The following is a 115,343-nucleotide window of genomic DNA, read 5'->3' as shown; positions in this document are numbered from 1 at the left end:
CCAAACCAACAAGCTTGCTTGTTGGGGTTGTAGGACTCCGATATGGTAGTCTGTCAGGATAGTCGAAGGACTTGGAAAGGTCCGCCAAAGTGGGTAATAGCCCCGTAGACGAAATTGTGACAGCACCTAGGAGGATCCTGAGTACGGCGGAACACGAGAAATTCCGTCGGAATCCGCGGGGACCATCCCGTAAGGCTAAATACTCCCTAATGACCGATAGTGAACCAGTACCGTGAGGGAAAGGTGAAAAGCACCCCGGAAGGGGAGTGAAATAGATCCTGAAACCGTGTGCCTACAACAAGTTCGAGCCCGTTAATGGGTGAGAGCGTGCCTTTTGTAGAATGAACCGGCGAGTTACGATTGCATGCGAGGTTAAGGTGAAGAGCCGGAGCCGCAGCGAAAGCGAGTCTGAATAGGGCGAATGAGTATGTAGTCGTAGACCCGAAACCATGTGATCTACCCATGGCCAGGTTGAAGGTGTGGTAAAACGCACTGGAGGACCGAACCCACGTACGTTGAAAAGTGCGGGGATGAGCTGTGGGTAGCGGAGAAATTCCAAACGAACTTGGAGATAGCTGGTTCTCTCCGAAATAGCTTTAGGGCTAGCGTCGAAGTTGAGAATGATGGAGGTAGAGCACTGTTTGGACTAGGGGCCCATCTCGGGTTACCGAATTCAGATAAACTCCGAATGCCATTCATTCATATTCGGCAGTCAGACTGCGAGTGATAAGATCCGTAGTCGAAAGGGAAACAGCCCAGACCACCAGCTAAGGTCCCAAAATAACTATTAAGTGGAAAAGGATGTGGGGTTGCACAGACAACTAGGATGTTGGCTTAGAAGCAGCCACCATTTAAAGAGTGCGTAATAGCTCACTAGTCGAGTGACCCTGCGCCGAAAATGTACCGGGGCTAAATAGTTTACCGAAGCTGTGGATCACACCTCTGGTGTGATGGTAGGAGAGCGTTCTAAGGGCGTTGAAGGTCGATCGTGAGGACGGCTGGAGCGCTTAGAAGTGAGAATGCCGGTATGAGTAGCGAAAGACGGGTGAGAATCCCGTCCACCGTATGACTAAGGTTTCCTGGGGAAGGCTCGTCCGCCCAGGGTTAGTCGGGACCTAAGCCGAGGCCGATAGGCGTAGGCGATGGACAACAGGTTGATATTCCTGTACCAGTTGTTTTTGTTTGAACAATGGAGGGACGCAGGAGGCTAAGGAATGCATGCGACTGGAAGTGCATGTCCAAGCAGTAAGTCTTGAGTAGAGTCAAATGCTTTACTCTGTACGGACAAGCTGTGATGGGGAGGGAAATAATAGTACCGAAGTTCCTGATGTCACACTGTCAAGAAAAGCTTCTAGTGAGAAAACAACTGCCCGTACCGTAAACCGACACAGGTAGTCGAGGAGAGTATCCTAAGGTGAGCGAGCGAACTCTCGTTAAGGAACTCGGCAAAATGACCCCGTAACTTCGGGAGAAGGGGTGCTGACTTCGGTCAGCCGCAGTGAATAGGCCCAAGCGACTGTTTATCAAAAACACAGGTCTCTGCAAAATCGAAAGATGAAGTATAGGGGCTGACGCCTGCCCGGTGCTGGAAGGTTAAGAGGATGGGTTAGCTTCGGCGAAGCTCAGAATTGAAGCCCCAGTAAACGGCGGCCGTAACTATAACGGTCCTAAGGTAGCGAAATTCCTTGTCGGGTAAGTTCCGACCCGCACGAAAGGCGTAACGATTTGGGCACTGTCTCAACGAGAGACTCGGTGAAATTTTAGTACCTGTGAAGATGCAGGTTACCCGCGACAGGACGGAAAGACCCCATGGAGCTTTACTGTAGCTTGATATTGAGTGTTTGTACCACATGTACAGGATAGGTAGGAGCCGATGAAACCGGAACGCTAGTTTCGGTGGAGGCGCTGGTGGGATACTACCCTTGTGTTATGAACCCTCTAACCCGCAGCCCTAATCGGGCTGGGAGACAGTGTCAGGTGGGCAGTTTGACTGGGGCGGTCGCCTCCTAAAAGGTAACGGAGGCGCCCAAAGGTTCCCTCAGAATGGTTGGAAATCATTCGCAGAGTGTAAAGGCAGAAGGGAGCTTGACTGCGAGACTTACAAGTCGAGCAGGGACGAAAGTCGGGCTTAGTGATCCGGTGGTTCCGCATGGAAGGGCCATCGCTCAACGGATAAAAGCTACCCTGGGGATAACAGGCTTATCTCCCCCAAGAGTCCACATCGACGGGGAGGTTTGGCACCTCGATGTCGGCTCGTCGCATCCTGGGGCTGTAGTCGGTCCCAAGGGTTGGGCTGTTCGCCCATTAAAGCGGCACGCGAGCTGGGTTCAGAACGTCGTGAGACAGTTCGGTCCCTATCCGTCGCGGGCGTTGGAAATTTGAGAGGAGCTGTCCTTAGTACGAGAGGACCGGGATGGACTTACCGCTGGTGTACCAGTTGTTCTGCCAAGGGCATTGCTGGGTAGCTATGTAGGGAAGGGATAAACGCTGAAAGCATCTAAGTGTGAAGCCCACCTCAAGATGAGATTTCCCATTTCTTTAAGAAAGTAAGACCCCTCAGAGATGATGAGGTAGATAGGTTGGAAGTGGAAGTGCAGTGATGTACGGAGCGGACCAATACTAATCGGTCGAGGACTTAACCAAAAGAAATAAAATAAATGATCTTGGTAAGTAGTGATTACAAGCTTCAATCCAGTTTTGAGTGAATCATCACTCAATTGAATACAACAACACCCAGTGTGGTGGCGATAGCGAGAAGGATACACCTGTTCCCATGCCGAACACAGAAGTTAAGCTTCTTAGCGCCGATTGTAGTGAAGGGTTTCCCTTTGTGAGAGTAGGACGTCGCCGCGCTAAACGTGTTGTATTGGAGGTTTAGCTCAGCTGGGAGAGCACCTGCCTTACAAGCAGGGGGTCAGCGGTTCGATCCCGTTAACCTCCATTTTTTGAGCCGTTAGCTCAGTTGGTAGAGCATCTGACTTTTAATCAGAGGGTCGCAGGTTCGAGCCCTGCACGGCTCATAGAAATATTTTGCGGGTGTGGCGGAATTGGCAGACGCACTAGATTTAGGATCTAGCGCCTTACGGCGTGGGGGTTCAAGTCCCTTCACCCGCATATTTTAAGTCTCGTTGATAAACTTGGCGAAATACGCCGGCTTAGCTCAGTTGGTAGAGCATCTGATTTGTAATCAGAGGGTCGAGGGTTCAAGTCCTTTAGCCGGCATCAAACTGCGGAAATAGCTCAGTGGTAGAGCACCACCTTGCCAAGGTGGGGGTCGCGGGTTCGAACCCCGTTTTCCGCTTAGCTTGTTCATTCGCCGGGGTGGCGGAACTGGCAGACGCACAGGACTTAAAATCCTGCGGTGAGTGATCACCGTACCGGTTCGATTCCGGTCCTCGGCATTCATCACAACTTTGCTTGAGATGACATTAGCACCCATAGCTCAACTGGATAGAGTGTTTGACTACGAATCAAAAGGTTAGGGGTTCGACTCCCTTTGGGTGCATAGTTAAAGGTTTGACTGCGAGTTAGAAGGTAAGTAACACAGTTCCTTTTAATCGTTTAGTCTTTTTTTATTATTATAATTGCGGGAAGTAGCTCAGCTTGGTAGAGCACTTGGTTTGGGACCAAGGGGTCGCAGGTTCGAATCCTGTCTTCCCGATTAAAAGAACAGAGTATGCTCTGTTCTTTTTTGTTATATATTTAGTTTGTAATTTCCTAAATATATTTACCTTTTCTTAGTTAATTAGGCATTCTCCTTTATTAAACAGTTGAAATTGGGTATAATTAAGGTCAGTATTAGTCAAGGGAAAAGGATGAGGACTATGAGTAATCAAAATACTTCAGATTTGATTGAAGCATATTTAAAGAAAATTCTTGAAGAAAGCAGTAAAATTGAAATTCGCAGGGCCGAAATGGCTCATTTATTCAATTGTGTTCCTTCCCAGATTAATTATGTGATCAATACTCGTTTCACGATTCAACGTGGCTATTCAGTTGAAAGTAAGCGTGGTGGTGGCGGTTATATCAGAATAGCTAAAGTACAAATATCTGATAGTGACCAGTTGCTGAAACAAATTGCTCAATTTACAGGGAATGAACTTTCGGAAAAAGACGCACTAATTTTTATACAGAAGCTCTATGAAGAAAAAGTTGTTACAAAACGAGAAGGAAACTTAATGCTGTCGGTGCTTGGAAAACAAGTCTTAGATAAGGCAGGACCAGATGAAGATTATTTACGTGCTCAATTGATGCATTCATTTTTAGAACGTTTGAGTTACGAGGAGGAATGATAGTATGGACGAATTATTTACAGAAAGTGCCAAGGCAGTCTTAGCCATCGCACAAGAAGAAGCGAAGTATTTTAGGCATCAATCTGTAGGTTCTGAACATTTGCTTTTAGCATTAGTACTGGAACCAAATGGAATTGCTGGAAAATCTTTACGCCAGTTGAATGCTAATAAAACAGATATACGTGAAGAAATTGAACAATTAACTGGGTACGGAACAGTTAAAGCATATCCGAAAGGAACCTATTTGCCTTATTCCCCTCGTGCAAAACAAGTTTTTGCCTATGCCGGCGATGAAGCAAAACGTTTAGGAGCTCCTAATATAGGCACTGAACATATTTTGTTAGGCTTATTACGCGATGAGGATATCCTTGCTTCACGTATTTTATTGAACTTGGGATTAAGTTTATCTAAAATGCGTCAGCTGTTAATGAAAAAAATTGGGATTACAGATCCCCAAATGAGTGGAAATGTTGGGCGCCGACGTAATAATCAAGCACAAAAAGCAGCACCTAAAGGAACTCCAACATTGGATTCGTTAGCTCGTGACTTGACTAAACTAGCACGTGAGAATGATTTAGACCCAGTTGTCGGACGTTCTCAAGAGGTCAGACGGCTGATCCAAATATTAAGTCGTCGTACCAAAAATAATCCAGTTTTAGTTGGTGAACCTGGTGTAGGTAAAACGGCAATTGCTGAAGGCTTAGCACAAAAAATTGTTAATGGTGAAGTGCCGGACGATATGCAGGAAAAACGTTTGATGATGCTGGATATGGGTGCTCTTGTTGCGGGAACGAAATATCGTGGTGAATTCGAAGATCGTTTGAAGAAAGTGATTGACGAGATCTATCAAGATGGAGAAGTGATCCTCTTTATTGATGAGCTGCATACATTGATTGGTGCAGGTGGTGCAGAGGGTGCGATCGATGCTTCAAATATCTTAAAACCAGCGCTTGCTCGTGGAGAATTACAAACAATTGGTGCGACTACATTAGATGAGTACCAAAAATATATTGAAAAAGATTCTGCTTTGGAACGTCGTTTTGCGAGAGTTCAAGTGGATGAACCAACATCAGAAGAAGCAGAAGAGATTCTAAAAGGCCTACGTTCTCGCTATGAAGAACATCATGGCGTTGAGATTACAGATGATGCCTTACATGCAGCAGTTCAGTTATCTGTTCGTTATATCAATTCTCGTCAATTACCAGATAAAGCGATTGATTTGATGGATGAATCAGCTGCTAAAGTTCGTCTAGACTTAGCAGATGAGCCTTCTGAAATTAATGAGTTGCGCTTAGATTTAGCGAATCTAATCAAGGAAAAAGAAGAAGCAATTCAGTCACAATCGTTCGAAAGTGCAGCAAGATTACGCCAAAAAGAGAAAAAAATGGCTAGAAAGCTTGAAAATATTTTATTATTAGAACAAAAAGAAGCGTCTGGTTATGCAAATCAAGTCACTGAACAAGATGTGGCAAATGTTGTGTCACAATGGACAGGTGTGCCATTACAGCAGCTAGAGAAAAAAGAAAGCGAGCGCCTGCTCGAATTAGAAAGTATCTTACACCACAGAGTTGTTGGTCAGGATGAAGCTGTTCAAGCTGTATCGCGTGCAATTCGTAGAGCCCGCAGTGGCTTGAAAGATCCGAATCGTCCAATTGGTTCATTTATGTTCCTGGGACCTACTGGAGTTGGTAAAACAGAATTAGCAAAAGCGTTGGCTGAAACAATGTTTGGCAGTGAGGATGCACTTGTGCGTGTAGATATGTCCGAATTTATGGAAAAATATAGTACAAGTCGTTTGATTGGCTCCCCTCCAGGTTATGTTGGTTATGAAGAAGGCGGACAATTGACGGAAAAAATTCGTCAAAAACCTTATTCAGTGATTTTACTTGATGAAGTAGAGAAAGCTCACCCAGATGTATTCAATATCTTGTTACAGGTATTAGACGATGGACACTTAACTGATTCTAAAGGTCGAAAAGTCGATTTTAGAAATACTATTTTAATTATGACTTCAAATATTGGAGCAACGGCTATCCGTGAAGAAAAAAATGTTGGGTTCAACGTGAAAGACTTATCGAAAGACTACGATGCTATGCAAAAACGAATCATGGAAGAATTGAAAAAAGCATTCCGTCCAGAGTTTTTGAACCGTGTGGATGAAACAGTTGTTTTCCGTTCATTAGATCAGGAAGAAATTCATGAGATTGTGAAGATTATGAGTAAATCGATTATTCAGCGCTTGAAAGAGCAAGAGGTGAATGTGAAAATTACTCCTGCTGCAATCGAAGTGATCGGTAAGGTTGGTTTTGACCCAGAATATGGTGCGCGTCCAATTCGCAGAGCATTACAAAAAGAAGTGGAAGATCGTTTGAGTGAAGCATTGCTTTCAGGTCAGATCCATTTAGGTGATAAAGTAACGATTGGCGCAAGCAAAGGAAAAATAACGTTGAATGTAAAAACGCCAAAAATAGAGCAGGTTTTACAGGAAGTATAAAAAATGACTATTAAGATATCGAGACGTTGTTCATGACACGTCTCGGTATTTTTTCTTTTTAAGTAATAAAGGATCGCAAGAAACTATTTTGTGAAAAATCAACGTTAAAATGAAGAGAGACTATTGGAAAGTTTGTGAACCTGTGCTACTATGAAACAGTTGTTAGAAGAATATAGAACAATAGATAAAGAGAACTTGAAGCTGGAGTGTAATTTGTTTAGGTAGAGCTAGAGAGAAGATCGTTCGACTTTTAACTTGTTTAATTTCATGAACTAGCATCTCGGAAAAAAGAAAACATTTGTCCGCGATGAAGAGCATCATAAAAAATGTTTCTGTTTTTCAGTTGATGCTGATCAGGTTCATTCAAGCTTTACATTATCTAGCTTCATGAGCTAGCCCTTCAGAAAAAAGATAAAAATGGATTGCGGCGAAAAGTACCGCCTTCAATTTTTCCTATTTTTCAATCAGGGCTGAACGAGCTCATTCAGCTTTTATAAGGAGGATTCAAAATGATTGAACTTATTGCAACAGCTGAGTCTGTTGAACAGGCGGAGGCGTTATTGGCCGTAGGCGTGGATACGTTATATATAGGAGAAGAGACATTTGGGTTACGTTTGCCGACGTCGTTTTCTCGTGATGATCAGCGATCGATCACTGAAATGGCTCATCGTATGGGGAAAAAGGTAACGGTTGCCCTTAATGGGATCATGCATCCGGAAAAGATGAAAAAAGTGCCGGAGTATTTGGCTTTTCTAAAAGAGATTCAAGTGGATCAATTAACAGTTGGTGATCCAGGAGTTGTTTTTGTTTTACAGCGTGATAAAGTGAATATTCCCTATATTTATGATGGCGAAACATTGGTTACAAGCTCGCGTCAAATCAATTTTTGGGCAAAGCGTGGATCGATCGGTGCGGTATTGGCTAGAGAGGTTCCGTTTGAAGAGATGAAAGCCATGAAGGATAATTTGATGGTACCTGCCGAAGTGCTTGTGTACGGTGCAACGTGTATTCATCAATCGAAACGTCCGTTACTGCAGAACTACTATAATTTCACCAAGAATGATGAATCTGTGAGTAAGGATCGGGGTTTATTTATATCTGAGCCTAAAAAGGAAGAAACACACTATTCTATTTATGAAGATAGCCATGGTACACATATCTTCGCGGATAACGATGTTAATTTAGCCGGAGAATTAGATAAGTTATATGAGAACGATTATACGAAATGGAAACTGGATGGTATTTATGCTCCAGGTGAAAATTTTGTAAAGACAGCTAAGATTTTTGCAGATGCAAAAGAAAAAATCGAACAGGGCAGCTGGTCCAGTATAGAAGCCCAAAAAGCGATCGAACAGATCGAAGCATTGCATCCTGAAAACCGCGGTTTAGATATCGGATTCTTTGATTTAGATCCAGATGAGATAAAATAAGGAGAAAAGAGACATGACAAACGAACGAACATTGAAGCGTCCCGAAGTATTAGCACCTGCTGGGACGCTAGAAAAACTAAAAACAGCCATTCATTATGGTGCAGATGCCGTGTATATCGGCGGAAATGCCTACGGGTTACGTAGCCGTGCCGGTAATTTTACAAAAGAAGATATGATCGAAGGAGTAGCTTTTGCAAAAGAGCACAATGCGAAAGTGTATGTCGCAGCAAATATGGTGACACATGAAGGCAATCAAGAAGGTGCTGGTGACTTTTTCCGTGAGATACGCGACGTCGGTATTTCAGCGGTAATCGTTTCAGACCCAGCTTTGATTGAAATTTGTGCAACAGAAGCACCTGGTTTACCGATCCATTTATCGACACAAGCTTCAGCAACGAACTATGAGACATTAGAGTTCTGGAAAAATGAAGGGCTTGAGCGCGTCGTTTTAGCCCGTGAAGTGTCAATGGAAGAAGTTGCGGAGATCCGTAAAAATACAGACGTTGAAATCGAAGCGTTTATCCATGGAGCTATGTGTATTTCTTATTCCGGCAGATGTACATTATCCAACCATATGTCGATGCGTGATGCGAACCGCGGCGGCTGTTCTCAATCATGCCGCTGGAAATACGAGTTGTACGATATGCCTTTTGGCGGAACACGTACGAGCTTGACAGATAAAGGTGAAGTGGAAGAAGAATTTTCGATGAGTGCGGTCGATATGGCAATGATTCAGCACATTCCCGAACTGATTCAAAATGGTGTCGATAGCTTTAAGATCGAAGGAAGAATGAAATCGATCCATTATGTTTCGACGGTAGCAAATGTGTATAAAAAAGCTGTGGATACATACATGGAAGATCCTGAAAATTATGAATGTAAACAAGAATGGATCGACGAGTTATGGAAAGTTGCGCAGCGTGAGCTGTCTACTGGTTTTTATTACCATGTACCAACAGATGAGGAACAATTATTTGGTGAACGCCGTAAAATTCCACAATATAAGTTTATTGGGGAAGTCATGGCGTATGATGAAGAAACAAAAGTAGCAACGATCCGCCAAAGAAATCATTTTAGTGTTGGCGATGAGGTCGAATTTTATGGACCTGGGTTCAATCACTTCCATCAAACAGTAGAAGTTATGTATAATGAAGATGGTGAGTCGATTGATCGCGCACCAAACCCAATGATGATTTTAACGATGCCGGTTGAACAACCTGTAGCAGTTGGGGATATGATCCGTAAGAAAAAATAAATATCAACCATTAAGAGTGTGTAGCAAAACAGTTTTTCGTTTTGTCCCACACTCTTTCGTTAAAGTGTCTGATGAAGGAGGATTTTGAAAGAATGGTAAAACAATATGATTACATCGTGATCGGCGGCGGCAGCGGTGGTATCGCTTCTGCGAATCGTGCCGGAATGCACGGTGCAAAGGTATTATTGATCGAAGCAGGAGAGATTGGCGGAACCTGTGTGAATGTTGGCTGTGTGCCCAAAAAAGTCATGTGGCAGGCAAGCTCAATGATGGAAATGATGAAGCGGGATGCTGCTGGTTACGGTTTTGATGTCGATGTTAAAGCGTTGGATTTTAAAAGATTAGTTCAAAATCGTGAGTCATATATCGATTTTCTGCACGGTGCTTACTATCGTGGCTTAGATAGCAATCATGTCGAAGTTTTAGCTGAATATGCGACTTTCGTGGATGAACACACAATCAAAGCAGGAGAAGATACATACACAGCTCCTCATATTTTGATTGCTACAGGGGGTCGTCCGAAAAAACTAGGAATCCCTGGAGAAGAGTATGCGATCGATTCAAATGGGTTCTTTGCTTTAGAGGAATTACCAAAACGAGTAGTGTTTGTCGGAGCGGGTTATATTGCTGCAGAACTTGCAGGTACGATCCACGGATTAGGTGCTGAAACGCATTGGGCTTTTAGAAAAGAACGTCCTTTGCGTAGTTTTGATGAGATGCTTTCTGAAAAAGTAGTTGAACATTATCAACAAGACGGTATGCATATTTATCCTAACTCAACGCCACAGTCGATTGAAAAATTAGCTACAGGTGAGTTAGTGATCACCTTTGAAAATGGCACAAAGATCACTGCAGATAGTGTCGTTTTTGGTACAGGTCGTCAGCCAAATACAGACAAATTAGGTCTTGAGAATACACAAGTTGAACTAACAGAAAAAGGCTATGTAAAAGTCGATAAATATCAAAATACGACACAGAAAGGTATCTATGCAGTTGGTGATGTCATCGGCAAAATCGATCTAACACCGGTTGCGATTGCGGCAGGTCGCCGTTTATCTGAGCGCTTATTTAATGGAAAAGAAAATGAGTATTTAGACTATGAAACGATTCCGACTGTTGTTTTCACACATCCGCCAATTGCAACAATTGGGTTGACTGAAACAGAAGCTGTTGAGAAATATGGTAAAGAAAATATCAAGATTTACAAATCAACGTTTACCCCAATGTACTTTGCGCTAGATGAATATCGCCAAAAATGCGATATGAAATTAGTTTGTGCTGGTAAGGAAGAAAAAATCGTTGGATTACATGGCATTGGTCTTGGTGTGGACGAAATGCTGCAAGGATTCGCGGTAGCGATCAAAATGGGTGCAACTAAGAAAGATTTCGATAATACAGTGGCGATCCATCCAACGGGCTCAGAAGAGTTTGTAACGATGCGATAAGTTGATGAGGCAAAATTGATTTTTAGTTTTGCCTCGTTTTATTTTAAAGAGGAGTAATATGATATTTCTAACTAGTTACATTAAGAAAATGGGTCAAAAAATGATTGCTCTAGGACTGTTTTTGTTGGGAGCGTTAGTTCTTGGAATATTTTTGCTGTTTATTTTTGGAAAGATCAGCTTATCGAACATATCTATAATCGATCTATTTATCGGTTGTTTATTTGCTTTCTTTTTACCTGGTGCTATTTGGAGTATTTTTCTTATTGGACCGTTCTTCAAAACAAGGAAACAAATCCAAAAATATCTTCAAGAATCCTCAATGGAAAAACAGCAGGATTTACAAAAGCTTTTACAAAAGGAAGTGTCGGATAAAGAAATTAGATGGCATCTACAAGGACGTTATGGAGAGTATTTTATGCTCTTGTTACCAGATATTGTTATCGATAGAACTGATATTATAACGTGCAAACGAAACGGTACAAAGAATTATAGGAGATATGGGAAGTACTATCGAGTAGTATTTATTTTAAAAAATGGACGGAAGCAAATAATCGATTGCCCAACAAACAAAGGTGTAGATGCTATCATGCGGTGGTGGAAGAACTAAAAAAACAGATCAGTCTATTTTTGACTGATCTGTTCTTTAATTTTGCCTCACAAGAATAGCTTGTGTGATCTCTAGCAACTGTTTTTTTGCATCTGTGGTAGTTTCGGGCAATTTAGTAATACCTTTCAATGCTTGCTGTGTATATTTTTCAGCAAGTTTTTGTGCTTTTGAGACACCACCAAAAGAATGAACAAGTTCATAAATTTTATCTGTCTCATTGTCTGTCAGGTTTTCTCCTTTTTCCAGATAAGGCAGCAGTGTTTCTCGACCTTCTTCTAATGCGTATAGTAGCGGTAAGGAGTAGACACCTTGACGAACATCTTCAAGAACGGGTTTTCCAATTTGCTCTGTACTTTGTGTATAGTCAAGTACATCGTCGATAATTTGAAATGCAAGGCCGATATTTTCTCCTATTTTCCCACAGTTTTTTGCAAAACGTTCAGAACTGCCACTTTCATAAGCACCAACAAAACAACTTAGTGAAAAAAGTTCAGCAGTTTTTCCAGAAATGTTTTCTAAATATTGATCGATCGTCATATCGACATTGTAGCGATTATCCATTTGCCCCAGTTCGCCACTCAAAATTTTTTCCATACTTCTAGAGTTTAGCTGGATGCTTTTTAAAGAAGAGGAATAGTCAGCCAAAAGCTTAAAACAACTAACGAATAAATAATCACCTGCATAAACAGCTGTACTGTTGCCAAATTGAGAGCGGATCGTGGGTAAGCTTCTTCTAATATCAGCTTCATCTACAATATCATCGTGAATCAATGTTGCAGTGTGCAGTAATTCGATGGCTGCTGCTAAAGCAATAGCTTTTTTCGCGTCTCTTTGTTCTCCAAACTGTGAGAAAAGTAATTGATACGCAGGACGTAGTAATTTACCGCCAGAGTGGATCATCGACATAACTGCTTTTTCGACGTCTTTATTTTTTAAATTGACATTGCTGTCCATTAGTTTTAATGTGCTATTCAATTCTTTTGCTAGTTCAGGGTAGTTTTTCCACATTGGATGAATATTCATAAGATGACTCCTTTGGTTGTACTCACTTAAATCAAATGGTTACTGGAAGTATTGACTCCATTTATGTTTTGTTGTTGATTCATAGTTTAATTGAAACTGTCGCAGTGTTTGAACATGACGGAGTAGATAATTAGCTGCAATTCCGATAGCAATACCAGATAATAGACCGATAAATGAAAGGAATGGCAGATAAAGCATCGGTGCCCATGATTGCGCGAAAAAGCAAGTGGTCAATAGCTGCCCAACATTATGCAAAAAACCGCCTGCAGCACTGATACCAATGATACTCACACGTTTTGGACCCAGCTGCATGATAAGAAGCATGCCTAAATAACTAAGTAAGGCGCCACTAGCACTATAGAAGAACGTAGATATCGTCCCGCCTAGTAGTGTGGTCAAAATCAATCGCATACAGACTAAAAAGAAACTGTCTCTTTTTCTCATGGTAAAAATGGCAATGATCGTAATCAAGTTAGCTAAGCCAAGTTTCGCTCCGGGTGCAAAAGCAAAAGGATAAGGGATCATGTTTTCAATAAGTCCAATGATCACACCTTGAGCGACGAGCATGGAAATGTATATGTTTTTTTGTAATTTGTTCATAATTAGCGGCAGTACTTAATAAATCAAGCTGCCATCTTCACTCCCATCAGAAGCCTCAACGGTGATAAATAAATTATGCGGCAGACAAGCGATCGGTGTTTCACCTGCTTTAGATATCCAGCCGCGCTGGACACAGATTTGATCTCCGCAATTTGTTTCTAACATCCGAATTCTATCTCCGCTGACTTCTATCAAATTATAATCACCATCAGCTGCTTCATATTTATATGTATAAGTAGGACCGTCTTCTTTTAAATCAAAAACTTTGATTACTTCGCCGTCTACTTTTAGAATGGCTTGTTTAGTCGCATCTTCTTGAGCAGTATTTTGAATACTAAAAACAACAAGGGGCAAGAAAGAACCGAGTGTCAGAAGTATAATAATGGCAATATCCCAAGGACGTATATAACTTTTTTGAATAAATTCTTTTATATTCAACTCTTTCCTCTCCTTCATAGTTTTTAGTTGTCTTTATTCTATCATAAGGATAAAAGAAAGTTCTAGGAGTAAACCTAGAACTCTCTTATGCGTTTGTTATAAAAAATGGGTAATTATTTATTTACTGCCGTATCTGGATTTAGGTGTACCATACCACCATTTACCAAGGGTACGTTGCAACCAAGGGATCACCCAACGGTCTAATCCAAGTGCACGACCTGAACCGTTCATCAAAGCGAATGCCACAAAGATAAACCAAACATTTACCCAGTAGAACATACCTGATAAACAGAATGCAATAGTTAAACCAATTGTTGCTGCACTACTTAACCAAGTAAATAGACCTGCAATCAATGCTAAGGCAATCAATACTTCGACGATCGTCATGAATTTTTGCATGAACAATGCAACTTCTTGGTTAGGCATCATGAATTTCATCACGCTTTCAAACCATTTTGGCATATGATCGAAGACTTGCATTGGTTGTTCGCCGTAAGCATAGCTTAAACCAAAGTGTGCTGCTTGAGTCGCTGTATCAGCTGCAGCATCGGCACCAGCACCACTTGCGGCAGTCGTTGTTTCAGCTGCGGCAGAAGCACCTGTTGTTACTTGTTCTTGTAGCCAAGGGAATGGGAACACAACTTTATCTGTGAACCAAGATCCGTCGCCAAACCAAGTGCTTGGTTTCAAGTAATCACCAGTTCCGACAATTTTCTTCATTGATTCTACTAGCCAAACCATACCATAGAATACACGTAACGGTACGCTCCACAACACGTTGCCATAACGTGAAGAATGTCCACGAGTTACGTTACGGTCATCTTTGATATGGAAGAACTCATGCATGATATATTGGAACATGTAGTAACCAGAACGAATATCAAAGAAATATTTCAAGTTAACGATGTGTTTCATGATAATTGCTAAGAAACCGCTAAGGTGAACCTTATCAAATAAGTTAGCAACACCCCATTTAGAGCCGACAGAAACCATGAATCCTTGATAATTACCTTTAAATGCGTGTTTTTCGCCGCCTTTGATATCTGCAACGATGTTTGCAGCAGCAGTATGACCTGTTTGTTCAGCTGCTTGTACGATTTGAGGTGTAGGCGTATTTGGAGTTTCTTCGTAATAAACCAAGTCACCTACAATATAAATGTTTTTATCTTCGTAGCCTTTTGCTTGCATGAATTCATTCGCAACCAAGCGATTTCCACGTGCAGCTTCTAAACCAAAGTCAGCTGCATCTGAAGTTGCTTTAACACCTGCAGTCCAAATCAATGTATGAGTTGGAACAGTTGAACCATCTTTTAATTTGATATGGTCAGCTGCAACTTCAACGATTGGTGCGTTAAGAAGAAGTTGTACATTTTTCTTTTCTAGATAACGTTCAGCTTTGGCAGCATCGTTACGAGATAACATGTTCAAGATTGTCGGCATTGCTTCAACGACCATTAGCGTAAATTCGCTAGGATCTAATTTGAATTCTTTTGCAAGACGATCTTTCCAGTCGATTAGTTCACCGATCATTTCGATCCCAGTAAAGCCTGATCCGCAGACAACGAATGTCAGCATCGCTTTACGAATTTCTGGATCTGGTTCAATTGCTGCTTTTTCAACAGTTTCCAAAATATGTTCGCGAATTTTCAGAGAGTTTTCAAAAGACCATAGAGTAAATCCATGTTCTTTAACACCTGGAGTACCAAAGTCATTTGGCTCGCCACCCATGCCGATGATCAATTGATCAAACTCATAAGAACCTAATTTTGTTTGAACAACTTTTTTGTCTTTGTCGATACCAGTTACAGTGTCTGTGACAAGTTTTACATTCTTCTTACGTGAAAATAAACGTTGTAGATCGTATTGAATCGCTTCAGGTTCAACACGTCCGCCTGCTACTTCGTGCAGCTCAGTCATCATGGTGTGGTAAGAATGACGATCAATTAGAGTAATCTCAACGTCAGAGTCTTTTTTTAATTTTTTTGCTAAAAATTTAGTTGCTGAAACGCCAGCATACCCAGCTCCCACAACGACAATTTTTTGCTTTGTCATTGATAATCCGCTCCTTAAATAAATGAAATGAAAATGATAATAATTACACAATCGATTTCATTATATAGCGTGTTTGTGGATTTGTCTAATAACAATTCATAAATATAGGAAATAAATTTTTCTTTATTAAAATGCCGTGAAAAATAAGTAAAAAATTTTCTTTCTTTTATAACTTTAATTGACATAATCGTAATTTTATATAGAATGTAAATTATATCACAAACTAAGTTTGTGGAATGTTAAAGAAAAGGAAAAGGTGAACTAAAATGAAAATGAGCAAAATTGTTAAGGGATTCACAGCTATTGCACTTTCATCTCTTTTATTAGCGGCATGCGGATCTGATGATAAGAAAGATACAGCGAAATCATCTGATTCAAGCACTGCGACATCAAAAACTGCAGATTCTTCAACAGTAGCAGAAAAAGAAGCTGGTGCTGATTTACAAGACGGCACATACAAATTAGAAGAAAAGAACGAAAAAAATGGTTACCGTGCAACATTTGAAATGACTGTCAAAGACGGCAAAATCACAGAGTCTAAATACGACAACATCAACGCTGATGGCAAATCAAAAACAGAAGATAAAGACTACGAAACAAACATGAAAGACAAAACAGGCGTTGGCCCTGCTGAGTTCATTCCTGAATTAAACGAATCACTTGTTAAATCACAAAGCGCAAGCGGCGTAGAAGTAGTAACTGGTGCGACTCACTCTAGTGAATCATTCCAAAACTACGCACAACAATTGATCCAAGCTGCACAAGCAGGAAACACTGAAACAATTGAAATCGATAATGGTGCGGATCTTAAAGATGGTACGTACTCATTGAAAGAAAAAAATAATTCAAACGGCTACCACACAACATTCTCAATCGTAGTTAAAGATGGTAAAGTCACAGAATCTAACTACGATAACGTAAACGACGAAGGCAAATCTAAAAAAGACGATGCTGACTACAACAAAAACATGAAAGACAAATCTGGTACAGATCCAGAAACATACATCCCTGCATTGAACGAAGAATTTGTTAAAGCAATGGGCGAAGATGGTGGATCAGCTGCGGATGTAGAAGTCGTAACAGGCGCAACTCACAGCACACACTCATTCGTAATGTATGCTCAACAATTGATCAATGCTGCTGAAAAAGGCAACACTGATGAAATCGTTGTAGACAACATCGTAATGAAAAAATAATTCTTTCACAGAATTACAATTGACGAACTAAACATGTGCAGAATTCAGGTCATCATCTGAATTCTGCATTTTTGCTGCGAATCACTACGATTGGCTCTGCCAGAGTAGATGATGAGCAGTACTTGGCGAGCGAAGAGAGCGAAGTAACCCTACTAGTGAATCACGATAAGGCAAGAGAAGGATAAAGCAACAACAAGTGACCAAAGCAAGATAACTCCCAAAAAATCATCAGAGTAAACGATGAGCAGTACTTGGCAAACGGAGAAAGCGAAGTAGCCCTACTAGTAAATCTCGTCAAAGAAAAGAATAGACTAGCAATGAGCAAAAAACACAAGATATCTCAATAATACTCACCAGAGTAAAGAAGGCGAAGAACCAAACACTGACACAAGTAAAAATACCAACATACAAGTTTCAATGATCACAAGCAGTAAAATCAATTCATCAAAATACATAAATCAAAAGAAAATCCTTTCCATTACTCAGAAAAAGCGCTACTATAGATGAGAAAATTTTTCTATTTAGAAAGAGGGATACGATGAAAAATAAAAAAGTACTAATGACTATATTAACTGGACTATTTCTAATTGTTTTAGCCGGTTGTGGATCAAAAGAAGAGACTGCTAAAATAAATAAAGAGCCATACTCAGATCAGCAATCGTTACTTGGTACGTATGTACAAGTCCGTATCTATGATGATGGTAAAAAAGATGTATTAGATAAAGCTTTTGCCAGAGTGAAAGAGTTGGGTGATAAAATCACAGTCAATGAAAAAGGTTCAGAAATCGATGCAATCAATGAACAAGCGGGGATAAAACCAGTAAAAGTATCCGATGACGTCTACCCTTTGATCAAACGTGCGTATGAATACAGTGAGGACTCTTCTGGCGGCTTTGACATGGCGATCGGACCAATCACTCAATTATGGCATATCGGCTTTGATGATGCGCGCAAACCATCTCAAGAGGAAATCGATCAGGCGTTGAAATTAGTGGACTATCACAAAGTAAAACTAAATGATGAGGATCAAACGGTTTATCTTGAAGAAAAAGGTATGCAGCTGGATCTTGGAGCTATTGCGAAAGGTTATATCACGGATGAAGTTGTTAAGGTGTTGAAAGACAATGGCGTCACTACTGCGATCGTCGATTTAGGTGGAAATGTATTTGTTCTTGGACACAGTCCTCGTGGAAAAGACATGGATTGGAACGTTGGAATTCAAGATCCGAATAAAGCAAGAAATACAGTCGTTGGAACTGTTCAAGAAAGTAATAAAACCCTCGTTACCTCTGGGATCTATGAACGCTATTTGAAAGTTGATGGCGACACCTATCACCATTTGTTCGACCCAAAAACAGGTTATCCTTTTGATAATGATATTGCTGGTGTGACTGTCATCACGAAGAAATCGATCGATGGAGATGGCTTATCAACAGCTGTCTTTTCAATGGGAGTCAAAAAAGGATTGGAATATGCCGAAAGTTTGAAAGACGTTGATGTGATATTTGTTACTAAAGAAGACAAGGTTTACGTAAGTAAGGATATTGAAAAAGTTTTTGAATTAGGAAAAGATTCGGGATATACGATGGGAGATCGTAAGGATCTGAAATAAGGAGAACGAATATGTCGTTGAAAGTATTTTTGCAAGTAGTGGAAATCCAGACGAAGTTAGCAAGTCTGTTTCCATTTGCGGTTGGGGTATTATTTTCCATAGCGTATTTTAATGAGTTTCAGTTAGGCTATACATTATTGTTTTTTGTAGGAATGGTCGTATTCGACATGGCAACAACTGCAATCAATAATTTTATGGATTTTAAAAAAGCAAAGTCTCAGAAGTATAAGTACGAAGAAAATATCATTGGCAGCTCAGGAATCGCTCCCAGTTTAGTGAGAAACATGATTTTCGCTATGATTACTTTTGCTGCTGCGGTTGGTATCTTTTTGACCATCCAAACTGGTTGGTTGTTTTTAGTAATGGGCGGAGTTTGTTGTTTTATCGGTATTTTTTATACCTTTGGTCCGATTCCGTTATCACGGATGCCTTTAGGAGAAGTATTTAGCGGTTTTACGATGGGATTAGGGATTTTTGCTATGACGATCTATTTGAATGTTTTGAATGATCCGCCATTTTATTTACAGTTAGATTGGGTAAAAGGAACGTTTGCCTTGATAGGCAGTCTTTGGTCTGTTTTAGCGATCATTTGGGCTTCATTGCCGATGGTGTTTACAATTGCTAATATCATGTTGGCAAATAATTTGAGAGATTTGGATACGGATATTGAAAATCATCGGTATACATTGGTCTATTATATTGGACGCGAACATGGAGTGATTCTTTTCCAAGGACTAATGCTAGCTTGTTATGCTGTGATTTTGGTAGGAATGGTTTTTGGTATTTATCAATGGCCGATTTTACTAACCTTTGTTTCGCTATTACAAGTCTGGAAAAATCTTAAATTATTTAAAGCAGAGCTACCGCATCCCAAAAGTTTTGGGTACTCGATAAAAAACTTGATCGCATTTAACGGTTGCTATTTGTTAGGGTTGCTAGTGACGATCGTAGTTAAAAAGTTATAAAATAGAAAAGAAAAATGAGGATGGAACAGAAGTGTCAGGCTCCCAGAAACAAGAGGGAGTTGCTTCTGCTCTCACCGTTTATTAAGTTTTAGAGTCCAGAGCAAAACTGTTTTTTAGTTTTGTTCTGGACTCATTTTTTAGGATAGTAAATATAAATAGCTATTCTTTTTTTCCTTTTTTGCTGTTAATGAATAAGAACAAGACGATTAATAAAAGAATGGCGATCCCTGCAATTGAATAATAGATGGTTTTCTTTTCACCAGTATTCGGGAACAAGCCTTTTTTCTCTTCTTTTTTTGGTGAAGAAGATTGCACAGTACTACTACTGTCAGATGTAGATGATTCAGTAACTGCAGCTCCTGCGAAGGCTTTATCATCTAATGTATAGACTGGAGAATAATCACCCGATTGAGGAGAAAAGGCCGCGAAGCAAAAACCATCTTCATAAGGAAGAGTAAAATATCCATCAGCATCAGTGACGACTGTGTTACCAGGATTTATTAATGGATATAGCTCTTTGATCGTTGTAACAGTAAGACCTAAACGACTTGGAACGCTATAGCCATAAATAGAAACGCCTGCGTTCGTTCCTCCGTTGATAGCTGTAACTCTCCCTTTGACTTCTTTTTTAGCTGAATCATAAGAGACAAATTGGACATCATAGGTTGGTGATGCTGGCACTACCGTATAACTCATGTCTAGAGTGACCGTTTGTTTTTCATCGCTATCTAAAAGATAAAGCATGAAGCTAACTTTCACGACATTTCTACCAAGTGTTTTTGTTGAAGGCTCTTCTAAAAGCTTTAAATCTCTAAGCGCAGCACCATGAGCAGAACCATCTGCTTGGAGCACCTCAGCGCTTACAGTATCGCCCTGAAAAACAACTAATGTTGAGTCCATATGATCGCCATAAGCATTTTCTGCAGTGCTTGATGTCTCGACAGTACTGGAATCCTCAGTTTGTGATAGGCTGCTTTCGAGTGTTTGTGTTCCTTCGTTATCAGAGCTTTGGGCCTCCTTAACGATCGATGAATTTTCAACGGCACCGACATCGGAAGAGCTTATTGGATCTTCGGCAAAACTGGTGATTGGTAACAGTGCCAATAAGGCTGTAAAACAAAAAACGACTTTTTTCATAAATATTCTCCTTTTTCGTAACATACGTATTAATTTGCAATACAAATGTAACACAAATGAAATGTTTAGGAAATGAATGTAAAGAAGAAATGTTTTTTCTTAAGGTATTCTTAATATTTATGTTTAGGAGAAAGAGTCACTTGATTGATTGTAAGCTGATCTCACCAGATGAAAGAACTTTCTCAGAGCCATCTGAAAGCTGAACGATCAATTCTCCACGCTCATTTATGGCTATAGCAGTTCCGTCATAATCTGTTCCTGCTTGGGAGAAAGAAACTGTTTTACCTAACACAAATGATTTTTGACGATATTCGTCTAAAAAATCTTCCGCTGGTAATTGAGCTAAGATTCGATAAAACTGATTCCAAATAGCTGCGATCAGCTCATTTCGTGTGATCGTTGGTGTGCGATCAGAAAATATCGAAGTTGCTTTTTCCTGCAACTCTTCTGGAAATTCATTTTGTTTGAGCGAAAAATTGATGCCCATGCCAATAATGACATTTGAGATTTGTCCAGACTCTACATCACTCATGGCTTCAGACAGAATGCCGCCAATTTTTTTTCCGTTCAAGTAAATGTCATTGACCCATTTGATCTCAGTTGTTAGATGAGCTAACTCGTCCATTGCACGAGCAGCAGCTACAGCCATGATAACTGTATATTGTGCCATCTCTTCAAATCGTTGATTTGGACGTAAAAGCATGCTCATATAAATACCGCAGCCTGCTTTAGAAAAGAAAGGTCTTCCAAACCGGCCCTTTGGTGCTTCTTGAATATCTGCAACGATTAAAGTGTTATCAGGTTCACCGTTGATGGCTGCTAGTTTAGCGTCTTTCATCGTTGACTCGGAGGAATCAAGAATAGTGATCGAAAGATCAGGTGTTGTTGGGGCTAGAGCAAGTTTGATCCCTTCGGCAGATAATATGTCTGAAGAGTCATACCGATAGCCTTTATTGCGGCTGCTTGAAATTTGATGACCTTCTTTTTTTAGTTCATTGATGGCTTTCCAAATCGCTGTTCGAGATAAGGAGAGTTCCTGAGCCATTTCTTCACCAGAAATAAAGGTGGGTGCTTGTTTCATTAATAAGGTTAATACCTGACTTTTAGTTGACATGTTTTTCGCTCCTTTATGATGATTTTATTGTAGCTGATGTAGAAGAAGCGGGTCAACCACAATCCGCCTGTAAGACGAGAAGAAAATCCTTCTTAAGATGTATGATTTCTTGTGGAAAGCTTGCTATACTTAAGAAGTAGAGCAGAACTACTTGTCATTTCTGCTAAGTGACACTGGAAATCAAAGAGATGGAGTGGGAAAAATGGAAAAGCAACAATATGTTTGTGAGAAGTGTGGGAACATGCATTATGTATCTGATCAATTTCAGGCAACTGGAGGAAATTTTGCCAAAATTTTTGATGTACAAAATAAAAAATTCATTACGATCAGCTGTACACAATGCGGATTTACCGAATTGTACCGTGGTCAAACATCTGATGGATGGAATGTTCTTGATTTCTTGATGGGTGGATAATGAATACCTAAAAAGTCACTGAGCTATAGCGAACGAGCTATGACTCGGTGACTTTTAATTTGATAAATGATATTTTGAGCTATTTTTTAAACTAGAAGTAACTGATCGTCTTTCAACTCTTGTCCACTGTTTTTGTGGAACATATCCATCAATTCATTCACAGTCAAATCTTTTTTCTGTTCATTTGGTACATCAACAACCACTTGCCCTTGATGCAGCATGATCAATCGATTGCCGTAGCGAATAGCATCTTCCATATCATGAGTGACCATGAAGGCAGTCAATTGGTGCTCTTGAATCAGTTTTTCAGTCAATTCCATAACGGTGATCGATGTCTTTGGATCTAATGCTGCTGTATGCTCATCTAATAAAATCAGTTCTGGTCGAATCAGAGTAGCCATCAATAGAGTGATCGCTTGCCGTTGACCTCCAGATAATAAACCAATTTCTGCAGCTAATCGATTTTCCAGTCCTAAATTTAGACTAGCTAATTGTTCTTTGAAAAATTCACGATCATTTTTGCGAACACCATTGCTAAGTCCGCGTTTTTTTCCTCGTTTCATTGCAAGGGCCATATTTTCTTCCACAGTCAAACGAACTGCAGTCCCCATTTTAGGGTCTTGAAAAACACGGCTGATTTGTTTTGAGCGATCAACAACACGTTGTTTGGTGATGTCTTTTCCTTGTAGCGTTAGTTGTCCTTCTTCAATGGGCAAAGTCCCTGCGATACTGTTTAAAAGTGTTGATTTACCAGCACCGTTTCCCCCGATGATGGTAATGAACTCTCCTTGATTGATTGTTAAATCGATTCCTTTTAATACGTGATTTTCATTCACTGTTCCACGTTCAAAGTATTGATGGAGATTTTTGATCGTTAATACTGGCTGCATTAATTAGCGCCTCCTTTGCGTTTACCTATTTTAGAGAACCCTAATTTTTTTTGGATCAATGGTGATGATAAGCAGATCACTAAAATAATTGCAGAAAATAGTTTTAAGTCAGCTGGGTCGACACGTAATTCTAATACGCAAGCAAGAATGAAACGGTATAGAATCGCACCGATTACTATTGTGATCAAGCGTAAGCCGAGCGATTTATTTTTAAATAGAACCTCGGCAATGATGATCGAAGCCAATCCAATGACGATCGTTCCGATCCCAGAGTTTAAATCAGCGAAGTTATTGTTTTGAACTAACAAAGCACCTGCTAAGGCGATACAGCCGTTTGAAAGCATGTAGCCAATGATTTTCATGTTGTCTGTATTGATGCCGTTTGCTTCACTCATATCAAGATTATCTCCCGTTGCACGAGTCGCTAATCCAATTTCTGTTCTAAAGAATAAAACAAGTAAAATAATAACGAGGATCACAATAATTGCTCCGACTAAAATCGTGCTGTTTACTTTTGAAAGTCCTAGTGATTGTGCATGAGAAAAAATCGAATCTGTTCCGATCAAAGAAATATTTGGTGCGCCCATAATACGGGAATTGATACTGTATAAACCGGTCATGGTAATGATTCCTGCTAATAAAGCCGGAATTTTTAATTTTGTATGAAGTAAACCTGAAACCAGCCCAGCTAACATACCAGCGATAAATGCGATGATCAAAGCGGTAATGGGTGCCATCATCGAATGAAGGCTAAATAAGGATTGAAAAGGAGCAGGCCAGGAAGCAGGGTCTTTGGCTAAGATCACTGCTGCTACAGCACCGCCTAAAGGAAAACTTCCTTCGGTAGTTAAATCAGCAATATCTAAAATACGGTAAGTCAGGAATACCCCAATCGCCAGTAATGACCATAAAAGGCCTTGCGAGGTTGAGGAGAGTAGTATGTCTATCAACAAAATCAGCTTCTTTCAGTAGTTTTATGTAGCTTAGTGATGCAAAAACAGTTGTTTCTGCATCACTACTATTTTTATTCATCGTCTGTAAATTAAGGTGCTTTGATCGTTTCTGGATCGATATCTAGCGCTTTTGCCATGTCTTCATTTACAAAAAGTTCTAAGTCTTTAGCTTTTTCAACAGGCATATCTGCAGGCTGTGCTTCTCCTTTGAGGATTTTAGCTGCCATGACACCAGTTTGTTTTCCTAAAGCTTTATAGTCGATTCCGACCGTTGCAAGTCCGCCTTGTTCTACTTGTTCGATCGAACCAGCGATGACAGGGATTTTATGTTCTTTGGCTACTTCTCCGATCACAGCAGCGGCAGAAGCGAAAGTATTGTCCGTTGGGATGTAAATAGCATCAACGTCTTTTGCTAAGCTAGTTGTTACTTGTTGGACATCATTTGTTGAGTTTGCTGTTAAAATTTTTGTTTTGACGCCTTTATCTTTTAGCGCTTTTTCAGCCATATCAGCTTGGATTTTAGAATTCGCTTCACCAGCGTTGTACATGATTCCAATTGTTTTCGCATCAGGAACGATGTTTAGTAGTAAAGCAATTTGCTTATCAATGGGAACGATATCTGTTGTTCCTGTCACGTTTCCACCTGGCTTTTCATCTGATTTCACCAATTTGGCACCAGCTAAATCAGTCACAGCAGTTACTACGATGGGAATATCAGTGGTTTCATTTAATAGTGATTGTGCGGCAGGTGTTGCGATCCCTAGCAATAAATCTGGTTTTTCTTTGACTAACTTTTCACTCATGCTTTTTAATTGGGCCTGATCATTTTGAGCGTTGGTGTATTCGATCGTTAGGTTTTCACCTTCTTTAAAGCCATTTTCAGCTAAGCCTTCTTTGAATCCTTCAAAAGCAGCATCCAATGAGCCGTGTTCGACAGGCTGTAAGACCCCGATTTTTTTCATATCGCTGTCTGAACCTGAATCAGCTTTTTTGTCATTTCCGCAAGCGCCAAGTGTTAGTAAAGCCACTGCTGATACAATACTCAATCCTAGTAATTTCTTTTTCATCTCAATTCCTCCAGTATGATTGTTAAAACAAAAAATCCATTCAGACAATATGCCTAAATGGATTGATAAAAGTCGTCAGTTCAATACTTTCGTTCGCCACTTAGGATTGTCTACGTGGCTGTTTGTTCAGTGCAAAGTGCTCTAGCCATCATAGATACAAAAACAGTTTTTGCTGTTTGCACCCATGATTTCATGAATACAAACCTATCTAAAATAGCTAAAGTAAGCTTTATTCAGTTGTGGGTTGATTAAGTAAGTCATAGTAATCTCCTCCGCAAATTGAATTGTACTTAGTATAATTCAAAAACTGGAAGGATGTCAACAGATTATTTAAAATTTTCAGACAATTTATTTTTTTTAAAGTAAAAAGCAAATATTTTTTATTTTCTTCTTTCCATGCTAAAATTCATTTTGTAGATAAAATTAAAAAAGACTAGGAGAATAGTTATGATTTCAAAAAAATTAATTACTTTAGGTACATTAGCAGCAACTGTATTAGTATTGGGCGCATGCAGCAGCGACAACAAAGATACAAAAGCGAGCTCATCTGACAGCAAAACAGAAGCAACTTCAACAAGCTCAAGCATGGATGCTGTAAGTTCTGCCTCTGTTAGTGACAAACCAGAAGTACTCGAAAAAGCATTAGGTGAAGATGGAAACTGGATCATCGCTGCAACTGCAGATGTAATGTTTGATAAAGATGTGACTGTCTCAGGTGAATTCCATGATAAAGGCGATTCTTCTGCGGATATCTACAGAAAATTAGCTTTATATGCACAAGATTCAGATCGTAAAGTGACGGATGAATATACGATCACTGTACCAGAGCTAATTGTTGAATCAGAAAACTTCAATATCGTTAACGGAACTGTTAAAGGAAACATCTTAGTTAAAGCGAATGGTTTTGTTTTAAACGGTGCAAAAGTTGACGGAAACGTAACGTTTGAAAAAGAAGAATACAAAACATCTGCTACTCTTGATAAAGAAGGCGCAGAAGTAACTGGTGACATCACCGTTCAATAAGAATGATCGTAAAATGAGAGGCACTTGATTGTAAAATCGAGTGCTTTTTTTTCTATAATAAAAGATACTTGAACTTCTTGACTTTTACTATAGAAAGAAGTAGAATGTATAAATGCAAAAACTATCTGAAAAATGCTGAAGCAGGAGCGAAATATTGTCCGTTCCGGTTTTTAATAGGGAAACAAAAGTAGAAAACGCACGAGAAAATTTTCAAGAGCACATTCTATTTTTGGTTTTTTTTTGCCTAAAAACCGCAAAAAATGCTCGTTGTTACGTATATTTAATATTCGTAATGAAAATGAAATGTTTCAGTTAGTGTTTTGATAGACTTTTAATTAGAGGAGTGAAGAGCTTGGCTGGACACGTAGTAAAATACGGAAAACACCGCGAACGTAGAAGTTTCGCCCGGATCAGTGAAGTGTTGGAATTACCCAACTTGATTGAGATTCAAACAGACTCTTACCAATGGTTTTTAGATGAAGGCTTAAGAGAGATGTTTGAAGACATTTTACCAATTGATGATTTCCAAGGAAACCTATCTTTGGAATTCGTAGATTATGAATTAAAAGAACCTAAGTACACCGTAGAAGAAGCGCGTTCACATGACGCAAACTATTCTGCACCTTTACATGTCACTCTAAGATTGACCAATCGTGAATCTGGAGAAATCAAATCACAAGAAGTTTTCTTCGGTGATTTCCCTCTAATGACTGAAATGGGAACATTTATCATCAATGGAGCAGAACGTGTTATCGTTTCTCAATTAGTACGTTCACCAGGTGTATATTTCCATGGCAAAGTAGATAAAAATGGGAAAGAAGGCTTTGGCTCAACTGTGATCCCTAACCGTGGCGCATGGTTGGAAATGGAAACAGATGCCAAGGATATTTCTTATGTGCGTATTGACCGTACTCGTAAAATTCCTTTAACTGTCTTAGTCCGTGCTTTAGGTTTCGGTTCTGATGATACGATTTTTGAAATTTTCGGTGAGTCATTAAGTTTACGTAATACGATCGAAAAAGATTTACACAAAAATGCTAGCGATTCTCGTACAGAAGAAGGGCTAAAAGATATTTATGAGCGTCTTCGCCCAGGCGAACCTAAAACAGCAGATAGTTCTCGTAACTTACTGAATGCTCGTTTCTTTGATCCAAAACGTTACGACTTAGCAAATGTTGGTCGTTATAAAGTCAACAAAAAATTAGATTTAAAAACACGTCTATTGAACCTAACTTTAGGAGAGACACTGATCGATCCTGAAACAGGAGAAATCCTTGTTGAAAAAGGAACAGTGTTGACGCACCAAGTAATGGAAACATTAGGTGAGCATATCGATAACGGACTAAACAGCGTGACTTATTACCCTAGCGAAGACGGTGTGGTAACTGAACCAATGACAGTTCAAGTCATCAAAGTTCTTTCTCCAAAAGATCCGGAGCGTATCGTTAATGTGATCGGTAATGGGTATCCTGATACAAGTGTGAAAACAGTTCGTCCGGCAGATATCGTTGCTTCAATGAGCTACTTCTTCAATTTACAAGAAGATATCGGTAATGTGGATGACATCGATCACTTAGGAAACCGTCGTATCCGTTCAGTCGGTGAATTGTTACAAAATCAATTCCGTATCGGTTTAGCGCGTATGGAACGTGTGGTTCGTGAAAGAATGTCTATTCAAGACACTGAAACATTGACACCACAACAATTGATCAATATTCGTCCAGTTGTAGCAAGTATCAAAGAATTCTTTGGTTCTTCTCAGCTATCACAGTTCATGGACCAAACAAATCCTCTAGGTGAGTTGACACACAAACGTCGTCTATCTGCCTTAGGACCTGGTGGTTTGACTCGTGACCGTGCCGGCTATGAAGTACGAGACGTTCACTATTCTCACTATGGCCGTATGTGTCCGATCGAAACGCCAGAGGGCCCGAATATCGGTTTGATCAATAGCTTATCAAGTTATGCCAAAGTCAATAAATTTGGCTTTATTGAAACTCCGTATCGTCGTGTGGACCGTGCAACTGGAAAAGTAACAGACCAAGTGGATTACCTAACTGCTGACACGGAAGACCACTATATCGTAGCGCAAGCAAACTCACGTTTAAACGAAGATGGAACCTTTGCTGAAGAATTAGTAATGGCTCGTCTACAAAGTGAAAACCTTGAAGTAACGATCGATAAAGTCGATTACATGGACGTTTCACCGAAACAAGTAGTTGCCGTGGCGACTGCATGTATTCCTTTCTTGGAAAACGATGACTCCAACCGTGCCTTGATGGGTGCCAACATGCAACGTCAAGCAGTGCCTTTGATCCAACCTCGTTCACCACTTGTGGGAACTGGTATGGAATACAAATCTGCACATGACTCAGGTGCCGCTCTTTTATGTAAACATGATGGTGTCGTTGAATATGTGGATGCATCAGAAGTACGCGTTCGCCGTGACAATGGCGCATTAGATAAATACATGGTCACAAAATTCCGTCGTTCAAATTCAGGTACAAGCTACAACCAACGTCCAATCGTTCTTTTAGGCGAAAAAGTTGAAAAAGGCGATACATTAGCAGATGGACCTTCTATGGAAGAAGGAGAAATGGCTTTAGGACAAAACGTACTTGTTGGATTCATGACGTGGGAAGGGTACAACTACGAGGATGCGATCATCATGAGCCGTCGTTTGGTGAAAGATGATGTGTATACATCTATTCATATTGAAGAATATGAATCAGAAGCTCGTGATACAAAATTAGGACCTGAAGAAATCACTCGCGAAATTCCAAACGTTGGTGAAGATGCGTTGAAAGATCTTGACGAAATGGGAATCATTCGTATCGGTGCTGAGGTTAAAGATGGCGATCTATTAGTAGGTAAAGTAACGCCTAAAGGGGTAACTGAGTTATCTGCTGAAGAGCGTTTACTACATGCAATCTTTGGTGAAAAAGCCCGTGAAGTTCGTGATACCTCTCTACGTGTGCCTCATGGCGGCGGCGGGATCGTTCACGATGTGAAAATCTTTACTCGCGAAGCTGGCGACGAATTGTCACCAGGTGTGAATATGCTCGTTCGTGTGTATATCGTTCAAAAACGTAAGATCAACGAAGGGGATAAAATGGCCGGTCGTCACGGAAATAAAGGGGTCGTATCCCGTATTATGCCGGAAGAAGACATGCCGTTCTTACCAGATGGCACACCGATCGATATCATGTTGAACCCATTAGGGGTACCATCACGTATGAATATCGGACAAGTACTAGAGTTGCACTTAGGAATGGCTGCCCGTCAATTAGGTATCCACATTGCAACGCCAGTATTTGATGGGGCTAATGATGATGACGTTTGGGACACTGTTCGTGAAGCTGGTATGGCTAGTGATGCGAAAACAGTACTTTACGATGGACGTACTGGTGAACCATTCGATAACCGTATCTCTGTTGGTGTAATGTACATGATCAAATTGGCCCACATGGTCGATGATAAATTGCATGCTCGTTCTATTGGACCATACTCACTTGTTACTCAACAACCACTTGGAGGTAAAGCTCAATTTGGTGGACAACGTTTTGGGGAAATGGAAGTATGGGCACTGGAAGCATATGGTGCAGCTTATACATTACAAGAAATCTTAACGTACAAATCTGATGACGTGGTTGGTCGTGTGAAAACATACGAAGCGATCGTCAAAGGTGAACCAATTCCAAAACCAGGTGTACCGGAATCATTCCGTGTATTGGTGAAAGAGTTACAATCACTTGGATTAGATATGCGCGTATTGGACATTGAAGAACAAGAAATCGAATTGCGTGATATGGATGACGATGATGATGACTTGATCACAGTTGATGCCCTAACAAAATTTGCCGAACAACAATCAGCGAAACAATTAGAAAAAGAAGCAGCTGAAGCAAAAGAAGCTGCCGATGCAGTTCTTGAACAAGAAATTGAAACAGCTGAAGATACTAAAAACTAATTGTTCGAAGTCATAGTAAAATTGTCAAGTTAGATTTGTTTCAGTTTTCTTAGTATAAAGAAAGCTGATTCAATTGGCGGAAGAAAATACGAAGTTGAAAAAGTACTCTATTTTCTTCTCGCCCTAACTTTTCCTATCAAGAAATGGAGGGAATTCCTTTTGATCGATGTAAATAAATTCGAAAGTATGCAAATAGGTTTGGCTTCTCCAGAAAAGATCAGAAGCTGGTCTTACGGTGAAGTAAAGAAACCTGAAACGATTAACTACCGTACGCTAAAACCTGAACGTGAAGGGTTATTCTGTGAACGTATTTTCGGTCCAACCAAAGACTGGGAATGTGCTTGCGGAAAATATAAACGTATTCGTTATAAAGGTATCGTTTGTGATCGTTGTGGTGTAGAAGTGACTCGTTCTAAAGTTCGTCGTGAACGTATGGGACATATCGAGTTAGCAGCACCTGTTTCACATATCTGGTATTTCAAAGGTATTCCATCTCGTATGGGTCTTGTGTTAGACATGAGCCCGCGTGCATTAGAAGAAATCATCTACTTTGCTTCTTACGTAGTAATTGATGCTGGAGATACTTCTTTAGAGAAAAAACAATTATTGACAGAGCGCGAATACCGCGACAAACGTGACCAATATGGTCAAGGCTTTACTGCCGCAATGGGTGCAGAAGCTGTCAAACAATTATTGGATAGTGTTGACTTAGATGGTGAAGTAACTCAATTAAAAGAAGAGTTGAAATCTGCTCAAGGTCAAAAAAGAACACGTGCGATCCGTCGTTTGGATATTTTAGAAGCATTCCGTGCTTCTGGAAACTTGCCAAGCTGGATGGTTATGGATGTTATCCCTGTTATCCCGCCTGATTTACGTCCGATGGTTCAATTAGAAGGTGGTCGTTTTGCGACTTCTGACTTGAATGACTTGTACCGTCGTGTAATCAACCGTAATAACCGTTTGAAACGTCTATTAGACTTGAATGCACCAAGTATCATCGTGCAAAATGAAAAACGTATGCTGCAAGAAGCAGTTGACGCATTGATCGATAATGGTCGTCGCGGCCGTCCTGTTACAGGACCAGGTAACCGTCCATTGAAATCACTTTCTCATATGTTGAAAGGGAAACAAGGTCGTTTCCGTCAAAACTTACTGGGTAAACGTGTGGATTACTCTGGTCGTTCAGTTATCGTCGTAGGACCTAACCTGAAAATGTACCAATGTGGTTTACCAAAAGAAATGGCGATCGAATTGTTCAAACCATTCGTAATGCGCGAATTGGTTCAACGTGAAATCGCAACAAACATCAAGAATGCAAAACGTAAAATCGAACGCGGTGAAGATGAAGTATGGGATATTCTAGAAGAAGTTATCCAAGAACATCCAGTTTTACTTAACCGGGCACCTACGTTACACAGACTTGGTATCCAAGCCTTTGAACCTGTCTTAGTTGAAGGTCGTGCGATTCGTCTTCACCCATTAGTTTGTGAAGCCTACAATGCCGATTTCGATGGAGACCAAATGGCTGTTCACGTACCGCTGAATGAAGAAGCACAAGCTGAAGCGCGTATGTTGATGCTAGCAGCACAAAACATCTTGAACCCGAAAGATGGTAAACCAGTTGTTACTCCATCTCAAGATATGGTCTTAGGTAACTACTACCTAACAATGGAAGAAGATGAACGTGAAGGGGAAGGTATGATCTTCCGTGACATGAATGAAGCTGTGTTAGCATGGCGTAATGGTTATGTCCATTTACACTCACGTATCGGTGTTCAAACGACTTTACTTGGCGACAAACCATTTACGGATTGGCAAAAAGAACGTATTTTGATCACAACTGTCGGTAAGATTATCTTTAATGAAATCATGCCAGTAGAATTCCCTTACTTGAATGAACCAACTGACTACAACTTAACGGTCCAAACGCCGGACAACTACTTTGTAGAAGCTGGAACAGATATTCCTGCCCACATTAAAGCACAAGAATTAGTCTTGCCATTCAAGAAGAAAAATCTAGGAAATATCATTGCAGAAGTCTTCAAGAGATTCCATATCACTGAAACTTCTAAGATGCTTGATAGAATGAAAGACTTAGGTTACAAACACTCAACTCATGCGGGTATGACGGTTGGTATCGCAGATATCATGGTCTTACATGAAAAACAAGAAATCATTGAAAATGCGCATAAACAAGTCGAAAATATCACGAAACAATTCCGTCGTGGTCTGATCACAGATGACGAACGTTATGAACGTGTTATCGGCGTGTGGAATGCTGCGAAAGATGAGATCCAACAAAAACTGATCGAAAGTATGGATGCGAAAAATCCAATCTTCATGATGTCAGATTCTGGAGCCCGTGGTAACATCTCCAACTTTACTCAGCTTGCTGGTATGCGTGGATTGATGGCCGCTCCGAACGGACGTATCATGGAATTGCCGATCATCTCTAACTTCCGTGAAGGACTTTCTGTCTTGGAAATGTTTATCTCTACTCACGGAGCTCGTAAAGGAATGACCGATACAGCCTTGAAGACAGCCGATTCAGGTTACTTGACTCGTCGTCTAGTTGACGTAGCACAAGATGTGATCATTCGTGAAGACGATTGTGGAACAGACCGCGGTTTAGTGATTCAAGCGATCCGTGAAGGAAATGAAATCATTGAAACACTTGAAGAACGTCTGCTTGGACGTTACACTCGTAAATCAGTGATCCATCCTGAAACAGGTAAAGTCATCATTGGTGAAGACCAATTGATCTCAGAAGATCTTGCAAAAGAAATCGTAGATGCAGGTATCGAAACAGTAACGATTCGTTCCGTATTTACATGTAATACAAAACACGGTGTATGTAAACACTGTTATGGCCGTAACTTAGCAACTGGTTCAGGTGTTGAAGTTGGTGAAGCTGTTGGTACGATCGCAGCTCAATCAATCGGAGAACCTGGTACACAGTTGACAATGCGTACGTTCCATACCGGCGGGGTTGCCGGTGATGATATCACTCAAGGTCTTCCCCGTGTCCAAGAAATCTTTGAAGCGCGTAATCCGAAAGGGCAAGCAGTCATCACAGAAGTTACTGGTGAAGTCATCGATATCTCTGAAGATCCTGCAACGCGTCAAAAAGAAGTGACGATCAAAGGGAAAACAGATACACGTACGTATACTGTTCCTTATACTGCTCGTATGAAAGTTGCTGAAGGCGATACGATCCATCGTGGTGAGCCGTTGACAGAAGGTTCGATCGATCCGAAACAATTGCTGCAAGTCCGCGATGTATTATCTGTTGAAAACTACTTATTGCGTGAAGTACAACGTGTGTACCGTATGCAAGGGGTAGAAATCGGCGATAAACATATCGAGGTAATGGTTCGTCAAATGCTGCGTAAAGTTCGTGTCATGGATCCAGGTGATACTGAAATCTTACCAGGTACATTACTTGATATCGCAGAATTTAAAGATCGTAACTACGATACATTAGTAGCTGGCGGAGTTCCTGCAACAAGCCGTCCAGTGTTACTAGGAATCACAAAAGCATCATTGGAAACAAACAGTTTCTTATCTGCTGCGTCATTCCAAGAAACAACACGTGTGTTGACAGATGCTGCGATTCGCGGTAAGAAAGATCCATTACTTGGATTGAAAGAAAATGTTATCATTGGTAAGATCATCCCAGCTGGTACTGGTATGGCTCGTTACCGTAACATGGAACCAAAAGAAGTCGGCGTAGCTAGCGAAAATGTCTACAGTATCTCTGATATTGAAGCACAAATGGCTGCTGAAGATGCGTTGAACGAGTTAAATAAATAAACAAAAAAAAGCTAGAATCGTAATCGATTCTAGCTTTTTTGTTTTAATCAAGTTCTGCAGCGGCTTCCTTATCTAAAATGATGGTTAAGTTCGGATGAACTTGAAGTAGAGATGCCGGAACATCATTCGTTACAGGGCCAAAGAAAGCTTGTTTAATGATCTTCGCTTTTTTCGCTCCTGTAGCAAATAGCACGATTTCTTTTGCTTGCATGACGCTTTTCGGTCCCATTGTTACATAAAAATCAGGACGCTCGCTTTCGTCTCCGCCAACTTCGCTAAGCAGAATATCTTTCATATTTTCAGTGGCATTTTCATCTACCACAGAAGTTAAGTTTTCAAAGGTTGTTGTTCCTGGCAGATTTCCACAGTAATGACCGTCAGCGCCAATCCCAAGTAAAATCAAATCTAAACCGCCATCTTGGGCAATTCTTGCATCTTGGGTTTTGTAATTTTTTTCGTCAAGCGGGTGAATATGATCGGAATCGATTTCTGCTGGTTCAAAAAATAGTTTGTTTAAATTTGACATCGTAACGCCGTAGCCTGCTTTTTTCTTAAAAGGAATTTCATCGAAATTATAGTAGTGAACATTATCAAAATACGCTTTGTTTTTGACATCCTCTACAAGATACTCGTACATTTTAACTGGCGTCGATCCTGCTGTGATCGCTAAGTTTACTCGTTTGTTTTGATACATTTTACCTAATAAAACATTTGCGGCTACACGGCTCATTTTTTCATAGTTTTCTTCTATGATGATTTTCATATACACACACATCCTTTGCTTTTTGTTTAATGTATCATGTGGGAACCATCCCATGTCAATGGACTTTAAGCAAAAGAATAGGATTATTCGAATAATCAGCTTATGATAGAAAAAGAGGTGATGCAAAATGGAAAAAACATATGAAAAAGCTATTTTTGCTGGTGGTTGCTTCTGGTGTATGGTGAAGCCATTTGATAGTCAGCCAGGGATTATTTCTGTCGTGTCAGGATATACTGGCGGACACATAGAAAATCCCACCTATGCACAGGTCACAACAGGTACTACCGGTCATACAGAAGCAGTAGAAATCACATATGACCCAGAAATTATATCGTACGAAGAACTGGTAGAAATTTATTGGCAGCAGACAGATCCGACAGATGCCCTAGGACAATTTGCCGATCGAGGCGATTCCTATCGTCCAGTGATTTTTTACTCAAGTGAAGCACAAAAAGAAATTGCCGAGAAATCAAAAGCAGCATTGCAAGCAAGTGGTCGTTTTACACAACCGATCGTCACTAAGATAGAATCTGCTCAACCATTTTATCCAGCAGAGGACTACCACCAAGATTATTATAAGAAACACAGTGTTCATTATAATCTGTATCGTGAGGGATCTGGGCGTGCAGGATTTATTCGGAAAAATTGGAAGAACTAAAACGAGAGAAAGGGAGATAAGGGCATTATTGCTCTTATCTCTTTATTTATCTAGATAAAGTATCAGAAATAAGGCGAATGCTAAAAATGGAACAAATGGAAGCTGTTCTATTTTTTGATTTAAAATAAGACGGCAAAATAATGAAACGGATAATGCACAGCCACTGGCAATAAATAATAGTAAAATCAATGATTTATTGCCGAGCAACACTCCCCAAGAGGTGATCAAAAGGATATCTCCACCTCCAATAGCCTCTGTGAATACATAATTGAAGCTAGTCAGAATAATGAATAGGAAGACGCCGGTAATTACATGAAAGGGCAAGTCTAAAAAATAGTGAAAACCACATAGCAGCAATAAGAAGGGGTAAAAAAGCTTAGGCTCCACAATCAAATAAAAAATATCCGTTAAAGTCAAAATAAATGCGGTAAGTGAAAAGAAGAAAATATACATGGAATAACTGTTACCAAAATCGGTCAATAGAAATAGAAAACCAATAATAAACTCACTAAACAAATAACTGACTGGCAATTTATGGTGACAGTAACAACAACGGAATTTTAATAAAATAATGGAGACAATTGGAATCAACTCAAAAAATCGTAACTTAGTCTGACAATCCGGACACTGTGATGGAGGAACCACAATAGACTTCCCGATCGGTACCCGTTCAGCGACTAAACAAATAAATGAACCGACGACACTGCCAATAATAAACTGAAACAACCACATAAAATCCCTCCCCTAAATAAAAATACGCAAATAATTCCTTTTTTAACTAGACAAATATTTTTTTATTAGGAATAATTGGAGTAAGAGAAAAGGAGCGAGGAAATGGAAAAAGTAGCGATCGGTGTAGATATCGGAACGACACAAACAAAAGCAGTTGGCTTTAACGAAGATGGAACTGTTCGAACATCAGCGTATGTTCGCTATCCGCTGATCCAGGAAACAGAGGGGATGGCAGAGCAGGATGTAGAGCAGATTTTTCAAGCGGCTGTCTCGTGCATTGGGCAAGTAGTGTCAGCCGTTCAGCCCTTAGAAATTTCTGTGATCTCATTTTCAACAGCGATGCATGGGCTGATTGCCGTAGATGAAAACGGGCAGCCACTGACAAGAGTGATTACCTGGGCGGATAATCGCGCAGAAAAATATGCTGAAGCATTCAAAAATACGTTATTGGGACAAACGATTTATCAGAATACAGGGATGCCGATGCATCCGATGACACCTTTTCACAAAATACGTTGGTTGAAGGAGCAGCATGCAGAAATTTTTGACCGCGCAAAAAAATTTATTGGAATGAAAGAGTATATTTTTTATCGTTTTTTTAATCGATACATCACTGATTTTAGTACAGCTTCGGGTACGGGTTTTTTTAATATTCATACTCTTGACTGGGATCAGCAAGCACTGGAAGAAATGCAGATTACTCAAGAGCAATTACCACTATTAGCTTCACCTACCTATCAAATGTCTGGACTTGATAAGGAGTTGGCTGAACAAGTAGGGTTGACTGAACAAACGATTTTTGTTTTGGGTGGAGCAGACGGTCCTTTGTCTAATTTAGGTCTTGGCGCGATAGCAAAAGGTACTGCAACATTAACTGTGGGAACTAGTGGCGCTTTGCGCTATATCGTTGATCAGCCTTATGTTCATCCGCAAGCGGAAACTTTCTGTTGTGTGCTGGACGAAACACATTGGGTCATTGGCGGTGCAACAAGTAATGGCGCAGGTATTTTTGATTGGGCCTGTGAAAATCTACTTAAAGAAGTGCAGTCGGATGCACGAACAGCTGGGAAGAATTCCTATGATGCAGTGATGGAACAGGTGAAAGAAGTACCGGCGGGTGCGAAAGGGCTGCTGTTTCATCCTTATTTACTAGGAGAGCGGGCACCATTATGGGATGCTGAAGCTGCAGGAAGTTTTGTTGGCTTAAAGCGAAATCATGATGATAAAATGATGATGCGGGCAGTGATAGAAGGGATTTGCTTAAACTTTAAAAGAATCCTGACTGAGCTGGAAGAATTGGGCGGTTCTGTACAGGAAATACGTGCAACTGGCGGATTTGCAGATTCTGAAGTATTTAAAGAAATCATGGCAGATGTTTTAGGATATGAATTATCATTGACGGAAAGTATCGAAGCATCAGCTTTGGGCGCTGTTTTACTTGGCTGGCAGAGCATAGGGAAAATCGATGATCTAGAACAGGCTTGTAAACATGTGCAGATTTATGAAACGGTGATCCCAACACCGTCTAGGAATCAGATCTATCAGCAACTATATCCGATATACTTGGCTACGCAGCAGCAATTGTCGGCAAGTTATCATCAGTTGGCAAAACTGAGAGCTGATTTAGACGGACTTTTTTGATCGATAACAATGGACTTATTTTACTAATACATGAGAGAATGGAGGAAAGAGGATGAAGAAATTATGGTTTGTCCCGTTGATAGTCGTTGGATTTCTTCTGACAAGTTGCGGGACGAAGGGGATTTCGGCGGAAGATGCTGGTGAGCTACTGATCGATCGTCTGATTTATCAAAAAGAAGGTAATAAATTTAAAAAAGAATTTCGAGATGGTGAACAAGCTAGCAAAGAATTGGATGAAAATAGTAAGAAATTTGAAGAAAATTTTGCTAACGGTCTGTCTTCTGCTGGTGCAAAAGTGAAAGAAGAACAATCGAGCCAGTTAACAAAAGAGCTGTTACAACAAGCGAGAGAGAAGACATCATACAAAGTTGTCCAAATCGATGAAAATAAAAAAGGCGCCACGATTTCTTATTATATTACAGGTTTAGATTTAGTCAGTGCCATGCAGGAAATGACACGAGAATTGGTCAAGAAAACAATGGAGAGCCCTGAGCTTGCTAATAATGATCAAAAAACGTTAGACGCAACTTTTTCAATTCTAGAAGAGCGTGTTCAAACGATCAAGATCAAGACAGATCCGGTCGAACTTAAGATTCGGCTAGAAAAAGAAAAAGGGAAATGGTTTGTCCCAGAAGATCAAAAAGATGCAGTCTTTAATCTTTTTCTGGCATTTATTGCTGGGGCTGAAAGTGTAGATGCGATGAATGAAGAGTTGGAAGTAGCCATGAATGAGGTCGCCAAAGAAATTATTGATTCGTTAGACTCTCAACCGATCGTAAATAATGATTAAGCATTAGATTATAATTATTATCAAATGATAAATAATATAAAAATGAAAGATTTTAGTGTACTTTTTTTCCGTTTCGTACTACAATGATACATGTAGATAAAATATTTAGGAGGATGATGTATAATGAAATTTGAACAAACAAAAGAAGTCTTGAACCAACTAGTTGCAGATTTAAGCCAGTTTTCAGTAGTGATCCACCAAACACATTGGTATATGCGCGGACCAGAATTCTTGACGCTACACCCAAAAATGGATGAGCTTATGGACGAAATCAATGACCAGTTAGACGTTATCTCTGAACGTTTGATCACATTAGACGGCGCTCCATATTCAACATTACAAGAATTTGCTGACCATACTGGAATTGAAGATGAAATTGGTACGTATGAACGTACGATTCCTGAACGTATGGAAAAATTAGTAGAAGGCTATCGTTACTTAGCGGATCTATATCAAAAAGGAATTGACGTTTCTGGCGATGAAGGCGACGATTCTACACAAGATATCTTTATTGCAAACAAAACAGATATCGAAAAAAATATTTGGATGTTGCAAGCAAAATTAGGTAAAGCACCTGGTATCGATGCAGATTCACGTACGAAAACTCGTTAATTAGATGATCAAAAACACTACAAAATAAAAGTCTATTTTGTAGTGTTTTTTTTGTCTTCTTTTTTTAATGCTTCTTTTCCGCGTTCGACAGCCGCTCTTACTTGGTCGAAGCCAGTACCACCATAGGAATGACGGCGCTCAATGGCTGTTTTTGAAGCTAATGTTTGATAGATATCCGCTTCAATAAGTGGTGTTACTGCTTGATATTCTTCTAAAGGAATATCCTGTAAGTAGATCCCTTTTTTCGTACAATCGAGCACTAATTTCCCAACGATTTCATGCGCTTGGCGGAAAGGTAAGCCTTTATTAGCAAGGTAATCAGCAAGCTCAGTGGCGTTCGAAAAATCTTTTTCAGTCGATTTTTCCATGGTTTCTTTATTCAAGGACATTGTTTCGACCATGCCAGCCATGATCTCTAAGCTAGTTAGAATCGTCTGTGCTGTGTCAAACATGCCTTCTTTGTCTTCTTGAAGATCCTTGTTATAAGCTAAAGGCAACCCTTTTAAAACCGTTAAAAGGCTGAATAAATTGCCATATACGCGACCTGACTTTCCGCGTATCAATTCCGCCATGTCCGGATTCTTTTTCTGCGGCATGATCGAACTTCCTGTAGAGAAGGTATCTGTCAGTTCAATGAACTGAAATTCATGACTGCACCACAAAATGATTTCCTCGCAAAAACGAGAAAGATGCATCATCATGATCGAACTGTTACTAAGAAATTCTAAGATAAAATCTCGATCACTAACGCCATCCAGACTATTATCGTAAATAGAAGAGAACCCTAATAACTCAGCTGAATACGCTCGGTCGATCGGAAAAGTCGTGCCTGCTAAAGCAGCACAGCCCAAAGGTGAAATGTCGATTCGTTTTAGACTTTCAGAAAAACGTTCCTGATCGCGTGTCAGCATGCCGTAATAAGCCATCATATGGTGCCCGAATGAAATAGGCTGAGCATGCTGCAAATGAGTATATCCCGGCATGATAGTCTCAATATTTTCTTCAGCTTTTTGAACTAATACTTGGCGGAAAAGCTGAATTTTTTCAATAACCTCTTGAACCGTTTCTTTCAGATATAGGTGCATATCTGTTGCTACTTGATCATTTCGGCTACGTCCAGTGTGGAGTTTTCCCGCTACAGGACCGATTTCATCATGTAAATGCGTTTCGATATTAAGATGGATATCTTCATTTTCTATACTGAATTCCAGCTCGCCTGCAGTTAGTTTAACTTGAAGAGTCTTTAAACCATTCGTGATTTGTTCTGCTTCATCTTGGGTTAAAATCTCCGTTTTCGCCAACATTTTGACATGGGCCAAACTGCCAGTAATATCTTGTTGCGCTAATTGTTGATCGAAAGTGATCGAAGCACCAAATGCATCGATCCAGGCCTCACTTTTACCTTCAAAACGACCGCCCCATAATTTCTTCATCGTACTCACCTCATTTATGTATGAATATGCATTATTAAAACGTCTATAAAATAGTTTAAAGAAATGACTGTAGACGTATCGATTTCCTTATTTTGATCCGCAGATCAAAAGGAAATTCTCTTGAGATATGTCGTTAGTCTGGATAGATCAGGATACATTTATTTGCGTTGCCCGCAAATGGTATCTCACTATTTGATCTAACATATGAAAAGCAAAAATGCTAATCGTTGTTTTTATGCAAAGATGCTTGGACTTCAGCGTTGACTTTTGTTGGAAGCCCCCAAAGCTTGATGAAACCAACAGCAGCATCTTGGTCGAAGGTGTCAGCTGAAGTATAGGTCGCCAAATTTTCATTGTATAGGCTGTTTGCTGACTTACGTCCTTCAACGATTGCGTGGCCTTTGAAAAGCTTCACACGAACTACGCCGTTGACGTATTTTTGTGTAGACTTCAAGAAAGCGATCAAGGCATCTGTCAGCGGGTTGAACCATAAACCATTGTAGATAATTTGTGATAGCTGATTTTCAATGATCGGCTTAAAATGAGCGACTTCACGGACAAACGTTAAATCCTCCAGCTCTTTATGAGCAGCCATCAATGTGATCGCAGCAGGACATTCATAAACCTCACGGGATTTGATCCCAACTAAACGGTTTTCAACGTGGTCGATCCGACCGATACCGTGTTTTCCTGCTAGTTCATTCAATTCTAAAATCAAATCAGATAATAACATTTCCTTGCCATTGATCGCTGTCGGCACACCTTCAACAAAAGTCAGCTCGATAATATCAGGCGTATTCGGAGCATCTTCCAAGCTGACAGTCAGTTCGTAAGCACCTTCTGGCGGAGTTGCCCAAGGATCTTCTAGAATACCGCATTCATTGGCACGTCCCCATAAGTTCTGATCGACAGAGTAAGGATTGTCTAAATCAGCAGGAACCGGTACACCTTTTTCTTTAGCATAGTTGATCTCTTCTTCCCGTGACCACTTCCATTCACGAACAGGTGCAATAACTTTCAGCTCAGGTGCAAGAGCATTGATCGCCACTTCAAAACGGACTTGATCATTCCCTTTTCCTGTACAGCCGTGAGCGATCGTTGTCGCACCAGTCTCGTGAGCAAGCTCGACTAATTTTTTAGCGATCAAAGGACGTGAAAGAGCAGAAACCAATGGATAAGATTGTTCATAAAAGGTATGTCCCTGCAATGCGATCAATGCAAAATCTTGCGCGAATTCTTCTTTAGCATCGATCGTATAAGAAGCAGAAGCACCAACTTCCAATGCTTTTTTCTTGATGAAGTCTAGATCCTTCTTCTCGCCAACATCTAAACAATAAGCGATCACATCATAGCCTTCATCGACCAACCATTTAACAGCAACAGAGGTATCTAAACCTCCGGAATAAGCTAAAACAACTTTTTCTTTCATTCTGGAACACTCCTTCATTTTTGTTATCTTTTTTTGATTGTTCTCATCATAGCACCCAAAAATACAAAAATCAATACTTTTTATAAATAAATATACATAAAATTGTTTTAATTAGGAAAAATATGCATAAAATGGCTAGAGAAGTGCGTAATAGATAATACGCTTATTTTTGAGTATTCTATTTCAAATCAGGAAATAATTATTTTTAGACGGAAAAAAATAGAAGAAAAATAGCGAGAAACCGCAGAAATCCATTGACTTTACTGGTGATAGAGGGTATTATGTTAAATGGTATTGTTTGCCCCACAATGAGCCCCGGAAACTCAAGTGTATGTCAAACATCGAATAGAAAATTGGAGGAAAAAAACGTGCGTACAACATATATGGCCAAAACTGGCGAAGTAGAACGTAAATGGTACGTAGTAGACGCAACTGATGTTCCTTTGGGACGCCTTTCAGCTGTGGTTGCTTCTATCCTACGTGGAAAAAATAAACCAACATTCACACCTCATGTGGATACTGGAGATTTCGTAATTGTAATCAATGCGGATCAAGTGAAATTAACTGGAAACAAAGCAACTGACAAAATTTACTACCGTCATAGCCAATACCCAGGTGGATTGAAATCTGTTACTGCTGGTGAATTGCGTGATAAAAATTCTCGTCGTTTGATCGAAAACTCAATCAAAGGCATGCTACCTAAAAACACTTTAGGCCGCAAACAATTGACTAAATTAAACGTGTACGGTGGTGCTGAGCATCCACATGCTGCACAACAACCAGAAGTATTAGATATCACTAACCTAATTTAAGGAGGGAAATTCATTGGCACAAGTACAATATAGCGGCACTGGCCGTCGTAAAAAATCTGTTGCCCGCGTACGTTTAGTACCAGGTACTGGTAAAATTACTGTAAACAAAAAAGACGTTGAAGAATATATTCCACACGCTGACTTGCGTGAAGTTATCAACCAACCATTTGGCGTAACTGAAACTAAAGGCGCTTATGATGTTATCGTAAACGTAAACGGTGGAGGCTACTCTGGTCAATCAGGTGCGATCCGTCACGGTATCGCTCGTGCATTATTAGAAGTAGATCCTGACTTCCGCGGAGCTTTAAAACGCGCTGGACTTCTTACTCGTGATGCCCGTATGGTAGAACGTAAAAAACCAGGTCTTAAGAAAGCACGTAAAGCTTCACAATTCTCAAAACGTTAATATATCTTATATATCAACATTTCAGACGTTTCGCAATTCAGTTTGCGAAACGTTTTTTTCAATTTAATACTAGTCTGGCACTAGTCTGGTCAATAATGTATGCTCTCGTTTCAAACATTCTTGTTTGAGCGAGAGTTTTTTATATTATGAGTTAAAGAGTTCTATTTGAGAATTACCATGTTTTTTTGATATAATCAATTTGTTGATATAATTATATATTTAGAAAAAGATAGTTATTATAATGCGGAGTAAAATATTTCAAATACTGCACTGCTACTTTTCAAAAAGCAAACTTGTACTGGTTTAATAGTTTGAGTTAAATTTAAAAATAAGGAGAAAGATATGAAAATAGATAATTCAAGAATTGAAGAAATTGCTGTAGACACAGTTAATGCATATATTTCTGAAAGAACAAGGAGAGTCTCGGGAAAACTGGAGAAGGCGGATACTGGGATTTCAGTAGATGGTGAAATAATTTTTTATTTGGAAGCTGAAAGGAAAATTAGTACTTTTGGAGGAACAATCCCTGTTCAAGTCAAGGGAAAAAGAGTTGATTCAATTTCTGAAATTACATCAGTTTTCAGAAAATTTGATATTGAAACATATAGAAACTTTTTGAAACTAGATGGTGTTCTAGTATTTTTAGTTGAGGAGATGTTTGATAAAGGATTAATTTTTGAAAAACAAATTTTTTTTAAATATTTGGATGTAATTGAATTAGTGGAAATAATAAATGAATTGTCACAATCTGGAAATACTTATAAATCACTGATTTTCAATAGATTAGATACAGAAATAGATTTTGATCAAGTTGTGGATGAAATCCATGTTACTAGAAGAAGCATGTCTGCCAGTTTAGCGGTCTATAAAGCATTCAATGAAAATCAAATTCAATCGAAGGATGCTATTTTACAGAATTTTGAAGAAGTAATAGAGGAGGTAACAAAAGAGATAAGAGAGAGTGATTTTTATGATGACGATTCAGAATTCTTAAAACAAGCTATTCCTCAAATTGAACAATATGTTTCTAAAGATTTTATTTTTGATTTTGAAAGTGCAATACTGTTGTCGTCATCTTTTATAAAGGATGATCGATATAAATTGCTTCAAAAGAGTACATTCAATAAGGTCTTGATTTTCTTAGCAAAGTTAGATAATTATCGAAAAGAATTCGAAGCTGCTAAGGAGAAACTAGAAAAGATTTCTGAGCTAGATGATAGATATCAAGTTTATTATGATCGTGAAGTATTTATATCAATGGCTACATCGCTTAACGAAACAGATGCAAAAAGAGAAGTTGATAAGATATCGTGGGAAAATGATTATCAAAATGAACTGTACACTCTATTTTATGAAATAGAAACACAATCTATTTCTATTGATAAACTTGAAGCCTACGAAACTAACTATAAGTATAATCAAGACTTTCTATATCTATTAGGTATAGGTTTTTCAAATAATTCATTATATTTGAGAGCTTCTGAAATGTTCAATCAAATAATGGGGAATAAGAATGTTAAAGTACTGGAAATTATTAATTATTTTAGAGGTTCTGCAAATGATGTTTTGATGACTAAAGATCCTGAAAAAATCAATCAACTTCAAATTTATTATAATGAGCTAGATCAGTATTTAAACTCATTAAAAAAAAGAGGGCTCTCTCTACTACAAGGAGAGGATATGCTTAATCTAATTTCATCAATAATAAAACCTGAAGAATTTATAGATAATGAGTTTGGATTAACAGATGAACAGGACGTTGCAATCATTCAGTCTTTGTTAATGGTGGAGGATTATCAAAAAATAATTAAATATTTACGAGGAAAAGAGAAGCAAACAGATTGTACCTTACTATATTTTTTATTTGTAGCTCTTGTTGAGGAAAAGGAATATATTTCAATTCTGACTGAGATTAATAATATGATTGAAATTCTGAATCCGATTCCTGAAAAAATGTGGACTCTCCTTAGTGATTTTTTCATTGAAGCTTTGATACAACTAGGTGATCCTAGTAAGTTTAACAGCGTTGATGACCTAACAAAAAAGCATTATATTTTTTCAGAGGTACACTATTTAAGACTCTATATATTTAAGACTGAAAATAATTGCCAACTTACAGAAGAAGAACTAACTCATGTTAACCAGATTAGTCTAACAATTAAAAATGAGGAGGAAGTTGGAGTTTTATGCAACTTTATATATAAATTTGATAATGTAGATTTTGCAAAAACATTGTGGATAAATCTAAGAGAAACATTCTCTGAAATGATATCGGAAGTAATTTGTACAAAGTTACTACAAAATGGAGATGAAGATAATTTATTATACATTTTAGAAATAATTAAATGGAATGAACAGCGTGAAACAATAAATGAAAAATTATTTATGATTGAACTTCAAGTGTACTCACTTTTAGAACAGTATAGAGCGATTATTAATAGAGTACGTAAAGAGAAAAATCTGAGTGAACAAGTATTAAATCTACAATTGGCAGCAAAAATTAAGCTAAATGATAATACAGAAATTGAAAGTTTAATTGAAAGAGGTAGTTTTTCTCAAAATATTGATTTTAGACTGAATGCAGGTTATGGGATGATTGCTTTTGGATATGATCCAATAAGAGGTAGTAAAATTTTGTTACGTGAGCTGATAGAAACTAATTTTCAAAATAAAGAGGTAGGAAAGAACTATGTTCTCCAAACACTAGATTCGTTAAAAGATTATGATGATGAAAGAGACTTATCAAAAATATCAGGTTCACGTCATTACTATTACAAATTGATAGATGGAAAGAAAAAACTTGAAATACTTACGCTTCCTTTAGATTGGGATTGTGAAAATCTTGGTAAATATAAAATCATAAGGAATAATAGCAAAGAATATCGTCTCCTCCTACTTAAAAATGAGGGAGCAAATGTAAGAATTGGAAAAAGAACATATAAAATAGTTCAAAAAATTCCATTAAGTAGATTTGTTTACAAAAAAATGTTGCCACTTTGTATGGGGGACAACATTAGTAACAGCCCAATTAAGTCATTTACGATTGACAATGGAGACCTTTCAGAAGTTGTCACATTTATGGAAAGAGACAGCGAAGCAAAAAGTGAAATGTTAAAATTAATGGAAAAGTACAGTTATACAGGATGTATCCAAGACTTATGTAATGAAGACGAATTATTTAATTTTATTTATGCTTTCTATAATGATAATAATTTTGTTTTTAATTTAGGTCAAATTATTCCACAAGACATAAATAAAAAAATGCAATTAAGTATATCGAGTTTAATTTTTTTGCAGAAATATGAACTAGGAGACATTTTACCCTATTTTACTGAGCTATACATTGATTTAGATATATCAAAACGATTATCAGATATACTCAACAAAGAAATAGAACAAGGATATGATGTGAAAAAATTATCTGTAATTGAAGGTAGACCGGTAATTATTGAAAGAAGTGAAGAACAATTTCAGCAGCAGTTAGATTATTTAGATGAGATACTAGAACTAGTCTCTAAAGTAACGAATTGTAATGAAGCGGGGTTTATACATCCAGATTTTAAAAGATATTTTGGTTATGATGCCCACAGTATTCAAAGTGCTTATGATGCTTCAAACTTATTTATTGTAGAGGATTCTTTTATTCAAGATAGATGTAATGGGGTTAGTATTTTAGGAATGGTACATGAGTATTTTATCAATGTATCTCCGAATATAGAACGATACATTAATTTTCTTTTAGAATTACAAGAGGATAACAATATATATATTTGTTCTTTTGTTAATAAATTAGAAATTGCGAAAGATGTTATTGAATCTGATGATGTCAATGTATATAAAAAGTATTGTGAATGGATACTGAAACAAGTTAATATCAGCACAACTACATTAAATGAGAGAAAGTAAGGTACTAATCTATGGGAAAGTTGAAAATCAAAAACCATTACGTTCCTAAAGTATATCTTAAGCAATGGGCAACAGGAAATAAAGTATATGAATATAGGCTACTAGTTTCACATGAAAAGGTACAAAAATGGAATAGAGTCTCTATTTCCAATACAGCAACTGTGAATTATCTTTATCTTTACTTGGAGGAAGGAAAATTAAATGACGAAATGGAGAATTATTTTTCGGAAGAATTTGAGATGAAATATAGTAGTTTTATAGAAAAAGTAAACAATTATAAATCTCTAAATGATGTGGATTACGAGTATATCTCGAAGTTAGTGGTCGGACAATTTATTAGAACCTTGTCTGGATATTCTTGGGCGCAAAATATAGTACAAGAAACATTTCCAGAAATTGTTGAAGAATTGGTTAGAAAAATTGAAGAGAGGATGGAAACGAAAGGTAATCTACCCAAAAGAGAGTTAGAAAAAATTGATAAACTATTACCTTTGAAACTAGAAACGTTACAGGATCAAGAAGAAAATAATTTTTTAAAGGTAGAAACTTACGCAGGTAAATCAACTTGGTTGATGTCTATGAAACATTTGTTGGGGACGACCTATAAATCATTGATGGCTACTAGTTGGTGTATTTATGATGCGCCTGCTAATTTTTACTGGGCTACATCGGACGATCCTGTAATCCTCTTGAATTATTATGGTAAAGATGATTATGATTTTAAAGGAGGTTTTGGAAATATAGGTACAGAAATAATTTTTCCTCTTTCACCAAATAAATTACTCTATACCAAAATTGGAGATGAATTTGAGGAGTTATATGTAAAAGCAAGTTATTCAACAGCCAATTTGTTTCAAAAAATTATTGTAGAACATGCATTTTCTAAAGTATACTCCTCAGAAAAAAGCAAGATAGTTACTAAAATGAGAAAAAGAACTGTAGATGAGACAAAATATAAATCAGCGGATCAATCACTAAAAGATTTTCATGAAAACTATATTAATAAAGAAGTTCCCTATTTGATTGAAAATAAAGATTTATAAATATCATTATTAAGAAATTGGATTGCATTGAGAAAGTAATGGGTTTGATATTCATTCAAAATTCAAGCACTCGAACATGTCTTTAAGAGAACTTGCTGGCTATCTGGAATAGAGCCAGCAAATCTAAGTATTAACCGGTAATAGAAAGAAAAATCATTTAGAAAATATTGAACGGATTGCCGACAATAACTAATGTGAAAAATTGTTCTGTAATATTGTGAGAGCATAATGAATGTACTTTTGGTTGTTCAATTTCATTTTACAGTTCGTTCAAAAGAGTTTAACATATTAGTTAGCAGGACAGTTAGTCAAGATGAATGCATAGGAGGTTGTAATTTGTTATGAACAATAATTTGTATCTAATTATTGAATATATAAATGATAACCTTTTGTTTGGTAGTAAGGTTAGAATAGAAGAAATCGAAAGCCTTTTCAAAAAATATTCTATAGCAAATGAAGAAAAAAAGATTGTATATAAGGAATTAGAGTCTCTAAATATAGAAGTTATTGAAACTAGATCGTCATTCAAAGAAAAAATAGATATACTGTTTAGTACTATTGGAGAAAAAAAAGAGTTTAGAGAGAGTGAGCTATTAGACTGGTTTGTAACTGAAAGAATTAATTTAGACATGCAAAAACTAGTTAGAAAAGTCATAAATAGTGAAGGATTTTCTCTTATTAATGACATACCCAAGAAAATAGGTGTTGAAAATTTAGGATTTTTAAATGACTTAGATTTTACCAACCTAGATAGTGTGTTGGATGATGAGTCTTTTAATGCTGAAGTTGAAAATTTTAAGGCTGTTATCGATAAAAGTCATAATTTAGATTATTTAATCGAACTTCACTCGAATAGTGTGAATGCAGGTAAAAAAACGGAAGCACTGGATAATCTGGTGAAGGCAAATAGGCAACTAGTTTGGAAGATTGCAGCTAAGTATTCGCGATTTGCTACAGTTTCATTTGATCTTAATGATATGTATCAAGTGGGAATGCAAGGTTTAATGAAAGCAGCAGAGAAGTTTGATGCGAGTATGGAATACCAATTTTCTACATATGCAACTTGGTGGATAAGGCAAGGAATAACTCGTGGTATCTCTAACTACAGCACGACGATAAGAATTCCTGTCCATATGCGTGACAAAATCGTAAAGATATCAAAAATTGAAAATGATTTTTGGAATCATGAAGGAAGAGTGGTATCACTAGAAGAATTGGCTAAAATTCTGGAAGTTTCAACAAAAGAAGTTCAAGATATGAAGTTTTATAAAGAAATTGGCAAACTGACTAGTTTGGATACACCGATCGGATCAGAAAAAGATAGTTATCTAGGTGATTTTATCCGTGATGATAAAAATCAATCTCCAGAGGAATATATGATGGAGAAAGCTCTAAAAGATGAGCTGAGTGAAATAATGGATTCAAATTTGAAAAAAAGAGAAGCAAGGATTCTCAAATTTAGATTCGGATTGGTGGATGGAAAACAGCATACTCTTGAAGAAATAGGACAAGTCGAAAAAGTAACTAGAGAAAGGATTAGACAAATTGAAAGCAAAGCTCTTAGAAAATTAAAAAAACAACAGATTTTAGAAAGGTTGAGAAATTTTTATTATGATGGAGAATAAAATAAAAAACATTATTTCGGAAACTGGGAAAGCGATAATCATTCTAAAAGGATTTGATACAGCGGAATTGAGTAGGAAAAACAAATATTTTTCTTTTGATATTGAGTATTTTGATAAAGTTGATTTATCAACTTTACGGGAAATTGTTGTGGATGAAGTAATTAATAATCGTGAGTTTGATTCAGATTATAAATGGATGACTATTGAGGAATATCAACTTTTTAAAGAACATGCAGTCATAAATAAAATGCCATATATAATATTAGAAAATAGTTTGTATGACAAACAATTTCCTTTCCGAAATACGCTATCGAACGTTGAAAATGTATATCACTACTTGTATTATCAAGAAGATAATGAGTTAGAGCCGGAACAAGAGAAACTATTAGAAAATGTTTCTTTCTTTTATGGACAAATCAATTACTCTAAGCAAAGCAGTAATTATTTTGTTACCTATCCAGAGCTTGAAGAGGATATTGATATTTTCTTATTCTATGAAGAGGAACCTATTGATGTAAATTACTCTGATAATTATCCACAAGAAGATGTACAGAGAATAGAACTATCTGACGATGAAATTCCTTTTCTTGATCTAGAAGAGGATATGTTGATCTCGAAGAGTAGTAAAAATATCATTTTTGTTTTGTCTGGATCTCCTGAAACCCTGCCTAACAGATATCTTGAAAGGCTGAATATTTTATCAAAACTTACTGAGTGCAATATACTTTTCACTACTCTCTCCATCCGTAGACAAGTTATTGAAAATGAAAATAGCTATTTAGACATTCTTAAAGATGTTTATGATTATCAGGAATTTCGTGATTTAGCTTTTTATAAGAATATAGAAAGTCACTCAAAAGAAACAATTAATATCTCACAAGTCCAGATAATTGATGATATCGTCACTCAGGCAGAAAAGGCAATACATGGGGAAAATTTTAGAGATGTATATATTACAGCATCTACTGGTGCGGGGAAATCCGTAATGTTTCAAATACCTGCATTCTATTTAGCACAGAAATTTATTGATAATAAACCACTGACTCTAGTAATTTCTCCTTTAATTGGTTTAATGAATGATCAAGTAGAAAATATGAAGAGCAAAGGAGTAGACTCATCGGCAACTATAAATGGAAATACACCTCCATTTGAAAAAGAAAAGATTATAGAAAGGGTTCAAAAACAAGAAATTGATGTTCTCTATTTATCTCCAGAGACATTACAGGCACGAAGTGATATAACAATGCTTATTGGAGATAGAAATATTGGAGTAGTAATAATTGATGAAGCACACATTGTCACTACATGGGGTAAATCATTTCGTGCAGACTACTGGTATCTAGGAATTTATCTTGCTAAGTTAAGAAAAAAGTATAAATTTCCGATTGTAACGTTTACTGCCACCGCTATCTATGGTGGGCGTGAAGATATGTATCTAGATACTAGAAATAGTTTGAATATGATAAGCCCAATATCGTATTTCGGAGATGTCAGGCGCGATGACATATTTATGAATGTTAGAAGTAGTGAAAAAGATCTTGATAAAGAAGGACGTGATTATAGGAAAACTAAAAATGTATTAGCTTTAAAACATCTACAGATGGCTAAGAAAAAGAAACAGAAAACGCTACTTTACTTTCCTACAGTTCGATTGCTAATTGACTTCTTTAATTTTGTTGCTCTAAATGAACCAGAAATTGCTAAAAAGGTTGGAAAGTATTATGGTACTCTCCAAAAGGAAGAAAAAGATGAGGTTTTTTCAGAATTTAAGTCGGGAGAAATGCACTTTGTTTTAGCGACAAAAGCATTTGGTATGGGAATAGACATTCCAGATATAACTAATGTGTATCATTATGCTCCTACTGGAAATGTTGTGGATTATATTCAAGAGATAGGTCGTGCTTCTCGTGATAAATCAATAGTATCACATGGCTTTGGCATGATTGATTTCCTTTCAAAAGATATGAATGAAGTAAAACAGTTGTATGGAATGTCGGCAATAAAGAAAACACAGATTCTTGAAGTTATGAGAAAAGTATTATTGATTTATAAAGAAAAGGGAAATAATCGAAATTTGGTCGTAAGCCCAGAGGATTTTAAGTACATTTTTGTACAAAATAGTCGGGATGAAAATTCTTTAGATAATAAAGTTAAAACAGTATTACTAATGATTGAAAAAGATTTTTCCTCGCCTAATAAATTAGGTTACTCGCCTTTTGTTGCGCGACCAAGAAGTTTATTCGGAAATGATTTGATTTTTGTCAACTCTGATTTGGAATCTCAGTTTATTAAATCAAGACTTGGAAAATTCTTCATAAAAAAATTCGACTTGGTAAGCAAAAATTATTCAGCTGTTTATCAGGTGAATCTTAGCGGAATTTGGGAAAAGTACTATAAAACAATGTCCTTTCCAAGTTTCAAATTTGCTTTGTTCAATCAAGAAGAAAGAGAAAAATTGCACCATAAATACTTATTTTCTAAATTTGTTTATACTACTGGTGTTGAAGTATCACTAAATAATGACATATCTGTAGAAAATCTTATTTCACAGTATAAGATTATTCTTAACTCTTTTGAAGATTTTATTAATCAGAAAAAAATTTTAGGGAGTCAATTTACTGTGGTTGATTTAGGAAATCATTTTATGAAGGCATTGAAAATTGCAGATAAGTTTGATGCCAGAGCATTCGCACAGACAATTATTAATTCTGCCTTTGAATTTGGGAAAATAAAAGAGATTAAGTTCATATCAGAACGTGCTAGTGGTAATACAAATAATCAAAGCTATATCATAAATCAAGATGGTGATATTTTCACACAATTTATCATTCGTTCAATATCTAGTGCACTTAAGCCTAATGATAATTTTGTTAGTGGGGATGGGAAAGTTACATCTTTTCACTTTAGATCACGTGGAGACGATTTAGATGAAAAGATTGCAGCACTTGGTATAGGTGAAGCTAGAAAAATGTTGAGTTATCAGGTTGTTGGTGGAAATAATCCTCAAATTTATTTACGTATGAACTCTGTATATCCACTAGAGAAAGCAATCAAACAGGGAGATTTTTATCAAAATAGTATTTTACAAGATGTTCAAGAAAAGCATAACACTAGTGTTGAAATGCTGAAATACCTATTTACGAAAGAACAGCCTGAGTCAAATGCACAGGAAAGAATTTTGAATTATTCAAAATGGTTCTGGGATAATATAGAGGACTATTTTATGGGAGTTCTTCCTAATGAAGTAAAAAACACTTTATCGAAGAGATCCAAAAATTAAGACAGTTTTTAGAGTGGGCAAAAGGTCGTTATTAGTTTGATATACTATTATTTCGGCTCGCATATTTTTTATTTGAAAAATTGACACCATTGCTTTAAAAAAATTGAAGACCAATGAAATTTTGAAATGTGAATCACGCTGTATCCGTTGTTATCAAAGGTCTTTGAAGCTCATTCAAAAACCAAGCAATCGAACCAGGTCTTAAGAAAGCCCGTAAAGCTTTACAATTGTCAAAATGTTAATATGTTTTATATATCAATATTTCAGACGTTTCGCAAATTAGTTTACGAAACGTCTTTTTTAGATGTTCAATGAGCTTGAGAAAAGGAAAACTATAGCGACTATATCAGAAGATATTAGTCGCTATAGTTTTTTCCTTGTTGTTTCAACAACTAAACCTACCCCCTAACTTTACTTTTAGCTTTTAAAACTTCAACTTGCTTTTCCAAGGCAGCTGCACGAACCAAAAAATCTTCATAAAATGCAGCAAAAACATAAGAATTAGCATGAAACTCTCTAATAATTCTTTTCTTATTTAAGGGAACTCCTTTATTTTCAAAAAAATCATTTAGCAAAGACAGTGTTTCTTTCCATGAGTGGATCTGATCGATCGTATCATTCAAATGATGCATATCCTGATACGATATTTCTTTAATCGGTTGGATATTTTTTGTAGTAATTTTTTTTTTTGTCATTTTAGCAGTCATATTTTCTCCTCCTTTTATTCTGAAAAAACCAAAACCATGTCTATATAAACAACAATATATTTATATTCTACTATATCATGTCTATATAGACAACGTTTTTTTGATGGATTGGAGGTAATTAAATGCTTGAGGAAAATACTGAACAAAAGGTTGAAGTGTTGATAAATGATTTATTAGCAGAGAGAAATATGTCTCTACGAGAACTTGCACGTTTATCGGGAATAGAACCATCAAATTTAAGTAATCTTGCAAATGGTAAGAGAAAAAGAGTTTATTTAGAGCACATAGAAAGAATCGCTGATGCTTTAGATATTGACGATATATCAAAAATCATTAGACTAACCAAAAATGCTACTAAAAAATAATTTCTCGTCTTGATTTTATTCCAGACACTTTCCAAAATCGGAAAGTGTCTTTTTCATTTGTACCAATTTCAACACAATGTTTTTAAAAGTATTCATAAGGGATTTTATTATTACACAAGTGTTATTGTTATGAATCTCCATGTTTGGTAAACTTTTGTATAGAACTAAACTTTATGTAAAGGAGTAAAGACATGTTTTTAACTAGCGAATATTTAGAAAAGAAGCAAAAGTATACTACCTTAAAAACTGAGCTATCCACTGCGTTGACCGAACATTCTTCTTACTTAGAACAATTGGAAACAGCGATCACATCTGCTGAAGGTAAGTTTAGTGGTGTTTCTACCAGCAATGGAATTCCTAATCAAGATACACTAGATAAAGCAAGTGAATTGGTGGAGAAACTGCAGTCATTAAGTAAAAAAATAAAAAGCCGCAACGATAGTATTTCAGATGGAGTTACAACAGCGGGGAACAAAGCACAGCATTATGGCGATCTTTATACCGCAGAGAAACAGCGTGAAGAGGATCATTACAAAGAAGTTGCTAGGCAAGCATTAGAAAAAATCAATCGACAGCAAGAAGCTCTTAAGAACCATGAGATCATTCCAAGATAACTAGAGAGAAAGGAGAGAATAGTATGGGAAATGTTGATATAAAATCAGGTGGACTTTCAGAAGTTATCAGCAGCGCAGCAGAAGCAGAAAGTGCGATGAGCGCTTCTTTAAATGTGGCTAAAAAACTTGTATCCAGCAGCAATGGATATGATCAGACTTGGACAGGAGAATCCAAAAACAGTTACCTGATGTATTTAGGCATTGTTAGTCAATATCATGAAGACTTGGCGAAGTGTGTCAAAAGTTATAAAAAAGCAGTCACGGAATTACAAAAAGATATTGATTCGTTTGATTCGTCTGAAATGGGCGAGATACGAGGGATTTAGGAGGAGCGTATGGCGATTTTTTCTGAAGAGGAATTGTTGGTATTGACGGATATGGTCGGACAGGTGGAATTATTCGGTGTGCCGCAATTAACAGCACATCGAATGAATCAGATAACGGCTATTCCAAAAGGGATCGAAAGGTTAGAAGAAAAAGGGTTGCTGGCAGCGGGAAAGCTTACCAAAAAAGGCTTTTTAGTCGCTTCTTTGATCGAACGATATGTTCAATCGGAAATGTATATCTGTTTAGATAAAACCTATTACGTAGCGACTGGCGAGCAGGCGATCGTGTTAAAAAGGGAAGAAGCAGGCTATCAGTTGACGATCGAAGAACCGGAAACATTTTTGGGACAAGTCCTTGTGGAGTACAGTATTTTTCGCAGAGAAGGTACAGAAGAGGAAAAAGAATTTCGCTCAAGACGGGCGCGTTTGACTTTAGAAGAGTTGCAGAAACAAGGAATAGAGGCAGCACTTGTACTTGGAAGTGTTCATAAACGAGAGCAAGAATTGATGAAAAGTGAGTATGCTCTATTGCTGTCGCAAGGCGTTTTATATCGATTAGACAGTGAAGGATTAAAGCGAATCAGTCAATTCTGGGTCAATAAATGGCTCGTCGATCAGTTGCAGATTTCGTATGAGGTGCCAGAAGATAAAAGGAAAGAGCGGGTGAGTTGGTTTGACAGATAAAATCACGGTCGATCCTGGTGAATTATCAGGGATCACAGGTCAGCTTCAAACAGTGATCGATGAACTAGAGTCATCCTATAATGCATTACAAAATATCACAGGAAGTGAGTATTATGTGGAAGGCTTAGCGCAAGGCCAGGTCGGGCTTTTTAGCATCGTGACTGTACGTATGGAGGAATTGATTTCTCATTATTCACGATTGCAGGAGTATGTGACTTATGCAGGAGAAACCTTTGTGGAGTTAGATCGATCCGTCAGTAGTGATATAAAATCAAAAGGAAAATAGATATGAGCTATTCAGTATAGGAAAAGAGGGTAGGTATGAAAGATGTAAAGTTTAAAACTGGAGAATGGAGTTCAATAGTCAATGGCGTAAGTGAGCTAAAGGACGTTGATATCATCACTTTGGTTCAAGAGCTTGGAACGATCACGAATGACGCTAAGGATGCCTGTGATCGATATGACGTAGATAATGCGATCGATATCGAATCCATGGACGGTGTGCTGATGGATGATTTAGATGAGCGGATCGCCAAATTGGCACAAAAGACTTTTAAAATACAAGACACACTTCCAGCGGACATCGATCAGCCATTTTATGATTCAATGGACTCACTGATAGAAAAGCTAAGCAACATGAACATCATGGGCTATGAAACGATGGCAAGAGGATCTTTTTCTAATGGAGTAAATAGTGCGGGTGTAGCAATGCCCAAAATGAAAGTAACGTTAGAAGATTTATTAGGAAGCAGTTCTCCGCTTACTGATTATCTTCGTGTAGAATATGATAAAATGAAACAAGAAATCGGTGATGTCAGCTTCGAAGATTATCAGAAGATGGCATTTGCAGATACGTCGTTTGATTATTATTCAAGAAATGAAAAAGTGAAGGATCTGGCTGTTACTGTAGTAATCAATGGCGCGGTACTTGTCATTGGAGGCATGCTGCCATGGCAGTTGATGGTGGCTTTGGGTTTGACCTCTGGGGCGAAAAATGTCAGTGATGCTTGGCGTGGAAAAGATTTGTTTACAGGGAAGGAATTGTCTACAGGCGATCGAATCTTACGTGGCTTGTCTGGGATAGCAGATTTAGCATTGGCAGGATATGGAACGTATAAAGGGCTTAAACCTTTGAAAGGGACGAATAAGGTTGTTGTTTCGGAGAAAAGCAGTGGAACAAAAGGTACTAAAATAAAGAGAAGCCAAACTGAGCTAGATGATTTGGCGAGAGATCCATCTCATGGGGGAAGTATCACTGATGGAGCCAAATTAGAAAAAGAGATTGGCTTAGCGCTAGAAGAACGAGGTGACCTAGGTCATATTGTAAGAGATACGACTGCGAATCGGGGTGCAGAATTTATTGATGTAACGACAGGAAAAAAATATGATGTAAAAAGTTTTGTCTCTTATCCGAACGGACATACTTCTCCTAAAAAAGGAGCTTTTACCGTTGAGAATGCGATGATGAATATCAATAAAGAAGTAAAAAGAGGGCATGATGTAATCATCAACACAACTAATTTAACTTCTGAACATAGGGCTATGTTAATCAATGAGTTAAAAAGCAAAGGTTTAATTGATAAAATTATATTTTATCCATAGTACAAGGAGGACGGACTAGTGAAAATTGATATTGATGAAAAAATAAGGTCCCACGAAAGTTATATTCAAACATTAGGAAAAAAAGGTGAAAAACTTATTTTGGATGAAGTTACTTTTAAAGAGATAGAGTTTAAAGATGTTGATTTATCAGAAAGCTTTCTGACGGCTTGTTCTTTTGAGGGGATGAAATTAGAAGGAGTAGATTTTTATAGAGCCAGTTTATATTCATCTGTTTTTTCCTTTACTCATATTAATCAAGGCTCATATGTGAAAAGTAAAGCTGACTATACTTCGTTTGTTAAGGCAACTATTAGTGAAACAAATTTTGCCAAAGCTGAGCTAACCGAAAGTGATTTTTCTGAGGCTATCATAAAAAATAGTACTTTTATATCAGCGGACTTAAGGGAAGCCGACTTTACGAATTCTTTTTTAGAAAATATAGATTTTGAATTAACAAATATTGAAGAAACAATTTTTAAAGGAGCTACTTTTAAAAATATTATTAATTTAGATTTAGCAATGGTTGAATCAATTAATATTGGGACTGTGGAAGAACCTGTAATCTTAGAAGAAGAACTTGCAATTCAATGGATAATGAACAATGTTGATGAGTAAAAAGTGAAGCTATTTTTTTCTTATTACCGTCGTATTCTAAAAGAGAGTGGAATATTTTACTACTCTCTTTTTTAGTGTAACAAAATTATTTTCAGAGAGAAAAAATAGACTAAGCTCAATCGCTTTATGATTCAATGACTAATACTTTGAAATAGATAGCTGATGGTGGCTTTGGGTTTGACCTCAGGGGCGAAAAATGTCAGTGATGCTTGGCGTGGAAAAGATTTGTTTACCGGGAAAGAATTGTCTACAGGCGATCGAATCTTACGTGGCTTGTCTGGGATAGCAGATTTAGCATTGGCAGGATATGGAACGTATAAAGGGCTTAAACCTTTGAAAGGGACGAATAAGGTTGTTGTTTCGGAGAAAACTAGCGGGGCTAATGTTGGTAAGAACTTACAAAATCAATCAAAAAATCTGAGAAATAATCTAGATGATTTTATAAAAAACTATAAAAATTCTGATGAGTACCTAAACTTGTCTAATTCACAAAGAAAAATAGTTAATCGTAAATTAGATAGATTAGGAAAAGGAAATGTTGCAACAGCTGAAGTTGATATTCCTGGATTAAAAAAAGATTTTAAAGCTCATAGCCAAGTACATTCTAATGATTCATTAGGATACATGGACGATTTTTCAATTGCACCAAGCGAAAAAGATAGAGTTTTAAAAAATTATGTTGAAGATGGTTATCCAAGATATAATGATACAGAAGCTAAAATATTAGAAGATATAGCGTCTAAGATAAAAGACCCTAATATAAAAGGAGAAATTAATCTGTTTTCAGAATTAGATTGTTGTCAAAGTTGTACAAATTTGATACTAGAGTTTAGAAAAAAATATCCTAATGTTAATATAAATGTAATGACAAATAATACTTTGAAATAAATGAAGGGAGTTTTTATCTTGAAAGAAAATTTACCAACTTATGATGATATAGTTGAGGCTGTTCAACTAGATTTGGATGAATATGTTAATGAGGATGGGTTAACTATTGCACAAGCAAGTGCAAAAATTCTTGAAGAAGAGTGGCAAGATATTAATGAAGATGAACGTGTAAAATATTCATATCTGCTTACTTTAGCATTGGATGGAATTAAACAAAAACAACTTTCTGATTTTTTGTACGACAAACTTGAATTTTATGGTAATAACATTCTAAAAATGGATAATAATGAATCAAGTCAATTAAAGCAAGATTTTCTAACATATCAAGAGAAACTAAAAGAACAAAATTTTGATATGATAGAAACTAGTGTTAATACTAAGTCGAGAGTTGATTATATTCTTAATCAAAATCAGTAAAATAAAAAAGACAATTTACTATTCAGTTTACCGTCGGATAGTAAAGTCTTGACTAACGGTATCAGTTTTTTACGCTACTGATACCGTTTTTCGTATATGAAATAAAAGCTATCTCCGGAGATTACCAGAATATAGAACGTATAAGGTGCTAAAACCTTTGAAAGGGACGAATAAGGTTGTTGTTTCGGAGAAAAGCAGTACTACTAATAAACTATTAAAGTCTGATTTATTAGACGAACTTTCAAAAAGTGGTGTAAAGTACAATCCGGATGATGTGGTTATGGTAACAAAGAATATTGAAAAAGATTTATTGTGGTTAGAATATGGAAATAGTAAAGCTGGATTAAACCATGTTGAAATTCGTCATGCAGCTGATTTTTCTAAACGAGGTATTAAGAATATTCCAGAGTTTATCTATGATATGCTAAAAAATAAACCTGTGAGCATTGTAGAATCTTCAAGGGGGATGAATGCTACTTACTTAGTGAATGGGAAAAAATATCTAATTGCCTATGGAAAGAATGGATTTATTGTTTCTGTATATCCAATTTAATTTTATTTAGAAAGAGAAGTGAATAGATTATGTTTGAAGTAACCGCTATAGATGAACGGATAATGGACAGAGATGTTTATTTAAGAAATGTTGTGACTGGAAAAAAGGAAGAATGTTTTGATAACTCAATAGGTTATAGTGATGATAACAATTTCTTGTTTATGGAAATTGGATCAAAGTACGAGTGTAAAATTTTATTAATCGGTGATCAGAAAAAAGAAGAAAATGATGAAACATATAAATTGTTTTTTGCAGAAGATAGATTAACAAAGATTGGTAATTACAAATTTTTAAAAGTTTATTTAGATAAAGAAGAATATTATATTTTGGCGGATAAACTATTTTTAAGTGATGAAGATGAATATATTTTGTTTGATTTCTTTCGAAAAGATCTATTAGAAGTTGATGGACATATTTCTCCAATGTTTGTTAATTAGCAAAAACATAGTCTCAAGTCTTTTAATAAAAGCATTAATTTGCTCTAAACAAAACGGCACTTTATTATCTGATAACAATCAGATAATAAAGCTTTGAAGATAATACTAAAGCTAACTAATTAAGCGAATAATAGCTATAGCGGTATCAGTTTTTTCGTCACTGATACTGCATTTTCGTATATGAAATAAAAACAGTGATGCTTGGCGTGGAAAAGATTTGTTTACCGGAAAGGAATTGTCTACAGGCGATCGAATCTTACGTGGCTTGTCTGGCTTAGCAGATTTAGCATTGGCAGGATATGGAACGTATAAAGGACTTAAACTTTTGAAAGGGACAAATAAGGTTGTTGCTTCGAGGGAGGGAAGTAGTTATAAGATACCTGATATTGAAATAACAAATCCTTTATCTAAAAGAAATATTAAACATATACAAACAAGGCATAATGTTAATTCTATAAAGTCTCAAGCAGACTATCTGTCAGATACTCAATTGGCTGAAAAATTAAAAGATCAATCTTTTTTCAATTCTAGATGGACTACTAATGAAATAACAAACTATTCAGAAATAGCATATAATGATTTGTTGAAACAAGGCAAAAAAGGTGGACTATTTGAATACGTTATAAATGGAGAGAAGCTTAATGTTTATATTCATAATGACGGGACGTTCGGAAGTGTATATGGAAATTATCAGTATTCTGTTCAAGATATAAGGAATATGATGAAGTAAAGGAGAAGAGACATGTTTGAATTAAAATATAAAATATTTAATGATTTGGATGATGATTTAGAAGGAAACGAATTTTATGGGGAAAATGGCTATTTTCAATTGCTAGCAGGACATAGTGAATATGGGTTTTATCTTGATAAAGAAGTAGATGTTATGTCTGTATCAATCTATTGGTGGATGAGATATTTTGTAGAAGCTACTTTAAAGTTAGAAAACATGAATGTGGTGTATATTAGTGATATAGAAACTCCGAAAATATGGATTGAATTAACAAAAGTGGGTAGTGAAAAAATGACTGTCAGAAAAATTGAGGCTCTAAAAAGAGAAGGCTCTTCAGCAGTAGAGTCAGATGTAGAGATTGAAAAAATTGACTGGGAAGAAAAAATTGATGTAAGAGAATATACACCAGCAATCATTAAATCATGCAGTGACTATCTAAATGATTTAAGAATATTAAATACTAAAGAAAATGTTTATATTCAAGAATTGGAAGAACTACTAAAACAATTAAAAAAAGCGAATGAGATTTAAATATGTTCTCTTCAAAATAAAAAAGGTTATAAGTGACACTGCCTTTTTTTGGTATGTAATACTTGCTAATAGAAAAGCTAAGCAACATGAACATCATACGCTATGAAACGATGGCAAGAGGATCTTTTTCTAATGGAGTAAATAGTGCGGGTGTAGCAATGCCCAAAATGAAAGTGACGTTAGAGGATCTTTTAGGAAGCAGTTCTCCACTTACAGATTATCTTCGTGTAGAATATGATAAAATGAAACAAGAAATCGGTGATGTCAGCTTCGAAGATTATCAGAAAATGGCATTTGCAGATACATCGTTTGATTATTATCCAAGAAATAAAAAACTAAAGAATCTGGCTACTATCATGGTAGTTGATCGCAGGCTTCGACTTAACTGCTGCTATGAAAAAAGTCACCACTAACATAAGTTTTCTTGTTTAGCAAAATGAATTTCTAAAAAAATGTTGACGCTTTCTTTAAAGTGAGATATAATCGAACCAACTTAATACAAGGCGTGTTACTACGTAATAGTAGGCATAACCGAATTGAATCAGCTCTTTTTTGGGTTGATTCGGTTCGGTTTTTTTTGTTAAAAAATGGAGGCGGAAAAAATGGATGAAAAAAATGTAGCAAAAGAAATTTTGGAAAATGTTGGGGGAGCGAACAATGTTTCACATTTAGAACACTGCTCTACAAGATTGAGATTTACGTTAGTTGATGATAGTAAAGTGGACGCAGAAGCGATCAAAAAAATCTCTGGTGTGTTAGGAATCACGCAAACAGCTCAAACACAAGTCATTATTGGTGGTGCAGTGGTGGAAGTTTATCGCGAGGTCGAAAAACTCCTTTCAGGAATTCAAGTAGATACAGAAAAGGGGTCTAAGAAAAGACCAAAATGGCAAGATGTCATTTTAGACTTCGTTATTAGTATTTTTCAACCCTTGATTCCAGCGATCGCTGGCGGAGGTATTTTAAAATCACTATTGATGCTACTAAATCTAATTGGGGTGTTAGATAAAACAACATCGACTTATCAGATTTTGACATTTGTAGGAGATGCACCCTTATACTTCCTGCCTTTATTGGTAGCGATCACAACAGCGAACAAGCTGAAGGTAAATAGTTTAGTCGCTGTCTCAGCTGTAGGTGGTTTGTTGATCCCTGGATTGACTGCACTGATTACTGAAGGAACGACTTTGGCTGGTTTGCCAATTCAAAACATCAATTATGCGTATCAAGTTTTTCCTGCAATTCTTTGTGTGATCAGTTATTCGTTTTTGGAAAAATTCTTTACCAAGATCAGTCCTAAGGTGATTAGAAGTTTCTTTGTTCCGATGATGTCATTATTGATTGTCGTGCCATTGACATTATTGGTGCTCGGTCCTATTGGATTTACGTTCGGTCAAGGGTTTGCAAGTGTGATCATGACAGTTTTTGCTCGGTTTGGCTGGATCGCAGTAGCTTTGCTGGCAGCTTTCTTACCTTTCATGGTAGTAACAGGGATGCATAAAGCAATGATTCCATATGTTATCACTTCTTTAGGTGAGACAGGAAAAGAACTAATTTATAATGCAGCCTCATTAGCTCATAACATCGCAGAAGCCGGAGCATGTTTTGCGGTAACGATTCGTTCGAAAGATAAAGGTTTGAAAGCAACAGCTGTTTCTGCTGGTATTTCTGCTCTTTTTGGAATCACTGAACCAGCTTTGTATGGTGTGACTATTTTGCATAAAAGAGTATTGTACGGTGTAATGTTTGGTAGTTTGATCGGTGGAGCGACATTAGGCCTTCTAAGTGTGGAAGCATATGTTGCCGTTGGACCTGGGATTGCCAGTTTATCAATGTTTATTTCTGAAACTCTGCCTAACAATCTGATGTACGCAGTGATCGGTTTAGTCGTATCTTTCGTAGCTTCATTTGCTGCAGTTCTTGTTTTATGGAAGGAACCAGCTACAGCTGGAGCACAAGAAAATGAAACAAATGAAATAGACTTTAATGCGCCGGTTGAAGGGCAAATGATCCCTCTATCAGACGTGAAGGATGACGTCTTTGCTAGTAAAATGTTAGGCGATGGTGTTGCGATCATACCTACGAAAGGTGAATTATACGCACCAGCTAATGGAACGATCAAAATGATTTATAACACGAAACATGCACTAGGTATGCAGACAGACGAGGGCATTGAGATATTATTTCATATTGGTATAGATACAGTGAACCTGGGCGGAAAGTATTTTGAAAGCTTTGTTTCAGAAGGTCAGAAGGTTACGCAAGGGGATGTGTTGATCAAATTTGATCTTTTAAAAATCAAAGAGGCTGGATTTGATCCAACAACCATCATCGTGATTACGGAGCCTAAGAATGTCAAGTTCAATCTAGTTTCTGAGGAACAAGTGACTAAAGAAGAAAAAATATTCGTTATTGAAGGGAAAGAAGAAAATGCCATTGCGTAAAGATTTTTTATGGGGCGGTGCGATTGCCGCAAATCAAGTGGAAGGTGCTTGGAATGTAGATCAAAAGGGGATGTCTGTAGCAGATGTAGCAACGTTTAAACCTACTATTGACGTAAAAGACTATAAAGCACATAATACTGTAACGAGTGATATGATCCAACAAGCGCGAAAGGATTTAGAGGTTGAATGGTATCCTAAACGTAGAGGTATCGATTTTTATCATCGGTATAAAGAAGATATTCAGCTTTTTGCAGAGATGGGCTTCAAAGCATTGAGAATCTCTATTGCTTGGACTCGTTTATTCCCTACGGGGGAGGAAACAGAGCCTAATGTTGCTGGTATTGATTTTTATAAGAATGTTTTCAAGGAATTGAAGAAGTATGGAATTGAACCGATCGTTACATTATCTCATTACGAAATGCCATTAGCTTTATCGGAAAAGTACAACGGTTGGGTAGATCGTAAGTTGATCGATTTTTTTGTTCATTATGCGGAAGTTTGTTTTAAAGCGTTTGGTGAATATGTGACTTACTGGTTGACCTTTAACGAGATCGATAGTGTGGGACGACATCCATTTACAACGGCTGGGATCGTTGAAGACAAGTGTATCGGATATTCTTTAGAAGAGGCAGTCTATCAAGCGCTTCATCACCAATATGTTGCAGCAGCTATTGCCACTAAATTATGTCACGAGTTGATTTCTGGAAGCCAAATGGGATGTATGCTGACGAAATTGACGACGTATCCTAATACGTGTAAACCAGAAGATGTCTTGCTTTCTTTAGAGAGTAACTTAAACAATTATGCTCATGCAGATATTCAAATTTTTGGTGAATATCCAACATTGTACAAGAAACATTTGGAGAACAAAGGAATCATCATTACAAAAGCGGCGGAGGATGATAAACTATTAAGAGAACACACCGCAGATTATTTAGCTTTTAGCTACTATATGTCACGAACTGAATCATCTGATCCATCTTTGGAGCAAACATCAGGGAACACGATCATGGGAGTAAAAAATCCATATCTTCCTTCGACGGAATGGGGATGGCAGATCGATCCAGTCGGGCTAAAAATATCGCTTCTTGAGTTGCAGGATCGTTATAATGTACCGTTGATCATTGTTGAAAATGGAATGGGAGCTAAAGATGAAGTTACTTCTGATGGGAAAATACACGATAGCTACCGTATCAGCTACTTAAGACAACATATCAAAGAGATTCTTGAAGCAGTGGAAGCTGGGGTGGATCTGTTTGGCTATACTAGCTGGGCACCAATCGATTTGATTAGTGTTTCAACCTCTCAAATGAGTAAGCGTTATGGGTATATCTATGTTGATCAGGATGACTTAGGAGAAGGAACGTTGGAAAGGATAAAGAAAGATTCGTTTTTCTGGTATAAAAAAGTAATTGAAAGCAATGGCAGTATCTTAGATTAGGAGAGTGTCGGATGATCATCAAAAAAATACTAAATCCCAATACGATCTTAGCGGTGGACAGTGAACAGCAGGAGTATGTTTTTTTTGGCAAAGGCATCGGCTATAGTCGGAAAATCGGGCAAACGGTCGATGATGAGGATGTAAACCGAGTATTCATACCTGTCGATAACCAACAAATCCAAGAATATTTACGCTTATTCGATTCAATTCCAGCTGTTTATTTTGACATTACGCAACAAATCATCAAGAGAGCAGAAGAACTCCTAGGTACAAAATTAAATACAAGTATTTTCTTCACCTTAAGCGACCACTTAAATTTTTCGATCGAAAGACATAAAAAAGGATTGAATATCCTCAATCGTGTATATTGGGAAATAAAAAACTACTATCCGACAGAATTTTCGATAGGGGAATACGCCCTAAAGCTACTAAAAAAAGAACTAGGTCAAATACTACCGCAAGAGGAAGCGGCGAATATCGCTTTTCATATCATCAATGCACAAACTGTAGATTCTTCAACAAGTAAAGGGATGGAGTACGCAAAACTGGTCGGTGGAATATCAGATATTGTCAAGTATGAGTTGAAAATTGATTTTGATCGAGAAGATGTTCATTATCAACGTTTCATTACTCATTTGAAATTTTTTGTTGAACGTTATTTTGAAGGGAAAATGATCACAGAGGATGATTCTGGATTATTTGAGCAGATAGCACAGCTATATCCAAAAGCGTTGACAGTTGCTTTCAATGTCAAAGATTATGTAGAAATATTGAACACAGATAAGGTCACGAAAGAAGAGATAGCTTATTTAACTGTTCATATCAATCGATTGATGAGTAATAAAAAGATAGATGAAGTATAAAGAATAGTAGGTATAAAGGAGATTTTCATTGATTAAGACTTCTGAGCCTGCCGTTTATTCGTTCTTACAGGGATTGGATCGTAACTCTTAGAGTTATGTTCCGATCCTTTTTTTCATTCATTTATTGTAGTTTTAGGATTATTTACCCTTAACTACTTGATTCTTTTGCAAGATATGCTATTATATGTTTAGACATATATGTCTAAACACGAAAAATAAGGAGAGAAATCATGAATAAATACACGTTGGTTACAGGCGCATCTTCAGGAATAGGAAAGGCTTTTGCGGAGTATTACGCAAAAGAGAAAAAGAATTTGATTTTGATTGCTAGGTCAGAAGAAAAATTATCTGATTTGAAGCAACAATTAGAAAAACAGTTTAAGGTAAAGGTACAAACATTTTCTTTCGATTTATCTGAACAAAAAAGTCCACAAGAAATTTATCGTTTGGTTCAAAAACCGGATGTATTTGTTGAGACACTGATAAACTGCGCAGGATATGGTTTAAGTGGTGCTGTAAACGAGTTGAGTTATGAGAATCAACATAATCAAATAAATTTGAATGTCCTTTCGTTATTTGATCTAACAAAACTCTTTCTAGAGCCTATGTTAAAAAGGAATACGGGAACCATCATCAATGTCGCATCGACTTCCGGGTATCATCCTATACCGAATATGGCAGTATATGCTGCAAGTAAAGCTTTTGTCTTATCGTTCACTGAAGCCTTGGCGATCGAATGCTCTAAAACAAATGTAAAGATTTTCGCCATAAGTCCTGGGGCGACAGACACCAACTTCTTTTCATCTGGCGGCGGCGTGTCATATGGCAATTTACGCACACCGGAGCATGTCGTACAAGTAACGATCGATGCGTTGAACAAAGGGAAGATCTCAAAAATCGATGGGGTCAACAATTATTTTACAAGCACCTTTTTGCCAAGATTACTACCTAGAAAAAAAATGGTAAAAGTAGTGTATAATATAATGCAAAAACAAATGGAGTGATTTTTTTGTACTATATCGAAGAATTGCGGTATCTTATTAAAGCCGTTGATAGAGAAGGTGAGCTAAACTACGCCCGTAGATTAAAAGCGATAAATATCACGCCCAGTCAATACGAAATACTAAAAATATTATCTTTAAAAAATGGCCTATCTATCTCTGAAATTGGTGAATTACTCATTTGTGGATCAGAGAATCCAAGTAGATTGATCGATCGGTTGGTCTTAAAAAATTTAGTAGAAAAAAAGAATAGTAAACAGGATAGCAGGATAGTCAATATTTGCATCACCTCAGAAGGCATGGCAGTCGTAAAGGAAGCAGCAATGATCGAAGAAGAATTTAATGAAGATATAAAGTCTGGCTTTAATAATGAGGTTACTGTAGAACAATTGATAGAGGTGCTAAAAAAACAGGTGGAAGGAACCAAGACGCTTGGTAAAATTGAAAAAAGAAAAAATATAGAAGCTTAAAAATCTTCTGTTGGAACTGACTTTCTGAATGTTATTAAGATCGATATCTATTTAGCATTATGCGATGAGCTAATTTCAACTATGATGTCACTGTGAGTGTCAATGACACGCGGATAAATGCTCCTATTCGTTGAGTATTGACTGGAGATCAAACGATAGTTACGCAGTTACTATAATTAAAGGAAGGAGTGCAGGATAAACGAAAGCTCAGTTTTATTTCGTACTCTAAAACGTAAAAAAACGCTTGCATTTTCAGTTTAAATCGTTTATATTTAAATCAATCAAATGGGTAGTTACTGATAAAGCAGGCTATACCTTATTACATGTGTGGGTTCTACACGTGTGCTAAGGTATGCCTGTTTTTTTATGTGCTTATGGAGGTGAGCTGAGTCTTGAAGATCAAAAAGATCCTGAATAATAATGCTGTGCTGGTCGGAAAAGACGGTAAGGATTTTATCTGGATCGGGACAGGATTAGGGTTTAAAATGAAACCAGGGTTGGAAGCAGATGAAGGTAAGATCGAGAAAATTTTTGTGTTAAAAGAAAAGACCTCCTATCAGCGTTTTGAAGCATTGATTTCTTCGATTCCGATTGAATATTTTTCTTTAACAGATGATATTATCCAAATAGCAAAAGAAAAACTGCATTATAAGCTGAGCGAAATGCTCTATATTTCTTTGACCGATCATTTATTCAACTTAATAAAGTTGCATCAGCAAGGATTGTCTCTACATAATCGTTTATCCTGGGAGATCAAAAAGTTTTATCCTAAAGAGTTCGAAGTGGGAAGACAGGCTTTACAGCTGATTGCAGAAAAAATGAAGGTCACTTTAGAGGATGAGGAAGCAGGGAATATTGCGATGCATTTGATCAATGCTCAGATCAATGAGGATGGGTTACAAACGATTGATGCACAAACGGCGGCAAAGAAAATTCGCGATATCGTTACGATCATACGTTTATCCAATAAATTGATCATCAATGAAGATTCTCTGGCGTATGACCGTTTTGTGACGCATTTACGTTTTTTCTTTCAACGATTGAGTCGTAGAGAAGTCGTCTCAAAGCCGAATCCGCTGCTGACAAATGTAAAAGAGCAATATGACCAAGCATTTCAGACGATGAGATTGATCGAGGAGTACCTTGACTCGCCACTTAGTGACGATGAGCAGCTATATTTGACTTTGCATATTCAAAAATTAATAGAGAACGATTAGGGTTGTTACTGGTAAAGCAGGCAAGACTGACAAAAACTTTCTTTGGGAGAGTCTTTGTTTGTCTTGCCTTTTTATATGAAATTTAGAAAGGAAGAAAAAAATGGCCTATGAAAAATTAGTACAAGAAATATTGAGCGGTGTTGGAGGGAAAGAAAATATTAATGGGTTGACTCATTGTATTACTCGTTTACGTTTCAATCTCAAAGATGAAGGAAAAGCTGCGACAGATAAATTGAAAGAAGTACCAAGAATCGTAACAGTTGTTCAAAGCGGCGGCCAATATCAAGTGGTCATTGGCAATCATGTGCCGGAAGTGTATAAGGAATTCATCGAAGCTGCTGGTTTGTCATCAGATATGAATGTTGTGGAAGAGAAAAAAGGATTGCTGGATAGCTTTATTGACATTATTTCAGGTATTTTTACTCCAGTTTTAGGCTTGTTGGCTGCGACAGGGATGATCAAAGGGCTGAATGTGCTATTTGTTTCTTTAGGCTGGATCACGAATACATCAGGAACGTATGCCATCTTGCAGGCCGCTGGAGATTGCTTCTTTTATTTCTTCCCTATATTTTTAGGGTATACGGCTGCGAAAAAGTTTGGACTGAATCAATTTGTAGGTATGGCATTGGGTGCAGCGCTTGTATATCCGGCAATTGCTAACTTAACGACCAATGCGGAGCCTTTGTATACATTATTTTCAGGAACGATTTTTGAATCTCCTGTCTACATTACTTTTTTAGGGATTCCAGTTATTTTGATGAGCTATAGCTCAAGCGTAATTCCGATCGTCATCGCAACCTTCTTTGGCGGAAAATTTGAAAAGGCGTTGACAAAAATTATTCCTAGTGTTTTGAAAAGCTTTTTGGTTCCTTTTTTGACTGTTTTAGTTATCGTACCGTTAACGTTTATCGTGATTGGACCAATGGCTACTTGGATGGGGGATCTTTTAGGTAAAGCTGTTTTGGCGATTTATACGTTTAGTCCCGTGATCGCAGGTCTGGCAGTAGGTGCGGTCTGGCAAGTGCTAGTGATGTTTGGCTTGCATTGGGGAATCATTCCGATCGCAATCAATAATATTAGTGTTTTAGGCTATGATCCTGTGATGGTTTTAGGTCAAGCGACACCATTTGCAACAGCGGGTGCTGTTTTAGCGGTGATCATTAAATCTCGGAACACATCGGTTCGTGCAATGGGAATTCCAGCTTTTATTTCTAGCTTGTTTGGTGTTTCTGAGCCATCTCTATACGGCATTACTTTGCCGCGGAAAAAACCGTTTATCGCTACATTGATTTCAGCTTCTGTCGGCGGTCTGATCATGGGGATCTTTGGAACGAAGTCTTACATTATGGGTGGTATGGGGATTTTTAGTTTACCGAATTATATTAGTCCGGATGAGGGGATCGGTAGCGGTTTTTATGGCTATGCGCTTGCGATCGTCGTAGCGTTTGTCCTTTCATTTGGTCTAACATTGACTTTCTTGTATGATCCAAAGGCAGATCGTGAAGCACAACAGAAAAAAGATAACGAAGGCCGCACAGTGGAACCGATCAAAACGGGATTGATGACAGAACTGGAAGTGCCGCTTCCACTTGCTGGAGAGGTTTATCCATTATCAGATATAGATGATGCTGCATTTTCTACAGGCTTATTAGGAAAAGGGCTGGTTGTGCGTCCAAGTGATGGGAAAGTTTATGCGCCTTTTGATGGGACGGTTGAAACACTGTTTCCAACAAATCATGCGATCGGCTTAAAATCTGAGGAAGGCATTGAGCTTTTGATCCATATTGGGATGGACACCGTAAATTTAGAAGGGAAACATTTTACGCCTCACGTGAAGCAAGGAGACAACATCAAAAAAGGACAGCTGCTTTTAGCGTTTGATGGCGCTGCGATTCAAGATGCTGGCTATTCGATCGATACGCCGATCGTTGTTACGAATACGAAAGAGTATCTTGACGTGGTAGAAAAAATTGCAGAGAGTGAATTAATTATTATTAAGTAAAGGAGTAACATCATGCGAGCAATAATGATCATGTTTGATACGTTATCACGGGATTTTTTATCCAATTACGGCAATCAGTGGATGAAGACACCCAATTTTCAGCGATTAAGAGAAAAAACAACGACCTTTGATAATTTTTACGGAGGGAGTATGCCGTGCATGCCGGCTCGGCGGGAATTGCACACGGGACGGTACAATTTTATGCATCGTATGTGGGGACAGTTGGAGCCGTTTGATCATTCGATTTTTGAAGTGATGCAAAAAAATGGAATCTACTGCCATCTGGTAACCGACCACTCGCATTATTTTGAAGATGGCGGAGCGACCTATCATAATCGTTACTCTACTTGGGAAGGCTTTCGAGGACAGGAAGGTGATCGCTGGGCACCTAGAAAGCTGGGCGAAGATCATCCAAAACAAAATCCTTTGAATAAGACTGGCATTTCAGTCGAGCAACATTTCGCTAATCGTCAAAAGCAAACCGTAGAAGAAACGATGTCCAGTCCCTTGACGATAAAGGCTGGTTTAGAATTTTTAGATGCGTACAAGACCGAAGAGGACTGGTTTTTACAAATTGAATGTTTCGATCCGCATGAACCATTTTTTGTACCTGAAAAGTATCGTGAGATGTATCAGGAACAGCCGACAGATCGTCCGTACTTCTGGCCTAAATACGGACGTGTGCCAGAAGATGTGGGTGACGATGATTTAGTAGAACTGCAAAAAGAGTACGCTGCACTAGTTAGCATGTGTGATGTGCATTTAGGAAAGCTTTTAGATTATCTGGACGAAAATAACATGTGGGAAGATACCTTGGTGATCATCAATACGGATCACGGCTTCTTACTTGGTGAGCATGATTGGATCGGGAAAAATGTAGCACCAATGTATGAAGAAATTATTCATCTGCCATTTTTTATCAGTTATCCTGATAGCACGACAGGCAATCACTGTCAAACACTTAGCCAAACGATCGATATTCCGGCTACATTGCTGGATTACTTTGGCATCGAAAATCAGCTGGAAATGGATGGTAAATCCTTGCTGCCGATATTAAAAAAAGAGCAACGAGAGCTGCATCCTGAAATTATTTTTGGAACCAATGGAGGACATGTCAATATTTATGACGGCCGCTATGTATATATGCGTGCATCCGTTCATCCAGATAATGGTCCGAATACGATCCAGACATTGAACTATGCGATGATGCGCGGCTTTTTGAAGAAAGAGATGCTGGATCAATTCACTAGAAAACCAGGGAACCGGTTTACGAATCAATATCCGTATACAGAAATTGCAGTAACGACCTACATTGATTCTTATTCGATAGGACATTTACTTTTTGATTTAGCAAATGATCCTAAACAGGAGCGGCCGATCCAAGATGAACAGATCGAAGCTGAAATGTTGAGTAAATTAGTGAAAATGATGAATAAAATTGAGGCACCAGATAGTGAATATGAACGCTTAGGTATTCAAAAATAGAGAAGGAAAGAGCGTTTCTTTAGAGCCATTATATCTAAAGAAGCGCCTGTTTTCCTAAATGGAATAATAGAGACTAGGAAGCAAAGGTGAAATGATGAAACACATATCTGTTTTGATCAAACCGGCGTCGTCTATGTGCAACCTTCGTTGTAGCTATTGTTTTTACGCTAATGTCAGTTCTCTTAGGGAAGTTCGATCGTATGGGAAGATGACAGAGGATGTGGCAAAGAAGATGATCGAAAACATATACATAGATCTAGAAGACGGGGATGAGCTGACGTTAGCTTTTCAAGGCGGAGAGCCGACTATGGCAGGATTGAATTATTTTAAAAATATCGTCGCTCTGATCGATCAACAAAAAAAGCATGTTCGAGTGCATTATGCGATCCAAACAAACGGTACGATTATCAATGAAAAATGGTGTGAATTTTTCAAAGAGCATCATTTTCTAGTAGGGTTATCCATTGATGGACATCCTTTGTATCATGATTTAAACCGTGTCGATCCGAAAGGACGCGGAACTTTTTATCGCGTGTTGGAAACGAAGCAACTTTTTGACCGCTATGAGATTGATTACAATATCTTATGTGTGTTAACCAATCCGCTGGCCAAAGAAGGTGAGAACGTCTTTCGATTTTTAAAAGAAGAGGAAATCGATTATGTGCAGTTCATTCCTTGCCTTGATGAGTTAGATTCAGTAGAAAAAAGCAGCTACGCTTTAACACCAAACCATTTTGCGGCTTTTTATCATCAAATGCTGACTCTTTGGTTAGCAGAATTGAAAAACGGCCGCTATATAAGTATTAAGTTATTCGATGATTTGATAAATTTGCTGGTGCATCAGCAAGTAAGTGTCTGCGGTATTTTAGGTAACTGTCAAGTTCAGTATGTGATCGAAGCAGATGGCAGTGTGTATCCGTGTGATTTTTATGTGTTAGATGAATATCGAATGGGGTATATTCAGGAAAACTCTTTGCGGGAAATGTTCGAACAAGAGATATCCAAACGATTCATTTGTGAGCGAGCAGTACTCTCTCAAACATGCCATAGTTGTTCTTTTAAGCAAATGTGTGGCGGTGGTTGTAAACGAATGAAGGATGCTGTCTACGTAGATGAACAAGGGCTTTGCGGCTACCAGCAGGTCTTAAAGGAATTTATACCGAAAATAGAAGAGATACTGAGGTTGCTACAGGAGGTAAGAGTGTGATAGGGATTCTTTATTTTATTGTGATCGTACTAGCGAATACCGTAGGAGCCGTTTCTGGCATGGGGGGCGGTGTGCTGATTAAACCGATTTTTGATTTTATTGGTGCGCATAATGTAGCTTCGATTTCTTTTTATTCTGCTACTGCGGTTTTTACGATGTCGATCGTTTCTACTTCGCGTCAGTTAATGAGTGGTCGCAAAATTAATTGGCAAATCGTCTGTTGGGTATCTGCTGGCGCTATTCTAGGAGGGATTCTTGGAAATGTTGTCTTTGAAACCTTTCTGAGCTGGTTCGGCAATGAAGATAGTGTCCAGCTGATTCAAATTTCGTTAACAGTGATCACTTTAGTTTTTGCTTTACTTTATACCAAATATGATTGGCGAAACTTCCATTTGACGCATGTTTTTTGGTATTTATCTTGTGGTTTTGTTCTGGGTTTTTTAGCGAGTTTGTTAGGAATAGGCGGAGGACCGATCAACGTTTCGTTACTAATGCTGCTATTTTCTTTACCAATCAAAGATGCCACGATTTATTCGATTTGCACGATTTTCTTTTCTCAATTTGCTAAGCTAATCGTGATCGCTTGTTCTACCGGTTTTGGTCGATACGATTTAACGATGTTATGGTTTATCATTCCAGCTGCTATCGTTGGCGGTCTACTGGGGGCAAATCTAAGCAACACGCTGTCATCGAAGAAAGTAACATTGATTTTCCAAGGTGTGATTATTCTAGTTTTACTTATTAACTTGTATAATGCTTGCCAATTGTTATAGAAAGAAGGGAACGTTATGATCGCTATTCCAGAGGGAGTATATAAAATTGGTACGGATCAGCCAGATGGATTTCTGACAGATAATGAAGGGCCGCAAATCACCATTCAGCATCCTGCTTTTAGCATTGATGAAACAACAGTGACGAATGAAGCATTTGCCATTTTTGTTAAGGAGACAGGCTATATTACAGAGGCTGAAAAGTTTGGCTGGTCTTTTGTTTTTCATTATTTTGTAAGTGAAGAAATAAAAAAAGCGAATAAAAAAGTTCCGAATATGAGTTGGTGGTACGCAGTAGGAGGTGCAGACTGGCAACATCCAGAAGGGCCAGACTCATCTATCGAAAAGCGGAGGGATCATCCAGTTGTTCAAGTATCTCGAAATGATGCCGTTGCTTATTGTTTGTGGGCTGGAAAAAGGTTACCTACAGAAGCAGAATGGGAAATTGCAGCAAAAGGGGGAACCGATTTCGAAAAGTATTACTGGGGGAATAATTTACTTGAGAATGGTTTCTATCACTGTAATATTTGGCAAGGTGACTTCCCAAAACTGAATACGTTAGAAGATGGTTTTGCGAGTACGGCACCAGCTAAATGGTATGAAGCAAATGCTTATGGACTTTACCAGCCGATCGGAAATGTTTGGGAATGGTGCAGTAATCCCGCCCGTATCGACTTAACAGCATTTCAAAAGAAGGACAGCAGCTATTTTTGGGAAGAGCATCAGAAAATAGATGACCAGATGTATGCCACTCGTGGAGGATCTTTTTTATGTCATCAGTCTTATTGTAAACGATATCGAATTGCCGCTCGAAATGGAAATACTGGTATGTCGGCTGCGAATAATTTGGGGTTTCGGTGTGTAAAATAACAGAACTTGGTAGAATCTAAAAAACGAAACCAACGCATGCTTCTTCAAATAACTGAAGGGAATGCGTTGGTTTTTGTTTTGTATAGTTAACTACCGCGAACGTAAATTCTTTAAAAACCGGATTCATTGACCGAGACAATGATCGATTGTGATGTAATAACAATTGATTGAGGATCTTGTTGTAAATACAAAACATCGACTACTTTACCAACATTTAGTTTTTCAGCACTTTCAGCTAACATGACTCTTGTGATTTCAGCATCGTATTGTTCGCCATCTACTTTTGTGACGCGTAAAGTCAATGTGAGCTCTGGATTTCCTTTTATGATTTTTCCTGTAGGCGTTTTTGACAGTATCACAGCTTGCCCTTGCTGTCCTTTTTTTGCTGTATCCAGCATTTTGTTGGTTAATAGACCTTTATCGATCATATATTTGTTAAGTGCTTCTTGTAATGACACTTGATCTTGTGTAAAATCTAGCGCAATGTCTTCTGGATTATCTTTATTGTATCTAATGGGTAGCAAAGCACCTGGCTGAAAGTTTGCCATCATAGTCATTGGAATAACTTTCAAACACTCTGCTGTGACCATTTGCCCCGTTGTTGTCTCAAATTCAAGCGTTACTCCCAACTGAGGATGACTGTTGACGGAAGTACCAGTTGGACGGGTCGCGACCAGCTTTCCAAACGTTAAGATGCCATTTTTTACTAACGAAGAATTCTTTTTTGCGTTAGTCAGGAATGGAAATAGTGATCCGACTATTACTAAAATAGCACCAGGGATCATCAAGCGGGGCATCCAGTAAAATATTGTGCTGCTAATTGTTTTCATGTCTTCCATACTCCGAGAACCGTTGCTTAGTATTTTTAGCTTAACAAAACTATAAATCACTAGTAAGGTCAATGCTGCAAAACACAATTCTCCTAGTATGATAAATATATTTAATCTTCTTTTTTTCTTCATTAATTACTCCTTATTTATACCTTTTTGCTTGTAAAACTCCCTTTTTATCCCATGTGGATCAATTTTGAACTAAATGAAAATCAAAGTATAGAAATCTTTCATAGACAAGAATATGATAGTGCTTAAGCTATCAGTTGAGTGACCCCTATTAAACTATTCTTCTGGCAACTAGTATTCCAAAAGTAATCAATCGTTCTTTTTTTTGTTATATTATAGATGGTTTTTCATTTTTTAAAAGCATATGAAAGTCTATTTTTCTTTTTAAGAGTATAATCGATTATATCTTGAAAAGAAGTATATCACAGCTTTTTCGATTAATAAACACATTTTTTATATGAAATAAGCTTAGGATAAAAAAGAGTTAACCATGATAAAACATTGATATCCGATTATATATATTGTTATTTATTATTGTTTTTTTACCTTTTTTAGAACCAAAGCGTAAGTTAAAATCGGTAGACTGAAAGCAATTTTTCAGAGTGGCAAAAAAAACTAAACATGGAGATATTTTTTACTCAAGGCTACATTGATCTTAGAATCAGCAAATTCTATTTGTAGTTTCGGTGAAGTGTATTTTTTTATCAGAAATGTATGAGCGGATTCAATCGTATTAGTTGGCTTAGCAAAATCGGGGAAGAAAGAATTTGGAATGACAATAACACTTGACATCGTTTTTATTTATGTTATGATCGATGTGTCAATAAGACTTGACAAAAAAGGAGGATATGAAAATGTCTAAAAAAATATATACCATAATTGAAGTCATTAAAATTTTTGTGCTAAGCTGGTTTGTCGGATTGGTTTATCAAGCATCTGTTGCTAGCGATCATTTTGGTTCTGAACTAAAGGTGATTGGGTATACATTTTTAATTATGTTGGGAACATTAGTTATTAGTTCGATCGTTCTTGATATTGTTATTTCGTTTTTTACACCAAAAGAGAAACACTTTTTCGGTGAATGGGAGAAAATGATCAATAAAAATATCCTACAGAATTTTGCGTATGCACTATCGATTTTCTTTGTAGCAGTTATGGCTGCCTTTGCGTTAGAGCTGGCTTTTACTCAAATCATCCTGCTGTTTCATATGGGCTTTTTTGTACTGATCGCTACGAACAATATCACAAAAGCATACTATTATGAGGGCTGATCTATGAAAAAAGAGAAAGTGATCATCAAGCTGAAGTATTATCGAACAGAAGTAGAAAAGCTGACACAACAAGAACTGGCAGATCGAGTCGGTGTTTCTAGACAATCGATCAATGCGATAGAAAAAGAAAAATTTTTACCAAGTATTGAATTATCATTGAAGTTGGCTCGTTATTTTGGCGTAGCAGTAGAAGAGTTATTTTATTTGGGAACGGAGGAATAATGAAGTGAAAGCTATCTTGTGTACACGATATGATTCCTTTGACGGGCTAAGGATCAAGGAAGTCAAGAAACCATCTATTAAGGAAAATGAACTGCTTATTCGAATAATGGCGAGTACCGTCGCAAGTGGTGATAGTGTTGTTCGAAGAGCATCCAATCCTTTTGTAAAGTTGGTGTTTGGTCTAAGCAAGCCTCGAAACCCTATATTAGGAACGGATTTAGCTGGCATTGTGGAAGCAGTCGGGGGAAAAGTTGCGACATTCAAAGTTGGTGATCGAGTAGTTGCATCAACAGGTATGAAATTTGGCGGACACGCTGAATATATCGCTTTGGATCAAACAGTAGCTATTGCTAAAATACCAGAAGAGCAAGCATTTAAGGATGCGGTCACTCTCCCTTTTGGCGGGAATGCTGGACTTCATTATTTAAATAAAATGAAAAAAGGGAGTGGGAAAAAGCTGCTGATCTATGGAGCATCTGGCGCAGTGGGCTCGTCCACAGTTCAATTAGCTAAAATTTACGGCTTTCATGTCACAGCGGTATGTAGTGCTAGAAACATGGATTTAGTTCGTTCTTTAGGTGCGGATATAGTAAGAGATTATACGTCTGCAGATTGGAAAGAGGAACTAGGTTGTTTTGATCATATCTTTGATGCGGTTGGTAAAACTGACAAGAAGCAGTGGAAGAATCATTTAAATACTAATGGCACTTTTTATACAATTGCAAAAGGATTTGTGAAAGAAAGCGCCCCAAATTTAGACTTGCTACTATCATTGGCTCAGAAAAAACAATTAAAGCCAGTAATCGACAAAGTTTATTCTATGGATCAAATCGTTGACGCTTATAAGCTTGTCGAATCAGGTCGTAAAAGAGGGAATGTCGTGCTAGATTTTCAATAATGGAAGTAAAATCCATGTCATTTATACCTGTGATATAAATGATACAACAAATTTTCTCTATACTGATAAAAAAGTTTCAGTATAGGAGGAATTGATATGTTGAAGAAAAAAAGCGTTCGAATCATTTTACTGATTATTGTACTAGCAATCATTGGTGGAGGAGGATTTCTAGGCTACTATCGGCTGAGTAGAATTCAAGGAACGAAGCAAGAAGAGATCATAAATAAAGAGTTAAAAAATACTACAGCTGCGACAAAGGTCATTGTGTATACTCAAGATCGTGCCTTCAAAAATGAAATAATGAACGAAGTAAAAAAAGAAGTAGCATCCCAAAAGATCTATATGGAAATACAACCGATAGAAGAAATGGACTCAGATTTTAGTAAGTGGGACAAAGTAGTGATTTTTGGGACGGTTCAATCAAGCGAGCCGCCTGGAAATTCCCGCGCTGTGATCGAGGAACATCTTGGCGATAAAAAAATGGGTATCTTTTTAACTGCAGATTCAGGTGTGTGGTCTCATCAGCCTGAGGATGTTGATGTATTTGCAAGTGCTTCTAAAAACGAAAATAGTAAAGTGTTTAAAGAGAAGATCCTCGCGTTTATTGACAATAAATAAGCAAATGAGACTAAGATAAAAGCGTTTATTTCCGATTACTAAGGTTAGAGAGCAAAACAAAACTGTTCGTTAGTTTTGTCCGCTCTCCTTTTTTATTGTGCTAGTATAAACGGGCTTTTCTTTCTAATCAAGAATCCTTCACGATGCAGTTCTTTAAGACAAACTGAAATACGTGACTGAGAAGTCCGACAAAATTTAGCTAGAATCTCTTGTGTGAAAACAGCCGGAATTTCGAGTTGTTCCAAGTCGTTCAATTCTCCAATAAAATCGGCAAGATAGCTCAATAATGTTTGAACTCTGTCTTTTGGCGACAAAGAAAGCAAATCGAAAAAACGATAATGTCTTTGAAAAATATCAGCAAAATTTGTCAGAAGAAGCTCGTAGTAGGCAGGATGTACATTAAGCGTCGCAAGTAAATAGTCTTTTTTGATTTTGATCACCGTTGCTTTTGCGCTGAGAACGCTGATCGCATGCCCCTTCGTTTGATAGCTTGAAAAAGTGTCTAAACCAAAAAAGTCATTGCTAAAAATAAACGAAGAAATAAAACTGTTTGCTTCAGTTATGACTTCTACTGAAAGAATGCCGTCTACCAAAAAAAATAAATGGTCGGATTTGTCAAATTCTGTTACGATCGAATGCCCTTTTTCAAGCGTTCGTTCTGTAATGTTGTGCATCGAATCTGTTGTCTTTAAATAATCGATCAGCTGTTGGTTGTTTTTAAATAATTCCATAGCATGCTCTTTTCTTTTTTCTGACTTTATTATAACTGTTTTTTTAGTGTAGTTGTATATAAAAAAGAGACAGGAACAAAAGGGTTTCTTCTGTTCCTGCCGTTTATTCGTTATAAAGAGCGATGTCTTACGTTCAAAAAATGAGTGTACTTAAGTTTCAGGTGTATCTTGTTTAGTAAATGAAGCTAAGATATGTCTTACTTCATCGGTTGATTTTGTATTCATCAATTGAACTCGTAAGTCGCTTGCGCCTGGAAAGCCTTTGACATAGATTTTAAAGAAACGGTGCAATCCAACGATCGAGCGTGGTGCTAGCTCGGCGTAGTGATCTTGTAGATCAAGCTGCAGCTGCAATAAGCCCAACAGTTCTTGCGTAGAATGTTTCTTTGGTTCTTTTTCAAAAGCGTACGGATTTTTGAAAATTCCACGGCCGATCATAATACCATCTACGCCATATTGTTCAGCAAGTTCCAATCCTTTTTGACGATCGGGGATATCCCCGTTGATCGTGATCAAGGTTTGCGGTGCGATACGATCGCGAATTGCCATGATTTGCGGGATGATTTCCCAATGAGCATCGACTTTACTCATTTCTTCCCGTGTCCGTAAATGGATGGAGAGGTTTGCGATATCTTGTTTCAGTAAATGAGTGATCCAATCCTCCATCTCGTCGATTTTTTTATAGCCGATGCGTGTTTTGACACTCACAGGTAAATTGCCGGCTTTAGCTGCTTCGATCAATTCAGCGGCTACTTCCGGGCGCAAAATCAATCCGCTGCCTTTGCCACGTCCAGCGACATTTGGTACAGGACAGCCCATATTGATGTCGACACCTTTAAAGCCCATCTCAGCTAAACCGATACTCATTTCACGAAAGAATGCTGGATTATCGCCCCAAATATGTGCAACCATCGGCTGTTCATCTTCTGTGAAAACTAAGCGACCCTGCACACTTTCTTTGCCATCAGGATGACAGTAGCTGTCTGAATTGGTGAATTCAGTAAAAAAGACGTCAGGTGCGCCGGCTTTTTGAACGACATGACGAAAAACGACATCCGTCACATCTTCCATGGGTGCTAAAATAAAAAAAGGTTTCGGTAATTCCGACCAAAAATTTGTTGTCATCTATATTCTCCGCTCTATTGCTTCATTATGATTTAGAAAAACAGTTTTATTATACAAGGAATCAAAGAAAGAAGCAAAAAACAGAAATCATTTTCTGTGTAGATTATTTCTTCGAGCAGTGTGATTTTAGTGTGGATCAGCTGTCTTATAGTAGTCTTTCTTGACAATAAAAGAACATTAATTTATATTTAACATAGACAATCATCTATGTAAGGGAGTGACTGAAAATGAACTATGACAAAACGTCATCTGTACTCAAAGCCATGGCTGATCCAAAACGATTGAAAATCATCGATCTTCTTTCAAATGGTACGATGTGTGCATGTGATGTATTGGAGCATTTTGATTTCACGCAGCCGACGCTCTCCCATCATATGAAAGTATTAGAGAAAGCTGGAATTGTTTCTGTTAGTAAGCAAAGTCAGTGGCATCACTACACATTAAAAGAAGAATTTGTCAAAGAGTTTATGCTTTCTATGACACAATTGCTTTCTACTAACGATCAGCAGTGAAAAATCAGATAAATCAAGAAGTATATGACAGAAGGAGATTTTTACTAAATGAGTTACGCATTAGAGATAAAAGACTTGAAAAAAGTGTATGCAACAGGAGTTGAAGCACTGCGTGGGATTGACCTAGCGGTAGAAGAAGGAGATTTTTATGCGTTATTAGGGCCAAATGGTGCTGGAAAATCAACAACGATCGGTATTATCACTTCCTTAGTGAACAAAACATCAGGAAAAGTGAAAGTGTTTGATTATGATCTTGATACGGATTTAGTTCGTGCAAAGCAGCAAATTGGATTAGTACCGCAAGAATTCAACTTTAACCCGTTTGAAACAGTACAACAAATCGTGGTCAATCAAGCGGGCTACTACGGGGTATCACGTAAAGAAGCGTTGGAACGCAGTGAAAAATACCTAAAGCAGTCTGACTTATGGGAGAAACGGAATGTTCGTGCGCGGATGTTATCTGGCGGGATGAAGCGTCGATTGATGATTGCTCGTGCGCTGATGCATGAGCCGCGTTTATTGATTTTAGATGAGCCAACGGCCGGAGTGGATATTGAACTGCGCCGTGAAATGTGGGAGTTTTTAAGAGAGTTGAATGAGAGCGGCACAACGATCATTTTGACTACGCATTATTTGGAAGAAGCTGAAATGCTGTGTCGAAATATTGGTATCATTCAGTCTGGAGAATTGATCGAAAACACAAGTATGAAAGCTCTATTGGCTAAATTACAGTTTGAAACATTTATCTTTGACTTAGCTCCGTCTGATAAAAAACCGGAAATTGTCGGCTATAAGAGCGCTCTGGTGGACGAACAGACGCTTGAGGTGGAAGTAGAACGTGATCAAGGGATCAACGAAGTATTCAAACAATTGAGTGATCAAGGAATCAAAGTTCTTTCAATGCGAAACAAATCGAATCGATTAGAAGAACTATTTTTAAAAATCACCGAAGAAGAACATCATGTGGAGGAAAAAAATGTCTAATCTTTATTTTACAGCTTTAAAAAGCTTAGCAGTGAAAGAAACGAATCGCTATATGCGGATCTGGGTTCAAACATTAGTACCACCTGTCATTACGACATCTTTGTATTTTATTATTTTCGGGAAAATGATCGGGGGACGAATCGGTGATATGGGCGGTTTTTCTTATATGGAATTTATCGTACCAGGATTGATCATGATGTCAGCGATCACAAGCTCTTATTCCAATGTATCTTCATCTTTCTTTTCGCAAAAATTCCAGAAAAATATTGAAGAATTATTAGTAGCGCCAGTACCGACGCATGTGATCATCTGGGGGTTTGTTTTTGGCGGACTAGGTAGAAGTATTCTTGTAGGAACACTGGTTACGATGATTTCGTTATTTTTTGTTCCGCTGCATGTGTATTCATGGTTTATGGTGATCGTGACACTTCTGATGACCGCAACTTTATTTTCTTTGGCAGGTTTATTAAATGGGATTTTCGCACAATCATTTGATGATGTTTCGATCGTGCCGACCTTTGTTTTGCAGCCATTGACGTATCTTGGCGGAGTTTTTTACGCAATTTCAATGCTGCCGCCATTTTGGCAAGCCGTATCAAAAATCAATCCGATCGTTTACATGATTTCAGGCTTCCGTTTCGGTTTCTTGGGAACAGAAGATGTACCAGTTGCCGTATCGTTGGCGATTTTGATTCTCTTTATCGTGGTGCTGTATTCGGTTTGTTGGTACTTGATCGATAAAGGTCGGGGATTGAGAAGTTAAAACGGTTCTTTTAGCTAAAAATATTAAAGAGGCTGGTACAGAAGTCACTTTGGTGTGAGTAAATGGAGTGGAAAATAAGCAATGCGAAAAGCGTATGATTCGTTTTCATGAAGTTGCTGAATAAGCTGACTTTGTGGCACCGTTTCTTAAAAAGTAGAGTCCGAGGCAAAACTGTTTTTTAGTTTTGTTTCGGACTTTTTTGTCTTCATCTACCAGGAAACGAAAAAAAGAATATATAATCTTTTTCTTCGTTTTTAAATGTGGTTAATTGATTATCCTGCGGACAAGAAAAGCTTAGTATAAAAAAGGTATTCATAATAGATAAAGAGATAGAAGTGTTTTTAAGAAATGAAAATCATCAAATCGTGTATATAGCAGAAGATGTACCAAAGTAAGTGGAACATTTACTATTTTGAAGTATGTTAAAACAAATTTTATTTTACTGGGAAGTATAGTCAAAATTGAGAATATCTCGTTAAATAATCTGATGAAAATATTTTTAAATAATTGATTAAAATAGCAATAGAGTCGTTTAGATATCAAAGCTATATTAAATATTTTTATAAAGAAAAGAGGAATACCCTTGGAAGAAACAGCTATTATCGACTTGCTTCAGCAAGTTCCAACACATACATTGCCGATGGATCAAGTGATCAGCAGTGTTTGCGGAAAATCGGAAATTGAAATTACAAATAAGGAGCGTATTATTTTCTCATCCCGCTTAAAATACATGGACTCCGTTCAAAAAAAATATGAATCAGATTTAGGAAAAACAACAACGATCATCCACTTAAAAAAGAAATAGACAAGTGAAAAATACGGATAGATGAATGGAAATTCAGTGCTGGTTTTGTTTTCGTATCGTAGAAAGCGCTTCATTCGATTGCAGATGCTCTCAGAACAAAAGCGGCGATTCCAATCAATAAAATACCCATAAAGGCTGGCATTGCATGACTGAATACAGCATACAACTGTCCGCCTAGCAATGGTCCGATCACGCGAGCTAGTGCCTGCATACTTTGCGCGCTGCCTTGGATTTGACCTTGCGCGCTTGCACTGACCGATTTTGACAACATTCCATTGAAAGAAGGGCCAAAAACAGAATCACCTAAACCAAAGAAAATCATCCCTAAAATGAAGCACCAAGAGTACGCAGTAAACGCTGATAAGAGAATAAAAAAGTACCCAATGAGTTCGCTGATCATTCCTACTAAAGCAATAGATTTATCCGGCATGATTTTCAATAGACGCGGCATAATGAATACCTGAGAAAAGATATCAAGTATGCCGATGATCGAAAAAGTTAGTCCGATAAGAATCGGCTGCCAAGTGAATGTATCGATTGAAAATTGAGAAAAAATAGCTTGTAGTGAACCGTTCGGCAGCCAAACAAGAAAGCCTGTGAGCAATAACCATTTGACTGGCAGAAGAGAGAAGACGCTGGATAATTGACCAAATGGGTGAAGCTGTTTTACCTTCAATTTAGGTGTACGTTTTGCTTGTACGAGACTTTCCGGCATGAAAAAATACCCGTAAGCTGCGTTTAATAAGGTAATAACAGCTCCAGCGTACATCGGAACTCGATGACCAAATGTAGCCAGAGTACCGCCGATGATTGGACCTAATGTAGTTCCGACGCCGACGAGCGCACTGATCCAGCCAAAGTATTTTGTTCGTTCCTTTTCAGGAGTGATATCTGCAAAATAAGCAAAAATCGCAGATATTTCTCCGCCAGTCACTCCTTCGATGATTCGGCCTAGGAAAAGGACCCAAAGAGCTCCGCCTATGCCAAAAATAATGTAACCCAATGCTGAACCTAACAAACTGAGGATCAGTACAGGTCGACGCCCGTAGCGATCGCTTAAAGAGCCTAAAATAGGTGCAGCGATAAAAACGGCTAAAGCATAAATCGACATTAGTGAGGTGACGATCGTTGCCTGTTTGCTAGGATCTTTTGTATAATCAGAAACTAAAAATGGCAATACTGGACTAACGATAGTCAAACCCAATCCAGTCAAAAAGACCGTAATAAAGCCAAAAATCAACGCATGTTTATTGATAGAATGATTCATTAAATTTCTCCTTTAGTAATATTGTTTCTTAGGAAACAATATTACTTTAACCTCGTTTTGTTTCCTTGTCAACAAAAAATGAAAATAAAAAATACCACTTATTTAGTGATATTTTTTAGATGATGTCTATATCGACCGATGAATCTGAAAATCGTATCAAATTCTTCTTTCGTCATATGTGCGAAAACATCCTGATCACGTATCAAAAATGCTTCATGCAATTGCTGATGAATCGTGTTGATCTCTTGCCCCTTTTTTGTTAGTTCAAAATAGATTTCTTTTTTATTATCTTCGTTTTGATAGCGTTGAATGATATTTTTAGCGAGTAATTTTTTGGTCAATTTACTGATAGCACCACGAGTCATGTAGCTTGCCGCAGCAAGTTTTGTGACATTTGCTTCAGGGATAAGAGCAATATGTTCGATCAATTCGATTTCGTTCAAGGTATAGCCAGCTAAAGCAGACTCTAATTCCGGCTTATTGAGCCAAATGATTTCATTACAGAGATCCATCAGTTCACTCATCAATTGTTGTCTATTATCCATGCGAACTCCTTTATACTTTTTCTTTAGTATAGGAGCTTTTTGTTTCTTTTGCAACAAAAATCAGGAGGTTAGTATATTGACTCGATCGTTACAGCTGTACCGTAAGCTGTAACGATGATCAATAAAATATCGGAGTTGATAAATTGGTCATAATTGACCTTCAAAGAAAGAATTGCATTGGCCTCTAACGAGTAGTTTCTATCTTTTAGCTTTTTTACTTAATCAATAACAGTCCATTCATTGATCGTTTTTCCATCTCTATCAGTCAACTCCAGCCAGCTGTTAGTGCCGCCGAAATAAAGAAATAGCCCAACTTCATTAACGCTTTTTAAGACGATATCTTCGGTAGTCACATTATTTTTGATCTTATCAACGTGATCTTCACGAATGCGTTGCCCCATTTTTGCAGAAAAACCTAGGGAACCATCCTTGTTTAAAGGTGGTGTGGCCATCAGTGTAGCCCCAGCTTTTAGCAACATTTCATTCCGTTTTTGCCAGAAAACGGTCGCTTTGCTCTCTCGGGTATCGACAGTAAATTCGATTTGGCTGACTTCTTTCGTCCACTTATGACGCGCTTTAGCAGGTTTTGGTTTGTCATTTTTGGCTTCTGGAGCCGGGCTTAAAGAATAGCCGAAAGTTTTTAGAACAGCTAAGAGCTCTTCTTTGAATGCGGTCGTCGTTTTTTGAGCATTCTTAGGAATCGTAATTTCCGCTTGTTGCGTGTTGATCAAGTCGTGTCCACATTTTTTTGCCTCATTGATGAGTGATTGTTCTAGGTAATCTAGCTCAACATCCCACGGGACAGAGAGATGCATAATTTTATTAAATGCATTTTTTTCGATTGTATCAGGAACTTCGGATCGGCCGATCGAAATAATCGTATGATCGTTTAGTAACATATAAAGCTCTGATAGAGCGAGTTTCATATTCGCTTTTGTTACAGGCAAAATAGTAAGGGTGCTTTGAGTAGGCTTTATTTTTATCGTTGTCTTTTTTGGGGTGATCGCCACATCTAGTTTGATTTCCATGGGAGGCTCCTTTGTTTTTTGATAGCTAAATTTTACCATGAAAATTGCTGGAAGTCTTTCACTCCCTTCACGTGAATGTCTATAACATTTGAAGACGAACGTTATTTTAAACTCTAAAGGTAAAATAAATCCCAAAATTTAATTATGAAAATCGGATACTGCTTTTGCTAGAAAAACTCATTTTTTTCTCATGAATGTGAGGGTAACTAAATTTATGAAAGAGCTGTTTGAAAGGGTTAGTAAACTTGAGGGTTTAACATAATAGGTTAAGTGAAAGACTAGTGAAATAAATTTCTCATTTTTGAGTCTACTAGTAAGAAAATAAGGCTTGAAAAATCTGAACTTGCTTGATATTCTGTTCAATAAATTGATGAAGGAGGAGCCACCGTGGGAATTTTGAGTGAAAATCCTTTTTTGACTCGGCAGGATTATCAGGAAGCTTTAGAAAAAATCATGCAGCCGTTAAGAGCGATCATACTAGAGAATGATCAGCCAGGAGTGAACTTAGGGAGCAGTGGTGCTGTCTATGATCGAAAACGAACGGAAATGGAAGCGCTTGTGCGTCCTTTGTGGGGAGTCGCCCCGTACTGGACTGCTTGTCAGGATGATGAACTAAGAGACGCTTATGTCGCTAAATTGATAAAAGGAACCGATCCGAAGAACGCAAACTATTGGGGAGACATAGAAGATTATGATCAATACATTGTTGAAGCAGCAGCCTTAGCTTTGACGTTATTACTGCATAAAGAATATTTCTGGGAGCAACTACCTGAACAAAATCAGCAATCTGTGGTGGAATGGCTGTCACAGGCTTTGACACGTAAGATCCCGAAAAACAACTGGACTTTTTTCAAGGTGTTGATCCGCCTTGCGCTTTATCATTGTGGAGAAGTACTAGAAAAAGAACAGTTAGAGCAGGAACTGGAATTGATCGATTCTATGTACATTGGTGAAGGCTGGTACGTGGATGGAAAAGCAACACAGCGGGATTATTATGTAGCATTTGCTTTTCATTATTATGGCTTGATTTATGCTACGTTTATGAAATCAGAAGATCCGAAGTGGTCAGAGCGTTTTATTGAACGAGCAATGTTATTTGCACAGGATTTTATTTATTATTTCGATGAAGAGGGAGAAGCATTGCCTTATGGCAGAAGTCAGACGTACCGTTTCGCACAAGGTGCTTTTTTCTCTGCGTTAGTTTTCGCAGATGTAGAGGCGATTGCTTGGGGAAAAGTGAAAACGCTGTTGTCTACGCATTTAAAGCGCTGGATGAATCATGACATATTTACCTTTGATGGACGATTGTCGATCGGCTATCATTATGAAAATTTGGTGATGGCAGAAGGCTACAATGCACCAGGTTCTCCATACTGGGCACTCAAGACCTTTTTATTATTGGCAGTGAAAGAAGAGCATCCATTTTGGTCGGCAGCTCCTCTGCCTATTCAAAGAACAGAAAAAAGAGTGATCGAAAAAGGCAATATGCTATTCGTTCGTGAGGCATCAGGAAATCATTTATTAGGTTATCCTGCTGGGATGATGATCGAGAATCAGGCCCATGCACAGGCAAAGTATAGTAAGTTTGTTTATTCAACCAAATTCGGCTTTAGTGTACCTAAAGCTGGCGTTTCTTATGAGGAAGGTGCGTTTGATAATACCTTGGCTCTTTCGCGTGATGGTTTGTATTTTCGAACGAAAGGGAAGGTTACAGCGTACCAATTGACGGAAGACTGCGTTTCCTATGAGTGGATGCCATTTGAAGAAGTTCAGATCCAGACAGAAATCTACCCATTTGGACAATGGCATCTGCGTGTCCATGACATAGAAACAACGATTCCTTTGAAGATTCGAGAAGGCGGTTTTAGTGCTCCCTTGTCTGGACGTAAACCCAATGGAACTATCGACTCAACGTGGTGCAGTGTTTCAGAAGGGGAGTTGACATCACGGATGATCGCTATTTCAGGATACGATGAGGCGACCATTATTCAACCGGAAGTCAATACCTCATTGTTTTTCCAGAGAACTAGTTTGCCATGCTTACTAAAAGAGCTGCCAGTAGGCAATCATCGCTTGATTTGTTTAGTTGGCGGGATCGTTGCTGAGAAAGAAAGGACAGAAAAAGATGATAAAAATTGAATTGAAAAATAAACAGAATCAAACGATCGTTGGTCGTATCGATCATGAGAAGGAGAAGCACCCATTCGTTGCAGAAGGGAAAGAGCTTGCCGTATTGGCTATCAAAAATTATTCTTATGAAGCTGGGGATAAAATCACTGTAACAGTGGTCGGAGATCATCCTTATTTTGTAGCACAATTAGATGAAACACTAGCACCTTCGATCCTTTATTTACCACAAAAAACGTGGGAATATATCATTCCGCTAGAAGAATCTGAAAGGAAAGCATCTGTAGAAACTGCTTTTCGCTCAACACGTCATCATATCATGGTACGACAAGCGCATGCCTTTGAGATAGAAGCCTACCAAAATTTGACGTTCAATTCTCATGATCAAAAAGAATTTTCTGGTGCTTATCCACATGCACATGCCAATGTAGAAACCAGAGACGATGCCGTATTTTTTGCTAAAAATGCGATCGATGGCAAATTTGGAAACTTGTCTCATGGTTCATATCCGTTTGCTTCTTGGGGCATCAATCAACAGACTGATGCTGCACTGACCATCGATTTTGGACGAATGGTAGAAATTGACTGGGTTCGTTTGTTGTTTCGAGCTGATTACCCTCATGATAGTTATTGGACAGAAATCACACTAGCATTTTCTGATGGTGAAGAGAAGATCGTAAAAACAACGAATGCAGTTGAGTTTCAAGAGATTCACTTCCCAGTGAAGGAAACCAGCAGGTTAACATTTAAACAATTAAAGAAAGCGACAGATGATTCTCCGTTTCCCGCGTTGACACAAATCGAAGTTTTCGGGAGAAATAAGGGATAAAAGTGTTTACCTACGAAAAATAAGAAGGAGTTGCTTTTTTCTCGCCACTTATTCAGATTTAGGGTCTGGGACAAAACGCTGTGAGTCAAATCCCAGACACCTGGAATCCGGATAAACGGTGAGAGCAGAAGCAATCCCACTACGTTGCACTCCGATCTCATCAAATGCTAAGGCTAAAGCCCTAAGCTTTGAAGGTCGGAAATAAGAAAGAATTCACAAAAATTATTTTCCAAATTTTTGTGAATTCTTTCTTATTTCTCGGGATTAGACACTTCTGTCTCAACCTCATTCTTTTTCGATTATTTCAGGAAGAAAGGTCGCATTTTATTTTCTTTTACGTTATAATGATTTTAGTTAATATGTTAACAAGTTAAGGAGAGTTGTATAATGAGTCTTCAGGAAAATAAAAAAAGACTGGTCGAATTAGGAGGAAATGTAACAGAAATGTGGCTAAACGAGCAAATCGACTGGTGTGTCTCGCAAATCGAAAAGAACATGCAGCGCTTCGGTACACAGTTTCCATCAGCATGTGCGACAAATGGTAAGTATCGAATCAAAGCAAATGACGACTGGACGAATGGCTTTTGGACAGGCATGCTGTGGTTAGCATATGAATGGACGAAGAAAGATAAATTTTTAGCGTTGGCAATGGAAAATATCCAGAGTTTTCAAAAGCGATTGGATGATCATTTCGTATTGGATCATCATGATATCGGTTTTTTGTATAGTCTATCCGCCGGAGCAGGATTTAAGATCACGGGAAACGATCAGTGTAAACAGGAAGTGTTGCAAGCGGCAGAAGTTCTGCTGGCAAGGTTTCAGGAGCAGGGTGAATTTATTCAGGCATGGGGACAAAAGGGTGACCCTAAAGAATACCGCTTGATCATCGATTCTTTGATCAACTTACCTCTTTTATTTGAAGCGACAGAAATTTCAGGTGATACACATTATTCTGAGATGGCTGAAAAGCATTATCAGACATTGATGAAAACAGTGATCAAAGCGGATGCAACGACCTTCCATACGTATTATTTTGATCCTGAAACAGGACAGCCAAGCCATGGTGCGACGCATCAGGGACATAGCGATTCTTCGATTTGGGCGCGTGGACAGAGTTGGGCGGTATTAGGGATTCCTTTGAATGAGAGTTATCTTCATTCGATGCCTTTTCCAGAAAACTATGCACAAATCGTTGATGTATTTTTGGCCCATTTACCAGAAGATTTAATTCCTTATTGGGACTTTGATTTTACCGATCAGCATCCATCTGATAAAGATAGCTCGTCACTGGCAATTGCAGCCTGCGGACTTATGGAAGCAGAGAAATTGGCAGCTTTTCCAGAAGCTGAAATGCTCGCTAAAGGAATGGTCTATCAGTTAGGAGAACATTACTCGGCGAAAAAACTTCCTGAGAATGAAGGGCTGTTATTACATGGTGTATATGCACATGCGGAAGGGAAAGGAATCGACGAGCCCAATTTATGGGGAGACTATTTTTACTTGGAAGCCTTGATCCGATTAGCAAATCCGCAATGGCAAAGATACTGGTAAAGGGGAATGAACATGCAGACGTTTGAAATAAAAGAAGATTTTTTACTAGATGGAAAACCGATCAAATTGATCAGTGGTGCGATCCACTATTTTCGAATGACACCAGAGCAGTGGGAAGATAGCTTATATAATTTAAAAGCCTTAGGGGCCAATACGGTCGAGACATATATCCCTTGGAATCTACATGAGCCGACAGAAGGGGTCTATGATTTTGAAGGACTGAAAAATATTGAGCACTTTGTAACATTGGCGCAAAAAATCGGGTTATTCGTGATTTTGCGTCCCTCAGCATATATCTGTGCAGAATGGGAGTTTGGCGGTTTACCTGCGTGGCTGTTAAAAGAAAAAGGGCTGCGTTTACGGTCAACAGATCCACGCTTTATGAACAAAGTCCAAAATTATTTTAGTGTATTGATTCCTAAATTAGTGCCGCTGCAGATCACTCATGGCGGTCCAGTAATCATGATGCAGGTGGAAAACGAATATGGCTCTTACGGCATGGAAAAGGAATATTTGCGACAAACAAAACAACTGATGGAAAAGTTTGGTGTAGATGTTCCATTATTCACTTCGGATGGTGCCTGGGATGAGGTGCTGGATGCGGGAACGTTGATTGAAGAGGATGTTTTTGTAGCTGGAAATTTTGGCAGCCATTCTAAAGAAAATGCAGAAGTGATGCGCAAGTTTATGGCGCGTCATGGAAAAAAATGGCCGATCATGTGTATGGAATATTGGGATGGCTGGTTCAACCGCTGGGGGGAGCCGATCATCAAGCGGGATGGTCAGGATCTAGCCAAAGAAGTCAAAGATATGCTTGAAGTTGGATCACTGAATTTATATATGTTCCATGGCGGAACCAACTTTGGTTTTTATAATGGCTGTTCAGCCCGTGGAACGCTTGATCTGCCGCAAGTCACTAGCTATGATTATGATGCGTTGCTGACAGAGGCCGGAGAGCCTACAGAAAAATATTATCATGTTCAAAAAGCAATCAAAGAAGTTTGTCCAGATGTTTGGCAAGCAGAACCACGCACAAAAAAAATGATCGACTTAGGACAGTATCCAGTAACGAATAGTGTGTCCTTGTTTTCGATAAAAGATCAAATCATGAAACCACAGGAAACGGTGTATCCACTAAGTATGGAAGAAGCTGGAGAAGGTTATGGGTATCTTCTTTATTCCGTGGAGCTGAAAAATTACCACCGCGAAAACAAGTTGAAGATCATCGAAGCAAGTGATCGGGTTCAAGTTTATGTAGACGGAGAGCTTGAGGCGGTACAATATCAAGAAGATATCGGAGAAGAATTGGTGGTAAATGGCACTTCTGATAAAGAGACGATCGAGCTGGATGTTTTAGTAGAAAACTTAGGTCGAGTGAATTATGGCTTCAAATTGAATGGACCGACACAATCGAAAGGGATTCGTGGCGGTATCATGCAGGATATTCATTTTCATCAAGGATATAAGCAATATGCGTTGGCTTTATCTGAAGAACAGCTACATGCGATCGACTATAATGCTGAGAAAAATCCGTCACAGCCTTCATTTTATCAAATCGAGTTTGAATTAGCTGATATAGCAGATACCTTTATTGATTGTAGTCAGTATGGAAAAGGAGTCGTGCTGGTAAATGGTGTCAATTTAGGTCGTTATTGGTCTATCGGGCCGATTCGTTCACTTTATTGTCCAAAAGCCTTCTTAAAAAAAGGGAAAAATGAAGTTGTGATCTTTGAAACAGAAGGTCGGGAAATCAAAGAGTTGGTGTTTTCTGAAAAAGCATTGACCGATTAAAAAAGAAGTAGAGTTCCGAAAATCATTCGGCCTCTACTTCTATTTTTGTTTTGAAATATTTCCAGTGCTTGTAACTCACGATATATTCGGCCACACTGCCATCTGCTAAGTAAGAATGTTTGACCTGTTTGACAGCCGGTTCACGGAAACTCAAATGTAGTAAATTCAGCAGCTCCGCATCATCAGGAAAGACGATTTCGTTTGTTTCTACCGAAGCAAGTGAAAATAGATCTACAGCGAAGTCCTTCCTCACCCGTTCATAGACACTGGCATAAGCACTCAGATCCTTAGCGATCGGTTCTTTCATTAATTTTTTAGGTAAATGAGTAATGTGTACTAAAAAAGGTTCCTCTCCGAAATAGCGTACACGCTTGATCTTATAGTAAGAAGCACTTGCAGCTAAACCTAACTCTTTCAAGATTTCGGGTTGATTTTCTTCTTCTACTGAAATGACGTTGACTTTTTCAGAATCTATAGAATGTAGTTCGATATCTGAAAATTTAACATTCTGAGAGACTTTGGCTTTCGAAACGAAAGTCCCTTTTCCTTGGATACGGTATAGATAGCCGGCACTAGTCAATTCATTCAAGGCTTTGACCGCAGTGATCGAGCTGACAGAATAGATTCGTTTGATATCCGCTTCAGAATAAAATTTATCACCGGGGATAAATGTATGATTTTTGATTTCATGTAAAAGATCTTGCTTGATCTGTTCATATTTTGGGAGCATGCTTGCTGACCTCCGTTCATATCGTCTAATGTATCAAGCATAACATGTTAATTCATTTTTAGCAATTGCTTCAAAGGTGCATATGTTAATAAAAAACAACAATAAGTTGCTTTAAAAATAAAATTCAATATATTAAGATATTAGGTTTACGGATGACTTGCCATGTGTTATAGTATGTTTATAAGAGACATAACATGTTAAGTAGGGCGACCTGCATTTTAGGAGGGAAATGAGTGGAAAATATTGTATTGATCAGTCATGGCGGCATGGCAGAAGGGGTCAAAGTCAGTCTAGAAATGATCATCGGGAAGCAAGAGAACGTGCATACCGTTTCATTAAGACCAGATGGGGATAATCTCCAATTTGAAAAAGAGTTGAATGATAAAATGAAAGCCCTTAACGGATCGACGTTGATCATTGCAGACCTATTAGGGGGAACACCGTGTAATGTTGCAGTAAAAAATTATTTGAATGTCGATGGTGTTGAGATCATTGCTGGCATGACTCTTTCAATCGTGATCGAAGCAGCTGTCAATCAAAAAGCAACGATCAAAGAGTTAGTATGTTTGTCTAGAGAAAATATTGTTGATGTGAAAGCTGGTATGAATCAGGCTGAAAAAGAAATCACCGAAGATAGTAAGGAAAAAGAATTGAGCAACTTTAGTCAATATGCTGGAAAGGAAAATATCGTCAATACACGTATCGATGAACGATTGATCCATGGTCAAGTTGCAGGGATCTGGTCAACAAGCTTAAGCACTCAACGTATCATTGTCGCAAATGATGAAGCAGCTTCCGATCCACTACAAAAATCTTCTTTAAGAATGGCAGCACCAACATCGATGCGTCTATCGGTTCTTCCAGTTGAAGCTGCAGCTGAAAATATTCGTGCAGGGAAATATGGAAAGCAGCGTCTATTCCTATTATTTAAAAATCCGAAAGATGTTTTACGCTTTATTGAAGCAGATGGCCCGATCAAAACTGTCAATGTTGGGAACATGAGTTATAAAGAAGGCGCACGTGAAGTGACGAAGAGCATTCAAGTTTTACCAGAAGAAGAAACGATTTTTGAAACTATTGCTTCAAAAGGAGTAAATGTAACCGCTCAACTCGTGCCGAATGATCCATCGATCGATTTTATGAAGAAATTACGAGGGTAAATTTTAAGGAAGAATTGAGCGATTTGTTTCACTTTTGCTGAGAAACACAGTGAATAGAATGAACTGATGTTGAACAGTACAAGACTTTCGTAAGAAAGTGTTGATCATTTATTTATCTAGCTGCACAGGCTAGTCTCTCAGGAAAAAGATAAATTATTTGCGTGACAAAAAACGTCACAAAAATAATTTCCTATTTTCCAGTTGAGACTGAACGAGCCTGTTCCGCTTTTAGAGTTATCTAGTTGCGCGGGCTAGTTCTTCAGAAAAAAGATAAAATCTGTCTGTGACAAAAAGCGTCACATACATATTTTCCTATTTTTCAGTCAGAACTGGATGAGCCCGCTACGCTTTTAGAGTTATCTAGCTATACAAATCAATCCTTAGGAAAATAGATAAATTGCCAGTGAAACAAAAAGCGTTTCAATGCCAATTTCCTAATTTTCTACAGGATTAAGCGATTTGTTCCGCTTTTAGAGTTATCTAGTTTCGCGAAATAGTTCCCTCAACAATTAGATAAATCCTCTGAAAGACTAAAAGCGTCTTTAAGATGATTTCCTAAATTGTTCAGGAACTTATCGTTTCGCTACACTTTTAAAATTAGGAGGAATTTTCATGCATTTAGCAGCGTATCAAATTATTCTTATTACCGTTTATGCTTTTATTGCAATCAATGATTCACTTATTTCAAATACGTTGACACAGCCGGCGATTGCCGGAATGATTTCCGGGATGATCATGGGCGATCTAAAAACTGGTTTGATGGTCGGAGGAACGCTTCAATTGATGCGTTTAGGAATCGCCGCATTTGGCGGGGCTTCTGTTCCGGATTATTTTACAGGCGCCGTGTTAGGGACAGCCTTTGCAGTGATTTCCGGTAAAGGTGCTGAATATGGTATCGGTTTAGCGGTGCCAGTATCACTATTGATGCTTCAATTAGACGTTGTCGCTCGTTTCTGTAATGTGTTTCTTTTACATCGAGTGGACAAAGCTATCGACAATATGCAGGTCAAACGGATTCCGCGTTTAGTGTTATCTGGTTCATTTTTATGGGGATTATCTCGTGCGATTCCAATTTTACTGATGTTATTAGCCGGCGATGCAGTTGTGACAACGATCACTGAAAATATGCCGGAATGGTTGATGACAGGTTTGAAAACAGCTGGAGGTGTTCTTCCAGTCGTCGGTGTCGGTATCCTACTGCGTTATCTGCCAACCAAGCAATATATTCCTTATTTACTACTAGGCTTCTTTTTAGCTGCATATCTGCAAGTGCCAATGTTAGGTGTATCTATCGTAGGGATGGTCGCTGCGATGTTAGTCTTTAAGCGCGATGGTGAAAAAGGAACAGCAGTAGCTTCTGGTACGAGTGATTTTGAAGGAGGATATGATGGCGATGAGTAATCAAAAACTGACAAAAAAAGAATTGAATGCAATCAGCTGGCGTTATATTTTAGCGAGTCAATTAAACTGGAACTATGAGCGGATGATGAGCTCAGGGTACCTATACGGGATCTTACCTGTACTGAAAAAATTCTACGGACACGATGAAATGCAATTACAAGATATGATGCGCACCCACAACCAATTTTTCAATACTAATGCTATTTTTGGGAATTTGATCATGGGGATCGATGTGGCGATCGAAGAACAAGATGGACATAAAGCAAAAGAAACGATCGTAGCGCTAAAAACAGCCTTGATGGGCTCGCTTGCCGGCGTGGGTGATTCATTATTTCATGTTATTTGGGGAACGATTTTTGGTTCGGTAGCAGGAACACTCGCTCAAAATGGTTCGGTGGTCGGCTGTGTGATTTGGATCATCGCAAACATTGCTCTTTTATTCGGTCGTGCGGCATTATTGCCGCTTGGTTATAAACAAGGGGTCAAATTAGTCACAACATTGAAAGATAAATTATCCGCTTTTACCAATGCTGCAACAGTCTTAGGAGTAACGGTGATTGGTGCCTTGATCCCGTCTGTGATCAAAGCGACCGTTCCGTTCGTTTATAAAAAAGATGGCGTGGAATTAGTGATCCAAGATACATTGGATGCGATTTTACCTTCGTTGGTGCCGATTTTGCTAGTACTTTTGACGTACTGGATGTTAGGACAAAAGAAATTAAATTCTACTCGAGTGATCTGGATCATTTTGATTTTATCGATCGCATTGAGCGCACTAGGGATCTTAGGCTAAGAAATTGAGTGAAACAGGTGAGAAAATGAAACGCGTAGAGATTCTATCACGTTTAGAAAAAACAGGAGTTGTCGCAGTGGTCCGCGGAGCGACAAAAGAAGAAGCCGTCAAAGCAAGTCATGCCATCGTAGCAGGTGGTCTGACCGGTATTGAATTGACTTTTACAGTTCCTCAGGCGGATGAAGCACTCAAAGAATTAACGAGCTATTATCAAAATCGTTCTGAAATCGTGATCGGTGCGGGAACCGTCTTAGATGCAGTTACCGCCCGTTTAGCGATCATGGCAGGAGCGGAGTATATCGTCAGTCCAAGCTTCGATCAGGAAACGGCAGAATTATGTAATTTATACCAAGTTCCTTATTTACCTGGATGTATGACGATCACAGAAGTACAGGAAGCATTGAAAAGTGGCGCAGATATCGTCAAATTATTTCCTGGAAGTGCATATGGTCCAAGTATCATTTCTGCATTCAAAGCACCGATGCCTCAAGTCAGTCTTATGCCGACAGGCGGTGTGAGCTTGGCAAATATGGCTGATTGGTTTAAAGCTGGAGCCGTTACAGTTGGTGTGGGCGGCGACTTGCTTGCACCAGCAAGCTCAGGTGATTTTGACCAAGTGACAGCAATGGCGAAGCAATATGCTGCAAAATTAAAAGAAATTAAGGGATGATCAGATGGGAAAAGTCGTTACCTTAGGAGAGATCATGCTGCGTTTTTCGACGCAATCAGGGCACCGCTTGACTCAAAGTGAACAGCTGCAGGCACACTATGGCGGAGCGGAAGCGAATGTTGGGATCTCTTTGGCAAATTTTGGCCATGAGGTCGTATTTGCCAGTAAAGTACCTGACAACGTTTTAGGAGAGGCCGTCCGCAAACACCTGCAACGTTACCGAGTAACTACAGATTTCTTATTGACTGGCGGTCATCGGCTTGGTACTTACTATCTGGAAACGGGAATCGGTGAGCGGGCAGCCGCGGTCATTTATGATCGGGCTGGTTCAAGCTTTGCTGAAATGGACACACTTGAGTGGGATATGTCTGAATTGTTTCATGAGGTAGATCTCTTCCATCTTTCAGGGATCACTCCAGCATTGTCTCCAAAATGGCAGACACTTACGTTGGATTTGGTGGAGCAGGCAAGAAAAGCTGGGTGTAAAATCAGTTTTGATGTGAACTATCGCGGAAAATTATGGAGTCAAGCACAGGCTGGGCATTTTCTGAAACAGGTTTTACCTTATGTCGATTATTGTTCAGCTGGAATCTTAGATGCCGTTCATTTACTAGGAATCACCGCAACTCCAACAGCGGATGAAAGCAGTACTGCATTTTATTATCAATGTATGAAACAAGGATTTCCAAACATCGAGGTGTTTTATTCTACAAAACGGACAGTGCATTCAGCAAGCGTGAATGATCTGACGGGGACCTTATGGATAGATGGTCAGTATTATGAATCTGAGCTTCATGAACTCGATCCGATCATCGATCGGGTTGGCGGGGGCGATGCTTTTTCCGGCGGTGTCTTACATGGCCTGCTGAAAAAGATGAAGCCACAGGCGATCATTGATTTCGCCACAGCGGCAGCTGCCTTAAAGCATACGGTTCATGGGGACTGCAATCAATTTACTCAAGCAGAAGTCGAGCAGTTTTTAGCTGCCGGTTCAGGAAAAATAAATCGTTAAAGGGAGTCATGACATGCAACAAATGGAAAATAGATATACACATAGTCCGGAGGATATCCGTCACTATTCAACAGAAGAATTACGTAGAGAATTTTTAGTAGAGAAGGTCTTTGCGCCAGGAGAAATCAGCTTGACTTATACACACAATGACCGCATGATCTTTGGCGGAGTGACACCGACAGAAGAGCCTTTGGAAATTGTTTTGACAAAAGAATTAGGTGTAGATTATTTCTTAGAACGTAGAGAATTAGGTGTGATCAATATCGGCGGCCCTGGATCGATCACGATCGACGGACAAACAGAGCCGATGAAAAAACAAGATGGTTATTATATTGGGAAAGAAACGAAAGAAGTGATTTTCCGATCAGATGATCCGAAAAATCCAGCGAAGTTTTACGTAAATAGTGTTCCGGCACATCATAAATACCCAAATGTAAAAATCAGTATCGATCAAATCAAACCGATGGAAACAGGTGAGTCGCTGTCGTTGAATAAACGCAGAATTTATCAATATATTCATCCAAACGTATGTGAAAGCTGTCAATTACAAATGGGCTATACGGTCTTAGAACCAGGCAGCTCTTGGAATACGATGCCTTGTCATACCCATGAACGCCGGATGGAAGCGTATCTGTATTTTGACTATGCAACTGAAGATACGCGCGTTTTCCATATGATGGGCAAACCAGATGAAACCAAGCATTTAGTCGTAGACAATGAACAAGCGATCATTTCACCAAGCTGGTCGATCCATTCAGGTGTCGGCACAGGAGATTATACATTTATTTGGTCGATGTGCGGTGAGAATATTACTTATACAGACATGGATATGGTTCCAATGGATCAATTAAAATAGAAAAGAGGCAATCAGATGACATTCACGATGGAACAATTTCAACTAAATGGAAAAGTTGCTCTAGTGACAGGTGCAGTGCATGGCATCGGCTTTGAAATCGCTAAATCATTAGCTACAGCCGGAGCAACCATTGTGTTCAATAATTTATCGCAAGAGTCTGTGGATCAGGCGATGAAACTTTATCAAGAAGCTGGGATCGAAGCGAAAGGGTATGCTTGTGATGTGACCGATGAAGCAGCTGTTCAAAAAACAGTGCAGAAAATCAAAGAAGAAGTTGGTTCGATCGATATATTGGTCAATAATGCCGGGATCATCAAACGGATTCCGATGATCGATATGTCTGCAGAAGAATTCAGACAAGTCGTTGATGTCGATTTGAATGCACCGTTTATTATGGCCAAAGCAGTTATTCCTGATATGATCGAAAAAGGCGGCGGTAAGATCATCAATATTTGTTCAATGATGAGTGAGCTTGGCCGTGAAACGGTCAGTGCCTATGCTGCGGCTAAGGGCGGATTGAAAATGCTGACGAAAAATATTGCGTCCGAATACGGGCAATACAACATCCAATGTAACGGGATCGGTCCAGGCTATATTGCAACACCGCAAACGGCACCGCTGAGAGAAACACAGGAAAATGGGGAACGTCATCCTTTTGATCAGTTTATCGTTGGCCGAACTCCAGCAGCGCGTTGGGGCACGCCGGAAGACCTTGCTGGCCCAGCTGTATTCCTAGCATCTAGTGCTTCTGATTTTGTAAATGGCCATATTTTATATGTGGATGGCGGTATTTTAGCCTATATCGGAAAGCAGCCATAAATAAAAATGAGTATTAGAGTGTAGAGACAGTTTGTTCTTCACTCTTTTTCTCCCGAAAAAATGAAAACGCTTGCTTTTTATCAATAAATTATTTTATTGTAAGGAATAACGGGTTGTTTGGTTATAATAAAGCAGACGTAATGTTTGCTAAGGAGGGTATAAAGTAATGAAAACAGGTAAGAAAGTTTTGTTTGCAGTTGGGTGCTCATTTGCTATTTTTAGTGGGCTCTATGGTTTTTCTAAGATTGGTTTGGCAGAGGAAGGAGCAAATGTAATTCAGGCGGAACCGCCGGCATACACATCAGATTTTCCTAATCAATTAGGAACATGGCAGGATATGGTAGGTAAAGCGGACAAAAGTAACAACAGTAGTGGATTAATGATTTCAAATACAAAGCAAGGCACCAGCTTAGAGTCCGTTTCACTAAACTTGAGTGCTGGTAAGCAAACGTCTGGGGATCTTGAGTATACCTTTTTATATGAAGGACAGGCGAATTTCGGACTTGTATTTCGCGGAGATACGCAGAATTCAAGTAAATGGCAGTCATTTGCCTATAATCGTGACGGACAATGGCAGCTAGGTCAACCAGGCGGAAAATGGATCGCTAATATTCCCGGACCTAAACTGAGTACTGGTCAACAATATAAGCTGATGCTTCGTTATGAAGGGAAAAGTATAAAAGCTTTTTTAAATAATCAGCTCTTCTATGAGAATAATGGCATCGTTTATCCAAATGGGTCTGCTATTGACGGTGACTGGGAAGGATATCCGGGGATTCGGATGTTCGGGAATTTATCAAAATTGACGGTTCTATCTATGCGAAGCGGCAAAGTAGGTAGTATTCCCGTAGTCGATCGTTCTGCCGAATATGCGCAGCTGAAAGAAAAATGGAGAAATCAGCTTGTCTCTGACCAGTATGATGAAACTAATCCGACGCTAGTCAAGTACGTTCAAACATTGTCTGAAGAGGCTGCTGAATTATATCAAACGATGAACAAATCAGCAGACCGCACGTATCTTTGGCCGTTGGAACAAGGAAATACAGCGTCAGCAGATCTAAGTACACAATTCATCAAACTGCAAAAGCTAGCGCTGGCATACGGCACAAAAGGCAGTCCGATGTACCAAGATAAGACAGTTGAAGCCGCAATCATCGATGGCTTGGATTTTATGGTCACTAAAAAAGGCTACGATGGGAAAAAATATCATGGCAATTGGTGGGATTGGCAAGTTGGCATCCCGCAAAAGTTTATCAGTACGTTGATGATTTTAGGGGATAATGTGCCAGAAGAAAAATTACAGCAATATACCGCTGCGATAAGCGGTTATGTACCAGATCCATTCAAACAACTGTACACTAAAACACAAGGAACATTTGTCGATCTAGCCTTTATTCCAAACTTCGTGACTTCTGGAGCGAATCGGACCGATCTGGCTCTAACTGTTTTAGGATTAGGGATCTTACAGAAAAATGAAGGCAAGATCACGCAAGCCTCCAGCAGTATCATCGATGTCTTTAAATTAGTCACAAAAGGGGACGGCTTTTATAAGGACGGCTCATTTATTCAGCATAGTAATATTCCATATACAGGCTCATATGGGAATGTTTTGATAAAAGGTGTCGGACAAATCTTAGCGATCACAAAAGAATCCAGCTTTGAAATGGCACCAGAAATCGTAAACGAGTTTGTTGAAAACGTCGACAGAGCATTTCTTCCGTTGATCTATAAAGGCGAGATGCTGCCAACTGTCAATGGCCGCTCAATCTCAAGAGCACCAGCAAAAACTAAAGTCGGCTATGGCTCAACTACGATTTACAATTTATTGATCGTCTCTAAATTTGCCCCAACAGAGTATCAGAAGAAATTTCAGGAAGCGGCTAAATACTGGATCAAGGAAAATCCAGACTATTATTTAACAAATGCGAGAGATTTTAATGACCTGCAAATGACGATGACATTGTTGGATAATTCTGGGATTATTGGAGATACATTACCATTTATTGGAACAAAAATGTATGCTTCGATGGATCGTTTTGTTCAAAGAACACCCGACTACATGATGGGCTTGGGATTATATTCTAGTCGAATCTCTTCTTTTGAAGCTGGAAATAAAGAAAATAAACGCGGCTGGCATACGGCTGACGGGATGATGTATTTATATAACGATGATGAGGTTCAATTTAATTCTGCCTACTGGCCGACAGTCGATCCTTATCGTTTACCGGGAACAACAGTAGATACAGTAGCACTGGCAGATGAAGTCTCTGCTTTTACAACTGTGACATCGAAAGAAAAATGGGTCGGCGGCGTGGATTTTGAAGGTCTAGCAACAGTCGGAATGGCACTGAACAAGACTGGTACCAAAAATAATGGCACCCTCCTACCGATGAACCTTCAAGCTAAAAAATCTTGGTTTATCGTTGACGGACAAATCGTTGCGTTAGGTGCAGGAATCAAAGGTGATACGACTGCATCTATTGAAACGATCGTAGATAATCGTCTGTTGAATGATAATTACACGTACAAAGTAATTTCCAATAATAGCGCAATCGAACAAGCCAGCGAAGTAAGTACTAAACAATGGCTCTTACTACAGTCGGACCATCAAAACGCCAGCGTAGGCTATTATTTCCCGAAAGAAACAGCAGTCAATGTCATCAGTGAAACACGTACAGGTAGTTATGCACAAATCAATGAAGCATTTCCTAATAACGAGCAGTACACAGGGGATTATCGTAAATTTGTGATCGATCATGGGAAAAATCCCGTAGATGAAAGCTATGCCTACGCGACATTGCCGGGAATAGACGAAGCAGGTCTAAAAGCTTATGCAGCAGAAAAACCAGTAAATATTTTAGCAAATACTGCAGAAGTCCAAGCAGTAGAATTACCACAGGAAAATTATTTGGGTGTCAATATCTGGAAAGAAACAGGCAGCAGCATTGCCGGGATCACTTCAGATAAAGCAGTCTCACTGTTGAAAAAAACGTCTGGCAATCAACAAACCTATGTATTCTCAGATCCGACTCAAACAACCAAAACAATGACCTTGAAACTGCCTAAAAATTACAGCAAAATCGTAAGTCAAAGTGAAGGAATCATTTATGATGCAGCAACAGATACCTTTACTGTAACCTTTGAACAGATGGATGGCAGCAGCAAGCAAATCGTGGCTGAATAAATCATCGAAAATAAGTGAGAACGTTCTGTCTCAACTCTTTAAACGCAGAGTAGACAGAGTGTTTTCACTTTATTTGGACTTTCGTGCACTCATTTTAATAAAGAAACTACCACTTAAAGTAATCAATGCAAGAGTAAAAAATACCTTGTGTGGTTCAGTCATAGAGAAAGCTTGTATCAAATAAGCGCCAATGATTGGACCGAATGTATTTCCAAGCTTCGGTATTTCAGCTAACCCAAAATAAAATCCCTTTTTTCCTTTTGGAGCAAGCTGATCAACTAGATAATCAAATCTGACACCTAAAAATAATTCTCCTAAACTATAGGATAAGGCAACCATAAAAAATACTAGAAGATCAGTTGCCCTAGGGAGTAAAAAAAGACTGCAGGCAAACATCATATTGCTAATGATTATTGTAGCGAAAGAAGAAATACGTTTAGTACATCTAATGATCGGCACTTGCAATAATAAGATCAAAGCGGCATTGATCATCAGCATAGCGCTATATAAGGAAGCTCCTGATGGAAACAAAGAACGCATATTGAAAAATTGAGGAACAGTCGAATTGAATTGTGCATAGCCAAAATAAGAAAATGTCACTCCTAGCAACAGGAAAATATAGGCATAAATAGAAAAGGGATCGTTCTTTTGCGTCCTTTTACAATCGCTGATTTTCCGTTTAAAAGCTGGCGGTTCTTTACGCATCGTAATGAATAGAAGAACTCCATAAACAATGTAGCTTCCGCCAAGAACCAAATAAGAAAAAAGTGAAGAATCGTCAGTGAATAGTGAATGCAATAAAGGGCCTAAAAAAGCACCAATATTGATTGAAGCATATCTGAAATTGTAGATAGATAAGCGTTCTTCAGGCAGGGAAAAAAGAGATAATGTTCGCTTAGCTGTTGGTTCGAAAATAACATAGCAAAAGCCATTTAAAGCATTGAGAAATAAAAATTGAGGAACCGTTGAAGCAAAGAAAAATCCAATAAAAATAGTCCCCCAGAAAATCGCCGTATAAATCAGGAACGTCTGAAATTTGATTTTATCGGATAAATAACCTCCGATCGGGCTGCACAAAACACTTATCAAGGGGCTGATGCTAAGGATATAGCCGATTTCAACAGCTGAAAATTGACAGCTATTAGACAAATAGATTGCTAAAAAAGGGGTGCTCATAAAAAAAGTGATACGAGTGAATAGTGTTCCCAAAAGAATCGTTCGCACCTGAATCGTCATTTTTTTGATCATAAAGACCTCCGTATGATTTTTAAGTATGGTATCATAAGAAAAAATGAACCGGATTTTTTGTTGCGTATACGCACAAAAAGGAGGATATGATGATTCAATATGGCAAAACACTCAAAATGATAAGAAAATCGCGCGGTTTTAGTCAGGCTGCTTTGTGTAAAGGGATCATGAGCCGTTCAAATTTATCGAGGTTTGAAAATCAGCTGTATGTCCCTAGCTTTGATAAGGTCTTGCAATTGCTTGAGCGATTGACCGTGACGTTAGATGAGTTTGTCTATATTGATCGCGGATTTTTACCTAGCAAATATGACTATTTTTATAAAAAATTGATCCAAGCTGAAAATTATAGACAGAAAGAAGAATTAACCGAAGTTGCGAAACAAATCGCTGAATACAAGGAAGAAAGCATCCAATTTTATGAATTGTTTTTACTCTCTCAGTTCGCATTGCTCGAAAATGATCTACCGGCAATCCTGACAAAAGAAGATATTTCCAACTATATGCGGCCGGTGCTATTTGAAATAGAAAATTGGCTGTTTTATGATTTTAGACGACTGAACAATTTTATTCAGCTTTTTGAACTAGATGAAGCCATTTTCTTGTATGACCGAGCAATTACCGAGTTTGGTAAGTATGAAGGATTTCCCAAAGAAAACAATATCAAGATCCATCTATCATTGAATCTGGGACAATTACTACTCGAGCAACAACAATTAGTAAAAGCAGAAACCTACTTCAATCGCGCCAAACAATATGCCCGTCAGCAAAACAAATTGTATCAAGAGTTGCTTAGTGATTTATTTATTGAGAAAATCATCCAGCAAAAGAAGCAACTATCACTAAAAGATCCACTTCCAACTATGCTGGCGTATATGAAACAAATAGGCTATGATGCTGTTGTTCATTCACTGATGACATATACCGAATAAAAAATCGAATTTTATTATTGACTTTCAATAATAAACGCAGTAAACTTTAAATGTAACATAAATAGTTACTTTTAAATTGGAGTGATAGACATGGCCATGTCGACAAAATTAAGTGTTGCGATCCATATCCTAAGCCTGATCGAAATTGGACCACCAGATCAAGTGAACTCTGAACTGATTGCGGCAAGCGTAAATACGAATCCGGTAGTTGTCAGACGCTTGATGAGCAAGCTGAAAAAAGCCGGGCTGATCCACACAAGCAGAGGCGCAACACAAACTTATTTATTGAAGAAACCGGAAGATATTTCTCTTTATGACATTTATGAAGCGGTGGAATTAGAACATGAAGTATTCAATATCCATCAAAATCCAAACCCGGATTGTCTGGTAGGAGCGAATATTCAAGCAGCATTAGAAGAACAATACAGTAAAGTACAAGAACGTATGGAAAAAGAATTAAAAGAGATTCCGTTATCTGATGTCATCCATCAAATAAAGCAGTAAGAGACAAAAGGGTCTCTTCTCTTTTTACTATTAAATGTAACAAGAAAAGTTTCATTAAAAGAAAGGAAGAACAAACATGAAAGTAGCAATTTTAGGAGCAAACGGAAAAGCAGGTTCAGCCATTTTAGCAGAAGCGAAAAAAAGAGGGATAGAAGTAACTGCAATTGTTCGTGCTAAAGAAAAAATCACAGATGGAACGCCTGTGATTGAAAAAGATGTTTACCAATTAACAGCATCAGACATCAAGGAGTTTGATGTATTAGTCAGTGCATTAGGCTTTTGGGGCGATGTGAGTGAATTTACTGGCTCCACACAGCACTTGATCGACATCTTGAAAGGTCTAAATACTCGTTTACTAGTCGTTGGCGGAGCTGGAAGCTTATACGTTGATCAAGCACATACGATGCGTCTAAGTGAAACACCAGACTTCCCAGAAGCATTTAAACCATTGGCTACAGCGATGGGCAAAGGACTGGATTTGCTAAAAGAAGCTAAAAATATTCATTGGACTTATATCAGCCCAGCTGCTGAGTTTGATGCAGAAGGACCGAAAACAGGAAAATATGTCGCTGCAGGTGAAGAACTAGAAACAGATGCCGCTGGTAAAAGCTATATTTCTTATGCAGATTATGCGATTGCGATGGTCGATGAAATTCAAAATAATGCGCATCCCGAACAACGATTTAGTGTGCATCAATAACATATTGATTTAGGGCTTGGACAGAATGCATCACTTTTGTCCAAGTGTTTTTTGTAATATAGCATGACAAAAATGATAGTTGATTGAAAGTTTAAGTCAAGGCGTATCGAGAAATTCTCCTTTATACTGTAGTAGGTGAATAGTTAAGGAGGATATAAAAATGGAACGATTTGAAATAGGTAAGTTTAGAGGGTTTTCAACGTTTGATTTGAAAATTTTAGGAATTATTCTTATGTTTATAGATCATATCCATCAAATGTTTGTGCCGATGGGGGCGCCCAATTGGTTAGATTGGTTTGGTCGACCAGTCGCTACGTTATTCTTTTTTGTCAGTGTTGTAGGGTTTAGTCACACGAGAAGCAAAGAAAAATACATGCTGCGCCTATACCTTGGAATGATCATTATGGCTTTAGGAAGTTACGTTTTACAAATGAAAGTAGGATATGAAGAAGTCCAATTAATGAACAATATTTTTCGAGATCTTTTGACTGGGGCTTTGATGATGTATGGGATTGATAAGTTGTCAGAGGGGATTTCCGGTAAAAAAATCAGCAAATTAATTTTGGGTATTGTGTTACTTTTATTCCCAATAGTGACATCGTTCATTTTGTTTGCATTGATGGGAAATACAGCTACAATGTTTGTTGCTGTGTGGGCTAGCAATTTTATTCCTGCACTACTTTTTACAGAAAATAGCTTCCTAGTATTATTGATTCCTCTGATGTACATAGCGAGAAAACAGCGTTGGCTTCAATGTTTATTGATTAGCCTGGTAGCGGTATTTTTCTTTGTTCAGGGATCGACACAATGGATGATGATTTTTGCGGTTATCCCGATTGCCTTATTCAATGGTGAGAAAGGTAAAGAAATGCGGAATTTCTTCTATTTCTTCTACCCGCTGCATATTTGGATTTTGTATTTGATTTCCGCCTATATATACACACATTAATAGTAAAACACGTCTTTCGAAGCTGCTAGCTTTGAAAGACGTGTTTTTTTTAATAACATTTAGAACAAGGAGTTAAACCACGTGCTGTGGCATTTTCTAATGTATCAGGAGTGTATGTGCCATTCCCGCATTTTCGTGCATGGTATTTTTCTCCAGTTGGTGTAACTAAAACCATTTGTTGAACACCTTGAGTGTCTGGTGCAGGTGCTTCTGGTGCTTGCGCTGCTGCAGCTGCTTGTTGTGCTTCAGCAGCGGCTTGCTCCTCTGCTTTTTTCTGCGCTTCAGCAACTTTTTTTGCTTCTTCTTTTTGTGCATCCAGTGTTCGTTTAACGCCGCTAGCTCGATTACTTAGATCCTTATTTCCGCTAGGCAACTCGTTGATCCTAGTGATAGCCTGCTCATAATGTGCATCGGTCGGCTCTTGCTCAGCTTTTTCAACAGCAGTTCGTGCTGCCGCAATTAAGCTTTCAGTGCGCTCTTTTTCAGTGATTTTTTGTTGAACAGTCTCTAAACGTTTTAATAAAGAATCTTTATTTAATGTAGCCTTATCTACTAAGGCAGTGGCAGAATCAAGCTGTTCTTTAGTTTGTTTGGTTTCGGCAAGCTCAACAGCTACATAAATAGGGACGTTTTCTTTAACGATCGCTAAGCGTTTTGTAAGATCCTCTCGTGTTAGAGAAGTGACTAATGTTGCTGCTTCATCATAGTTTTTTTGCGTTGGATTTTTCTCTGCTAAAGCGAGAGCCGCTTCGGCTTGCTCTATCGTATCCTGTGCCTTTTTTTCTTTATTCAAAAATGCAACGAACTCTTTTGACGGAATGACAGTGACAGCTTCTTCTGTTTCTTTATCTCCAAGCGTGGCTGTAAAGGTGATTTTTTGAGCTTCATCGTTCGTTAAGTTGACTTTGTAACTGAAAGAACCGTCTTTGGTAGCAATTTCTTCTCCATCTACACTAAGCTCGCTGTTTTTATTTGTTTTCCCTGTGACTGTAGCGATTCCTTTGTCATTTGTTTTAAGTGATGCTTCGTCAAATTCCAGAGTAGGTGAAGATGGTGTTAGAATGATTCCTACAATAAATAAAAGTAGACTAATACCAGTTAAAATCAATGGTTTTTGCTTTTGTTTTCGCTGAATGACTGCTTTGATCGATAAAACGCTTCCTGTAATAATCCCCAAAATACCTACTAAAACAATAATTGCACTCATAGTTTCATTATTCCTCCTTTTTATGTATAAACAAATTGTATCATATTTTAAAATATAAGACTGGAATCATATCACTATAAATAAAAAACAAAGACATTTATCGGCAATAAAAAAAATTCTTATGCTAAAATGAAAACAGAATGAATTGCGTATTTTAACAGAGAAGGGGAAAAAAATGAAAGCAGAGATCATTGCAGTTGGTACAGAGCTACTACTAGGACAAGTCGTGAATACGAATGCAACATTTTTATCAGAAGAATTAGCAGTTTTAGGGATCGAAGTCTATTATCATACTGTCGTAGGCGATAATCCGGTACGATTAGATGAGTTGTTGACACAGGCACAAGATCGGAGTGATTTAATTGTTTTATGCGGTGGATTAGGACCGACCGATGATGACTTGACGAAGGATACTGTTGCAGCTCACATCCACCACTCGTTGATTCAAGACGAGCAAGCATTGGAGCAGTTGAACGACTATTTTAGTTTTTCGAAAAATAAGATGACAGAGAATAATCTACGGCAAACCTTAATGATCGAAGGCGGCAGAGCGATTCAAAATCCCGCTGGATTAGCTGTAGGAACGCTAGTGACAGAAAATGATACGACATATTTACTTTTACCGGGACCTCCGAATGAATTGAAGCCGATGTTTAAGAAAAACGCCCGTCCTCTATTAGAAGAACTTTTTCCGCAGAAGGAAGAGTTACTATCAAGGGTTCTTAGATTCTATGGTATCGGTGAATCTCAGCTAGTCACAGAATTGAAAGAGTTGATCGATCATCAAAGTAACCCGACTATTGCTCCATATGCTAAGCCGAATGAAGTGACTTTACGTTTGACAGCAAAAGTGGCGGATCATGGAGAAGGAGAACTGCTGCTGGATCAGCTTGAAGCTAAGATTCTATCGCAAGTAGGGGACTACTTTTACGGTTATGGGGATGAGAATAGCTTGGTAGAAGTAACAGTCGAACAGCTAAAAAAAGCTGGGAAAACTGTCTCCGCAGCTGAAAGTTTAACGGCTGGACTTTTTCAAAGTACGCTAGGAGATGTTCCGGGAGTCTCCGAAGTTTTTAAAGGAGGATTTGTGACCTATTCTGAGCAGACGAAAGAGGCTTTCTTAGGGATCGATCCGATTTTATTAGAGAAGGAAGGGGTAGTGAGTGAATTCTGTGCCATTGCGATGGCTGAGCAAGCACGAATATTAAGTGGAGCTGACTTTGCTGTTTCATTTACTGGAGTCGCAGGACCTGACGAATTGGAAGGACATCCAGCTGGAACCGTTTGGATTGGATTGGCGGAAAAGGGCAAACCAACGATTGCAGAGCTTCAGCATTTTACCAGAGACAGACGGTACATCCGTCGAAGTGCTGTAATGAAAGGTTTGGATATGGTTCGCAGGGCTGTTGATAAGTAAAAATAAAAAAGGTGAACGTTTGTTCGTTTTTCTCTTGCTTTTTCTAAATAAACCAGTTATGATATATTTATTGAAAAGGAACTTAAATCGTTTATATATAAGGAGGATTATCGATTGGCAGATGATCGTAAAGTGGCCTTAGATGCCGCACTAAAAAAAATCGAAAAGAACTTTGGTAAAGGTTCAGTAATGAAATTAGGGGAGAAAGTAGACCAGCAGGTTTCTACGATTCCCAGCGGTTCATTAGCGTTAGACGTTGCATTAGGTGTCGGTGGCTATCCTCGCGGCCGGATCGTTGAAGTATACGGACCAGAGAGCTCAGGTAAGACGACTGTAGCACTGCATGCGATTGCTTCTGTACAAAAACAAGGCGGCACAGCTGCTTTTATCGATGCTGAACATGCTTTAGATCCGCAATATGCACAAAAATTAGGCGTAAATATCGATGAATTATTACTTTCACAACCAGATACTGGAGAGCAAGGATTGGAAATCGCGGATGCTTTAGTTTCCAGTGGCGCGATCGATATTGTTGTTATCGACTCAGTAGCGGCTCTTGTTCCTCGTGCGGAAATCGACGGGGAAATGGGTGCAAGTCACGTTGGTTTGCAGGCACGTTTGATGTCACAAGCATTGCGTAAGCTTTCAGGCTCTATCAACAAGACGAAGACGATTGCTATTTTCATCAACCAAATCCGTGAAAAAGTCGGAGTGATGTTTGGTAATCCTGAAACGACTCCTGGCGGCCGTGCGTTGAAATTCTATGCGACTGTTCGTCTGGAAGTAAGACGTGCGGAACAATTGAAGCAAGGAACAGATATCGTTGGTAACCGTACGAAAATAAAAGTAGTCAAGAATAAAGTTGCACCACCATTCAAGGTGGCTGAAGTTGATATCATGTATGGTCAAGGGATTTCTCAAGAAGGTGAACTTCTTGATATGGCTGTTGAAAAAGATATCATAGACAAGAGCGGCGCATGGTACAGCTACAAAGAAGAACGTATCGGACAAGGCCGTGAGAATGTGAAAGTCTATATGCTTGAGCATCCAGAAATGGTTGAAGAAGTCTCTAAGCGTGTACGTGATGCTTATGGTATCGGCGACGGTACAGCCGTTGTTGAAGTAGAAGAAGGTCAAGAAGAATTACCGCTTGATGAAGAATAGAAACTAGAAAAAAACAAACTGTAAAAGAGCTGTGATTGCTTTTTTACAGTTTGTTTTTTTCCCTTAGCTAATTTCTTGATTGGAACAAAGCTCTTTCGATTAGGAAAGGGCTTTTTTAAGTTGACACACTGGTGCACAAACATTAGAATAAAGTTGTGTATAACTACACGTATGCAAGTAGGCATATTGATAATTGATTATGGTTTATCAGAAAACTACATGAATATTGAAAATTTGAAGATAGTACGGAGGTGGAAACAATGGGTTTACAAATTCTCCTCGCTATCGTCGGTTTAATTGTCGGTCTGGGTTTAGGGTTAGTCGTTGCAAAATCGCGTCATGAAAAGGCTATAGATGGTGCAAAGTCTTCTGCTGCAGGCATTATTGAAAGTGCCAATAAAGAAGCGGAAACTCTGAAAAAGGAAGCTTTATTAGAAGCTAAGGAAGAAAACCAGAAGTATCGGTCAGAAATTGAAAGTGAGTTGAAAGAAAGCAAATTAGAACTGAAATCTCAAGAAAATCGTTTATTACAAAGAGAGCAAAACTTAGATAGAAAAGATGACTCTCTTGAAAAACGTGAAAACTCACTGGAAGAAAAAGAAGAGAAACTTGGTGCTAGACAGCAATTAATTGATGAGCGAGAAAAAGATGTAGAAGAACTAGTTGAAAAGCAACACCAAGAAATAGAACGTATTGCTTCACTATCGAAAGATGAAGCAAAAGATATCATCATGAAATCTACCGAAGAAGAGCTAAGTCATGAATTAACTGTTATGGTTAAGGAATCAGAGCAACGTGCGAAAGAAGAGTCTGATCGTAAAGCTAAAAACTTACTTTCATTAGCGATTCAACGTTGTGCAGCTGACTCGGTTTCTGAAACCACAGTTTCTGTGGTTAGTTTACCAAATGATGAGATGAAAGGTAGGATCATTGGTCGTGAAGGCCGTAATATTCGTACCTTAGAAACGTTGACAGGAATTGATTTGATTATCGATGATACACCAGAAGCAGTGGTGCTGTCAGGGTTTGATCCAATCAGAAGAGAGATTGCTCGGATGACCTTGGAGAAATTGATTCAAGATGGACGAATTCACCCAGCTCGTATTGAAGAAATGGTTGAAAAGTCACGTAAAGAAATGGATGAACGAATTCGTGAATACGGAGAGCAGGCTGCCTTTGAAGTTGGGGCGCATACACTTCATCCGGACTTGATCAAAATTTTAGGTCGTTTACGTTTCCGTACAAGTTACGGACAAAACGTATTGAACCACTCGATCGAAGTGGCTAAATTAACTGGTGTATTGGCGGCAGAGATCGGTGAAGATGTCCAATTAGCGAAACGTGCAGGTTTGCTGCATGATATCGGTAAAGCGTTGGATCACGAAATCGAAGGATCTCACGTAGAGATCGGTGCAGAGTTAGCTGCTAAGTATAAAGAAAATGCGACGGTTATCAATGCGATTGCATCTCATCATGGCGATGTGGAAGCAACGTCAGTCATTTCTGTTTTAGTAGCGGCTGCAGATGCATTGTCAGCTGCTAGACCAGGAGCTCGTAGTGAATCTATGGAAAACTATATCCGCCGCCTAGAAAACTTAGAAAATATTTCTAATGGATTTGAAGGTGTTGAATCTAGTTTTGCTGTACAAGCTGGTCGTGAAGTGCGAGTAATGGTCAAACCAGATGAAATCAATGATTTAGAAGCTGTACGCTTAGTGCGGGATATTCGTAAGAAAATCGAAGATGATCTAGATTATCCGGGTCATATCAAAGTGACGGTCATCCGTGAAACGCGTGCAGTAGATTACGCAAAATAAAAAAAGAACAGAAACAGCCAGCGCTTATAAGCAGGCTGTTTCTTTTTGTGTCTTCCCCTAATTTTTTTCAAGTACATAAAATGGCTTTTTGGCTATATTTTCACCCTTTTTTTGTAAAATAAATGAGAAAAAATTCAGGATATTTTTACTAAACTAGCCGCAGTGTTTTAATTGCTATAAGCCTATTACTTTGCTATATTCTTTATAGAATTTTATTAAAACTGGGGGTTTTTTACTATGCAATTAAAGAAAAGCGCTTTTCTAGGTTTAGTTGCTTTATCAAGTATTACATTAGCTGCTTGCGGCGGAGGCTCAAAAAATGCCGATGGTGGTGTAAGCGGAGAAGAAAAGGTATTTCGTTTAGTTGAGAGACAAGAAATGCCTAGTGCAGATCCTTCATTAGCAACGGACGAAGTAAGTTTTGTCGCATTGAATAATGTGTATGAAGGAATTTACCGCTTAGATAAAGACAGCAAGCCACAACCAGCTGGGGCTGCTGAAAAAGCAGAAGTTAGTGAAGATGGACTAACATATAAGATCAAATTAAGAGAAGATGCGAAATGGACAGATGACAAACCTGTAAAAGCTGAAGACTATGTATATGGCTGGCAAAGAACGGTTGATCCAGCAACTGGTTCAGAATATGCTTACATGTTTAACTCTGTAAAAAATGCTGAAAAAATCTCCAAAGGCGAAATGAAAAAAGAAGAACTTGGAATCAAAGCAATTGGTGATTATGAACTGGAAATCACATTAGAACAAGCTACTCCATTTTTTGACTATCTATTAGCATTCCCATCATTTTTACCGCAAAGACAAGATATCGTTGAAAAATATGGTAAAGATTATACAACTGATAGCGATAAAGCAGTGTATAACGGACCATTTACTTTGACTGATTTTGACGGACCTGGAACAGATACAAATTGGTCTTATACAAAAAATGACAAATACTGGGATAAAGACACAGTCAAGTTAGACAAAGTAACGATCGATGTCGTAAAAGAAGCACCGACATCATTGAACTTATTCCAAGACGGTCAAGCAGATGATGTACCATTGTCAGGTGAATTAGCGCAACAAATGAAGAGTGATCCAAACTTCATTACCTTAAAAGCCGCATCGACATTCTATCTTGAACCGAACCAAATTGAAGAAAATTCACCATATCGCAATGCAAATCTGCGTAAAGCTTTATCTTATGCAATCGATCGTAAAGCATTAGTGGATCAAATTTTAGCAAACGGTTCTACTGTCCCAGAAGGTCTAGTACCTGCAGGCTTAGCTGCTGATCCAAAAACAGATGAAGACTTTGCCAAAGAATCTGGAAATGATATTGTCTACGATGTTGACAAAGCAAAAGAATCGTGGAAAAAAGCCAAAGATGAATTAGGTATTTCTACGTTATCTGTTGATTTATTGATCGATGATACTGATAATGCGAAGAAAATGGCTGAATATCTACAAGGTTCATTATCTGAAACCTTAGATGGCTTAAAAGTGTCTGTCAGCCCTGTACCATTTTCTGTACGATTAGATCGCTCAAATAAAGGAGACTTTGAAATTGCAGTGAGTGCATGGGGAGCGGATTATGCAGATCCAAGCAGCTTCTTAGATTTATTTGTTACAGGAAATGCCTATAATAGAGGACATTATTCAAATTCTGAATATGATAAATTAGTGAATAGCGCTGCGACAACAAATGCAAACAATCCAG

Annotated in this window: 98 protein-coding genes, 8 tRNA genes, 2 rRNA genes and 2 pseudogenes (2 of these 110 running past the window's edge); 86 read left to right on the top strand and 24 right to left on the bottom strand. The window is 38.3% G+C overall.

From position 1 onward, the window contains the following. The 16 genes from A5889_RS08975 to A5889_RS08900 all read left to right on the top strand — a co-directional run. A 23S ribosomal RNA gene (locus A5889_RS08975) occupies nucleotides 1-2,643 on the top strand; it begins 269 nt to the left of the window's first position. A gap of 94 nt (nucleotides 2,644-2,737) precedes the next feature. Continuing rightward, nucleotides 2,738-2,853: ribosomal RNA gene (gene rrf / locus A5889_RS08970) — 5S ribosomal RNA — on the top strand. A 15-nt stretch (nucleotides 2,854-2,868) separates the two neighbouring features. Next, nucleotides 2,869-2,941 (top strand) — tRNA-Val (locus A5889_RS08965). 6 nt (nucleotides 2,942-2,947) lie between these two features. Then, nucleotides 2,948-3,020 (top strand) — tRNA-Lys (locus A5889_RS08960). Between the two features lie 12 nt (nucleotides 3,021-3,032). Beyond that, nucleotides 3,033-3,114, top strand: a tRNA-Leu gene (locus A5889_RS08955). 35 nt (nucleotides 3,115-3,149) lie between these two features. Beyond that, nucleotides 3,150-3,222, top strand: a tRNA-Thr gene (locus A5889_RS08950). A gap of 7 nt (nucleotides 3,223-3,229) precedes the next feature. Beyond that, nucleotides 3,230-3,301 (top strand) — tRNA-Gly (locus A5889_RS08945). Between the two features lie 14 nt (nucleotides 3,302-3,315). Continuing rightward, nucleotides 3,316-3,401, top strand: a tRNA-Leu gene (locus A5889_RS08940). Between the two features lie 30 nt (nucleotides 3,402-3,431). Then, nucleotides 3,432-3,505, top strand: a tRNA-Arg gene (locus tag A5889_RS08935). A gap of 82 nt (nucleotides 3,506-3,587) precedes the next feature. Continuing rightward, nucleotides 3,588-3,661 (top strand) — tRNA-Pro (locus A5889_RS08930). Between the two features lie 163 nt (nucleotides 3,662-3,824). After that, a complete protein-coding gene (locus A5889_RS08925; protein ID WP_087640448.1) occupies nucleotides 3,825-4,292 on the top strand; it encodes a CtsR family transcriptional regulator in 468 nt (155 codons plus the stop codon). A gap of 4 nt (nucleotides 4,293-4,296) precedes the next feature. Continuing rightward, nucleotides 4,297-6,786, top strand: a complete 2,490-nt coding sequence (locus A5889_RS08920; protein WP_087640449.1) for an ATP-dependent Clp protease ATP-binding subunit — start codon at nucleotides 4,297-4,299, stop codon at nucleotides 6,784-6,786. Between the two features lie 509 nt (nucleotides 6,787-7,295). Then, nucleotides 7,296-8,216 (top strand): peptidase U32 family protein, encoded by a 921-nt coding sequence (locus A5889_RS08915; RefSeq protein ID WP_087640450.1) that lies wholly within the window; start codon nucleotides 7,296-7,298, stop codon nucleotides 8,214-8,216. A 13-nt stretch (nucleotides 8,217-8,229) separates the two neighbouring features. Continuing rightward, nucleotides 8,230-9,471, top strand: a complete 1,242-nt coding sequence (locus A5889_RS08910) for a peptidase U32 family protein (RefSeq protein WP_087640451.1) — start codon at nucleotides 8,230-8,232, stop codon at nucleotides 9,469-9,471. Between the two features lie 92 nt (nucleotides 9,472-9,563). Beyond that, nucleotides 9,564-10,916, top strand: coding sequence for a glutathione-disulfide reductase (gor, locus tag A5889_RS08905; protein ID WP_087640452.1), 1,353 nt, complete (start codon nucleotides 9,564-9,566; stop codon nucleotides 10,914-10,916). A gap of 58 nt (nucleotides 10,917-10,974) precedes the next feature. After that, a complete protein-coding gene (locus A5889_RS08900; protein WP_087640453.1) occupies nucleotides 10,975-11,523 on the top strand; it encodes a hypothetical protein in 549 nt (182 codons plus the stop codon). A gap of 36 nt (nucleotides 11,524-11,559) precedes the next feature. On the opposite strand, the gene A5889_RS08895 is transcribed toward A5889_RS08900, so the two are convergent. From A5889_RS08895 to A5889_RS08880, 4 genes are all read right to left on the bottom strand, one after another. Further along, nucleotides 11,560-12,546, bottom strand: a complete 987-nt coding sequence (locus A5889_RS08895; protein ID WP_087640454.1) for a polyprenyl synthetase family protein — start codon at nucleotides 12,544-12,546, stop codon at nucleotides 11,560-11,562. Between the two features lie 39 nt (nucleotides 12,547-12,585). After that, complete coding sequence (locus tag A5889_RS08890) at nucleotides 12,586-13,146, bottom strand: Gx transporter family protein (protein WP_087640455.1); 561 nt, start codon at nucleotides 13,144-13,146, stop codon at nucleotides 12,586-12,588. 15 nt (nucleotides 13,147-13,161) lie between these two features. Beyond that, nucleotides 13,162-13,584 (bottom strand): NusG domain II-containing protein, encoded by a 423-nt coding sequence (locus A5889_RS08885; protein WP_087640456.1) that lies wholly within the window; start codon nucleotides 13,582-13,584, stop codon nucleotides 13,162-13,164. 117 nt (nucleotides 13,585-13,701) lie between these two features. Continuing rightward, on the bottom strand, nucleotides 13,702-15,636 hold the full coding sequence (locus A5889_RS08880) for an NAD(P)/FAD-dependent oxidoreductase (protein ID WP_087640457.1): 1,935 nt from the start codon (nucleotides 15,634-15,636) through the stop codon (nucleotides 13,702-13,704). A gap of 266 nt (nucleotides 15,637-15,902) precedes the next feature. Here A5889_RS08880 and pplA point away from each other — a divergent pair, with 266 nt between their 5' ends. The 3 genes from pplA to menA all read left to right on the top strand — a co-directional run bounded on the left by pplA (nucleotide 15,903) and on the right by menA (nucleotide 19,409). Beyond that, nucleotides 15,903-16,832 (top strand): extracellular electron transfer flavoprotein PplA, encoded by a 930-nt coding sequence (gene pplA / locus A5889_RS08875; RefSeq protein ID WP_087640458.1) that lies wholly within the window; start codon nucleotides 15,903-15,905, stop codon nucleotides 16,830-16,832. Nucleotides 16,833-17,370: 538 nt separating this feature from the next. Continuing rightward, nucleotides 17,371-18,444, top strand: a complete 1,074-nt coding sequence (locus tag A5889_RS08870) for an FAD:protein FMN transferase (RefSeq protein ID WP_087640459.1) — start codon at nucleotides 17,371-17,373, stop codon at nucleotides 18,442-18,444. 11 nt (nucleotides 18,445-18,455) lie between these two features. Next, a complete protein-coding gene (menA, locus tag A5889_RS08865; RefSeq protein WP_087640460.1) occupies nucleotides 18,456-19,409 on the top strand; it encodes a 1,4-dihydroxy-2-naphthoate polyprenyltransferase in 954 nt (317 codons plus the stop codon). 159 nt (nucleotides 19,410-19,568) lie between these two features. Here the strand turns inward: menA and A5889_RS08860 are convergent, their stop codons facing one another. Together A5889_RS08860 and birA are read right to left on the bottom strand one after the other, a co-directional pair. Continuing rightward, complete coding sequence (locus tag A5889_RS08860) at nucleotides 19,569-20,546, bottom strand: LPXTG cell wall anchor domain-containing protein (protein ID WP_176372806.1); 978 nt, start codon at nucleotides 20,544-20,546, stop codon at nucleotides 19,569-19,571. A gap of 136 nt (nucleotides 20,547-20,682) precedes the next feature. Continuing rightward, a complete protein-coding gene (birA, locus tag A5889_RS08855; RefSeq protein ID WP_087640462.1) occupies nucleotides 20,683-21,660 on the bottom strand; it encodes a bifunctional biotin--[acetyl-CoA-carboxylase] ligase/biotin operon repressor BirA in 978 nt (325 codons plus the stop codon). Between the two features lie 202 nt (nucleotides 21,661-21,862). Here birA and A5889_RS08850 point away from each other — a divergent pair, with 202 nt between their 5' ends. Further along, nucleotides 21,863-22,075, top strand: coding sequence for a zinc ribbon domain-containing protein (locus A5889_RS08850; RefSeq protein ID WP_087640463.1), 213 nt, complete (start codon nucleotides 21,863-21,865; stop codon nucleotides 22,073-22,075). A gap of 86 nt (nucleotides 22,076-22,161) precedes the next feature. On the opposite strand, the gene A5889_RS08845 is transcribed toward A5889_RS08850, so the two are convergent. From A5889_RS08845 to A5889_RS08835, 3 genes are all read right to left on the bottom strand, one after another. Then, nucleotides 22,162-22,965: an ABC transporter ATP-binding protein gene (locus A5889_RS08845; protein WP_087640464.1), complete on the bottom strand. Its 804-nt coding sequence runs from the start codon at nucleotides 22,963-22,965 to the stop codon at nucleotides 22,162-22,164. Next, entirely contained in the window at nucleotides 22,965-23,915 is a 951-nt protein-coding gene (locus tag A5889_RS08840) for an ABC transporter permease (protein WP_087641518.1), read from the bottom strand. Before A5889_RS08840 ends, A5889_RS08845 begins: the two co-directional genes overlap by 1 nt. Nucleotides 23,916-24,007: 92 nt before the next feature. Continuing rightward, nucleotides 24,008-24,985 carry an ABC transporter substrate-binding protein gene (locus A5889_RS08835; protein ID WP_087640465.1) on the bottom strand — a complete coding sequence of 326 codons (978 nt, stop codon included), beginning with the start codon at nucleotides 24,983-24,985 and terminating at the stop codon, nucleotides 24,008-24,010. A 447-nt stretch (nucleotides 24,986-25,432) separates the two neighbouring features. On the opposite strand from A5889_RS08835, the gene A5889_RS08830 reads away from it, so the two are divergent. The 3 genes from A5889_RS08830 to rpoC all read left to right on the top strand — a co-directional run bounded on the left by A5889_RS08830 (nucleotide 25,433) and on the right by rpoC (nucleotide 33,791). Then, the gene (locus A5889_RS08830) at nucleotides 25,433-26,008 is read left to right on the top strand and encodes a hypothetical protein (RefSeq protein ID WP_087640466.1); all 576 of its coding nucleotides are present in this window, start codon (nucleotides 25,433-25,435) and stop codon (nucleotides 26,006-26,008) included. Nucleotides 26,009-26,360: 352 nt separating this feature from the next. Then, nucleotides 26,361-29,978, top strand: coding sequence for a DNA-directed RNA polymerase subunit beta (rpoB, locus tag A5889_RS08825; protein WP_162288355.1), 3,618 nt, complete (start codon nucleotides 26,361-26,363; stop codon nucleotides 29,976-29,978). Between the two features lie 159 nt (nucleotides 29,979-30,137). Beyond that, on the top strand, nucleotides 30,138-33,791 hold the full coding sequence (gene rpoC, locus A5889_RS08820; protein ID WP_087640468.1) for a DNA-directed RNA polymerase subunit beta': 3,654 nt from the start codon (nucleotides 30,138-30,140) through the stop codon (nucleotides 33,789-33,791). Nucleotides 33,792-33,834: 43 nt separating this feature from the next. Here rpoC and A5889_RS08815 read toward each other — a convergent pair whose 3' ends face one another. Further along, nucleotides 33,835-34,554 carry a glucosamine-6-phosphate deaminase gene (locus tag A5889_RS08815; RefSeq protein ID WP_087640469.1) on the bottom strand — a complete coding sequence of 240 codons (720 nt, stop codon included), beginning with the start codon at nucleotides 34,552-34,554 and terminating at the stop codon, nucleotides 33,835-33,837. 127 nt (nucleotides 34,555-34,681) lie between these two features. Here A5889_RS08815 and msrA point away from each other — a divergent pair, with 127 nt between their 5' ends. Continuing rightward, nucleotides 34,682-35,212: a peptide-methionine (S)-S-oxide reductase MsrA gene (gene msrA / locus A5889_RS08810; RefSeq protein ID WP_087640470.1), complete on the top strand. Its 531-nt coding sequence runs from the start codon at nucleotides 34,682-34,684 to the stop codon at nucleotides 35,210-35,212. Between the two features lie 42 nt (nucleotides 35,213-35,254). Here msrA and A5889_RS08805 read toward each other — a convergent pair whose 3' ends face one another. Further along, nucleotides 35,255-35,944 (bottom strand): prepilin peptidase, encoded by a 690-nt coding sequence (locus A5889_RS08805; RefSeq protein ID WP_087640471.1) that lies wholly within the window; start codon nucleotides 35,942-35,944, stop codon nucleotides 35,255-35,257. Between the two features lie 102 nt (nucleotides 35,945-36,046). On the opposite strand from A5889_RS08805, the gene A5889_RS08800 reads away from it, so the two are divergent. From A5889_RS08800 to A5889_RS08790, 3 genes are all read left to right on the top strand, one after another. After that, complete coding sequence (locus tag A5889_RS08800; RefSeq protein ID WP_087640472.1) at nucleotides 36,047-37,585, top strand: gluconokinase; 1,539 nt, start codon at nucleotides 36,047-36,049, stop codon at nucleotides 37,583-37,585. A 52-nt stretch (nucleotides 37,586-37,637) separates the two neighbouring features. After that, the gene (locus A5889_RS08795; RefSeq protein ID WP_087640473.1) at nucleotides 37,638-38,375 is read left to right on the top strand and encodes a DUF5105 domain-containing protein; all 738 of its coding nucleotides are present in this window, start codon (nucleotides 37,638-37,640) and stop codon (nucleotides 38,373-38,375) included. A 123-nt stretch (nucleotides 38,376-38,498) separates the two neighbouring features. Further along, complete coding sequence (locus A5889_RS08790; RefSeq protein WP_087640474.1) at nucleotides 38,499-38,987, top strand: Dps family protein; 489 nt, start codon at nucleotides 38,499-38,501, stop codon at nucleotides 38,985-38,987. A gap of 32 nt (nucleotides 38,988-39,019) precedes the next feature. Here A5889_RS08790 and argH read toward each other — a convergent pair whose 3' ends face one another. Together argH and A5889_RS08780 are read right to left on the bottom strand one after the other, a co-directional pair. Next, on the bottom strand, nucleotides 39,020-40,420 hold the full coding sequence (gene argH, locus A5889_RS08785) for an argininosuccinate lyase (RefSeq protein ID WP_087640475.1): 1,401 nt from the start codon (nucleotides 40,418-40,420) through the stop codon (nucleotides 39,020-39,022). 220 nt (nucleotides 40,421-40,640) lie between these two features. Beyond that, entirely contained in the window at nucleotides 40,641-41,849 is a 1,209-nt protein-coding gene (locus A5889_RS08780; protein ID WP_087640476.1) for an argininosuccinate synthase, read from the bottom strand. A gap of 383 nt (nucleotides 41,850-42,232) precedes the next feature. Here A5889_RS08780 and rplM point away from each other — a divergent pair, with 383 nt between their 5' ends. From rplM to A5889_RS08750, 6 genes are all read left to right on the top strand, one after another. After that, nucleotides 42,233-42,661: a 50S ribosomal protein L13 gene (gene rplM, locus A5889_RS08775; protein WP_303393937.1), complete on the top strand. Its 429-nt coding sequence runs from the start codon at nucleotides 42,233-42,235 to the stop codon at nucleotides 42,659-42,661. A 13-nt stretch (nucleotides 42,662-42,674) separates the two neighbouring features. After that, nucleotides 42,675-43,067, top strand: a complete 393-nt coding sequence (rpsI, locus tag A5889_RS08770) for a 30S ribosomal protein S9 (protein ID WP_069662643.1) — start codon at nucleotides 42,675-42,677, stop codon at nucleotides 43,065-43,067. A 342-nt stretch (nucleotides 43,068-43,409) separates the two neighbouring features. After that, on the top strand, nucleotides 43,410-46,973 hold the full coding sequence (locus A5889_RS08765) for a hypothetical protein (protein ID WP_207114647.1): 3,564 nt from the start codon (nucleotides 43,410-43,412) through the stop codon (nucleotides 46,971-46,973). Nucleotides 46,974-46,984: 11 nt separating this feature from the next. Beyond that, the gene (locus A5889_RS08760) at nucleotides 46,985-48,016 is read left to right on the top strand and encodes a DUF4238 domain-containing protein (RefSeq protein WP_207114648.1); all 1,032 of its coding nucleotides are present in this window, start codon (nucleotides 46,985-46,987) and stop codon (nucleotides 48,014-48,016) included. Nucleotides 48,017-48,357: 341 nt separating this feature from the next. Continuing rightward, the gene (locus A5889_RS08755) at nucleotides 48,358-49,641 is read left to right on the top strand and encodes a sigma-70 family RNA polymerase sigma factor (RefSeq protein ID WP_207114649.1); all 1,284 of its coding nucleotides are present in this window, start codon (nucleotides 48,358-48,360) and stop codon (nucleotides 49,639-49,641) included. Then, the gene (locus A5889_RS08750; protein WP_207114650.1) at nucleotides 49,628-52,921 is read left to right on the top strand and encodes a helicase-related protein; all 3,294 of its coding nucleotides are present in this window, start codon (nucleotides 49,628-49,630) and stop codon (nucleotides 52,919-52,921) included. Before A5889_RS08755 ends, A5889_RS08750 begins: the two co-directional genes overlap by 14 nt. Nucleotides 52,922-53,319: 398 nt before the next feature. On the opposite strand, the gene A5889_RS08745 is transcribed toward A5889_RS08750, so the two are convergent. Continuing rightward, nucleotides 53,320-53,628 (bottom strand): hypothetical protein, encoded by a 309-nt coding sequence (locus A5889_RS08745; RefSeq protein WP_087640481.1) that lies wholly within the window; start codon nucleotides 53,626-53,628, stop codon nucleotides 53,320-53,322. A gap of 122 nt (nucleotides 53,629-53,750) precedes the next feature. Here A5889_RS08745 and A5889_RS08740 point away from each other — a divergent pair, with 122 nt between their 5' ends. The 25 genes and pseudogenes from A5889_RS08740 to A5889_RS08620 all read left to right on the top strand — a co-directional run bounded on the left by A5889_RS08740 (nucleotide 53,751) and on the right by A5889_RS08620 (nucleotide 75,160). Then, a complete protein-coding gene (locus tag A5889_RS08740) occupies nucleotides 53,751-53,993 on the top strand; it encodes a helix-turn-helix domain-containing protein (RefSeq protein WP_087640482.1) in 243 nt (80 codons plus the stop codon). 191 nt (nucleotides 53,994-54,184) lie between these two features. Beyond that, the gene (locus A5889_RS08735) at nucleotides 54,185-54,607 is read left to right on the top strand and encodes a hypothetical protein (protein ID WP_087640483.1); all 423 of its coding nucleotides are present in this window, start codon (nucleotides 54,185-54,187) and stop codon (nucleotides 54,605-54,607) included. A gap of 23 nt (nucleotides 54,608-54,630) precedes the next feature. Next, a complete protein-coding gene (locus A5889_RS08730) occupies nucleotides 54,631-54,933 on the top strand; it encodes a hypothetical protein (protein WP_087640484.1) in 303 nt (100 codons plus the stop codon). A 9-nt stretch (nucleotides 54,934-54,942) separates the two neighbouring features. Next, the gene (locus A5889_RS08725) at nucleotides 54,943-55,617 is read left to right on the top strand and encodes a DUF5081 family protein (protein WP_087640485.1); all 675 of its coding nucleotides are present in this window, start codon (nucleotides 54,943-54,945) and stop codon (nucleotides 55,615-55,617) included. After that, nucleotides 55,607-55,903 carry a hypothetical protein gene (locus tag A5889_RS08720; protein ID WP_087640486.1) on the top strand — a complete coding sequence of 99 codons (297 nt, stop codon included), beginning with the start codon at nucleotides 55,607-55,609 and terminating at the stop codon, nucleotides 55,901-55,903. The genes A5889_RS08725 and A5889_RS08720 overlap by 11 nt, the downstream gene beginning before the upstream one ends. Before the next feature lie 35 nt (nucleotides 55,904-55,938). Further along, nucleotides 55,939-57,219, top strand: coding sequence for a pre-toxin TG domain-containing protein (locus A5889_RS08715; RefSeq protein ID WP_087640487.1), 1,281 nt, complete (start codon nucleotides 55,939-55,941; stop codon nucleotides 57,217-57,219). 18 nt (nucleotides 57,220-57,237) lie between these two features. Continuing rightward, on the top strand, nucleotides 57,238-57,834 hold the full coding sequence (locus A5889_RS08710; protein ID WP_087640488.1) for a pentapeptide repeat-containing protein: 597 nt from the start codon (nucleotides 57,238-57,240) through the stop codon (nucleotides 57,832-57,834). Nucleotides 57,835-57,996: 162 nt separating this feature from the next. Further along, nucleotides 57,997-58,722 (top strand): deaminase domain-containing protein, encoded by a 726-nt coding sequence (locus A5889_RS08705; protein ID WP_087640489.1) that lies wholly within the window; start codon nucleotides 57,997-57,999, stop codon nucleotides 58,720-58,722. An 18-nt stretch (nucleotides 58,723-58,740) separates the two neighbouring features. After that, complete coding sequence (locus tag A5889_RS08700; RefSeq protein WP_087640490.1) at nucleotides 58,741-59,139, top strand: hypothetical protein; 399 nt, start codon at nucleotides 58,741-58,743, stop codon at nucleotides 59,137-59,139. A 157-nt stretch (nucleotides 59,140-59,296) separates the two neighbouring features. After that, nucleotides 59,297-59,692: a hypothetical protein gene (locus A5889_RS08695; RefSeq protein ID WP_087640491.1), complete on the top strand. Its 396-nt coding sequence runs from the start codon at nucleotides 59,297-59,299 to the stop codon at nucleotides 59,690-59,692. 29 nt (nucleotides 59,693-59,721) lie between these two features. Continuing rightward, nucleotides 59,722-60,129, top strand: a complete 408-nt coding sequence (locus A5889_RS08690) for a hypothetical protein (protein ID WP_087640492.1) — start codon at nucleotides 59,722-59,724, stop codon at nucleotides 60,127-60,129. Between the two features lie 211 nt (nucleotides 60,130-60,340). Beyond that, nucleotides 60,341-60,859, top strand: a pseudogene (locus tag A5889_RS08685) (hypothetical protein); the annotation flags it as partial. Between the two features lie 12 nt (nucleotides 60,860-60,871). Further along, nucleotides 60,872-61,390: a hypothetical protein gene (locus tag A5889_RS08680; protein ID WP_087640494.1), complete on the top strand. Its 519-nt coding sequence runs from the start codon at nucleotides 60,872-60,874 to the stop codon at nucleotides 61,388-61,390. A gap of 86 nt (nucleotides 61,391-61,476) precedes the next feature. Then, entirely contained in the window at nucleotides 61,477-61,803 is a 327-nt protein-coding gene (locus tag A5889_RS08675; protein WP_087640495.1) for a hypothetical protein, read from the top strand. Between the two features lie 189 nt (nucleotides 61,804-61,992). Beyond that, nucleotides 61,993-63,834 carry a beta-glucoside-specific PTS transporter subunit IIABC gene (locus A5889_RS08670; RefSeq protein WP_087640496.1) on the top strand — a complete coding sequence of 614 codons (1,842 nt, stop codon included), beginning with the start codon at nucleotides 61,993-61,995 and terminating at the stop codon, nucleotides 63,832-63,834. Beyond that, entirely contained in the window at nucleotides 63,821-65,275 is a 1,455-nt protein-coding gene (locus A5889_RS08665) for a glycoside hydrolase family 1 protein (protein ID WP_087640497.1), read from the top strand. The genes A5889_RS08670 and A5889_RS08665 overlap by 14 nt, the downstream gene beginning before the upstream one ends. Nucleotides 65,276-65,286: 11 nt before the next feature. Continuing rightward, on the top strand, nucleotides 65,287-66,138 hold the full coding sequence (locus tag A5889_RS08660) for a PRD domain-containing protein (protein WP_087640498.1): 852 nt from the start codon (nucleotides 65,287-65,289) through the stop codon (nucleotides 66,136-66,138). Nucleotides 66,139-66,368: 230 nt separating this feature from the next. Continuing rightward, nucleotides 66,369-67,142 carry an SDR family NAD(P)-dependent oxidoreductase gene (locus tag A5889_RS08655; RefSeq protein WP_087640499.1) on the top strand — a complete coding sequence of 258 codons (774 nt, stop codon included), beginning with the start codon at nucleotides 66,369-66,371 and terminating at the stop codon, nucleotides 67,140-67,142. A 5-nt stretch (nucleotides 67,143-67,147) separates the two neighbouring features. After that, nucleotides 67,148-67,609: a MarR family winged helix-turn-helix transcriptional regulator gene (locus A5889_RS08650; RefSeq protein ID WP_176372809.1), complete on the top strand. Its 462-nt coding sequence runs from the start codon at nucleotides 67,148-67,150 to the stop codon at nucleotides 67,607-67,609. A 392-nt stretch (nucleotides 67,610-68,001) separates the two neighbouring features. Next, a complete protein-coding gene (locus tag A5889_RS08645) occupies nucleotides 68,002-68,826 on the top strand; it encodes a PRD domain-containing protein (protein WP_087640501.1) in 825 nt (274 codons plus the stop codon). A 100-nt stretch (nucleotides 68,827-68,926) separates the two neighbouring features. Next, nucleotides 68,927-70,828, top strand: coding sequence for a beta-glucoside-specific PTS transporter subunit IIABC (locus tag A5889_RS08640; protein ID WP_087640502.1), 1,902 nt, complete (start codon nucleotides 68,927-68,929; stop codon nucleotides 70,826-70,828). Between the two features lie 12 nt (nucleotides 70,829-70,840). Continuing rightward, complete coding sequence (locus tag A5889_RS08635; RefSeq protein ID WP_087640503.1) at nucleotides 70,841-72,313, top strand: sulfatase-like hydrolase/transferase; 1,473 nt, start codon at nucleotides 70,841-70,843, stop codon at nucleotides 72,311-72,313. Nucleotides 72,314-72,407: 94 nt separating this feature from the next. Then, entirely contained in the window at nucleotides 72,408-73,520 is a 1,113-nt protein-coding gene (locus A5889_RS08630; RefSeq protein ID WP_087641519.1) for a radical SAM/SPASM domain-containing protein, read from the top strand. Then, a complete protein-coding gene (locus A5889_RS08625; protein ID WP_087640504.1) occupies nucleotides 73,517-74,293 on the top strand; it encodes a sulfite exporter TauE/SafE family protein in 777 nt (258 codons plus the stop codon). Before A5889_RS08630 ends, A5889_RS08625 begins: the two co-directional genes overlap by 4 nt. Before the next feature lie 15 nt (nucleotides 74,294-74,308). Next, nucleotides 74,309-75,160, top strand: a complete 852-nt coding sequence (locus A5889_RS08620) for a formylglycine-generating enzyme family protein (protein WP_087640505.1) — start codon at nucleotides 74,309-74,311, stop codon at nucleotides 75,158-75,160. A gap of 110 nt (nucleotides 75,161-75,270) precedes the next feature. Here the strand turns inward: A5889_RS08620 and A5889_RS08615 are convergent, their stop codons facing one another. Beyond that, nucleotides 75,271-76,122: a DUF3592 domain-containing protein gene (locus A5889_RS08615; RefSeq protein WP_087640506.1), complete on the bottom strand. Its 852-nt coding sequence runs from the start codon at nucleotides 76,120-76,122 to the stop codon at nucleotides 75,271-75,273. Between the two features lie 731 nt (nucleotides 76,123-76,853). On the opposite strand from A5889_RS08615, the gene A5889_RS08610 reads away from it, so the two are divergent. The 4 genes from A5889_RS08610 to A5889_RS08595 all read left to right on the top strand — a co-directional run bounded on the left by A5889_RS08610 (nucleotide 76,854) and on the right by A5889_RS08595 (nucleotide 79,008). Next, nucleotides 76,854-77,270 (top strand): hypothetical protein, encoded by a 417-nt coding sequence (locus A5889_RS08610; protein ID WP_087640507.1) that lies wholly within the window; start codon nucleotides 76,854-76,856, stop codon nucleotides 77,268-77,270. Between the two features lie 3 nt (nucleotides 77,271-77,273). Continuing rightward, a complete protein-coding gene (locus A5889_RS08605; RefSeq protein ID WP_087640508.1) occupies nucleotides 77,274-77,492 on the top strand; it encodes a helix-turn-helix transcriptional regulator in 219 nt (72 codons plus the stop codon). 4 nt (nucleotides 77,493-77,496) lie between these two features. Then, a complete protein-coding gene (locus A5889_RS08600) occupies nucleotides 77,497-78,390 on the top strand; it encodes an NAD(P)-dependent alcohol dehydrogenase (RefSeq protein WP_087640509.1) in 894 nt (297 codons plus the stop codon). A gap of 96 nt (nucleotides 78,391-78,486) precedes the next feature. Continuing rightward, nucleotides 78,487-79,008: a hypothetical protein gene (locus A5889_RS08595; RefSeq protein WP_087640510.1), complete on the top strand. Its 522-nt coding sequence runs from the start codon at nucleotides 78,487-78,489 to the stop codon at nucleotides 79,006-79,008. 92 nt (nucleotides 79,009-79,100) lie between these two features. Here the strand turns inward: A5889_RS08595 and A5889_RS08590 are convergent, their stop codons facing one another. Both A5889_RS08590 and A5889_RS08585 read right to left on the bottom strand, forming a co-directional pair. Then, on the bottom strand, nucleotides 79,101-79,739 hold the full coding sequence (locus tag A5889_RS08590; RefSeq protein WP_087640511.1) for a Crp/Fnr family transcriptional regulator: 639 nt from the start codon (nucleotides 79,737-79,739) through the stop codon (nucleotides 79,101-79,103). Nucleotides 79,740-79,889: 150 nt separating this feature from the next. Next, on the bottom strand, nucleotides 79,890-80,864 hold the full coding sequence (locus A5889_RS08585) for a tRNA dihydrouridine synthase (RefSeq protein WP_087640512.1): 975 nt from the start codon (nucleotides 80,862-80,864) through the stop codon (nucleotides 79,890-79,892). A 227-nt stretch (nucleotides 80,865-81,091) separates the two neighbouring features. Here A5889_RS08585 and A5889_RS08580 point away from each other — a divergent pair, with 227 nt between their 5' ends. From A5889_RS08580 to A5889_RS08565, 4 genes are all read left to right on the top strand, one after another. Then, a complete protein-coding gene (locus tag A5889_RS08580) occupies nucleotides 81,092-81,376 on the top strand; it encodes an ArsR/SmtB family transcription factor (protein ID WP_087640513.1) in 285 nt (94 codons plus the stop codon). Nucleotides 81,377-81,424: 48 nt separating this feature from the next. Then, complete coding sequence (locus tag A5889_RS08575; RefSeq protein WP_087640514.1) at nucleotides 81,425-82,360, top strand: ABC transporter ATP-binding protein; 936 nt, start codon at nucleotides 81,425-81,427, stop codon at nucleotides 82,358-82,360. After that, nucleotides 82,353-83,123 carry an ABC transporter permease gene (locus tag A5889_RS08570; protein ID WP_087640515.1) on the top strand — a complete coding sequence of 257 codons (771 nt, stop codon included), beginning with the start codon at nucleotides 82,353-82,355 and terminating at the stop codon, nucleotides 83,121-83,123. Before A5889_RS08575 ends, A5889_RS08570 begins: the two co-directional genes overlap by 8 nt. 583 nt (nucleotides 83,124-83,706) lie before the next feature. Next, the gene (locus A5889_RS08565; protein ID WP_087640516.1) at nucleotides 83,707-83,928 is read left to right on the top strand and encodes a hypothetical protein; all 222 of its coding nucleotides are present in this window, start codon (nucleotides 83,707-83,709) and stop codon (nucleotides 83,926-83,928) included. Between the two features lie 70 nt (nucleotides 83,929-83,998). On the opposite strand, the gene A5889_RS08560 is transcribed toward A5889_RS08565, so the two are convergent. The 4 genes and pseudogenes from A5889_RS08560 to A5889_RS08545 form a co-directional block, all read right to left on the bottom strand. Then, complete coding sequence (locus A5889_RS08560; RefSeq protein ID WP_087640517.1) at nucleotides 83,999-85,195, bottom strand: MFS transporter; 1,197 nt, start codon at nucleotides 85,193-85,195, stop codon at nucleotides 83,999-84,001. Nucleotides 85,196-85,293: 98 nt separating this feature from the next. Then, nucleotides 85,294-85,740, bottom strand: a complete 447-nt coding sequence (locus tag A5889_RS08555) for a MarR family transcriptional regulator (protein WP_087640518.1) — start codon at nucleotides 85,738-85,740, stop codon at nucleotides 85,294-85,296. Between the two features lie 68 nt (nucleotides 85,741-85,808). Further along, nucleotides 85,809-85,943, bottom strand: a pseudogene (locus A5889_RS08550) (hypothetical protein); the annotation flags it as partial. A 15-nt stretch (nucleotides 85,944-85,958) separates the two neighbouring features. Beyond that, nucleotides 85,959-86,768, bottom strand: coding sequence for a hypothetical protein (locus A5889_RS08545; RefSeq protein WP_087640519.1), 810 nt, complete (start codon nucleotides 86,766-86,768; stop codon nucleotides 85,959-85,961). A gap of 387 nt (nucleotides 86,769-87,155) precedes the next feature. Here A5889_RS08545 and A5889_RS08540 point away from each other — a divergent pair, with 387 nt between their 5' ends. The 4 genes from A5889_RS08540 (at nucleotide 87,156) to A5889_RS08525 (ending at nucleotide 93,066) form a co-directional block, all read left to right on the top strand. Then, complete coding sequence (locus tag A5889_RS08540) at nucleotides 87,156-88,907, top strand: DUF2264 domain-containing protein (protein WP_087640520.1); 1,752 nt, start codon at nucleotides 87,156-87,158, stop codon at nucleotides 88,905-88,907. Beyond that, nucleotides 88,894-89,724 (top strand): hypothetical protein, encoded by an 831-nt coding sequence (locus A5889_RS08535; protein WP_087640521.1) that lies wholly within the window; start codon nucleotides 88,894-88,896, stop codon nucleotides 89,722-89,724. The genes A5889_RS08540 and A5889_RS08535 overlap by 14 nt, the downstream gene beginning before the upstream one ends. A gap of 387 nt (nucleotides 89,725-90,111) precedes the next feature. Further along, complete coding sequence (locus A5889_RS08530) at nucleotides 90,112-91,275, top strand: glycoside hydrolase family 88 protein (protein WP_087640522.1); 1,164 nt, start codon at nucleotides 90,112-90,114, stop codon at nucleotides 91,273-91,275. 12 nt (nucleotides 91,276-91,287) lie between these two features. Then, nucleotides 91,288-93,066, top strand: a complete 1,779-nt coding sequence (locus A5889_RS08525; RefSeq protein ID WP_087640523.1) for a glycoside hydrolase family 35 protein — start codon at nucleotides 91,288-91,290, stop codon at nucleotides 93,064-93,066. 22 nt (nucleotides 93,067-93,088) lie between these two features. Here A5889_RS08525 and A5889_RS08520 read toward each other — a convergent pair whose 3' ends face one another. After that, nucleotides 93,089-93,796: a GntR family transcriptional regulator gene (locus A5889_RS08520; RefSeq protein ID WP_087640524.1), complete on the bottom strand. Its 708-nt coding sequence runs from the start codon at nucleotides 93,794-93,796 to the stop codon at nucleotides 93,089-93,091. Nucleotides 93,797-94,062: 266 nt separating this feature from the next. On the opposite strand from A5889_RS08520, the gene A5889_RS08515 reads away from it, so the two are divergent. The 8 genes from A5889_RS08515 to A5889_RS08480 all read left to right on the top strand — a co-directional run bounded on the left by A5889_RS08515 (nucleotide 94,063) and on the right by A5889_RS08480 (nucleotide 103,691). Then, a complete protein-coding gene (locus A5889_RS08515; RefSeq protein ID WP_242585656.1) occupies nucleotides 94,063-94,956 on the top strand; it encodes a PTS mannose/fructose/sorbose transporter subunit IIAB in 894 nt (297 codons plus the stop codon). A 612-nt stretch (nucleotides 94,957-95,568) separates the two neighbouring features. Beyond that, nucleotides 95,569-96,357, top strand: coding sequence for a PTS mannose/fructose/sorbose/N-acetylgalactosamine transporter subunit IIC (locus A5889_RS08510; RefSeq protein WP_087640526.1), 789 nt, complete (start codon nucleotides 95,569-95,571; stop codon nucleotides 96,355-96,357). Next, complete coding sequence (locus A5889_RS08505) at nucleotides 96,341-97,150, top strand: PTS system mannose/fructose/sorbose family transporter subunit IID (protein ID WP_087640527.1); 810 nt, start codon at nucleotides 96,341-96,343, stop codon at nucleotides 97,148-97,150. The genes A5889_RS08510 and A5889_RS08505 overlap by 17 nt, the downstream gene beginning before the upstream one ends. Nucleotides 97,151-97,175: 25 nt before the next feature. Further along, entirely contained in the window at nucleotides 97,176-97,820 is a 645-nt protein-coding gene (locus tag A5889_RS08500) for a bifunctional 4-hydroxy-2-oxoglutarate aldolase/2-dehydro-3-deoxy-phosphogluconate aldolase (RefSeq protein WP_087640528.1), read from the top strand. Between the two features lie 4 nt (nucleotides 97,821-97,824). Then, nucleotides 97,825-98,832 (top strand): sugar kinase, encoded by a 1,008-nt coding sequence (locus tag A5889_RS08495; protein WP_087640529.1) that lies wholly within the window; start codon nucleotides 97,825-97,827, stop codon nucleotides 98,830-98,832. Nucleotides 98,833-98,845: 13 nt separating this feature from the next. Then, a complete protein-coding gene (kduI, locus tag A5889_RS08490) occupies nucleotides 98,846-99,688 on the top strand; it encodes a 5-dehydro-4-deoxy-D-glucuronate isomerase (protein ID WP_087640530.1) in 843 nt (280 codons plus the stop codon). Nucleotides 99,689-99,703: 15 nt separating this feature from the next. Further along, entirely contained in the window at nucleotides 99,704-100,507 is an 804-nt protein-coding gene (locus tag A5889_RS08485) for a gluconate 5-dehydrogenase (protein WP_087640531.1), read from the top strand. Between the two features lie 166 nt (nucleotides 100,508-100,673). Beyond that, complete coding sequence (locus A5889_RS08480) at nucleotides 100,674-103,691, top strand: polysaccharide lyase 8 family protein (protein ID WP_087640532.1); 3,018 nt, start codon at nucleotides 100,674-100,676, stop codon at nucleotides 103,689-103,691. A gap of 69 nt (nucleotides 103,692-103,760) precedes the next feature. On the opposite strand, the gene A5889_RS08475 is transcribed toward A5889_RS08480, so the two are convergent. After that, entirely contained in the window at nucleotides 103,761-104,939 is a 1,179-nt protein-coding gene (locus tag A5889_RS08475) for an MFS transporter (protein WP_087640533.1), read from the bottom strand. A gap of 89 nt (nucleotides 104,940-105,028) precedes the next feature. Between A5889_RS08475 and A5889_RS08470 the strand changes: the two genes are divergently transcribed. From A5889_RS08470 to A5889_RS08455, 4 genes are all read left to right on the top strand, one after another. After that, a complete protein-coding gene (locus A5889_RS08470; protein ID WP_176372810.1) occupies nucleotides 105,029-105,868 on the top strand; it encodes a helix-turn-helix domain-containing protein in 840 nt (279 codons plus the stop codon). A gap of 90 nt (nucleotides 105,869-105,958) precedes the next feature. Further along, nucleotides 105,959-106,372, top strand: a complete 414-nt coding sequence (locus A5889_RS08465; RefSeq protein WP_087640535.1) for an Rrf2 family transcriptional regulator — start codon at nucleotides 105,959-105,961, stop codon at nucleotides 106,370-106,372. A gap of 76 nt (nucleotides 106,373-106,448) precedes the next feature. Then, complete coding sequence (locus A5889_RS08460) at nucleotides 106,449-107,072, top strand: NAD(P)-dependent oxidoreductase (RefSeq protein ID WP_087640536.1); 624 nt, start codon at nucleotides 106,449-106,451, stop codon at nucleotides 107,070-107,072. A gap of 160 nt (nucleotides 107,073-107,232) precedes the next feature. Then, complete coding sequence (locus A5889_RS08455) at nucleotides 107,233-108,021, top strand: TraX family protein (RefSeq protein ID WP_087640537.1); 789 nt, start codon at nucleotides 107,233-107,235, stop codon at nucleotides 108,019-108,021. A 49-nt stretch (nucleotides 108,022-108,070) separates the two neighbouring features. Here the strand turns inward: A5889_RS08455 and A5889_RS08450 are convergent, their stop codons facing one another. Next, nucleotides 108,071-109,228, bottom strand: a complete 1,158-nt coding sequence (locus A5889_RS08450) for a hypothetical protein (RefSeq protein ID WP_087640538.1) — start codon at nucleotides 109,226-109,228, stop codon at nucleotides 108,071-108,073. Between the two features lie 175 nt (nucleotides 109,229-109,403). On the opposite strand from A5889_RS08450, the gene A5889_RS08445 reads away from it, so the two are divergent. The 4 genes from A5889_RS08445 to A5889_RS08430 form a co-directional block, all read left to right on the top strand. After that, nucleotides 109,404-110,645: a competence/damage-inducible protein A gene (locus A5889_RS08445; protein ID WP_087640539.1), complete on the top strand. Its 1,242-nt coding sequence runs from the start codon at nucleotides 109,404-109,406 to the stop codon at nucleotides 110,643-110,645. 114 nt (nucleotides 110,646-110,759) lie between these two features. Continuing rightward, nucleotides 110,760-111,809 (top strand): recombinase RecA, encoded by a 1,050-nt coding sequence (recA, locus tag A5889_RS08440; protein WP_087640540.1) that lies wholly within the window; start codon nucleotides 110,760-110,762, stop codon nucleotides 111,807-111,809. A gap of 260 nt (nucleotides 111,810-112,069) precedes the next feature. Next, complete coding sequence (gene rny / locus A5889_RS08435) at nucleotides 112,070-113,626, top strand: ribonuclease Y (RefSeq protein WP_087640541.1); 1,557 nt, start codon at nucleotides 112,070-112,072, stop codon at nucleotides 113,624-113,626. A 237-nt stretch (nucleotides 113,627-113,863) separates the two neighbouring features. Next, a protein-coding gene (locus A5889_RS08430) for a peptide ABC transporter substrate-binding protein (RefSeq protein WP_087640542.1) crosses the window boundary here: on the top strand, nucleotides 113,864-115,343 show its 5' portion. Its footprint extends 173 nt past the window's final position; 1,480 of the gene's 1,653 nt are visible here — the first part of the coding sequence; it begins with the start codon at nucleotides 113,864-113,866; the stop codon falls past the right edge of the window.

It is taken from the genome of Enterococcus sp. 9D6_DIV0238 (genome assembly GCF_002174455.2).
Taxonomy (GTDB): Bacteria; Bacillota; Bacilli; order Lactobacillales; family Enterococcaceae; genus Enterococcus_L; species Enterococcus_L dunnyi.
This window is presented reverse-complemented; position numbering and strand designations above follow the sequence as displayed.

Excerpts from the sequence above, each read along its gene's own strand:
- A5889_RS08800 (WP_087640472.1), top strand. The coding sequence starts at position 36,047 with ATGGAAAAAGTAGCGATCGGTGTAGATATCGGAACGACACAAACAAAA.
- A5889_RS08575 (WP_087640514.1), top strand. The coding sequence starts at position 81,425 with ATGAGTTACGCATTAGAGATAAAAGACTTGAAAAAAGTGTATGCAACA.
- msrA (WP_087640470.1), top strand. The coding sequence starts at position 34,682 with ATGGAAAAAACATATGAAAAAGCTATTTTTGCTGGTGGTTGCTTCTGG.
- A5889_RS08555 (WP_087640518.1), bottom strand. The coding sequence starts at position 85,740 with ATGGATAATAGACAACAATTGATGAGTGAACTGATGGATCTCTGTAAT.
- A5889_RS08505 (WP_087640527.1), top strand. The coding sequence starts at position 96,341 with ATGATGGCGATGAGTAATCAAAAACTGACAAAAAAAGAATTGAATGCA.
- A5889_RS08880 (WP_087640457.1), bottom strand. The coding sequence starts at position 15,636 with ATGACAAAGCAAAAAATTGTCGTTGTGGGAGCTGGGTATGCTGGCGTT.
- A5889_RS08705 (WP_087640489.1), top strand. The coding sequence starts at position 57,997 with ATGGTGGCTTTGGGTTTGACCTCAGGGGCGAAAAATGTCAGTGATGCT.
- A5889_RS08740 (WP_087640482.1), top strand. The coding sequence starts at position 53,751 with ATGCTTGAGGAAAATACTGAACAAAAGGTTGAAGTGTTGATAAATGAT.
- A5889_RS08920 (WP_087640449.1), top strand. The coding sequence starts at position 4,297 with ATGGACGAATTATTTACAGAAAGTGCCAAGGCAGTCTTAGCCATCGCA.
- A5889_RS08545 (WP_087640519.1), bottom strand. The coding sequence starts at position 86,768 with ATGGAAATCAAACTAGATGTGGCGATCACCCCAAAAAAGACAACGATA.
- A5889_RS08730 (WP_087640484.1), top strand. The coding sequence starts at position 54,631 with ATGGGAAATGTTGATATAAAATCAGGTGGACTTTCAGAAGTTATCAGC.
- A5889_RS08620 (WP_087640505.1), top strand. The coding sequence starts at position 74,309 with ATGATCGCTATTCCAGAGGGAGTATATAAAATTGGTACGGATCAGCCA.
- A5889_RS08790 (WP_087640474.1), top strand. The coding sequence starts at position 38,499 with ATGAAATTTGAACAAACAAAAGAAGTCTTGAACCAACTAGTTGCAGAT.
- A5889_RS08655 (WP_087640499.1), top strand. The coding sequence starts at position 66,369 with ATGAATAAATACACGTTGGTTACAGGCGCATCTTCAGGAATAGGAAAG.
- argH (WP_087640475.1), bottom strand. The coding sequence starts at position 40,420 with ATGAAGAAATTATGGGGCGGTCGTTTTGAAGGTAAAAGTGAGGCCTGG.
- A5889_RS08675 (WP_087640495.1), top strand. The coding sequence starts at position 61,477 with ATGAACATCATACGCTATGAAACGATGGCAAGAGGATCTTTTTCTAAT.
- A5889_RS08470 (WP_176372810.1), top strand. The coding sequence starts at position 105,029 with ATGATTCAATATGGCAAAACACTCAAAATGATAAGAAAATCGCGCGGT.
- A5889_RS08595 (WP_087640510.1), top strand. The coding sequence starts at position 78,487 with ATGTTGAAGAAAAAAAGCGTTCGAATCATTTTACTGATTATTGTACTA.
- A5889_RS08850 (WP_087640463.1), top strand. The coding sequence starts at position 21,863 with ATGGAAAAGCAACAATATGTTTGTGAGAAGTGTGGGAACATGCATTAT.
- A5889_RS08745 (WP_087640481.1), bottom strand. The coding sequence starts at position 53,628 with ATGACTGCTAAAATGACAAAAAAAAAAATTACTACAAAAAATATCCAA.
- A5889_RS08915 (WP_087640450.1), top strand. The coding sequence starts at position 7,296 with ATGATTGAACTTATTGCAACAGCTGAGTCTGTTGAACAGGCGGAGGCG.
- A5889_RS08670 (WP_087640496.1), top strand. The coding sequence starts at position 61,993 with ATGGATGAAAAAAATGTAGCAAAAGAAATTTTGGAAAATGTTGGGGGA.
- pplA (WP_087640458.1), top strand. The coding sequence starts at position 15,903 with ATGAAAATGAGCAAAATTGTTAAGGGATTCACAGCTATTGCACTTTCA.
- A5889_RS08805 (WP_087640471.1), bottom strand. The coding sequence starts at position 35,944 with ATGTGGTTGTTTCAGTTTATTATTGGCAGTGTCGTCGGTTCATTTATT.
- A5889_RS08605 (WP_087640508.1), top strand. The coding sequence starts at position 77,274 with ATGAAAAAAGAGAAAGTGATCATCAAGCTGAAGTATTATCGAACAGAA.
- A5889_RS08445 (WP_087640539.1), top strand. The coding sequence starts at position 109,404 with ATGAAAGCAGAGATCATTGCAGTTGGTACAGAGCTACTACTAGGACAA.
- A5889_RS08680 (WP_087640494.1), top strand. The coding sequence starts at position 60,872 with ATGTTTGAATTAAAATATAAAATATTTAATGATTTGGATGATGATTTA.
- A5889_RS08660 (WP_087640498.1), top strand. The coding sequence starts at position 65,287 with ATGATCATCAAAAAAATACTAAATCCCAATACGATCTTAGCGGTGGAC.
- A5889_RS08715 (WP_087640487.1), top strand. The coding sequence starts at position 55,939 with ATGAAAGATGTAAAGTTTAAAACTGGAGAATGGAGTTCAATAGTCAAT.
- A5889_RS08590 (WP_087640511.1), bottom strand. The coding sequence starts at position 79,739 with ATGGAATTATTTAAAAACAACCAACAGCTGATCGATTATTTAAAGACA.
- A5889_RS08870 (WP_087640459.1), top strand. The coding sequence starts at position 17,371 with ATGAAAAATAAAAAAGTACTAATGACTATATTAACTGGACTATTTCTA.
- A5889_RS08615 (WP_087640506.1), bottom strand. The coding sequence starts at position 76,122 with ATGAAGAAAAAAAGAAGATTAAATATATTTATCATACTAGGAGAATTG.
- A5889_RS08475 (WP_087640533.1), bottom strand. The coding sequence starts at position 104,939 with ATGATCAAAAAAATGACGATTCAGGTGCGAACGATTCTTTTGGGAACA.
- A5889_RS08510 (WP_087640526.1), top strand. The coding sequence starts at position 95,569 with ATGCATTTAGCAGCGTATCAAATTATTCTTATTACCGTTTATGCTTTT.
- menA (WP_087640460.1), top strand. The coding sequence starts at position 18,456 with ATGTCGTTGAAAGTATTTTTGCAAGTAGTGGAAATCCAGACGAAGTTA.
- A5889_RS08890 (WP_087640455.1), bottom strand. The coding sequence starts at position 13,146 with ATGAACAAATTACAAAAAAACATATACATTTCCATGCTCGTCGCTCAA.
- A5889_RS08455 (WP_087640537.1), top strand. The coding sequence starts at position 107,233 with ATGGAACGATTTGAAATAGGTAAGTTTAGAGGGTTTTCAACGTTTGAT.
- A5889_RS08610 (WP_087640507.1), top strand. The coding sequence starts at position 76,854 with ATGTCTAAAAAAATATATACCATAATTGAAGTCATTAAAATTTTTGTG.
- A5889_RS08635 (WP_087640503.1), top strand. The coding sequence starts at position 70,841 with ATGCGAGCAATAATGATCATGTTTGATACGTTATCACGGGATTTTTTA.
- A5889_RS08485 (WP_087640531.1), top strand. The coding sequence starts at position 99,704 with ATGACATTCACGATGGAACAATTTCAACTAAATGGAAAAGTTGCTCTA.
- A5889_RS08460 (WP_087640536.1), top strand. The coding sequence starts at position 106,449 with ATGAAAGTAGCAATTTTAGGAGCAAACGGAAAAGCAGGTTCAGCCATT.
- A5889_RS08815 (WP_087640469.1), bottom strand. The coding sequence starts at position 34,554 with ATGAAAATCATCATAGAAGAAAACTATGAAAAAATGAGCCGTGTAGCC.
- A5889_RS08900 (WP_087640453.1), top strand. The coding sequence starts at position 10,975 with ATGATATTTCTAACTAGTTACATTAAGAAAATGGGTCAAAAAATGATT.
- A5889_RS08530 (WP_087640522.1), top strand. The coding sequence starts at position 90,112 with ATGAGTCTTCAGGAAAATAAAAAAAGACTGGTCGAATTAGGAGGAAAT.
- A5889_RS08750 (WP_207114650.1), top strand. The coding sequence starts at position 49,628 with ATGATGGAGAATAAAATAAAAAACATTATTTCGGAAACTGGGAAAGCG.
- A5889_RS08480 (WP_087640532.1), top strand. The coding sequence starts at position 100,674 with ATGAAAACAGGTAAGAAAGTTTTGTTTGCAGTTGGGTGCTCATTTGCT.
- A5889_RS08725 (WP_087640485.1), top strand. The coding sequence starts at position 54,943 with ATGGCGATTTTTTCTGAAGAGGAATTGTTGGTATTGACGGATATGGTC.
- A5889_RS08585 (WP_087640512.1), bottom strand. The coding sequence starts at position 80,864 with ATGACAACAAATTTTTGGTCGGAATTACCGAAACCTTTTTTTATTTTA.
- A5889_RS08520 (WP_087640524.1), bottom strand. The coding sequence starts at position 93,796 with ATGCTCCCAAAATATGAACAGATCAAGCAAGATCTTTTACATGAAATC.
- A5889_RS08845 (WP_087640464.1), bottom strand. The coding sequence starts at position 22,965 with ATGCAGCCAGTATTAACGATCAAAAATCTCCATCAATACTTTGAACGT.
- rplM (WP_303393937.1), top strand. The coding sequence starts at position 42,233 with ATGGCCAAAACTGGCGAAGTAGAACGTAAATGGTACGTAGTAGACGCA.
- A5889_RS08515 (WP_242585656.1), top strand. The coding sequence starts at position 94,063 with ATGGCAGAAGGGGTCAAAGTCAGTCTAGAAATGATCATCGGGAAGCAA.
- A5889_RS08760 (WP_207114648.1), top strand. The coding sequence starts at position 46,985 with ATGGGAAAGTTGAAAATCAAAAACCATTACGTTCCTAAAGTATATCTT.
- A5889_RS08525 (WP_087640523.1), top strand. The coding sequence starts at position 91,288 with ATGCAGACGTTTGAAATAAAAGAAGATTTTTTACTAGATGGAAAACCG.
- A5889_RS08465 (WP_087640535.1), top strand. The coding sequence starts at position 105,959 with ATGGCCATGTCGACAAAATTAAGTGTTGCGATCCATATCCTAAGCCTG.
- A5889_RS08895 (WP_087640454.1), bottom strand. The coding sequence starts at position 12,546 with ATGAATATTCATCCAATGTGGAAAAACTACCCTGAACTAGCAAAAGAA.
- A5889_RS08450 (WP_087640538.1), bottom strand. The coding sequence starts at position 109,228 with ATGAGTGCAATTATTGTTTTAGTAGGTATTTTGGGGATTATTACAGGA.
- A5889_RS08560 (WP_087640517.1), bottom strand. The coding sequence starts at position 85,195 with ATGAATCATTCTATCAATAAACATGCGTTGATTTTTGGCTTTATTACG.
- rny (WP_087640541.1), top strand. The coding sequence starts at position 112,070 with ATGGGTTTACAAATTCTCCTCGCTATCGTCGGTTTAATTGTCGGTCTG.
- birA (WP_087640462.1), bottom strand. The coding sequence starts at position 21,660 with ATGTCAACTAAAAGTCAGGTATTAACCTTATTAATGAAACAAGCACCC.
- A5889_RS08495 (WP_087640529.1), top strand. The coding sequence starts at position 97,825 with ATGGGAAAAGTCGTTACCTTAGGAGAGATCATGCTGCGTTTTTCGACG.
- A5889_RS08795 (WP_087640473.1), top strand. The coding sequence starts at position 37,638 with ATGAAGAAATTATGGTTTGTCCCGTTGATAGTCGTTGGATTTCTTCTG.
- A5889_RS08910 (WP_087640451.1), top strand. The coding sequence starts at position 8,230 with ATGACAAACGAACGAACATTGAAGCGTCCCGAAGTATTAGCACCTGCT.
- A5889_RS08665 (WP_087640497.1), top strand. The coding sequence starts at position 63,821 with ATGCCATTGCGTAAAGATTTTTTATGGGGCGGTGCGATTGCCGCAAAT.
- A5889_RS08630 (WP_087641519.1), top strand. The coding sequence starts at position 72,408 with ATGAAACACATATCTGTTTTGATCAAACCGGCGTCGTCTATGTGCAAC.
- A5889_RS08535 (WP_087640521.1), top strand. The coding sequence starts at position 88,894 with ATGATAAAAATTGAATTGAAAAATAAACAGAATCAAACGATCGTTGGT.
- A5889_RS08835 (WP_087640465.1), bottom strand. The coding sequence starts at position 24,985 with ATGAAAAAGAAATTACTAGGATTGAGTATTGTATCAGCAGTGGCTTTA.
- A5889_RS08860 (WP_176372806.1), bottom strand. The coding sequence starts at position 20,546 with ATGAAAAAAGTCGTTTTTTGTTTTACAGCCTTATTGGCACTGTTACCA.
- A5889_RS08500 (WP_087640528.1), top strand. The coding sequence starts at position 97,176 with ATGAAACGCGTAGAGATTCTATCACGTTTAGAAAAAACAGGAGTTGTC.
- A5889_RS08925 (WP_087640448.1), top strand. The coding sequence starts at position 3,825 with ATGAGTAATCAAAATACTTCAGATTTGATTGAAGCATATTTAAAGAAA.
- A5889_RS08780 (WP_087640476.1), bottom strand. The coding sequence starts at position 41,849 with ATGAAAGAAAAAGTTGTTTTAGCTTATTCCGGAGGTTTAGATACCTCT.
- A5889_RS08755 (WP_207114649.1), top strand. The coding sequence starts at position 48,358 with ATGAACAATAATTTGTATCTAATTATTGAATATATAAATGATAACCTT.
- A5889_RS08830 (WP_087640466.1), top strand. The coding sequence starts at position 25,433 with ATGATTTCAAAAAAATTAATTACTTTAGGTACATTAGCAGCAACTGTA.
- A5889_RS08570 (WP_087640515.1), top strand. The coding sequence starts at position 82,353 with ATGTCTAATCTTTATTTTACAGCTTTAAAAAGCTTAGCAGTGAAAGAA.
- kduI (WP_087640530.1), top strand. The coding sequence starts at position 98,846 with ATGCAACAAATGGAAAATAGATATACACATAGTCCGGAGGATATCCGT.
- A5889_RS08640 (WP_087640502.1), top strand. The coding sequence starts at position 68,927 with ATGGCCTATGAAAAATTAGTACAAGAAATATTGAGCGGTGTTGGAGGG.
- gor (WP_087640452.1), top strand. The coding sequence starts at position 9,564 with ATGGTAAAACAATATGATTACATCGTGATCGGCGGCGGCAGCGGTGGT.
- A5889_RS08690 (WP_087640492.1), top strand. The coding sequence starts at position 59,722 with ATGTTTGAAGTAACCGCTATAGATGAACGGATAATGGACAGAGATGTT.
- A5889_RS08580 (WP_087640513.1), top strand. The coding sequence starts at position 81,092 with ATGAACTATGACAAAACGTCATCTGTACTCAAAGCCATGGCTGATCCA.
- A5889_RS08765 (WP_207114647.1), top strand. The coding sequence starts at position 43,410 with ATGAAAATAGATAATTCAAGAATTGAAGAAATTGCTGTAGACACAGTT.
- A5889_RS08735 (WP_087640483.1), top strand. The coding sequence starts at position 54,185 with ATGTTTTTAACTAGCGAATATTTAGAAAAGAAGCAAAAGTATACTACC.